78 protein-coding genes, 1 riboswitch and 2 other annotated features (1 of these 81 cut by a window edge) are annotated in these 93,534 nt (G+C 29.2%); of the genes, 58 read left to right on the forward strand and 20 right to left on the reverse strand.

Annotated features, from left to right (window positions below; translation table 11 throughout):
* From J7M87_RS07475 to J7M87_RS07490, 4 genes are all read left to right on the forward strand, one after another.
* Positions 1 to 190: the final stretch of an FAD-dependent oxidoreductase gene (locus J7M87_RS07475; RefSeq protein WP_291650192.1), read on the forward strand. The gene continues 1,751 nt to the left of window position 1, outside the view; the window shows 190 of its 1,941 coding nt (coding positions 1,752-1,941); its start codon lies beyond the left edge, outside the window; the stop codon is at positions 188 to 190.
* A 152-nt stretch (positions 191 to 342) separates the two neighbouring features.
* On the forward strand, positions 343 to 1,815 hold the full coding sequence (locus tag J7M87_RS07480) for an ATP-binding protein (protein ID WP_291650194.1): 1,473 nt from the start codon (positions 343 to 345) through the stop codon (positions 1,813 to 1,815).
* 273 nt (positions 1,816 to 2,088) lie between these two features.
* A complete protein-coding gene (locus tag J7M87_RS07485) occupies positions 2,089 to 2,277 on the forward strand; it encodes a hypothetical protein (RefSeq protein ID WP_291650196.1) in 189 nt (62 codons plus the stop codon).
* A 140-nt stretch (positions 2,278 to 2,417) separates the two neighbouring features.
* The gene (locus tag J7M87_RS07490; protein ID WP_291650198.1) at positions 2,418 to 3,059 is read left to right on the forward strand and encodes a pentapeptide repeat-containing protein; all 642 of its coding nucleotides are present in this window, start codon (positions 2,418 to 2,420) and stop codon (positions 3,057 to 3,059) included.
* 119 nt (positions 3,060 to 3,178) lie between these two features.
* Here the strand turns inward: J7M87_RS07490 and J7M87_RS07495 are convergent, their stop codons facing one another.
* The 3 genes from J7M87_RS07495 to J7M87_RS07505 all read right to left on the reverse strand — a co-directional run bounded on the left by J7M87_RS07495 (position 3,179) and on the right by J7M87_RS07505 (position 10,213).
* Complete coding sequence (locus J7M87_RS07495; protein WP_291650200.1) at positions 3,179 to 6,073, reverse strand: glycosyl hydrolase family 18 protein; 2,895 nt, start codon at positions 6,071 to 6,073, stop codon at positions 3,179 to 3,181.
* 90 nt (positions 6,074 to 6,163) lie between these two features.
* A complete protein-coding gene (locus J7M87_RS07500) occupies positions 6,164 to 8,680 on the reverse strand; it encodes a glycosyl hydrolase family 18 protein (protein WP_291650202.1) in 2,517 nt (838 codons plus the stop codon).
* Between the two features lie 39 nt (positions 8,681 to 8,719).
* Positions 8,720 to 10,213: an immunoglobulin-like domain-containing protein gene (locus tag J7M87_RS07505; protein WP_291650204.1), complete on the reverse strand. Its 1,494-nt coding sequence runs from the start codon at positions 10,211 to 10,213 to the stop codon at positions 8,720 to 8,722.
* 698 nt (positions 10,214 to 10,911) lie between these two features.
* Between J7M87_RS07505 and J7M87_RS07510 the strand changes: the two genes are divergently transcribed.
* Positions 10,912 to 12,711: a S8 family peptidase gene (locus J7M87_RS07510; protein ID WP_291650205.1), complete on the forward strand. Its 1,800-nt coding sequence runs from the start codon at positions 10,912 to 10,914 to the stop codon at positions 12,709 to 12,711.
* Positions 12,712 to 12,726: 15 nt separating this feature from the next.
* Entirely contained in the window at positions 12,727 to 14,481 is a 1,755-nt protein-coding gene (locus tag J7M87_RS07515; protein ID WP_291650207.1) for a S8 family peptidase, read from the forward strand.
* Positions 14,482 to 14,552: 71 nt separating this feature from the next.
* On the opposite strand, the gene J7M87_RS07520 is transcribed toward J7M87_RS07515, so the two are convergent.
* Entirely contained in the window at positions 14,553 to 15,914 is a 1,362-nt protein-coding gene (locus tag J7M87_RS07520) for a YjiH family protein (protein WP_291650209.1), read from the reverse strand.
* A gap of 316 nt (positions 15,915 to 16,230) precedes the next feature.
* Here J7M87_RS07520 and J7M87_RS07525 point away from each other — a divergent pair, with 316 nt between their 5' ends.
* The 3 genes from J7M87_RS07525 to J7M87_RS07535 all read left to right on the forward strand — a co-directional run bounded on the left by J7M87_RS07525 (position 16,231) and on the right by J7M87_RS07535 (position 19,456).
* Positions 16,231 to 17,298, forward strand: a complete 1,068-nt coding sequence (locus J7M87_RS07525) for an AI-2E family transporter (RefSeq protein WP_291650211.1) — start codon at positions 16,231 to 16,233, stop codon at positions 17,296 to 17,298.
* A gap of 72 nt (positions 17,299 to 17,370) precedes the next feature.
* Positions 17,371 to 18,180 (forward strand): glutamate 5-kinase, encoded by an 810-nt coding sequence (gene proB, locus J7M87_RS07530; protein ID WP_291650213.1) that lies wholly within the window; start codon positions 17,371 to 17,373, stop codon positions 18,178 to 18,180.
* Positions 18,181 to 18,211: 31 nt separating this feature from the next.
* The gene (locus J7M87_RS07535; RefSeq protein ID WP_291650215.1) at positions 18,212 to 19,456 is read left to right on the forward strand and encodes a glutamate-5-semialdehyde dehydrogenase; all 1,245 of its coding nucleotides are present in this window, start codon (positions 18,212 to 18,214) and stop codon (positions 19,454 to 19,456) included.
* A 169-nt stretch (positions 19,457 to 19,625) separates the two neighbouring features.
* On the opposite strand, the gene J7M87_RS07540 is transcribed toward J7M87_RS07535, so the two are convergent.
* Both J7M87_RS07540 and J7M87_RS07545 read right to left on the reverse strand, forming a co-directional pair.
* Positions 19,626 to 20,648, reverse strand: a complete 1,023-nt coding sequence (locus J7M87_RS07540) for a DUF4179 domain-containing protein (protein ID WP_291650217.1) — start codon at positions 20,646 to 20,648, stop codon at positions 19,626 to 19,628.
* Positions 20,649 to 20,650: 2 nt separating this feature from the next.
* Positions 20,651 to 21,166, reverse strand: coding sequence for a sigma-70 family RNA polymerase sigma factor (locus J7M87_RS07545; protein WP_291650219.1), 516 nt, complete (start codon positions 21,164 to 21,166; stop codon positions 20,651 to 20,653).
* 212 nt (positions 21,167 to 21,378) lie between these two features.
* On the opposite strand from J7M87_RS07545, the gene J7M87_RS07550 reads away from it, so the two are divergent.
* Both J7M87_RS07550 and J7M87_RS07555 read left to right on the forward strand, forming a co-directional pair.
* On the forward strand, positions 21,379 to 21,849 hold the full coding sequence (locus tag J7M87_RS07550; protein ID WP_291650221.1) for a GNAT family N-acetyltransferase: 471 nt from the start codon (positions 21,379 to 21,381) through the stop codon (positions 21,847 to 21,849).
* Between the two features lie 17 nt (positions 21,850 to 21,866).
* On the forward strand, positions 21,867 to 22,556 hold the full coding sequence (locus J7M87_RS07555) for an ElyC/SanA/YdcF family protein (RefSeq protein WP_291650223.1): 690 nt from the start codon (positions 21,867 to 21,869) through the stop codon (positions 22,554 to 22,556).
* Between the two features lie 34 nt (positions 22,557 to 22,590).
* On the opposite strand, the gene J7M87_RS07560 is transcribed toward J7M87_RS07555, so the two are convergent.
* Together J7M87_RS07560 and J7M87_RS07565 are read right to left on the reverse strand one after the other, a co-directional pair.
* A complete protein-coding gene (locus J7M87_RS07560) occupies positions 22,591 to 22,965 on the reverse strand; it encodes a hypothetical protein (protein ID WP_291650225.1) in 375 nt (124 codons plus the stop codon).
* Between the two features lie 19 nt (positions 22,966 to 22,984).
* A complete protein-coding gene (locus J7M87_RS07565; protein WP_291650227.1) occupies positions 22,985 to 23,323 on the reverse strand; it encodes a hypothetical protein in 339 nt (112 codons plus the stop codon).
* A 368-nt stretch (positions 23,324 to 23,691) separates the two neighbouring features.
* On the opposite strand from J7M87_RS07565, the gene J7M87_RS07570 reads away from it, so the two are divergent.
* The 3 genes from J7M87_RS07570 (at position 23,692) to J7M87_RS07580 (ending at position 26,424) form a co-directional block, all read left to right on the forward strand.
* Positions 23,692 to 25,086 (forward strand): NCS2 family permease, encoded by a 1,395-nt coding sequence (locus J7M87_RS07570; RefSeq protein WP_291650229.1) that lies wholly within the window; start codon positions 23,692 to 23,694, stop codon positions 25,084 to 25,086.
* A 236-nt stretch (positions 25,087 to 25,322) separates the two neighbouring features.
* Positions 25,323 to 26,111, forward strand: coding sequence for an SDR family oxidoreductase (locus J7M87_RS07575; protein WP_291650231.1), 789 nt, complete (start codon positions 25,323 to 25,325; stop codon positions 26,109 to 26,111).
* Positions 26,112 to 26,124: 13 nt separating this feature from the next.
* On the forward strand, positions 26,125 to 26,424 hold the full coding sequence (locus J7M87_RS07580) for a hypothetical protein (RefSeq protein ID WP_291650233.1): 300 nt from the start codon (positions 26,125 to 26,127) through the stop codon (positions 26,422 to 26,424).
* Between the two features lie 245 nt (positions 26,425 to 26,669).
* On the opposite strand, the gene J7M87_RS07585 is transcribed toward J7M87_RS07580, so the two are convergent.
* Both J7M87_RS07585 and J7M87_RS07590 read right to left on the reverse strand, forming a co-directional pair.
* The gene (locus J7M87_RS07585; RefSeq protein WP_291650235.1) at positions 26,670 to 27,854 is read right to left on the reverse strand and encodes an ABC transporter permease; all 1,185 of its coding nucleotides are present in this window, start codon (positions 27,852 to 27,854) and stop codon (positions 26,670 to 26,672) included.
* Positions 27,847 to 28,578 (reverse strand): ATP-binding cassette domain-containing protein, encoded by a 732-nt coding sequence (locus tag J7M87_RS07590; RefSeq protein WP_291650237.1) that lies wholly within the window; start codon positions 28,576 to 28,578, stop codon positions 27,847 to 27,849. The genes J7M87_RS07585 and J7M87_RS07590 overlap by 8 nt, the downstream gene beginning before the upstream one ends.
* Positions 28,579 to 29,298: 720 nt before the next feature.
* Here J7M87_RS07590 and J7M87_RS07595 point away from each other — a divergent pair.
* From J7M87_RS07595 to J7M87_RS07605, 3 genes are all read left to right on the forward strand, one after another.
* The gene (locus J7M87_RS07595; protein WP_291650239.1) at positions 29,299 to 30,348 is read left to right on the forward strand and encodes a carbamoyl phosphate synthase small subunit; all 1,050 of its coding nucleotides are present in this window, start codon (positions 29,299 to 29,301) and stop codon (positions 30,346 to 30,348) included.
* A gap of 13 nt (positions 30,349 to 30,361) precedes the next feature.
* Positions 30,362 to 33,568 (forward strand): carbamoyl-phosphate synthase (glutamine-hydrolyzing) large subunit, encoded by a 3,207-nt coding sequence (carB, locus tag J7M87_RS07600; protein ID WP_291650241.1) that lies wholly within the window; start codon positions 30,362 to 30,364, stop codon positions 33,566 to 33,568.
* A 419-nt stretch (positions 33,569 to 33,987) separates the two neighbouring features.
* On the forward strand, positions 33,988 to 34,278 hold the full coding sequence (locus J7M87_RS07605; RefSeq protein ID WP_291650243.1) for a hypothetical protein: 291 nt from the start codon (positions 33,988 to 33,990) through the stop codon (positions 34,276 to 34,278).
* Positions 34,279 to 34,434: 156 nt separating this feature from the next.
* Here the strand turns inward: J7M87_RS07605 and J7M87_RS07610 are convergent, their stop codons facing one another.
* On the reverse strand, positions 34,435 to 36,330 hold the full coding sequence (locus J7M87_RS07610; RefSeq protein ID WP_291650245.1) for a glutamine synthetase: 1,896 nt from the start codon (positions 36,328 to 36,330) through the stop codon (positions 34,435 to 34,437).
* Positions 36,331 to 36,604: 274 nt separating this feature from the next.
* Complete coding sequence (locus tag J7M87_RS07615; RefSeq protein ID WP_291650247.1) at positions 36,605 to 38,356, reverse strand: DNA mismatch repair protein MutS; 1,752 nt, start codon at positions 38,354 to 38,356, stop codon at positions 36,605 to 36,607.
* Positions 38,357 to 38,536: 180 nt separating this feature from the next.
* On the opposite strand from J7M87_RS07615, the gene murI reads away from it, so the two are divergent.
* From murI to J7M87_RS07655, 8 genes are all read left to right on the forward strand, one after another.
* Positions 38,537 to 39,310: a glutamate racemase gene (gene murI / locus J7M87_RS07620; protein WP_291650249.1), complete on the forward strand. Its 774-nt coding sequence runs from the start codon at positions 38,537 to 38,539 to the stop codon at positions 39,308 to 39,310.
* Positions 39,311 to 39,505: 195 nt separating this feature from the next.
* Positions 39,506 to 39,775 (forward strand): STAS-like domain-containing protein, encoded by a 270-nt coding sequence (locus tag J7M87_RS07625; RefSeq protein ID WP_291650251.1) that lies wholly within the window; start codon positions 39,506 to 39,508, stop codon positions 39,773 to 39,775.
* Between the two features lie 168 nt (positions 39,776 to 39,943).
* Positions 39,944 to 40,468: a peptidylprolyl isomerase gene (locus J7M87_RS07630; protein WP_291650253.1), complete on the forward strand. Its 525-nt coding sequence runs from the start codon at positions 39,944 to 39,946 to the stop codon at positions 40,466 to 40,468.
* A 22-nt stretch (positions 40,469 to 40,490) separates the two neighbouring features.
* Entirely contained in the window at positions 40,491 to 40,868 is a 378-nt protein-coding gene (locus tag J7M87_RS07635; protein WP_291650256.1) for a DUF3783 domain-containing protein, read from the forward strand.
* Entirely contained in the window at positions 40,861 to 41,541 is a 681-nt protein-coding gene (locus J7M87_RS07640; protein WP_291650258.1) for a helix-turn-helix transcriptional regulator, read from the forward strand. Before J7M87_RS07635 ends, J7M87_RS07640 begins: the two co-directional genes overlap by 8 nt.
* 139 nt (positions 41,542 to 41,680) lie before the next feature.
* Positions 41,681 to 45,445: a S8 family peptidase gene (locus tag J7M87_RS07645; protein ID WP_291650260.1), complete on the forward strand. Its 3,765-nt coding sequence runs from the start codon at positions 41,681 to 41,683 to the stop codon at positions 45,443 to 45,445.
* Between the two features lie 62 nt (positions 45,446 to 45,507).
* The gene (locus tag J7M87_RS07650) at positions 45,508 to 46,914 is read left to right on the forward strand and encodes a peptidoglycan-binding domain-containing protein (protein ID WP_291650262.1); all 1,407 of its coding nucleotides are present in this window, start codon (positions 45,508 to 45,510) and stop codon (positions 46,912 to 46,914) included.
* 135 nt (positions 46,915 to 47,049) lie between these two features.
* Positions 47,050 to 48,825, forward strand: coding sequence for a heme NO-binding domain-containing protein (locus J7M87_RS07655; protein ID WP_291650264.1), 1,776 nt, complete (start codon positions 47,050 to 47,052; stop codon positions 48,823 to 48,825).
* 61 nt (positions 48,826 to 48,886) lie between these two features.
* Here the strand turns inward: J7M87_RS07655 and J7M87_RS07660 are convergent, their stop codons facing one another.
* Positions 48,887 to 49,945: a transporter gene (locus J7M87_RS07660; RefSeq protein ID WP_291650266.1), complete on the reverse strand. Its 1,059-nt coding sequence runs from the start codon at positions 49,943 to 49,945 to the stop codon at positions 48,887 to 48,889.
* 131 nt (positions 49,946 to 50,076) lie between these two features.
* Here J7M87_RS07660 and J7M87_RS07665 point away from each other — a divergent pair, with 131 nt between their 5' ends.
* The 4 genes from J7M87_RS07665 (at position 50,077) to J7M87_RS07680 (ending at position 54,551) form a co-directional block, all read left to right on the forward strand.
* On the forward strand, positions 50,077 to 51,183 hold the full coding sequence (locus tag J7M87_RS07665) for a hypothetical protein (RefSeq protein ID WP_291650268.1): 1,107 nt from the start codon (positions 50,077 to 50,079) through the stop codon (positions 51,181 to 51,183).
* Positions 51,184 to 51,264: 81 nt separating this feature from the next.
* Positions 51,265 to 52,191 carry a TIGR01212 family radical SAM protein gene (locus tag J7M87_RS07670; RefSeq protein ID WP_291650342.1) on the forward strand — a complete coding sequence of 309 codons (927 nt, stop codon included), beginning with the start codon at positions 51,265 to 51,267 and terminating at the stop codon, positions 52,189 to 52,191.
* Positions 52,192 to 52,256: 65 nt separating this feature from the next.
* Complete coding sequence (locus tag J7M87_RS07675) at positions 52,257 to 52,988, forward strand: 2-phosphosulfolactate phosphatase family protein (RefSeq protein ID WP_291650270.1); 732 nt, start codon at positions 52,257 to 52,259, stop codon at positions 52,986 to 52,988.
* Positions 52,989 to 53,681: 693 nt separating this feature from the next.
* Entirely contained in the window at positions 53,682 to 54,551 is an 870-nt protein-coding gene (locus J7M87_RS07680) for a CAP domain-containing protein (protein ID WP_291650272.1), read from the forward strand.
* Positions 54,552 to 54,720: 169 nt separating this feature from the next.
* On the opposite strand, the gene J7M87_RS07685 is transcribed toward J7M87_RS07680, so the two are convergent.
* Positions 54,721 to 55,020, reverse strand: coding sequence for a hypothetical protein (locus J7M87_RS07685; protein ID WP_291650274.1), 300 nt, complete (start codon positions 55,018 to 55,020; stop codon positions 54,721 to 54,723).
* A gap of 352 nt (positions 55,021 to 55,372) precedes the next feature.
* A complete protein-coding gene (locus J7M87_RS07690; protein WP_291650275.1) occupies positions 55,373 to 56,548 on the reverse strand; it encodes a class I SAM-dependent rRNA methyltransferase in 1,176 nt (391 codons plus the stop codon).
* A gap of 363 nt (positions 56,549 to 56,911) precedes the next feature.
* Between J7M87_RS07690 and J7M87_RS07695 the strand changes: the two genes are divergently transcribed.
* The 7 genes from J7M87_RS07695 to J7M87_RS07725 all read left to right on the forward strand — a co-directional run bounded on the left by J7M87_RS07695 (position 56,912) and on the right by J7M87_RS07725 (position 63,315).
* Positions 56,912 to 58,624 (forward strand): peptide ABC transporter substrate-binding protein, encoded by a 1,713-nt coding sequence (locus tag J7M87_RS07695; RefSeq protein ID WP_291650277.1) that lies wholly within the window; start codon positions 56,912 to 56,914, stop codon positions 58,622 to 58,624.
* An 81-nt stretch (positions 58,625 to 58,705) separates the two neighbouring features.
* The gene (locus J7M87_RS07700) at positions 58,706 to 59,659 is read left to right on the forward strand and encodes an ABC transporter permease (protein WP_291650279.1); all 954 of its coding nucleotides are present in this window, start codon (positions 58,706 to 58,708) and stop codon (positions 59,657 to 59,659) included.
* A gap of 16 nt (positions 59,660 to 59,675) precedes the next feature.
* Positions 59,676 to 60,599 carry an ABC transporter permease gene (locus J7M87_RS07705; protein ID WP_291650280.1) on the forward strand — a complete coding sequence of 308 codons (924 nt, stop codon included), beginning with the start codon at positions 59,676 to 59,678 and terminating at the stop codon, positions 60,597 to 60,599.
* Between the two features lie 14 nt (positions 60,600 to 60,613).
* Positions 60,614 to 61,660 (forward strand): ABC transporter ATP-binding protein, encoded by a 1,047-nt coding sequence (locus J7M87_RS07710; protein ID WP_291650282.1) that lies wholly within the window; start codon positions 60,614 to 60,616, stop codon positions 61,658 to 61,660.
* Positions 61,653 to 62,618, forward strand: coding sequence for an oligopeptide/dipeptide ABC transporter ATP-binding protein (locus J7M87_RS07715; protein WP_291650284.1), 966 nt, complete (start codon positions 61,653 to 61,655; stop codon positions 62,616 to 62,618). Before J7M87_RS07710 ends, J7M87_RS07715 begins: the two co-directional genes overlap by 8 nt.
* 22 nt (positions 62,619 to 62,640) lie before the next feature.
* Entirely contained in the window at positions 62,641 to 62,994 is a 354-nt protein-coding gene (locus tag J7M87_RS07720; protein ID WP_291650285.1) for a hypothetical protein, read from the forward strand.
* 138 nt (positions 62,995 to 63,132) lie between these two features.
* Positions 63,133 to 63,315, forward strand: coding sequence for a hypothetical protein (locus J7M87_RS07725; protein ID WP_291650287.1), 183 nt, complete (start codon positions 63,133 to 63,135; stop codon positions 63,313 to 63,315).
* A 176-nt stretch (positions 63,316 to 63,491) separates the two neighbouring features.
* On the opposite strand, the gene J7M87_RS07730 is transcribed toward J7M87_RS07725, so the two are convergent.
* Positions 63,492 to 63,710, reverse strand: a complete 219-nt coding sequence (locus J7M87_RS07730; RefSeq protein ID WP_008681498.1) for a (2Fe-2S)-binding protein — start codon at positions 63,708 to 63,710, stop codon at positions 63,492 to 63,494.
* A 291-nt stretch (positions 63,711 to 64,001) separates the two neighbouring features.
* Positions 64,002 to 64,258, forward strand: a binding site (T-box leader).
* A 184-nt stretch (positions 64,259 to 64,442) separates the two neighbouring features.
* On the opposite strand from J7M87_RS07730, the gene ileS reads away from it, so the two are divergent.
* Complete coding sequence (ileS, locus tag J7M87_RS07735) at positions 64,443 to 67,553, forward strand: isoleucine--tRNA ligase (protein WP_291650291.1); 3,111 nt, start codon at positions 64,443 to 64,445, stop codon at positions 67,551 to 67,553.
* Positions 67,554 to 67,909: 356 nt separating this feature from the next.
* Positions 67,910 to 68,908, forward strand: coding sequence for a LacI family DNA-binding transcriptional regulator (locus tag J7M87_RS07740; RefSeq protein WP_291650294.1), 999 nt, complete (start codon positions 67,910 to 67,912; stop codon positions 68,906 to 68,908).
* Positions 68,909 to 69,167: 259 nt separating this feature from the next.
* Here the strand turns inward: J7M87_RS07740 and J7M87_RS07745 are convergent, their stop codons facing one another.
* Positions 69,168 to 69,353, reverse strand: coding sequence for a hypothetical protein (locus J7M87_RS07745; RefSeq protein WP_291650296.1), 186 nt, complete (start codon positions 69,351 to 69,353; stop codon positions 69,168 to 69,170).
* 115 nt (positions 69,354 to 69,468) lie between these two features.
* On the opposite strand from J7M87_RS07745, the gene J7M87_RS07750 reads away from it, so the two are divergent.
* The 6 genes from J7M87_RS07750 (at position 69,469) to J7M87_RS07775 (ending at position 74,831) form a co-directional block, all read left to right on the forward strand.
* Positions 69,469 to 70,044, forward strand: a complete 576-nt coding sequence (locus tag J7M87_RS07750; protein ID WP_291650298.1) for a nucleoside recognition domain-containing protein — start codon at positions 69,469 to 69,471, stop codon at positions 70,042 to 70,044.
* 16 nt (positions 70,045 to 70,060) lie between these two features.
* The gene (locus J7M87_RS07755) at positions 70,061 to 70,585 is read left to right on the forward strand and encodes a nucleoside recognition domain-containing protein (protein ID WP_291650300.1); all 525 of its coding nucleotides are present in this window, start codon (positions 70,061 to 70,063) and stop codon (positions 70,583 to 70,585) included.
* A 121-nt stretch (positions 70,586 to 70,706) separates the two neighbouring features.
* The gene (locus J7M87_RS07760; RefSeq protein WP_291650302.1) at positions 70,707 to 70,919 is read left to right on the forward strand and encodes a hypothetical protein; all 213 of its coding nucleotides are present in this window, start codon (positions 70,707 to 70,709) and stop codon (positions 70,917 to 70,919) included.
* A 109-nt stretch (positions 70,920 to 71,028) separates the two neighbouring features.
* Positions 71,029 to 71,469, forward strand: a complete 441-nt coding sequence (locus J7M87_RS07765) for an ACT domain-containing protein (protein ID WP_291650304.1) — start codon at positions 71,029 to 71,031, stop codon at positions 71,467 to 71,469.
* Between the two features lie 19 nt (positions 71,470 to 71,488).
* The gene (locus J7M87_RS07770; protein ID WP_291650306.1) at positions 71,489 to 72,721 is read left to right on the forward strand and encodes an aminopeptidase P family protein; all 1,233 of its coding nucleotides are present in this window, start codon (positions 71,489 to 71,491) and stop codon (positions 72,719 to 72,721) included.
* Positions 72,722 to 72,807: 86 nt separating this feature from the next.
* Positions 72,808 to 72,983: riboswitch (Lysine riboswitch) on the forward strand.
* 120 nt (positions 72,984 to 73,103) lie between these two features.
* A complete protein-coding gene (locus J7M87_RS07775; RefSeq protein WP_291650308.1) occupies positions 73,104 to 74,831 on the forward strand; it encodes a Na+/H+ antiporter NhaC family protein in 1,728 nt (575 codons plus the stop codon).
* Between the two features lie 138 nt (positions 74,832 to 74,969).
* Here J7M87_RS07775 and J7M87_RS07780 read toward each other — a convergent pair whose 3' ends face one another.
* The gene (locus J7M87_RS07780) at positions 74,970 to 75,425 is read right to left on the reverse strand and encodes a DUF5680 domain-containing protein (protein ID WP_291650309.1); all 456 of its coding nucleotides are present in this window, start codon (positions 75,423 to 75,425) and stop codon (positions 74,970 to 74,972) included.
* 173 nt (positions 75,426 to 75,598) lie between these two features.
* Between J7M87_RS07780 and J7M87_RS07785 the strand changes: the two genes are divergently transcribed.
* On the forward strand, positions 75,599 to 77,365 hold the full coding sequence (locus J7M87_RS07785; protein WP_291650311.1) for an aminopeptidase P family protein: 1,767 nt from the start codon (positions 75,599 to 75,601) through the stop codon (positions 77,363 to 77,365).
* A gap of 296 nt (positions 77,366 to 77,661) precedes the next feature.
* On the opposite strand, the gene J7M87_RS07790 is transcribed toward J7M87_RS07785, so the two are convergent.
* Together J7M87_RS07790 and J7M87_RS07795 are read right to left on the reverse strand one after the other, a co-directional pair.
* Complete coding sequence (locus J7M87_RS07790; RefSeq protein WP_291650313.1) at positions 77,662 to 78,153, reverse strand: FUSC family protein; 492 nt, start codon at positions 78,151 to 78,153, stop codon at positions 77,662 to 77,664.
* A 40-nt stretch (positions 78,154 to 78,193) separates the two neighbouring features.
* Positions 78,194 to 78,736, reverse strand: coding sequence for an aromatic acid exporter family protein (locus tag J7M87_RS07795; RefSeq protein WP_291650315.1), 543 nt, complete (start codon positions 78,734 to 78,736; stop codon positions 78,194 to 78,196).
* A 218-nt stretch (positions 78,737 to 78,954) separates the two neighbouring features.
* Between J7M87_RS07795 and J7M87_RS07800 the strand changes: the two genes are divergently transcribed.
* The 13 genes from J7M87_RS07800 to J7M87_RS07860 all read left to right on the forward strand — a co-directional run bounded on the left by J7M87_RS07800 (position 78,955) and on the right by J7M87_RS07860 (position 93,392).
* On the forward strand, positions 78,955 to 79,293 hold the full coding sequence (locus J7M87_RS07800) for an SdpI family protein (protein ID WP_291650316.1): 339 nt from the start codon (positions 78,955 to 78,957) through the stop codon (positions 79,291 to 79,293).
* Positions 79,294 to 79,351: 58 nt separating this feature from the next.
* Positions 79,352 to 79,590, forward strand: a binding site (T-box leader).
* Positions 79,591 to 79,662: 72 nt separating this feature from the next.
* A complete protein-coding gene (metG, locus tag J7M87_RS07805; protein ID WP_291650318.1) occupies positions 79,663 to 81,606 on the forward strand; it encodes a methionine--tRNA ligase in 1,944 nt (647 codons plus the stop codon).
* Between the two features lie 156 nt (positions 81,607 to 81,762).
* A complete protein-coding gene (gene metG, locus J7M87_RS07810) occupies positions 81,763 to 83,391 on the forward strand; it encodes a methionine--tRNA ligase (RefSeq protein ID WP_291650320.1) in 1,629 nt (542 codons plus the stop codon).
* 336 nt (positions 83,392 to 83,727) lie between these two features.
* Entirely contained in the window at positions 83,728 to 85,341 is a 1,614-nt protein-coding gene (locus J7M87_RS07815; protein WP_291650322.1) for a Na/Pi cotransporter family protein, read from the forward strand.
* A gap of 165 nt (positions 85,342 to 85,506) precedes the next feature.
* Positions 85,507 to 86,292 (forward strand): TatD family hydrolase, encoded by a 786-nt coding sequence (locus J7M87_RS07820; RefSeq protein WP_291650324.1) that lies wholly within the window; start codon positions 85,507 to 85,509, stop codon positions 86,290 to 86,292.
* A gap of 255 nt (positions 86,293 to 86,547) precedes the next feature.
* Positions 86,548 to 87,597, forward strand: a complete 1,050-nt coding sequence (locus J7M87_RS07825) for a 3D domain-containing protein (RefSeq protein ID WP_291650327.1) — start codon at positions 86,548 to 86,550, stop codon at positions 87,595 to 87,597.
* Between the two features lie 135 nt (positions 87,598 to 87,732).
* Positions 87,733 to 88,287, forward strand: a complete 555-nt coding sequence (rnmV, locus tag J7M87_RS07830) for a ribonuclease M5 (protein WP_291650329.1) — start codon at positions 87,733 to 87,735, stop codon at positions 88,285 to 88,287.
* Positions 88,287 to 89,132, forward strand: a complete 846-nt coding sequence (rsmA, locus tag J7M87_RS07835) for a 16S rRNA (adenine(1518)-N(6)/adenine(1519)-N(6))-dimethyltransferase RsmA (RefSeq protein WP_291650331.1) — start codon at positions 88,287 to 88,289, stop codon at positions 89,130 to 89,132. Before rnmV ends, rsmA begins: the two co-directional genes overlap by 1 nt.
* A 143-nt stretch (positions 89,133 to 89,275) precedes the next feature.
* Positions 89,276 to 90,751, forward strand: a complete 1,476-nt coding sequence (locus tag J7M87_RS07840) for a hypothetical protein (RefSeq protein WP_291650333.1) — start codon at positions 89,276 to 89,278, stop codon at positions 90,749 to 90,751.
* A gap of 45 nt (positions 90,752 to 90,796) precedes the next feature.
* Positions 90,797 to 91,300 carry a hypothetical protein gene (locus J7M87_RS07845; RefSeq protein ID WP_291650335.1) on the forward strand — a complete coding sequence of 168 codons (504 nt, stop codon included), beginning with the start codon at positions 90,797 to 90,799 and terminating at the stop codon, positions 91,298 to 91,300.
* 137 nt (positions 91,301 to 91,437) lie between these two features.
* On the forward strand, positions 91,438 to 92,277 hold the full coding sequence (locus J7M87_RS07850) for a hypothetical protein (RefSeq protein ID WP_291650337.1): 840 nt from the start codon (positions 91,438 to 91,440) through the stop codon (positions 92,275 to 92,277).
* A gap of 12 nt (positions 92,278 to 92,289) precedes the next feature.
* The gene (locus J7M87_RS07855; RefSeq protein WP_291650339.1) at positions 92,290 to 93,132 is read left to right on the forward strand and encodes an Mrp/NBP35 family ATP-binding protein; all 843 of its coding nucleotides are present in this window, start codon (positions 92,290 to 92,292) and stop codon (positions 93,130 to 93,132) included.
* A gap of 71 nt (positions 93,133 to 93,203) precedes the next feature.
* Positions 93,204 to 93,392, forward strand: a complete 189-nt coding sequence (locus J7M87_RS07860) for a ferredoxin (protein WP_008681536.1) — start codon at positions 93,204 to 93,206, stop codon at positions 93,390 to 93,392.
* Positions 93,393 to 93,534: the final 142 nt, after the last annotated feature.

The raw sequence follows: 93,534 nt of genomic DNA on the forward strand, positions 1-93,534 counted from the left end.
TGGAGTTATTGAAGAAGTTCCATGTGATTCAGTTATAGTTGCAATAGGAGCAAGATCTCGTAATTTTGAACCAATATCAAATTATTGCAAGGAAAATAATATACCATATCATATAATTGGTGATGCAGTAAGAGCTCGTAGAGCACTTAATTGTATAGAAGAGGCATCTGAAGTAGCAAGGAGAATTTAATATATTATAAATATACAAGTGGTATCTAACTTAGGTACCACTTTTTTTTGCTAATAATTTATATGATATTAAACAAAATTAATAGGTTGAATTGAAAAATTTATAATGATAATATTTTATTGGTTGAAATGTGTATGAAAGGGGTATGATTTATGGAAGAATTTCTAGATGTATTGCAGGATTATATTTTGATTATAAAGAATAATAAAATAGAATTCTATAATAAGGCACTAAGAGATTTATTAGGAGATAACCTAGAAGAGTTAAGTAACATTAATATATTACAATTAATTAAAGATAAGTCTAAATTAAATAGATATATAACTATAAATGATAAATATAATAAGAAAATTATAATTGAACCTATTATTAAAGATATTATTATAGATGGAACAAAGTTAAACTTGATAATTTTAAAGGAATTAAAAAATAAGTCATATAATATAGGGGATCTAGAGTTGATTTTAGATAACATACCGATGTCTGCCTGGGCAAAAGATATAGATGGTAAATATGTATATGCTAACAAAAGATATGCAGATGTCTTAAACATAGATAAATCTCAAATAATAGGGAAATATGATGCTCATCTTTGGAATATTGATCAATCTAATATTTGTAGAAATGAAGATTCAAGGATAATTAAAGACAAGGGGTATTTTGTTGATAAACAAAAGCTTAGCATAAGAAATGAAGATGTGTGGTTTAATATAATAAAGTTTGCAATTTTAGATGAATGTAAAAAAGTAAAGTTTATTATAGGGCTTGCTGACAACATAAATGATGAAATTACTTTAAGTGAAAATAAAAAGCTTTTAGAGCATGAAATTCAAATGGAAACTTTAAAAAATGAGTTTTTTTCCAATATATCACATGAGTTTAAAACTCCATTAAATATAATAATTAGTGCAAGTAAATTAATTAAAACATACTTGGAAAGTGAAGATAAAGAAAACTTAAATGATATAATTCTTAAAAGATACATTACTTCAATAGAGAAAAATGCGTTTAGGTTAGAACGATTAATAAATAATTTAATAGATATAACAAAAATTGATTCTGGAGATTATAAAATATCTATGAATAATTATAATATTGTACCATTAGTAGAAAATATAGTTTTGGCAGTAGTAAATTATATTAGCTCTGAAGATATATCAATAATATTTGATACGAATCAAGAAGAAAAAAGTGTAAAATGCGATAGAGAGAGTATTGAAAGGATAATATTAAATTTATTATCTAATTCAATAAAGCATATTCATGGAAAAGGAAATATAGTTGTTAAGATTAATGTATATGAAAATTATGTAGATATAACTGTAAAAGATGATGGTGAAGGAATTCCGAAAGAATACATAGAACGTGTTTTCAACAAATTTGGACAAGTAGATAAGAGCTTATCAAGAAAACATGAGGGTAGTGGATTAGGGTTATTTATAGTAAAGTCGTTAGTAGAAATGCATGGTGGAATTATTAACATAGAGAGTGAAGTAGGGGGTGGCACTGAAGTTACAATAAGACTGTACTCAAATGAAGTAGAAAATGGTGAAGAAATTAGTGGGGAAGTAGAGGAGATTATTAATAAATGTGATAAGGAGTTTGCGGATATTTATTATATTTAATTTGGAACTAAAATTACTAAACTTGGGGATATAAATTATCCAGTAGCTATATTTAATAATAATACACTTCTTCCAGCACAAGAAACCTTTATAATAGATTACACTAGTATAGAATCAATACTAAAGATAGCAATAAAAATGTTCTTATATAATTTTGCTATAGCTTTATTTTTTACAGCCATTGGAATATTTATTTCATCATTATTTAAGAATAAAATTGCACCATTAGCAATACTATGATTTGGAATTACATCATTATATGTTTTTCAAGATATGATTGGAGTTAGTGATTTATTAAACCCAATAGTGTATGCTAATTCTTATGAATTTGTTACAGGAATAAAAACATTAGATAATCCAAACTTAAAAATTTATTTAATTGTACTTTTAATGCTGGTATTTTCAATTACATTTATAGGATTAAGTGTTTTTAGGATTAATAAAATGAATTTAGTTGACTAATTCTAATTAAGAATTATAAAGTATAAACTTATACATACCACTCTTTATTTTGATCATTGTATATTTACTCTATGTATATATATGTTAATAATATATAATATTTATATGTAAAATTAATAAAGGTGTGGTGGTAAATTTTTATGAAAGTTAACAAGATTCAAAAACCAAAATTTTTAGATGATCTTGAAGAAGTAGAAGATATAGTAGAAGAAATAATTGAAGCTGATAAAATTCAAAATAAGATAGTAGAAAATACAGCAATAAATGCTATGATTAGTAAAGGAGTTACAATAGATTCTTGTATATTTAAGAATGTAGTATTTGAAAATTCATCACTTAGAAATATTGACTTATTAGATACAAGATTTGAAAATTGTGATTTATCTAATGTTGACTTAGGGGATGGGAGTATACATAGAGTAGAGTTTATTAACTGTAAATTATTTGGAGCAAAATTAGATGATTGTAATATAAAGGAGGTCGCGTTTCGCGACTCCCTTGGAAAATATATAAATTTATCCTATTCAAAGCTAAAGAATGTATGTATAGAGGATTGTAATTTTAAAGAAAGTATATTTCAGCAAGTTAAACTTGATAAAGTTAATTTTAATAATACAGATTTAACTTCATCATATTTTAATAAAACATCTTTAAATAAGGTAGATTTAACTACTTGTGATATCACTGGAATAGATGTTGAAATAAATGATTTATCAGGTGCAATTGTAACTAGTGTTCAGGGGTTAGATTTAACTAGATTAATGAATATAATAATTAAATAATTAAATACAACTATTATTTTTTATAAAAGAGGAAGACAGTATAGAGTTTTAATTAACAAAATTCTATACTGTCTTTTATAGATTAGTTAGTATTTAAAGACGAGATAAACTATATTTGTTTAGCTGATTTTTTCCCAAGCACCCCATTGATTTGATCCAGGAGTTTCACCTTGAGTCCACCATTTAGCTCTATATTTTACTCCGTTATAGATAACGACGTCTCCAGCAGAGTAGGCTTTGGTGGGACTGTAGGTGGGAATTTCAGGGGCATTATTAACTACTGTAATTGTTGCTTTAGCAATAGTTACTAGTCCTTTACTATCAGCAACTGAGTAAGTTAAATTATAAGCACCAGCTTTAGTTGTATCAACAGTGCCAGATACAGTTATTTTACTAGTTAAGTCACCATCTTCTTTATCAGAAGCAGTGATGCCAGTTAAGGGGTTAAAGCTTGTACCGATATTAATTTGTTTATCAGAAACTCCATTAATTACAGGAGCGGTATTAGTTGTAGTTTTTTCAGAAACAGTTATAACAATTGATGAAGTAGCTTTTAAGCCTTTGCTATCCGCAACTGAGTAAGTTAAATTATAAGTTCCAGCTTTAGTTGTATCAACAGTGCCAGATACAGTTATTTTACTAGTTAAATCCCCATCTTCATTATCAGAGGCAGTAATACCAGCTAAAGGATTAAATGAATCTCCAATATAAATTTGTTTATTAACTGCGCCATTAATAACAGGAGCTGTATTTTCAATAGGAGTTGGTCCATCAGGAAGCACTCTTATTAACTTCCAATATTTTGTGTTGGTAGGGGAACTATCATCTGTAGGAGGTATATACCAAGAAATACATTCATATAAGGCATCCTTATAAACTACTTGATCACCATATCTGTAAGTTTTACTTGGGTCATAGAATTGTTGTCCAGGTTCTAATGTTCTAAGAACTGTTACTATTCTTTCTTTTGTTGCAGTTAATCCCTTACTATCTGCAACTGTGTATTTCAAGGTATAATCACCAGTTTTAGCGGTGTTAACTGATCCAGAAATTGATATTTTACTAGTTAAATCACCATCTTCTTTATCAGAGGCAGTAACGCCAGCAAGAGGATTAAATGAATCACCTAAACTAATTGAAGTATTTGAAATTCCTTTTAATGTTGGAGCATAGTTTCCGTTTACAGGAACATTAGACGGTCTCATTCCATTAAAGGTTAAATTCTTAACTCCTCCAAAACATAATTTAATTGATCCGGCGAGTGAAGCAGTTTCTCCAACTCCAAGCTTTTGCCATCCTGATGATGTTATTGTAACTCTGTTAAAGTCTCCAACATCCTCAACTGTTGCAGTTCCACCTTGAGGTTGAGCGAATATTGCTGATTTAGGCAAATCAAAACTTACCTTCCAACCTGTATCTATTGGCTTATCTGTTTTATTTGTAACTTTTATATCATAAGTGTAATTTGGATGATCATATTTTCCTCCAAATACAACCTCTACATCAGTTTGAGATAATCCTGGAATAGAGTCATCTGTTACTTTACAATTTCCTATTGCATCTAAGCCAGATTTTAATCTACTTGTTAGTGTATCACCAAAAGTATATTTTCCTTCATTTATATTAGTAGAGCCTGGTTTGTGATTAGGGTTTGGGCCAAAGTCTCCATTCATTACCCATATTAACGCTCCACCTAAGTTTTTATTTTTAATATATTCAACTCTTTTATCTATTGATTTTTCATTTTCAAAAGATAGGAATACTTTCTTTTCATTTTGCCAAACGTATGGAACTCCACCAACTTCATCAAAGTAAACTTTTAAATTTGGGTCATTTTCCATTAAGTTCAATACATGCCATAATGGATTGGCTCCTGCAGGATCTAAGACACCATTATTATCTACGTCATCGCCCCAAACATTATATATTCCCGTAGCAGGAGTTTTACTAGAACCATGTAATCCATTAGTTCCACCTTGTACATTTTCCCATCCTCTTGTATAGTAAGGGATTCCCATAATTATTTTTTCAGGAGGTAATACTCCTCTATAGTATTTATAAGCCCAATCCATATTTAATGTAGGCATAGCCATTTGTATAGTTTCTCTATCTGCTGGATCAGGATAGATATTAGCTAAGTTTTCAACAAACTCATTCCAACCACCATGGAAATCATAAGACATTACACTAAGAAAATCTAAATATTGAGCATAAGAATTATCAGTCATTCCGCCTAGAACCCATGAAGATGCAGTTACTGCAGCTGTTTCAAGATATTTTTTACCATCTTGCTTCCCAGCAGAATCAAGTTTTTCTCTTAATGTCTTCATTAATAAGTTATATCTTTCATTTAGCTTACCCCTTCTAGGTTCAGCTAGGTCTTGATCAGCTGGATTACCTGAAGTTGATGTTGTAGATGGATACTCAAAATCTATATCTATACCATCAAAATTGTACTTTCTTACAAATTCAACACATGAATCAGCAAAAGTATTTATGCCTTGATCGGTATCTAGCATAGTATAAAAACCTCTACTACCAGCCCATCCACCAACAGACATTAATAGCTTTACGTTTGGGTATTGCTTTTTCATTGTTTGAAGAACATTGAAATGTCCTTTGTAAGGTAGAGTTTGATCTAGAGTAACAGTCTTACCATTATGACTTAATGGATAATCTGCAAATGTTTCTTCAATAGCCGCATGCTTATCTCCAAATGATATTTTATTAGTTGCTGGATCAATCATTCCAAAGGAATACTGAATGTGAGTTAAGGATTCCCATTGTAAATCGGCCGCATCAAAGTATCCTTGAGCTTCACTTTTATATGCCCATTCAGGAAAATACCCAATTATTTTTCTGCTTAAATCTGTATCGCTAACACCTGAAGCTGTTGGTGTTATATTTTCATTATTACTTGTTACAGCTGCTTTAGGTTGTATTGATATATTAAATAGTGTAAATAGCGAAAGAGTTATTCCAGTTACTATTCGTTTAATTTTAGTCTTTTTCATATTCTACCTCCATAATATTAATTGAAAAAGGTGATAGAAGTGGCTAACAAAGAATGTTAGCCATCTTCAAATTATAAATAGCTAGATGTACTAACTAATTTTTTCCCAAGCACCCCATTGGTTTGTACCTGGAGTTTCACCTTGTGTCCACCACTTAGCTCTATATTTAACACCGTTATACATAACAATGTCACCAGCTATATAAGCTTTGGTTGGGCTATAGGTTGGGATTTCTGGAGTAACATTATCAACTACTGTAATTGTTGCCTTAGCAGTAGTTACTAATCCTTTACTATCAGTAACTGAATAAGTTAAATTGTAAGTTCCAACTTTACTTGTATCAACAGTGCCAGAAATAACAATTTTATTAGTTAAATCACCATCTTCTTTATCAGAAGCAGTAATTCCAGTTAAAGGATTGAAGATTGATCCAATCTTAATTTCCTTATTAGCAACACCATTAATTACAGGAGCTGTGTTAGTTGCAGTTTTTTCAGAAACGGTTATAGTAACTGATACAGTAGTTTTTAAACCTTTACTATCAACAACTGAGTAAGTTAAATTGTAAGTTCCAGCTTTAGTTGTATCAACAGTACCAGAAACTGTTACTTTATTAGTTAAATCACCATCTTCTTTATCAGATGCAGTTATACCAGCTAATGAATTAAAGGAATCACCAATATAAATTTGTTTATTAGTAGCTCCATTAATTACTGGTGCAGTATTATCAGGAGATGTAGGATTACCATAAATAAATTGTCTTCCCATTTCAGGTGATGTTGAGTACATTCTTTGTGATAATTCAACACTCACTAAACCATTTAGGTTATCTATAGATTCAGCAATGTTTAAATCAAAAGATACTGTTTGACCGGGCTTCATAAGCTTTCCGTCGTATGATCCAGAGAAATCTATTACGTAATATCCATTTTCTTGTTTAACAGCAGGACTTGGATGTTGAGCCCCAGTTATAGTAATACCATTTGTCTTAATATAAAGCTTTACATTTTTTAGAGTTTTAGCTGCGGTTTCAACAGAACTAAGAACTTCGCCAGATTCACTTAATTTTTCGTTATTTGTAAAGCTTAAATTTATCACGCTACCGCTTCCCCATGCAGGTTTACTTGTAGTTAATTTAGAAGTCACATTAAGCTTATTATAAGTTATGGTATAGTTGTCTAGACTGCCTGATCCAAATAATGCTTCCTTGGTTACTTTTGTAAGTTCATCATGTTTAGTAGATGTTGTTTTAGCATCTTGTGAAGCCATCCAAGCAATCATTCCACCTAAATTATGCTCTTTAACATATTTAACTTTTTCTTGTATTGATCTTGCATTATCATAGGTAAAGAATGCACCTGTTGTTTCATTATATAGATAAGGGGCTTTAGCACTATCATCCCAATATTCTTTTAAACCAGTATATTTTGCTTTTAGTTGGTTAAGAGCATTGTATGACCATACTCCACCAGCACGACCACCTTCACCATTCTTTATAGGAGCTTCATTAAGAGCTCCTGAAGTTGGAGTAAGGTCTGCATCTTTATTAACAACTGCAGCTGTTCCAAACAATCCAGGATTAGCAGCATCTGGTCCATTATTACTTACTTTTTCCCAACCACGTGTATAGTAAGCTGCTCCAATAACTATTTTTTCAGGTTTAGCTCCATTTGCAATATAGTAATTAACGCTTTCATCAACAGAAAGGCATTCTCCTTTAAATGGAGAGTTAGGATTAGTGTAAAGTGCTGTTTGATGACCGCTAACTGTGCTCCATGCACCAGCCATATCGTAAGTCATAATATTTGCAAAATCAACTACATTAAATAATTTTTCTACATCTATTCCTTCATCAACTTTAGCTTTTCCAGCTGGAATAGCAACTGAAAGTTCATAAGTTTTTCCGAGTTCAGCACCTTGCTTATTTAAAGCATCCTTTAAGTCTTGTAACAAAATTATGAAGTTTTCTTTGTCGGCAGGAGTTGCTTTAGTGGTTCCTTCGTCGTTAGTATTATCAACTTTGTCTGGATCTCTAAGGCTAGCTGGATATTCCCAATCTATATCAACAAAATCCATATTAGTATATTTAATAAACGCCATAACATTTTTTACAAAGTTTGCTCTTATTGATGGATTAGCAGCTATAACTGAGAAATCACCTGACTTGGACCAGCCACCTAAAGATACTCCTATTTTTAAATTAGGATTTTCACTTTTTAAAACTTGGAATGCGTTTAGAATGCCACCATTTACATCACCATAAGTTACGCCAGCATTTCCTAGAGGATGACCAGTAGCTGCATCTTTATCAGTAAATTTTAAAACACCTTGTGCATCAAAATCTACGAATGCAAAATTAAGGTGAGTTAATTGATCAGCAGGAATATCCTTAGGATAGAAGTTACCTTGACCTCCCCAGATTGACCAATCTCCATAATACATTACATTACGATATTTTTGAGCAGATTGTTGAACTGCATTAGGTGCAAAATCGGTAATTGTATTAACAGTAGCTCTAACTGGAGTAACACCTGTTATAAGCATTGCTGCTATTGCTGTTAATGCAACAATAGGCTTTGATTTTTTATAAAGCTTTTTCCTTATCATAATATTAAATCCCCTTTACAAATAAATTTCTAAATTAATTTAACTTACTTTTTCCCATGGGCCCCATTGAGTTGCTCTAGGGGTTTCTCCTTGAGTCCACCATTTAGCTTTATACATAACTCCGTTGTATAAAACTATATCTCCAGCTACATATATTTTAGTTGGACTGTATGTCTGAACTGAAGTATCGATTACTGTTATTGTAGAACTTACAGTAGTTGATAAGCTTTTGCTATCAGAAACAGTATAGCTTATATTGTAGACACCAGCTTTAGATGTATCAACTAAGCCATTAACAATAATCTTACTAGTTAAATCACCATCTTCTTTATCAGATGCAGTAACCCCTGTTAGTGGATTAAATGTATCTCCAATATTAATTTGTTTATCTGTAACACCATTAATCACTGGAGCTGTGTTATCACTAGGAATTACTGGTGAGCCGAATTTAGAAAATATCTTTGAATGTTCATATTGAGAACCTATTCCTTGATTATTTTCTATTTGAGCATCTCTATTTAGTGACCAATAAGAAGTCATTCCAATATTTTTAGTTTTAGCATGGTCAGCTACTAATTGAGACCATGTTGGAGTAAATATAGGATCTGAAGGACTTTCATAGCCTACAGATACTGTAACCCCAACCTTTGAATAAGCTTCTGAATCAGATAAAGTAGTATTGGCAAATTTTTTATAAGCTTCTTTTATTTGATTCTTTGTTGAATCTATTGCTCTTAGTGAGGCTGTACCATAATTTTCTCCAGGTAGTAAAGTACCGCCTCCATAGCACATAGCCATTATATTTATATATTTTAAAGAAACATTATTAGATAAATAAGCATCTAATAAATCTATTTGAGTTTGAGTTAAACCAGATGGTAAAACGGGAACAGTCAATGTTACTTCTACTCCTGTAGTGTCTTGTAACATCTTAATAGCCTTTGCATTGGCGATATTACTTTGTTTATTTTGGGCCCCGCCCTCAACATCAAGATCTATTCTTGTTAATGCATATCCATTTACTATATCTAAATAGGTATTATAAAGAACATTCACATCTTGAGAAGTTTGCCAAAATGCAGTTCCACTAGCACCACCAAAGGATATAGTTGCATCACCGCCACTAGCTCTTAGATCTTTTAGGGATTGTTTTATTCCATTGTATTGATTATCATTTTTTCCTTCGCTTAAAACAGAATATCCACCCCAGCCCCAATTGATTTTTCCATTTGAAACGCTACCAGTTGATTGTATAAAAGCTAAGTTAAAGTATTTTATACCAGTTTCATCTGATAGTCTTTTAAGATTGGCAGCTCCTCCACCATCATTTCCCATATAGTAGCCGTTTTTAGTTACCCAGCCAACCATATCAACATAGGGAGCATTAACTTGTGCAGGCCAGTTTTTTATTCCGACACCAGCATTATAACTACCAACATTTGTAACTGCTTTAGTAATAAATGAAGTAGATGTAAGAGTAACGAAGGTTGTCAAAAGTGTGTAAATAACTTTTTTAAGAAAGTTTTTCTTCAATTATATTTACCTCCTAATAATATTTTTATTTATTCTCATCTGTATATTGAATGAGTAATTTTAGGATTAGGTAAATATCTAATAATCTAATGCTGAAATTAAAGTAAGCTAGATATTTTTATAAAATAAGAGACTCACTTTAAACATTTGTGCATATAAAGTGAATTCATTTGTTTGTTGAAAAGTTTGAGTTTTTAATGAATATATAAAATTAATATTTCATATATTGAAAATGTTATCAAAAGGTTTGCTAAATATTCTAACAAGTATTTATATACTGATCAGAAAATATTAAATGGTAATTTATTAGATTCCTCTGAAGTGTTTATTAGTTCCTATATTGTGTGAAATGATAATGAATTATTTAGGAACAAAGAAGTTAATAAATAATAAGTAGTAATGCTTATTATTTCATCGAAGGTAACTATATCACCTCCTTTACAATAAATGGAATACACCATTTATTTACAATATAAACTATTAGTAAATTAATAGCAATACATTTAAATAAAAAGTCGAACGATTAATAATGTTTTACAAATTTTGTATGTTTTTAATGGAATATAATTAAAAAGAAAAAGGATAAACATGAAATAAAGTATAAGTATATTTAAATGAACTAATAAATGTATATTTTATAAGAATCATAAAAAAGAAAATACATATGATATATTATTAATTTCTTTGAGGAGATATGTATGGAAAATACTGTTGGATGTAAAAATTATTTAGATGAAAATTCACCAGGGTTTGTAATTGAATATAGAGGGAACTTTAAAGAGGAAATTGATAAAGTAGATTATGCTTGTGGGGATATTATTAATGAAAATCTTGCGGTTATATCTGTAGAAGAAAAAAATTTAGATAGATTAAGAAAAGATGTGCCTTCAATTATTTTTATTGAAGCAAGATCTATTTATGTATTACAAGATACATCACCTATAAATGTAGATGGTATAAATGCAGTTAAGATTAATAAATATTTGGATTTAACAGGAAAAGGAATAGTTATAGGGATGATAGATACGGGAATAGATTACTTAAATAAGGAGTTTATAAGAGAAGATGGCACATCTAGAATAATAAAAATATGGGATCAAACAATTAATGTAAATAGACAAGGTAACTTGTATATAGGGGAAGAGTATTTTAATGATGACATAAATAGAGCAATTGCTAATAGTAAGAATGGCTCTAATCCATATGATATTGTACCAAGTAGGGATGAAATAGGACATGGAACTAATATGGCTGGAATAGTGGGAGCAAGAGGGTACAACCCTGATGTTGAGGGTATAGCTAATGATTGTGAATTTATGATAGTAAAGCTTTTGCCTTCTCCTAATTATATAAAAATATTAAGAGAAAATAATTTGCCAATTGTACCGGTTTATAATAATTCTGAAGTTTTATCTGCAATTGAATATTTAAGAAGGTCAGCATATGAATTAAGAAAACCTCTTGTATTGTATATTGGGGTCGGAAGCTATAATGGTAGTCATGATGGACATAATATTACAGCTAGGTTTATAACAGCAATGGCTAGAAGGAGAGATATTGTTTTTGTTGCAGGAACTGGTAATGCTGGAGATTATGAGGGGCATTCTACAAACTTTATATTAAATCAAGGAGAGGTTAAAAACTCTGAGTTATTAATGACTAAAGAATTAAAAATCTTTGTTATGCATATATGGATTCAAAAACCCAATAAAATGTCATTAAACATAATAGCTCCGAGTGGAGAAGAATCGGGATTTATAGTTCCAAATATTGAATCTAGAGATACAAGAATATTTTATTTAATTAATACTAAAGTTGAAATAAGGGCTTATGATCCTGAAAGTTTTACAGGGCATCAATTATTTATATTAAATTTTTCAGGAATAAAGCCGGGAATCTGGATGATAAAATTAAGAGGAGAATATATAACAGATGGAAGGTATGATATATGGTTACAAGATAAATCAATTTTACCAGAAGGTACAAAGTTTCTTAATCCTAATCCGTATAATACATTAACTATACCATCTACTGCTAAGAATTTAATAACAGTAGCATATTATGATGGAACAAATAATAGTTTAGTATCATCATCAGGAAAGGGATTCAATACAAATGGATTAATTAATCCAGATATAGCTACTGAAGGCATCAATATTTTAACTACATCTTCAGGGAGCGATAACATAAGTAAAGTAAGTGGAAGTTCATCAGCTACTGCAATAGTTGCAGGAGCTTGCGCATTATTATTACAATGGGCAATTGTCGACAAGAATAATTTGTCTATGTATTCAATTAAGCTTAGAAGTTTATTAATATATGCAGCAGATAGAGAGGGTATATATGAATATCCAAATGAGGATTTAGGATATGGAAGGCTAAATCTATTAGAAGTTTTCAAGGTTCTTGGTGGGAACTATAGAGTTAACAATGATATGCTAGAATATTTGATTGGAAATTTATATATTAGAATTCCAAATGATATTATAAGAAACTAAATAGGGGGATAGTAAATGGAAGTTAATAGTTTTGCAGCTCCGGAATATATATTTAGTAGTATTAATTATGTTAGTTATTTAGTTGAATATGTAGGTAAGTTTAATGAAATAATTACAAACAATCCTGGAATTTATATAATAGTAATTAATAATGAATACGCTTCTGTATATATTAAATCGAGTTTAATAAATTCCTTTGAAAATACTACAGAAATAATTGATTTAATCAATAGGTTTTATGGCTCAGATAACTTTGAAATAGTTTATGTGCTACCTCCAGAAGTATATACTTTGCATAGTATATCAGCCATTGATGCAACACAAGTTAATACATTGCAAGCTGAATTGCCATTAAACTTAAGAGGTAAAGGAGTAGTAGTTGGAATAATAGATACTGGAATAGATTATTTAAGTGATGAGTTTAAGGATATTAATGGGAAGACTAGAATAAATGAAATATGGGATCAAAGCATTGGCTCCAATAGTGTGAATAATAATATATTATTAGGGACTGTATATAAGAAGGAACAAATTAATGAAGCGATAGAGACATATAATAAGGGGGGAAACCCATATGATATAGTACCTAGTAGGGATGAAATTGGACATGGAACTAATATGGCTGGAATAGTAGGAGCCTTAGGAAAAAATCCAATGTTAAGGGGGATTGCTCCAGAGTGTGAATTTGTTGTTATAAAATTAATTCAATCAAATTTTTTAAAGTATAATTATGGAGTAGATGTTCCTGCATATAATATTACATCAATTTTATTTGCTATAGAATATTTGAAGAATTACCTTTTAGCAACTGGAAAACCTGTTGTTATATTATTACCACTAGGAACTAATAATGGAAATCATAAGGGTGAGCATATTTTGGATAATTATATTGCAGCAGTATCAGATAATGTAGGTCTTGTCGTTGTTACAGGATCAGGAAATGAAGGAATACAGGATTGTCATGCTTCAGGAATTATCAAGAATAAAAATGAATATGAAGCTATAGAAATGATAGTAGAGAAGGAGCAAAAAATATTATATATGGAAGTATGGGTCAACTTACCTAATATAATTGAAATAAATTTGATAGGGCCCTCAGGAGCAGATACTGGGTTTATACCAGCTATATTAAATATAAGTAAAAAATATTCATTTATCTTTGAACAAACAAGAGTGTCGATATATTATAACTTACCAGAGGAATATACAGGGGATCAATTAATTAGAATATATTTTTACGATATACGGCCTGGAATCTGGAAAATACGTATTCGACTAAGGCTTGGAAAAATGGCAGAATATAATGCATGGTTACCACAAAGAGGACTGACTTTACCTGGAACTAGATTTATATCAAGTGATCAATATGGTACTTTAACAATACCTGGAGATTCAGAATTTGTTATTACTGTAGCTGCATATAATCAAAATAACAATAATTTACTTCCATACTCTGGAGTTGCTCTTAGAAATGCCTATAAAGATGTAATTGATTTTGCAGCTGGTGGAGTTAATACTATGACTGTAGGTATAAATAATAAAATTGATGTTATAAATGGAACTAGTTTATCAGCAGCTATAGGAGCTGGAGCATGTGTCTTATTATTTGAATGGGGGATAGTAGATAAAAATTATCCTTATATGTACTCTCAAAGCATTAAGACATTTTTAAATAGAGGAACATTAAAAAGACCTGGAGATATGTATCCTAACCCACAATTAGGATATGGCATTATAAACTTCTATAAGATATTTGAAAATATGATATGAGATTAATATAAATCATTTAAACTTAATATTATATTTGAAAAAAGCTGTATCTAAAAGGATACAGCTTTTTATTAAAATATTATATTAGCAGCAATAACAATTACAGGTAACGTAATTATAGTTCTTTCTATAAAAATTATTAATAGTTGCTTTAATGATACAGGAATTTTTGACCCAAGTAGAACTCCACCTACTTCAGACATATATATTAATTGAGAAACGGAAGTACAAGCAACTATAAATTTAGTCATATCACTAGCAATAGTATTTGCAGCTAAAACAGACGGCAATAACATATCAGCAAAGCCAACAACTAAAGTTTGAGAGGCAGCAACTGCTTCTGGAACTTGTAATAACTTAAGATATGGTATAAAAGGTAATCCTAAAATTTGGAATACTGAAGTGTATTCAGCTATTATTAAAGCAATAGTAGCTAGTGCCATAACAACTGGAAGTACTCCAAGCCACATATCTATTACATTTTTAAATCCATCTATAAAAAAGTGTTTTATATCAGAGGTTTCAGATGCTTTATCTATAGCCTTTTTATATCCCCAAGAGAATGAGGAGTATCCTTCTGGTATTGATTCATCGTCTTTCTTTTCCTGGTTATTATAATATGTATCAGGAATTTTACATAGCGGATAAATCCTTGGAATTATAACTGCAGCAATAACTCCTGAAATACTAACTGTCAAATAAAATGGTATAAACAAATGAGATAGCCCAACTGTATCTATTACGATTAAACTAAAAGTTATTGAAACAGCAGAAAAAGTTGTACTGATTATAGCAGCTTCTCTTTTAGAGTAAAATCCTTCTTCATATTGTTTATTTGTTAATATTATTCCAAGAGTTCCATCTCCAAGCCAAGATGTTATACAATCTATAGATGAACGACCTGGTAATGTAAATATTGGTCTCATAATTTTAGTAAGTATTGAACCGAAAAACTCTAATAAACCAAAATTTAATAATAGTGGTAATAAAAGTCCTGCAAAAAAGAAAATAGTGAATAATATTGTAAGTAAATCATTTAATACAAATGAGCCAGTTGAATCATTAATTATAAATTCTGGTCCAAACTTAAATAAAGCTAATACACAAAATACAGCGCCAATTATTCTAGCACTAAACCAAATGGAACCAGGATTAAATAATGTGTTTAAAAATTCATTTTCTACTATAAATTTTGGCTTAAATATTTTAGTTATTATACTCATAATAGCAGAGATACAAATAGCTATAGTTATTATAAAAGTTAATGAATCTCCAAGGTATTTTGCTAAGAATTTTGATAATATTGCTACTGGTATAGTTATTTCTCCATTAAAGCTAATAGGAATCATAAATAAAACTATTCCTATTAAAGATGGAATAATAAATAGTAATGATGATTTTAATGAAAATCTATCTTTAGTTAAGTCTTTCATTCCTGTCTCCTTCATATCCAAAAAAATTAATATTTATACATAGGATTTTATTTTAATACATTTCCATATTTGAAAGCAATAGATTTTTATACATATTAAGCTAAAATTTATGCAATGAGCTATATATTTAGGAATCTCTTATAAATTTTGTAAATATATATGTTTTATGTGTTTTAATTAACATAATAATATTGGTTCTATATTAAATAGTTAATGGACTTTTTTATAAAGTTATTAAAGTTAAATGTCTATATAATAATATTTGCTTCTAGGGATAAACTAAACTTAATTAATTTTGATAAAGGAGAAGTAGTTTATGCATAAGAAGAATGTTATTACATATTTAATTATTTTTAATCTATTAGCTATATTAGTGATATTACTAGGAAAGATTTCAGTATTGAAAAATTTTATAAATGTAATTTTTGCAGTAGTTATTATACCAATAATATTTGGAGTATTTTTATTTTATATACTAAAACCTATTAATAATATATTTATAAAAAAGAAGATGAAGGGAGGAAGAGCAGCGTCTTTAACTCTATTAATTTTCTTTTTTATTGCAGCTGGAGTCATGAGATATTTTGGAGATTATTTTATGGAGCAATTTACAAATTTGAAAATGATATTTTTTAGAATAGTAGAGGAAAAAGGAAATTTATATGGAGTAGATGAATTTTTTAAAAGTGATATATTTAAATTAGATTATTATGAGAAGTTTTTAGGAGATATACAAAAATATGCTGTTTTATTGGCAAGTGGTCTAAGGGGAATCTTTGATAAAGGAATGCAATTGTTTTCTGACATTTTGCTTGTTATATTAATAGTATTTTATCTTCTCAAAGATGAAGAAAAAATTAAAGAAAGTATAGTTAATATATTTCCTGAGAAATATAAGTATAAAATTCGTAATATTGTAGAAGAAAGTGATGAAGTTTTATCATCATATATTTTAGGTCAAGCTAAGGTAGCTCTTTCATTAGCGCTAATGGTCTTTATTGGATATAAAATTATAGGAATGGCAAGCCCTTTACTTTTATCATCAGTTACTTTTGTACTGGCTTTTATACCATTTGTAGGATTTTTTATATCTATGATTATTCCATATATAATTGCAATAGCTTTGGGGTGGAATATGATTATAAAGTTATCTATATTAGTAATAATTGCTCAAACCCTTAAGGGGAGGATAATTGTACCATTAATAATGGGTAAAACAATGAATATACATCCAATAACAGATATTTTTTTAGTAGTTGGGGCAGCTAGTTTGGTTGGACCAATAGGAGCATTTGTAATAGTACCAATTTATTCATTAGGTAAGGTTATTTTAAAATATTTCAATAAAGAAGTAGAAGAAAAGTTAAATGAGTTTAAGGAATAAAGCAAATTATGTAGAAAAAAGATGCGAAAAAAATTATAATTAAACAAAGAATAATATCAGGGGGATAGTGGGATGAGCGTTAGAAGTAAAGTTAAAGATTCTAATAGAATTGTAGTTAAAGTAGGAACTTCAACATTAACATATGCAAATGGTAAAATTAATTTAACAAGAATAGAAAAATTAACTAGAGTATTATCAGATGTAATGAATTCAGGTAAGGAAGTTATATTAGTTACTTCAGGAGCAATAGGAGTTGGTGTATCTAAGCTTAAATTAAAGGAAAAGCCTAAGACTATAAGAGAAAAGCAAGCTGTTGCTGCAGTTGGACAATGTGAGTTGATGCATATTTATAGTAAGTTTTTTGGAGAGTATAGCCATACTGTAGGGCAAGTTCTTTTAACAAGAGATGTAGTTGAAGATAATCATATTAGAGAAAATGTATGTAATACATTTGAGACTCTAATAGAAAGTGGAATAATACCTATAGTTAACGAAAATGATACTGTAGCTATAGATGAAATAGAAAATATAGTTAGATTTGGAGATAATGATAACTTATCAGCTATAGTGGCTGAATTAGTTAATGCTGATCTTTTGATTATATTATCAGATATAGATGGTTTTTATGATTCAGATCCTAGAAAAAATCCAAATTCTAAACTAATAAAGGAAATAGATAAAATCACTTCAGAACTTGAGGAGTGCTGTGGAGGAGCTGGAAGCAATCTTGGAACAGGTGGAATGATAACAAAATTAGCTGCTGCTAAGACAGCTACTGAATCTGGAGTAGACATGGTACTTGCTAATGGGGAAGACCCTAAAATAATTTTAAACATATTAAATGGTGAGGAAATAGGAACACTATTTATTTCTAATAAATAATAAGTTTAATTTAAAGAGGAGTGAAGAGGAAATGGGATATCTACAAGAATTAGGATTTAGAGCTAAAGAAGCATCTTATGATTTAGGAATAGCATCAACTACAGAAAAAAATAAAGCATTAGAGTCAATGGCAAATGCTTTAATTAACAATAGAAATGAAATCATAAAAGCTAATAAAGAGGATTTGGATCGAGCAGTTAAAAAAGGAATATCTAAGGCTATGTTAGATAGATTATCATTAGATGAGTTAAGAATAAAAGATATGGCTAATGGATTAAGAGAGCTAATAGCTTTAGAAGATCCTATTGGAGAAGTAATAGAAATGTGGAAAAGGCCAAATGGTCTTCAAATAGGAAAGCAAAGAGTTTCAATGGGAGTAATAGGGATAATATACGAAGCTAGACCAAATGTAACATGTGATGCAGCAGGGCTATGTTTAAAAACAGGAAATGCTGTAATACTTAGAGGTGGTAGTGAAGCTATAAATTCCAATAAGGCGATAGTAAAGATACTAGCTAATGCTGTAAAAGAAGCTGGATTACCAGAGTTTGCAGTTCAATTAGTTGAAGATACTAGTAGGGAAACAGCATTAGAAATGATGAAATTAAATGATTATATAGATGTTTTAATTCCAAGAGGTGGATCTGGGCTTATCCAAACTGTTGTGAAAAATGCAACTGTACCTGTAATTGAAACCGGGGTTGGAAATTGTCATATATATGTAGACGAAGACTGTGACTTTGATATGGCAAAAGATATAATAATAAATGCAAAAACATCAAGACCAGCAGTTTGCAATGCAGCAGAAAAGATGATTATAAATGAAAATATATCAAATGAGTTTCTTCCAATCATAGTAAATGCATTAAGAGAAAAGAATGTTGAGATTAGAGGAGATGAAAAAGTAAAATTCATAATAGATGATATTAAAGAAGCTAATGAAGAAGATTGGAGTAAAGAATATTTAGATTATATAATAGGTGCCAAGATAGTGAAAAATGTTGATGAGGCAATTGATCATATAAATAAATATGGTTCAGGCCATTCAGAAGCAATAGTTACTAATAGCTATAAAAATTCACAAAAGTTCTTAAATAAAGTTAACGCAGCCGCGGTTTATGTAAATGCTTCTACTAGATTTACAGATGGAAGTGAATTTGGGTTTGGGGCAGAAATAGGAATAAGTACTCAAAAGCTTCATGCAAGAGGACCAATGGGACTAAAAGAACTTACAACTATTAAATATATAATCTATGGAAATGGACAAGTAAGATAGATTCATAAAATATTAGCATCTTATAAGGTTATATCTACTTAATAAGAAAAGCTTAGATTAGATTTATAAAGTTTTTTATGGATGAGTTTAAAGTTGCTTTCTAATATAAAAAAATGTAGTTACTTTAATGAAATTTAAAGTAACTACATTTTTATAAGAAAAGTTAAAACTACTTTAACTTTATAGTGAACGCTTCACCAACTTGTTTGTAATTATTACTCATTCTACCGCTTTCTTTTGGATATGCTACTGCATATGGTGTTAATCTTAATACTTTTGCATCTTGTGAAATTTCAGTTTGATTTTTTAGTAAGCCTGTAGTCATTTCTTCATAAGAACTATAAAACTTAACTTCGTTTCCTAAATCATCATAGCCTCTTAATTCCAATGAATATATGTTATTTCTATCTTTGTTTTCAATTGAGTAGTAAATTTTCCCTCCTACAACATTACTTTTATATTCATTAAGTGTTATCTTTTGACCATTGTCTAATGTAAATGAATTATTTAAATTTATACTATTTGTATTTGTAGATAAAGCATCTCCGTTAGAAATGAATTCAAAGTTCCATGGGCCTTCTACTTTTACTTCCTTTTTGTCCATGTGTAAAAGAGCTTCATCATATTTTATTTCTATATGCAAATCTCCTCTTTCTAACTCTTTATCTAGCGTATATGAAAGTACATTTTCTTCAGTATAATCATCAATTTGTTTCCCTAAACCTCCAGCTGAACTAGATATTTGTTTACCATTAATATACACATTTCCAAATACCATTATATTTCCGTTATCACCTAGTTTTTGATCTGACTTTACTGTTGTTGATACAATAATTTCATCTTTGTCTAAAATAACTTCATTTAATTGAACTGTTATTCCATTTTTGCTTACAGATTTATTAACTACAGTGCTATATTCATCTAAGTTATCATTAACTCTTAGATAATTTTTTATATCAAACATAGTTAATTTAACTGCTGCAATTACCTCGTTACTAAATATTGAACCAAATACTGTTACACCTAGAGCTATAAATATAGTTGCTGCGACTATATTCTTATTAAATTTTTTAGGTTTACTATTTGATAGGTTTTTACTACATGTTGTATCATATCCTTCATTTACAGAATTTTTTATGATATCATCCAATTTTGAAGAAACTTTTATATCATCTATGTTTATATCTTTCATTTTTATGCCTCCCCTATATATTTTCTTAATTTTATTAAGGTTCTATTTAGTCTACTTTTAACTGTGCCTAAGGGTAAGTTAGTATTAGATACTATATCATTTAATGATTTATCTTCCAAGTATCTCATTATTATTAAGTCTCTTTCTTTTTCAGATAGCTTATTTAGAGCATCTTTTATATCTTCATTAATATCATTTTTATTATCTTCAGATATTAGGTTGTTTTCGTAATCATTTATATCAACTAAAACAACCTTGCTATTTTTCTTAATATAATCCTTACAGACGTTCACAATTATTCTAGCCATCCAAGTATTAAAATGCTGAGGTTCCTTTAGTGTCTCTAATGATTTTATTGCCTTTATTATTCCATCATGAACACAGTCTAAAGCATCATCTTCATTTTTCAAATATATAAAGGCTACTCTATATAGCTTTTCTTTAATTGGCTCTATCAATTGAATAAAACTATCCTTATCCCCATCTACAGCTTTTTTGAATAATAGTTCATTAACCATTATCAACACCTCTTTCTGAATCGATTCACATTATAGACGATTAAATATATAAAAAGGTTCCATAAATATTAAAATATAATAATAGATTTTTTATATAGTATAAAACTATGACAATTATATTACTATTCTTAAAGTAGATATCTATAGAAAAGATAAAATGATAATATTATAATTATAATATATTAAAGTCTGAGATTTAAAAGGAGTATTATATGGATAAGAAAATTGAGTTTAGAAGCAAGCATTTTAATGAACTTAACATAAGTGAACTTTATGAAATAGCAAAAGTTAGATATGAGGTTTTTGCTTGTGAACAAGAGATAACTTGTGAAAATGATTTTGATGATAAAGATAAGAAGTGTGTGCATTTATTTGCAATAGATAATAAGGATGGAGAAGAAAGAGTAGTAGGATATTGCAGATTATTACCACCAGGATTATCTTATGAAGAGGCATCTATAGGAAGAGTGTTAGTTTTAAAAGAGTATAGGGGTCAAAAATTAGCTAAAGAAATGATGATTAAAGCAATTCAAGAGATACATAAGCATTTTAAACAAGAAAAGGTAACTATATCAGCACAAATTTATATAAAAGAATTGTATAAATCTGTAGGTTTTAAAGAAGTATCAGAAGAATATGATGAGGCAGGAATCCCTCACATTAAAATGAAATATAGAATATAATGTGTTAGGAGAACTTTATGAGAAACTTCAAATTTAAGAAGTGGAGAAAAGGAATTATGAGTATATTTATAATATTACTAATGATATTTATAATATCCATAAGTATAACCATTTCAACAGTAAATAGCTATAAAAGATATATTTATAATATTGAAGATATTCCTAGTGAAAATGATGCAATTATAGTACTAGGTGCTGGAATTAAGGGAGATGGAACACCATCAGATATACTAGCTGATAGATTAGAAACATCTTTAGAAGCTTTTGAAGCTGGATTAGGAAATACATTTTTATTAAGTGGAGATCATGGTAGAGAAGGGTATAATGAAGTAGGGGCTATGAAAAAATATATCTTGCAAAATGATATAGATGAGAAAATAATATTTATGGATCATGCGGGCTTTAGCACTTACGATACAATGTTTAGGGCAAAGGAAATATTTCAAGTAGATAAAGCGGTAATAGTTACAAATGAATATCATTTGCCAAGAGCTTTATATATAGCTAGAAAATTAGGAATAGATGCTTATGGGATAAAGTCAGATATAAGAGAATATCAATTAATGAATAGTTATAAAAAGCGTGAATTACTAGCACAATTAAAAGATTTTGTTTATGTAAATATATTAAAACCAGAACCTAAATTTTTAGGAGAATCAATACCTGTAAGTAGTTCTGATGGAAGAATTACTGATGATAATAAATAAACTCGGTAAAAAGTATCTACCGAGTTTATTGATTTTAATGAATATCTCTACCTGAAACTCTTTCAGTGTTAAATACTAAGGTATTATCTTTTTCTGTTATAGTAATAACTATTGGCCTAATGTCAGTATTAATAATATCATCATATACAACTAAGCTATATCTATTTCCTTCTAATACATAGCTGAATATTAATTCAGATCTATTTACTATCATTGTTGAACAAATTTCTTCTTTATTATCATGACTATTAGATTCAATAGTTCCTAATTTTATGAGATGGCCTCCAGGACCGGTGTGTTGAATAGTTACCTCATATAATGTCTTTGAAGTATTATTTTTTACATAAACAACTATATTTCTAAGATTAAATTGGTTACCTGTAAAGAGAAAAGGCATAATTTTTTTCATAAATTATATCTCCTTAAAGTTAATTATTTGATTTATGCTCAGTATTAAATATTAAGGTATTATTTTCTTTAGATATCGTTATAGTTATTGGTCTAGTATCAGAAAAAATTATATTATCGTATACCATAGAGCTATGTTTTTCTCCGTTTAGCATATAACTGAAAATCAGTTCTGATTTTTCCCTTGAAGTTAAGATACACATTTCCTCACTAGTTTTTTCCATTGATTTAATGATACCTAATTTAATAGGATGTCCACCTTTCCCTGTGTGTTCAATAGTACATTTTTCTAAATCCATAGATGTAGTATTATTTATATAAATTACTACATTATTCATGTTTGGCATAGTAGGAATCATAATAAAGCCTCCTCTTAATAATATGAGTATATTAAATACGTATATAAAATTTATTACTATTATACCGCTTTGAAACTTTATTGTAAATATATGGATTGAAATTGAAATGATATATCATATTAATATAAGATTATATTCCATAATAATTAAGCTATATATGATTAAGCTAATATTCAATAGTATTAATTTGATGTAATGTTCGTATTTGTATATCGATATTAGTAAATTATCATGAGTAAGTTTGTGTTAAGTGATGAAAGTATTTATAAAAAATCAATATTTAACAAAAAAAGAAAAATATATTGAATAAGTACGAACGAAATGATAATATATTTATATAATATTCGAAAAGTGGAAAGAGGGCTATTATGAATAAATTTTTTAAACTTAAGGAAAATGGAACAGATGTTAAAACTGAATTAATGGCAGGCGTAACTACATTTCTAACAATGGCATATATTTTATTTGTAAATCCATCTATTTTAGCAGCAGCAGGAATGGATAAAAATGCAGTTTTTGTTGCTACAATTATTGCAGCAGCAATAGGAACTCTAGTTATGGGGTTAGTAGCAAATGTTCCATTTGCGCAAGCACCAGGAATGGGATTAAATGCATTTTTTACATTTACAGTAGTACTTGGACTTGGATTCACATGGCAACAAGCTTTAGCTATGGTATTCATTTGTGGAATTATTAATATTATTATTACTACTACTAAAATAAGAAAAATGATAATACAAGCTATTCCTCATTCACTTCAATATGCAATTTCAGGAGGTATAGGTCTCTTCATTGCATTCTTAGGTATTAAACAAGCTCATTTTCTTACTTTTACAGGTGAGGTTGCTAATCAAATCGCTTCATCAGGAGACACATCAATATTTAATAGTGTAAATCTAGCAATGACTGATTTCAAGGATCCAGTAGCATTATTGGCACTAATAGGACTAGTGATTACACTTATATTAATGCTTCTTAAATTTAAAGGGGCAATCTTATTAGGAATTCTTTTAACTACAGTTGTTGGTATTTTTATGGGGGTAACACAAGTGCCTGATTTTTCACAAATTAGCTTCGGAATACCAAGTATAGCACCAACATTTTTTAAATTAGATTTTGCAGGATTATTTAGTGATCCATCTAAAATATCCTTAGTATTAATTACGATATTTGCATTTTCTTTATCAGATACTTTTGATACAATAGGTACATTCCTAGGAACAGGAAGAAAAGCAGGGATATTTGATGATAATGATGAAAAATTATTTGAAAATGGAAATAATTTTTCATCAAAGTTAGAAAGAGCATTATTTGCAGATGCGACTGCAACTTCAATAGGAGCGCTTTTAGGTACAAGTAATACAACAACATATGTTGAAAGTGCAGCAGGAATTGGACAAGGCGGAAGAACTGGATTAACGTCTGTTACAGTAGCGGTGTTATTCATATTATCATTATTTATATCACCTATAATGGGTATGGTGCCATCAGCAGCTACTGCTCCAGCATTAATAGTAGTAGGTATTTTAATGATGGAATCATTCAAAAATATTGATTGGAGTGATTTTGAAGTAGCTATGCCAGCATTCTTCGTAGTGACATTTATGCCTTTTACAGGAAGCATTTCAAATGGTGTAGCAGCTGGATTTGTAACATATTGCTTAGCTAAGATAGTTAAAAAAGAAGCTAAGGATGTGCATCCAATAATGTATGTTGTAAGTGCTTTATTCCTAATCAATTTTATTATTAACGGTATAAAGTAAAATCTGAGTTATTGTAAGTATATTAGTTAGTTTTTTGTATTACTATATTTAGAGAAGATTTCAAATATATATAAGATAAAGTTAGTAAAATAGAGAAAGGACAACCTTTCTCTATTTTTTATGCGTAAATAGGCATTTATATTATATATTCGCATCTTATTTAATATTTATATATATAGAACTATATGATATATTTAAATATAAATTTTAATAAATAAATTTATGGAGGATTTTTTATGGGTAAACCGTATGGTAGGAGCTGTGTACTTATAACTGGAGCTACTACTGGGATTGGATATGAATTAGCAAAGCTATATGCTAGTGATGGAAATAACTTAATTTTAGTTGCAAGAGATGAGGAGAAGCTAGAAAAGGTGAAGGAAGAGTTAATATTACTATATAATATTAACGTGTATAGCATATCTCTAGATTTATCTGAGGATAACTCCTGTGAAAAACTATTAAATTATGTTAATAAAAAAAATATATCTGTGGATATTTTAATTAATAATGCAGGATTAGGGTCCTTTGGTTACCTAAGTGAAATAGAAATAGAAAAAGAATTAAATTTAATAGATGTAAATGTAAGAGCTTTAACAGAATTAACTAAAGTGTTTCTACCAATAATGATAAGCCATGGTGAGGGAGCAATAATGAATGTTGCTTCAACAGCAGCTTTTTGCGCAGGCCCCAAAATGGCTACTTATTATGCATCAAAATCATATGTACTAAATTTTACAGAAGCTATATATGAAGAACTAAGGGGAACGGGAATAAAAGTAAGCTGTTTATGTCCAGGTCCTGTAAGTACAGGATTTCAAGATAAAGCTGGAATAAGAAAAAAAGAATCTGCTAAAAAATCGTTAATGACACCAAAAAAAGTAGCAGAAATAGCTTATAGGGATTTTAAAAAGGGAAAACTAATAATAATTCCTGGGTTTAAAAATAAGGTTATAATTACATTAAATAAGATTATGCCTAGAAGCTTATCTAGAAAAATTATATTAATGATGAATAAGGGATAGGTGGAATATTGCCATGAGAGAAAACATTAAAGATGAAATTTTAGAAATTTATGAGACTCTTATAGAAAATGGAGTAACATTTTATTATGGAAGTGAAGTTATACCTACAGGAGAAGTAACTGGTTTTAATATAATTGAAGGTGAGTATATTGAAATAGAAGTAGAAATAGAAGGCTTTGAAACATATCAAGTCAGTGTAGAAGATTTTGAGGAATACCATTCAAAAGAAGGTGCCAATTATCATACTTGGCCTGAGATAAGAAAGTTTGATAAGAAACTTTCTATAATGAATAACGAGGAAATGAAAGAATGAAAAAATTAAGGAAAAAATCCTTAAAGGATTTTTTTATAGAAAGTATTTAGTAAAAATATATTTTAAGTTTTGAGTAGTAAAACAAAATTAATTATTTAAAATAGTTTAGGTAAGTTAAATTATAAAGGTTCTAAAATCCTATGGAGTTTAGAACCTTTATAATTTCATTATTTCATTTTAATAAACACTGTAAGAGTTTTCTTATAAATTACGTATTATGCATTATCAATTATGAATTAGAGATATTAATTTCTAAATATAACTTCTTCTTTTGAGAACATAAACTTAGCAAATATTATAGAAGCAACTATATAAACTATATGCCATCCGACAACTAGAGCTATATGTTTAACATCAAAGATTCCAACTGTAAATTCCTTCATTAAACAAATTGCATTTGTTATAGGAATATTAAAGAATGCTGGATTTATTCCTTTTGCATCCATCATATAAGGTAAGAAAGCTAAAATCATAGTAGGCATAGTAATAGCAGCTAAGTATGAATTTGCCTCTTTAGTTGATCTTGCATAAATACTTACTGATATTTGTAATGCAGACAAAGTAATTAATACTAAAGCACCAATTATAAGCATTCCAAGTATTGTTGCAGGTGTTAGCTTAAAGTTAACTTCTTCACCAACAATCATAAATTTTTGCATTGAAATTACCATTGCAGTAAGGTTGGCCATCAAGGCTATAAATGAAACAGTACATAAAGCGGCTATTTTCCCCCAAAGTAATGAGGCTCTTTTAGCAGAAGTTGATAAAAGTGGTTCGAATGTAAATCTTTCTTTTTCACCAGCACCAAGGTCAGCAGCCATACCCACAGTAGAAGATACCATAAGAATAACAATTAATGTTGGAATCATAGTAAGAAGCATTGCAGCTCCTCCATTGATATCTTCACTATCAGCATTTATTCCTGATTTAACGCTAACTTCAAATGGAGTAAGTATAGATGCGTCTATTCCTTTATCAGATAGACGTTGTTCAACTATAGATTTTTTATAACCTTCATATATTTCGTTAACCATGCTACTTGCAATCATGGACTTGTTAGATTCTTCATCTATTAAAAGCTCAATAGTATCATTTTTCCCTTGAGATATATTTTCATCAAAATTTTCAGGGATTTTTACTATAAGTTGAATATCGCCATTTTTTAGTGATTCTGTTGGAGATTCTATTTCTGGCAATTTAATATTATCTAATGATGTTATAGCTTTTGCCATAGAAGAATCCTTATTACCATCAATATATATATTAATTTCTTTTTGTACATCTGATTGAGTCTTTTCCATTGCAGAAGACATAAACTTAAACATTATAGGATAAATAAGTATAGGTAGTATTAACGTAAATACAAGTGTTTTCTTATCTCTTACAATATCTAATAGTTCTTTCTTTAAAACTGTAAAAAAATTATTCATTAGATTTACCTCCTATAAGTTTTAGGAATGTTTCTTCTAAATCCTCGTTATTATATTTTTCTTTTAAGTGACTTAATGTACAATCCTCTATTAAATTACCTTTATTTATAATTACAACTCTATCACATAGTTTTTCTACTTCTTTCATAGAATGACTAGAAAATAATATTACTTTGTTTTCTTTTTTACATTGTAGTATGAAGTCTTGTACTATTCTAGCAGCACTAACATCTAAACCAGTAGTTGGCTCATCAAATAGCATGACAGATGGATTATGAACTATTGATCTAGTGATAGATATCTTTTGTTTCATACCTCTAGAATATTTTCCAACAGGCTTGTTTATATAATCCTCCATACCAAAGCTTTTTGCTAAGCTATCAATTCTTTCATCAGCTTCTTTTTTAGTCATTCCATAAAGATTAGCAAAGTATCTTATGTTTTCTCTTCCACTTAGTCTGTCATATAAGCCTACATCTCCACCAAAAAGAATTCCGATTTCCTTTCTGACACTTTCAGGGTTTGACTTTACATCAATTTCATTAACCTTAATGTCACCTTCAGTTATTTCTAACATTGTAGAGATCATTCTTAATGTTGTTGTTTTACCTGCTCCATTTTCACCAAGTAAGCCGACAATTTCACCTTTAGCAACTGAAAAGGATAAATTATCGACAACCTTGGTAGCTTTAAATTTTTTACTTACATTATTTAATTTAAGCAAATCATTAACCTCCTACTCATTTAATGGTATTTTATATATTATTAAGAGTTATAATATACACTATTATAACAGTATAAAATTGTATTTACAATATAATTATAGAATATTTTTACAAATAAATCATTTAATATAACCTATTAATAAAAAATAATTAAATGAATTTTTATTCAATATTATTGTATATTTATAATAGTGTATAGTGTAATATATATTATATAAGCAATAAATAATATATCTACTATCTAAAAGTAATATTCAGTAAACATGCACTTAAATGTATTTAGTGAATAAGTAATAATTTAATATTTATAATTTAAATGTACTTTATTAAAATGGAGTAAATATTCGAGGGTGATTGGGGAGCTTACGTATAATTATTAATTTAAATTTCCTTGACAGATATTTATAGAAAATATAGAATATTATCAAAAGGATAATTAATTATCAAAAAGATAATTAAAAGGTTAAAAAGTACACTTTAAATTGGTCCTGTGAGGCCAGAAAGGGAGTATATAATTATGTTATATTTATATTCACAAAATAATTGCATAGCTATGTCAGTAAGGGCATTTTCTAATACTGATATTAAATATATAAGGATAGTAGGGAGAGAACTATAATTTGTTGTCTTCTTATTATCCTTTTATTTTTTTAGATAAGTAGAGCTTTTATAAAGTGTATTTTTAGCTAAATATATTTTAAATTTAAGGAGGGCTAAATATGAAAGCAAAGCTAATATTAGAGAATGGTATGGTTTTTGAAGGTAAGGCTTTTGGATATTTAAAAGACAGTATAGGAGAAGTAGTATTTACTACAGGAATGACAGGCTATCAAGAGGTTTTAACAGACCCATCATATTATGGTCAGATAGTTACAATGACTTATCCTCTTATAGGTAATTATGGAATCAACTTAGAGGATATGGAGTCAAAATCACCTAAGGTTAAGGGGTTTATAGTTAGAGAGAAGTGTAATTTTCCAAATAACTTTAGATGTGAAATGGACCTTGAAAATTACTTAAAACAAAATAAGATAATTGGATTAGAAGGCATAGACACTAGAGCATTAACAAAGGTTTTAAGAAATTATGGAACTATGAAAGGTATGATTTCTTTAGAAGAAGTTACTTTAGAGGATGTTAAGGAAAGAATAAATTCTTTTTCAAATAAGGAAGCTGTTAGCATAGTTAGTACTAAAGAAAAATATTCAATAGAAGGCGAAGGAAAGCACGTAGCAATAATTGACTTTGGAATAAAGGAAAATATAATAAGAAATTTTAAAAATAGAGGATGCAAGTTAACTGTATTTCCTATGAATGCAACTGCAGAAGAAGTTTTAGAAGTAAATCCAGACTTAGTGTTTTTATCAAATGGACCTGGGGATCCAGAGGATCTAGGAGATGTAATAGAAAATATAAAGAAATTAGTAGGAAAGAAGCCAATAGTAGGTATATGTTTAGGACATCAGCTTTTAGCATTAACTTTAGGTGGAAAAACTACTAAATTAAAATTTGGACACAGAGGATGCAATCATCCAGTTAAGGACCTAGAAGAAAATAAAGTTCATATTACGTCACAAAACCATGGATATGTAGTTGAAACTTTACCAAATGATGTTGTAGCAACACATATCAATATAAATGATGGAACTATTGAAGGTATGAAGCACACAAGCCTTCCGATATTCTCAGTTCAATTCCATCCAGAGGCAGCAGCAGGCCCAAAAGATAGCGAATATATATTTGATAAGTTTATAAAATATGCACTATAGGAGGATTTAGGATATGCCATTAAATAAAGATATTAAAAAAGTTTTAGTAATAGGATCAGGACCAATAGTTATAGGACAAGCAGCTGAATTTGATTATTCAGGAACTCAAGCATGCCAAGCTTTAAAAGAAGAAGGAATAGAAGTAGTTTTAGTTAATTCAAATCCAGCAACTATTATGACTGACTCAGAAGTTGCTGATAAGATATATATAGAGCCATTAACAGTTGAGTTTTTAGAAAAAGTTATAGAGAAGGAAAGACCTGATAGTTTACTTACAGGAATGGGTGGGCAAACAGGACTTAACCTTGCTGTAGATTTATATGAAGCAGGAATTTTAGATAAATATAATGTAAAGGTAATTGGTACATCTATTCAATCTATTAAAGAGGGTGAAGATAGAGAGCTTTTCAGAAATATGATGAATAGAATTAATGAACCAGTTATACAAAGTGAAATTATAACTGATATGGAAGCTGGGGTTACTTATGCTACTAATATTGGATATCCAGTAATAGTTAGACCTGCTTACACATTAGGGGGAACTGGTGGCGGAATTGCTGAAAATGAAGCAGAGCTTAGAGAAATATTAGCCTCAGGATTACAACTAAGTACAATTGGTCAAGTTCTTTTAGAAAAGTCAGTTAAGGGTTGGAAGGAAATAGAGTACGAAGTGATGAGAGACTCTTATGGAAACTGCATAACTGTATGTAACATGGAAAATATAGATCCAGTTGGGATTCATACAGGAGATAGTATAGTTGTTGCACCATCTCAAACTTTATCTGATAAAGAATATCAAATGCTTAGAACTTCAGCAATAAATATTATAAATGCTGTAGGAATAGAAGGAGGATGTAATGTACAATTTGCATTAAATCCAAATTCATTTGAGTATGCGGTAATAGAAATCAACCCAAGGGTTTCAAGGTCATCTGCTTTAGCATCTAAGGCAACAGGATATCCAATAGCTAAGCTTGCAGCAAAGATAGCATTAGGATATGGATTAGATGAAATTAAAAATGCAGTAACTCAAAAAACTTATGCTTGCTTTGAGCCAACATTAGATTATGTTGTAGTTAAGATTCCAAAGTGGCCATTTGATAAGTTTTATGCAGCAGATAGAGCTTTAGGAACAAAGATGATGGCAACTGGAGAAATAATGGCAATAGGTGCTAATTTAGAAGCAGCACTTTTAAAGGGAATAAGAAGCTTAGAAATAGGAAAATATTCTTTAGATCATCCTAAATTTAAAGAATTAAGTATCCAAGAATTAAAGTCAATAGTAGTTAAACCTGATGATGAAAGATTATTTGCTTTAGCTGAAATGATAAGAAGAGATTATAGAATAGAAAGTATCGCTAAGATAACTGGAATAGATATATTCTTCTTAGAAAAATTCAAGTGGATAGTTGAAGAAGAAACTAGATTAAAATTAAGCAAGATAGAAGATTTAGATAAAGAATGGTTATTAAACTTAAAGAAAAAGGGATTCTCAGACAAGGCTATAGCAGATATGCTTAAAGTTAGTCCAGAGGATGTATATAAGTTAAGAATGATATGGAATATCAAGCCTGCATATAAGATGGTTGATACTTGTGGAGGAGAATTTGAAGCCTTATCACCATATTACTACTCAACTTATGAACAATATGATGAAGTAGAAGTATCAGATAAAAAGAAAGTAATAGTTATAGGTTCAGGTCCAATAAGAATAGGTCAAGGAATAGAATTTGATTATGCTTCAGTACACTGTGTAAAATCATTAAAGAAAATGGGTATTGAAACTATAATAGTAAATAATAATCCAGAAACAGTAAGTACAGATTTTAATATATCAGATAAACTTTACTTTGAGCCATTAACAGAAGAAGATGTATTAAATATAATTGAAAAGGAAAATCCAGATGGAGTTATACTACAATTTGGTGGTCAGACAGCTATTAAGCTTGCTAACTTCTTAAAGGAAAAGGGAATTAAGACTTTAGGAACAACAGCTGATCAAATAGATATGGCTGAAGATAGAGAAAAGTTTGATGATCTATTAGAAAGATTAGGAATAGATAGACCAAAGGGTAAAGGCGTTTGGAATATGGAAGAAGGCTTAGAAGAAGCTAGAAGATTAGGGTTCCCAGTATTAGTAAGACCTTCATATGTTCTAGGTGGACAAGGGATGGAAATTACACATGATGAAGAGGAATTAAAGTATTATTTAAAAAATACATTTGCGAAGGATAAGAAAAACCCTATACTAGTAGATAAGTATTTAATGGGTAGAGAAATAGAAGTAGATGCAATATCAGATGGAGAAGAAATATTAATTCCAGGAGTAATGGAGCATTTAGAAAGAGCTGGAGTTCACTCTGGAGATTCGGTAACTATGTATCCAAGTCAAAATATAACTTCTGATATAAAGGCTAAAGTTTTAGATTATACTAAAAAATTAGCAGTAGCAATTGGAATTAAGGGAATGATAAATATTCAGTTCATAGAATTTCAAGGAGAACTTTATATTATAGAAGTTAACCCTAGAGCATCAAGAACTGTGCCATATATAAGTAAGGTAAGTAAAGTTCCAATAGTAGACTTAGCTACTAAAGTAATGCTTGGACACAAATTAAAAGATTTAGGATATGGAGTAGATATATACAAAGAACCAGAATTGGTATCTGTAAAAGTACCTGTATTCTCAACACAAAAATTACCTAAGGTTGAAGTATCATTAGGACCAGAAATGAAATCAACAGGAGAAGTTTTAGGTGTAGGAAGAAATATAGAGGAAGCTTTATATAAAGGATTTGTAGCAGGCGGTATGTATCCTTCAAATAAAAAAGGAAGGATATTAGCAACTATAAATAATCATGATAAAAAGGAGTTCCTTCCTATAGCTAAAATGTTAGCTGAAGTAGGATATAAATTTGTTGCAACAGAAGGTACAGCAAATCTTTTAAAAGAAGCTGATATTGAAGTTGAAGTAGTAAGAAAGTTACACGAAGATGTACCTAATATATTAGATATAGTAAAAAATAAAGAAGTAGACTTAGTAGTTAATACTCCAACTAAGGGTAATGATTCTAAGAGGGATGGATTTATTATAAGAAGAGCTGCTGTAGAAAGAAATATAGGTGTTATAACAGCTTTAGACACATTAAGAGCGATAGCTGAAGTTAAAGTTTTTGAAATAGAGAATAGGAATCTAGAGGTTTTTAATATAGCAGAATAATAATTAATAAGTGGAGATTTTTATGGGAGTTGATCTATAAAATCTCCATTTATTTTTACTTGTAGAAAGTGTGAAAATTTAGAGGGTTAGAGGCGGTGTTATACAAAGTATCTAGTGCTTTGGAGCTGAAAATAAGCTTGTTTTATAATTTATATAGGTTTAATTATTTATATAAAAAAAGTAATTGTATATGGTTATATTCTAATATGGGGCAACATAATATATAAAGAATGTATGGTTACATAATAAAAATACCTTATATCATAGAAATGTTTATATAAATTTTGACAATAAATAATATATTTCTACAATAAAAAAGTATTTTTATAATTATTATGTAAAAATTATATACAAGTATTGACATAAAACGTATGTTCGTATAATATAGATGTAGAACTTATGTTTGGTTGGAGGGTAATATGAATAATGATATTTTTGTAAAGTTAAATTATAAAACAATAGGTGAATTTAAAAGCTTAATAATAGATAGACAGCATATAGATAATGAAAAAGAAAAATATTTAATGTGTACAGGTAAATATGACAAAAATGGATGGACTTTTATATTTAAGGCCAATAGTATGAAGGAAGCGGAAGATTTTATAAATAATAATTCATTAAGTAGAAAAAAGAACGTTATAAAAAATGTTTTAGATAATAATATATCCTTTATGGACAATGAAAAAATTCATATTCCTGCATGGATATAAAAATATCAGTTTATATAAAAAGTTAGGCAGAGGGATAATCATAGAGATGAAAAATTTCTCTACCTTGTATTGAATTTAAAATTGCATATTGACTTGTTAATAAAATAAAAAGCTAAGCTTATTAGCTTAACTTTTTAATAATGTTTCTATATAAATTTATATATCTAATAAATTCTTTGTATAGTTAGTATAAAGATTTCTTAATTCACTCATTTTATTTTCTAATTCAAGTGATAGATCAGATGCTAGAGCATAATTTTTATTAGATAAAGCTAACTTTATACGAGTGAATAAGCTTTTGGTTGTATAAGTATCTTTCATTATATAATGTCTTAAATTATCTATAGTCATCCAATTTGATATATCTAAATCTAATGCATTCTCAGAGTGAAGCTTTTTAAATGACCTAACTTCAGCAGCGTGATTTAGTATAACTCTATGAACAATATCAGTAGTCCATCTTTGAATTGTAGCAAGTTTAAAGCTATTTATTAATTTATCACTAAATACATCATTTCTTTTTAATATATTTAATTTATTTGAATACGTATCTAATTGAATTAAGTTTTCATATACAGTAGCAGGTGCTTTACCAAAGTATTCATTTCTTTCTTTCTCTGTGTAGAATTCAAATACGTCTTCTTCACTTCTATAAGCTCTAGGTCTTTCTAAATAATGAGCATCCTCACCAGGTTTCTTTGATAACTCTGCCAAAAGCTCTTCTTCAGTTTTATCATTTTCAAGGGCATAGATTATTCCATCAAGCATTGACATATATGAAACAGAAAGAGCGAGATAGATATTTGTATGAGGATTAGGTGATCTAAGCTCGAATCTTGTTGCTAATGGATTGGTTAAATCTCTTATTAATCCTATTAATATAGTTCTATTTCTTGATGGATTATCAGGAGATACTCCAAGTGATGTAACTATACATATAGGTGCTTCAAAGCCAGGTTTTAACCTTTTAAACGCACCACTAGTTGAAGATATAAATGGATTCATAATCTCATAGTTTTTTAATACTCCCATTATAGCTCCATATCCTATGCAGCTTAGGAAATCTTCTTTAGTTGCATGGAATAGGTTTATTCTCTTTCCATCTTTTAATTTTAAACTAACACCTAGGTGGATATGCATTCCAGAACCAGCAACATCATCTATTGGTTTTGCCTTAAATGTAACATCCAAGCCGTGTCTTCTGAATGTTTCTTGAGTTAATATTTTTACGAAGATTTCATTGTCAGCAGCTTGAATAGCATCAGAATATTTCCAGTCAATTTCAAGTTGCTCCATTATATGATTGAATTCTCCATTAGTATCAAGCTTTGACTTTACTCCACCAACTTCTTTATGTCCCATTTCAGGTTCGAATCCATATGATTCCATAAGAAGTAAAGTTTCTTCTAATGCAGTCCTAACAGCACCTTTAGTTCTTGTCCAATATTGTTCTTGTAATACTTCAGATGTAGACAATTCTTCTATATGAGCTTGTTCATTTGGAGTTTTAACCCAAAATTCTAGCTCAGAAGCTGAAGTTATTACAATTTCATCTATATCATCATATTCAATTCCAAATGGGTTTAAAGTTTTAGGTTTATTTTTAAAGATATCTAAAAGAGTTGATTTAAATGTATTTATTGCTGAAGTAAGAATATTTCTTGAACATACTGATTTATTATTATGAATTAGGAATGAAGGGATTCTAAGAGTACCAATAGGCTTGCTAGTAAATGGATCAATATGATCATAATTATAGTCAACAAACCAATTAGCATTAAGATCTGCAATCATATCAACTTTTGCGTCATTTAATGTTGCAATCCCAGGAAGTACAACTGAAGAACCATCTGTTTGAATAGCAACTCCATTTAAAAATGAGTCAATATCATCTAAAAATAATCTTGATGGAATTTTTTCGTCAGTATCATTACCTGATAAATCTATTCCAACAATAGATACAAATTTTATTTCAGGATGGTCTTTAAAGATTCTAAATAAGTCTTCTTTATTATGTTTTGATTTTGGTATTGTAAAAATTAAATCTTTCATAAAATCTTCCTTGCCGAAATATAACAAGGAAAAGTCACTTCCTTTCTGCTTTAAATCGAATATTTAACTGGTCTAGACGTCATAATATTCGTAAAATCTTTAATTTATAAAGCAATTCTATTATATACATGGTATGATGTCAATAATTAATTTAACAAAATAATGTAAAAATAATATTAGATGTATGAAAGATTTTTAAATTCTTAAATAAAAATATGTAGGCTTGTGTTAATTTCAAGTGAAGCTATAAAAATAAGCCTACATACTTATGTTCTTATTTAGTAGAAATATCTTTAATTGAATTATTTATTATTTCATTAGGATAGCCTAAATAGGATAATAGTTTTATGGCATTTCCTGTATTACAGATGCCTTCTTTTAATTTAAAATCAAAAATTAAACCTTTGGTTTCATCAACATCTTCACAAAAATAATATTTTAAATATTTATCATTACAAGTTTCAGCTAATTCTAAATCATGTGTCGCAACAATTGAAAGTGCATTTCTATTCATAATATATTTTAAAATCTGCTTAGAGGTAGCGATTCTTTCAATTGGGTTTGTTCCCTTAAAGATTTCATCAATTATGCAAAACGCTGGTACTTCTTCTTCTAATGAATTTAAAATCCTAAGAACAGCATTACATTCTTCTAAATAATAGCTAGTACCAGATAAAACGTCATCTGAAATACTAAGAGAAGAGATAACCCTAAAGAAGGAGGAAGTATACTCATCACATAAACATGTATAAATAGATTGAGCTAATAGTATATTTAAAGCTAGAGTTCTCATAAATGTAGATTTACCAGACATATTTGAGCCTGTCAAAATAACTCCTTTATTATTTAAATGTATACTGTTAGGAATACCATCTTCTAATAATGGATGATAGGCATTTTCTATTTTGAATAAATTATTTTTATTATCAGTAAAGTTAGGCAAGCTATAATTTTTTAATTTAGTTCTATAAGAAGATACAGAAATATAAGCTTCTATTTTACCAACTAATGCATAGAGTTCAATTAACTCTTGTCTATTTTTTTTTATAATATTGATTATAGAGTAGTAAGATCGTATTCTAGTTAGAAATAAAGCATTTATTGTTTCTATAAATATATCTAGAGCTCCTTGAGAATAAATAAATAATGTTTTTTTATCTATTTTAGAAAATAGATTTACTCTTTCTTTTATTTTGTTTATTTCATTTTTTAAAGTAGGATCGTCAATTTTAGATAGTTCCTTAGAAGCTCTAATAAAGTCGCCTAAATATTGAAGTGAAGTAAGTTCGTATTCTATTTCAGATGCTGTTCGTAGGGAAATGAACATATATATGGCAAAAATTCCTATAAAGGTTTGAATGTTATCAGAGCCATCAATAATAAACCAAACCAATACTACAACCGAGCTTAAAGCTATTAAATTATATGATAATACCTTTAATTTATTTACAACTGTTTCTGTATTAAATAAATTAAATATCTCACCTTTTCTTTGTTTTCCTAAGTTAGAAAATATCTGTTGGACTGTGCCTCTTAGATTTTCATCATCTTTAAATTTTTCTATGATTTTATTTCTTTCTATCAATTCAGTACTAGTAGTTTTGGGTGTTCTTAAAATGTAATACAGCATTTGCTCCCCTGGAGTTGATGAACAATTGCTTATCTTTTTAAAAACCTCGTCAATATTTAGATCATGAGCAGTTTGGTCATCTATATCATGAAAGGTATTTTCATTTATATATTTAGGACCATATTCATAATAAAATTTATGTATTTTATCAAAGTCAAACTTGGAGTCATATCCATTGGGCCAAGATGAGATTAAGAAAAGTATTTCATTAAACTTTCTTGATTTATCAAAAAGATTGGAAGCGGTAACAATAAATATAATAAAGAGAAAAATTCCTATTTGATATATTCTACCTCCTAATTCTGGTCCTAATTTAAATGTATAATAAATAGTAGCTATAGATAAAGCTACAAAGATATATGTAAGACACTTATAAATTAATAATTTTCTTTTCAAAAAACCACCTCTGTTAATTAATTGTATAATTTATTATAATATAACATTAATAGAAAAAATAGTATTTAGGGATTGTAATTAAAAATTTATCGAAGTTAAATAACAATATAAATCTGTAGATTTATATTAAATAAAGGTATAAAATAAAATATAGAATTAAAGAAAATGGAGTGAGATTAGGTGGACAATAAGAATAGGCCAATAGGTTTTTTTGATTCAGGAGTAGGCGGATTAAGTGTAATGAAAGAAGCAATACAAGTAATGCCGAATGAGAACTATATATATTTTGGAGATTCTAAAAATGCACCTTATGGAGTAAAGAGCGTTGAAGAGGTTAGAGATTTGACATTTAAGGCTGTAGAATTCCTGTTAAATAAAGGGGTTAAGGGTATAGCTATTGCTTGCAATACAGCAACTAGTGCAGCGGTTGCAGATCTTAGAAAAGTATATCCAGACTTACCTTTAGTAGGTATAGAACCTGCATTAAAGCCAGCAGTTGAACTTAACAAAGATGGAAATATATTAATTATGGCAACATCAATGACACTCAAGGAAGAAAAATTTAACAGGTTGATGAATAGATATAAGGATAGAGCATCAATAATTCCTGTACCATGTCCTGGGCTTGTAGAGTTTATTGAGTCTGGTAAGCTTGATGGGGAAGATGTTGAGGAATACTTGTCTGAAAAAATAAATACATATAATGATGATAAAATAGCTTCTATAGTTTTAGGATGTACACATTATCCATTTATAAAGGACGCTTTAATTAAAATTATAGGAAAGGATATTACTATAATAGATGGTGGACTAGGAACAGCTAAAGAGTTGAGGAGAAGGTTGAATGAGAAGAATTTATTAACTGAATCAAAGGAAAAGGGGACTGTTGATATAATTAACTCTTCGAATAAAAATGAAGTTATAGATTTGAGCTATAGATTGTTGAAAAAATAGAGGCAGTCTTTAAATGGCTTTAGTTGTAAATAAGAATATAGATTATTAAAAATAATAAAGTTAGACTTATAGTTTTATTCTATAAGTCTAAGAATATTTGTTAAAATGTTGACAAATATTCTAAAAATTGATATATTATAGTAAAGGGAGTTTTCAGAAAATTTAATCAATTATAAAATGCTGGGGGTATGTTTTATGGAAATTAAAATAAAAGATGTATTGGGTGAAGATATAACTATAGAAGATGCAATTTTACTAAGAGAAATTATTAGAAATAGTATAAATATTGGAGTATCCCTTGATTTTGAAGGATTTGAAAGAATTCCAACTACTTTCTTAAATGTTTTACTTGGGGATTTAATAAATAAATTCGGAAGAAAGTTTATTTTTAAACAAATCAATGTGAAAAATTTATCAAATTATACTGATTATTCTAGAGTAGTACTAGGAACTACTTTTCAATAAAGCATAGAGAAATCTATGCTTTTTTTATTAAATAATATATAATTACCATAAGAATAAAAAATATATAATTCCAACTTTAAATTATGGTGGATATATATTATAATTTTGAATTTATAGATTCAAATATGACAATAATAATAAAAGATTTAATTTGAAAGGAGATTTATTATGCAAAATCCAATAGTAACTATAAATATGGAAGATGGAGGTGTTATAAAAGCTGAGTTATACCCAGAAATAGCACCAAATACAGTAAGAAATTTTATAGATTTAATAAATAGAGGTTTCTATGATGGTATTATATTTCATAGAGTAATACCAGGTTTTATGATTCAAGGGGGATGCCCAGAAGGAACAGGTATAGGTGGACCTGGATATAGCATTAAAGGAGAGTTTTCTAGAAATGGGTTTAAAAATGATTTAAAACATTCAAGAGGAGTTCTTTCAATGGCAAGAACTATGATACCTGATTCTGCAGGAAGCCAATTCTTTATAATGGTTGCAGATTCTCCACATTTAGATGGGCAATATGCATCATTTGGAAAAGTTATTGAAGGAATGGAAGTTGCAGATAAGATAGTAAACTCAAAGAGAGATTATAGTGATAAGCCTTATGAGGATCAAAAGATATTAAAAATGACAGTAGATACTTTTGGTGAAAATTATGATGCACCAGAAATAATAGAAGATTAATAGAGAATTTAGGAGGGGTTATATGCTTGACAATAATAAGTGTATTTTAGTTTATAATGTTCCAGAAATAGAGTTAAATATTTTAAAAGAAGAAGGATTTAGGATTTTAGAAATATCATCAGAAATGGTTGAAATGACTGTTAAGGATATAATAAATGGGTTAAGGTTCGAGACATTCAATTCAAATCCAAGAGGAGAATCTGTTATTCTTTTCAATAATTTTTCTGATGAAGAGCTAAAAGGAACTATAAGAAGTATTAGACAAAAGATAAAAGGTGGAATATTAGCAACAGTAACTCCAACTTCAATGGAGTGGAAATTCAATTATTTAGTAGAGCACTTAATTGAAGAACGAGAGTGGTACTTAAAGCAACAGAAGGGAAGATCTCAAAGTGAGTAGAGTTGGGGGAAAAATAAAAGAGGCTAGACTTAAGAGTGGAATGAGTCAAAAGGTATTGGCTAAAAAGTTAGGTGTAGCAGAAAAGTTTATAAATGAAGTTGAAATGGGAAGAAGAGTAGCTCAAGAATCGTTAATTAACAAGGTATCAAAAATATTAAATGCTGACTTTAATGATATTAGTATGGTAGTTACAGATGAAGCTCTAATTGAAGAAAGAAAGACTATGAGTGAAGTTAAAAATAAGGCATCTAAAGTGAATATAGAAAAAAATGAAGTTTGGACTAATGCCTTTTCATCTGTGTTAAAGAATGTTCCTATTCTTGATTATTCATTAAAAAATAATAAGGGGTTTAAAGAACTACCTATTCATTCAAATAAAGTTGAAGGATATTCTCAAGATAAGGTTCTATATTTAGAAATTCAAGATGATGAGATGTCTGGATTTAGAATGTTAAAAGGAGATTTAGCTTTTGCTACTTTAGTAAAGGAAGTAAGCAATAATGGAATATTTTTAGTTGAATATAAAGGAAGAAGAGCAATAAGACAAATAAAGAACTTAGGAAATTCTAAAGTTTTATTAGTCAGTAATGCAGGAAGCCTATTAACTGAAACTATGAATCTTAATGATATTTCTGTACTAGCTAAATTAGATAGAATAGAAATAAAACTATAAATGAAAAGTTGTTTTGGATTTAATAAATTCAAGACAACTTTTTTTTATAACGAAAAATTATGAATATATAAAACAAATTATAATTTAGGTTCCCACTTTACAAAAAAAATACATATATTGATAAAAACAAGACTGTGAGGTGAGAACTATAGAAAACATAAATCCAAATAAGGTGGATGCAGGATTAGGACTTATACAAAATGTACCAAAGAATATATTGAGTAAGTTAGGAATAAGTCAAGGCACTACTTTTTCAGAGGGAGGTATAATAGAAGTTACTATAATATCTGGAGATAGCCCTGAGAATGTAGCAAAAATTGTAGAGGACTTAGGCGGAAGATACGAGAATTTAGGCTTTGGATTTGGAATAGTTAATATACCTGTTGATAATTTATGGAGATTAGCAAATAGCAATTCGATACAATATATAGAATTACCTAAAAGCTTATATACTACAGACTCTCAAAGTAATAGAGCAGCCTGTGTAAATACAGCTAGAGAGAGCTTCGGTATTCAAGGTGAAGGTGTTTTAGTTGGATTTATAGATACAGGTATAGATTATACTCATCCAGCATTTAGAAATGAGGATGGAACAACAAGAATAGATTATATATATGATTTAAGTGATAATGGAAAGATATATAATAGAGAGATTATTAATACAGCTCTTCAAAATGCAGATCCATTTTCTGTAGTCCCTTCTTATGATAGTACAGAACATGGAACTCATGTAGCAGGGATTGCTTGTGCTGGAGGAAATATAAACCCGGCTTTTTATGGAGTAGCTCCTAAAAGTTCGATTGCAATGGTTAAATCTACTAGAGGACAATTTGCACTTAGCACTAATATAATGAGGGGATTAAAGTTTCTTGTTGATAGAGGAAAGGAATTAAATAAGCCATTAGTAGTTAATATAAGTTTAAGTACTAATGATGGAGCTCATAATGGAACAAGTCTTTTAGAGCAATATATATCAACAATATCGACATTAGAAAGGATTACAATTGCCATTGCGGCTGGAAATGAGGGCGATGCAGCTCATCATATTGGTGGAGATCTAACAGGAGAAAAAAGAATATCTATAAATGTAGCTGAGGATGAACCTGCTGTAATATTAAATTTATATAAATCTGTTTTATCTAACATATCTATAAGAATAACAAGCCCTACTGCAGCAACAAGCGGAGAGATAATAATAAGAGAGGGATACACTGAAGGAATAATAGGAAGGGATAGATATCAAGTTTATTATACTGGACCTAAACCATTTGATTTAATAGGAGAAATATCAATTGCATTACTAACAAATAGTCAATATATATCAGCAGGGCAGTGGGAAATTAGGTTATCATTACAAAATGAATATACAGGCATATTTGACATGTGGTTGCCAATATCTGAAGGATTAAATGTTAATACAAAGTTTTTACAACCAACTGTATTAAATACACTTGGAATTCCTGCAACAGTAAGCAATATAATTGCGGTTGGAAGCTATAATTATGTTACAAATAATATATCCTCTTTCAGTGGAAGAGGAAGACCAGCAATATTTGAGGCAATAAGGCCAGATTTAGTAGCCCCAGGAGAAGGTATTTCAGCACCAACTCCCAATAGGTCATTTGATACTAAGAGCGGTACGTCCATGGCGACTCCGCATGTAACTGGAATTGCAGCGTTGATGATGGAATGGGGAATCTTAAAAAGAAATGATCCATATTTATTTGGTGAGAGGCTGAAATATTATTTAGTAGTTTCAGCAAAGAGACCTAGAACAGATGTAATATATCCAGATCCAAGTTGGGGATATGGTCAAGTATGCTTAAGTGCTGCAATAGAAACTATAATAAATAATATTGGGTTTATAGGATCTAGAAGCAGCAAAGAATATAGAAATGATGTAGAGAATAGCATTAACGAAAATTTAGAGAGTGATAATGATACTTATGAAAATTTAAACAATATGGAAACTATAGATAATGAAATTAAAAGTAGCGATGAATATATTAAAAGTACAAATTCAATTAATGAAATTTTGGAGGATAAGGAAGTGGATATAAAAAGTAATAATTATAGGCAGCCAAGTATATATAAGGACTTTGAAAGAGAAACATTTCAAAATTATAAAGATTATAACGAAATTGTGGGATTCATAGTTGAATATACATCTAGCGAAGAATTGATAAAAATAAACAATTTGCCGGGTGCATCAGTTACTGTACTAGATAATAACTTCGCTATCGTTTATATACCTTTTAATAGAATTTTAGAAGTAGAACCATATGTTAAGGATATAGTTTCTATAGAGGTACCAGTAATCTATACATTAGAGCAATCTTCACCTGTAGAGGCTAGTGGGGCTCCTCTGTTTCATAACAATCCATTTCTACAATTAAATGGAAGAGGGGTTGTAGTAGGGATTGTAGATACCGGTATAGATTATTTAAATAATGAGTTTATGAGGGAGGATGAAACTACAAGAATAATAAGAATATGGGATCAGAGTTTAGATGGTGAGAATGAGATTTATGGAGCTAGGCTAGGGGTTGAATATAATAGTGATCAAATTAATGAAGCAATACAAGCGAATAAGCGTGGTGAAGATCCATATGCAATAGTAAAGACTAAAGATGATATAGGACATGGAACTATGGTAGCTAGTTTAGTTGGCGCTAGAGGAATAAATCCTGAAGTTATGGGAGCAGCTCCAGACTGTGATTTTGCAATCGTTAAATTAAAGCAAGCTCCTAGTGTTATATTAGATTATGCTGGAGTAAGTACACCTGGAACAGGTAGATATGCAACTGTTGAGTTATTACTAGCTGTAAGATATTTATCTAGATTAGCAAGTGACTTAAAAAGGCCTATGGTGATATGCGTTCCTCTTGGGAGCAATACAGGAGCTCATGATGGAACTAATGCTGTTGAGGTAATAATGTCAAATACAAGCAGTCAATTGGCAGTTGCATGTGTGACTGGTACTGGAAATGAAGGTGATACTGATACTCATACAGAAGGTAAGTTTGAAAAGCCGGGTCAAATAAAAAATATAGAGATTAGAATGGGAAAAGGTCAAAAAGACTTAAACTTTCAAATATATATACAACAACCTGATAAAGTTTCAATAGGAATAGTATCTCCATCTGGCGAGGTAGTTGAAAAAATACCAGTTAGATTAAGCAAGGTAGAGAATGTACAATTTATTTATGAAGGGACAAGAATGAGAATTTCATATATTTATCCTGATCCAGTTACAGGAGACGAAGTAATAAGTATTGAAGCAAGGGGACTTAGGGAAGGAATATGGCAATTTAGATTATATGGAGATTATATAGTTGATGGGAGATATTGGAGTTGGTTACCTCAAAGAAGTTTACTAGATCCGGATACAAAGTTTTTAAGTCCAAGTCAATATACAACATTAACAGTTCCAGGAACATCAAGAGGAGCGATAGTAGCAGCTTTTTTTAACCAAAATAATAATGCAACTGTAGGTCAATCAGGCAGAGGATTTACAAGAGACGGCAGAGTGAAGCCTGATCTTGCGGCAGGTGGTATAAATGCGATAGTTACAATGCCTGGAGGGGGAACTAGAATAGTAAGTGGTTCATCTGTTTCGACAGCTATTACAGCGGGTTGTTGTGCATTAATAATGCAATGGGGAGTTGTAGATGGAAATGACCCTAATTTATATTCAACAGAAATTAGAACTTATTTGATAAGGGGAACAAGCATGAGAGTCGGGGATATATACCCAAATGAGCAATGGGGATATGGAGCAATAGATATGAAGGGAGTATTTGATTCTATAAGAGAAAATCTAACTGGTGGTGTTAGTCAAACAAGAGATAATGAAGAATACAGTGTAGGCAATCTATTTGTAAGCAAGCCAACAGATATATAAAAGAACAAAATACTCATTAAAGGCATATATTGATTAGGGGAAAAATATTAAAGGAGAAATATATGGCTCAAAAAGGTAGATTAAAGGTACAATGTTTTGTTAATGAAACTTATATACCTATTGAAAACTCAAGAATAGTTATAAGGCCATCAGCTAGTAGCCCAGAAATAAATGACATAGTTCTATCTACAAATTCTATGGGAGAATCTGAAATAGTGGAATTGGATGCACCACCTTTAGAATATTCACAGCAACCAACAGGACAGGTTCCTTATAGTATGTATGATATAAGGGTAGAGAGGGAAGGATTCCAAAGTATACTAATAAACAGATGTCAGGTTTTCCCAGATGAATTGGCTATACAACCATGCAATATGATTGAATCTCTAAATAGGGCATATAGAGCTGAAACTATAAATGTTCCACCTAATACATCCAATGTATCGCCAACTGCAGCAGGAGGAAGTATAGTAGAAACTATAAATATTGGACCAAATGTTTTAAATGGAAATTATCCAGAAAAAATTCCTGAAGAAGAGGAGAAACCATTGCCACCTCCAACAAGTGGAGTTGTTTTGCAAAAACCAGTAGTGCCTGAATTTATAGTTGTTCATGCTGGAGGGCCAAACAATACATCAGCACCTAACTATAGGGTTCCTTATAAAGATTATATAAAAAACGTTGCATCATGCGAGATATACTCAACTTGGTCGGAAAATACAATACGTTCAAATATTTATGCTATAGTTTCATTTACTTTAAATAGAATATATACAGAGTGGTATAGAGGTAAGGGAAAGAATTTTGATATAACAAATTCAACAGCATATGATCATGCATTTACTTATGGAAGAAATATATTTGAAAGTATTAGTGAAGTAGTAGATGATATATTTGCAACTTATGTAAGAAGAATGGGAAGAAAGCAACCTTTATTAACGCAATATTGTGATGGTAAAAATGTATCTTGTCCAGGTTGGATGACACAGTGGGGAAGTAAGTATTTAGGAGATCAAGGTAAGACTCCATATGAAATACTAACAAACTTTTATGGAAGTGATATTGAATTAGTTACTGCAGATCAAGTGAAGGGCATACCAAAGTCATATCCTGGATATGATTTAATAATAGGATCATCAGGACAAGAGGTTAGGACTATACAAGAATTTTTAAATAGAATATCTCAGAATTACCCTCTAATTCCGAAGGTAGCTCAAGATGGTATATATGGAGCTAATACGGCAGAGGCAGTTAGGGTTTTTCAAGGAGTTTTCAATTTACCTAAAACAGGTGTAGTTGATTATGCAACTTGGTATAAAATATCAGATGTCTATGTAGGGGTAACAAGAATAGCAGAATTAAGGGGAAGTGCAAGGTCGGTTCAAAGAATATTTGTTCCGCCAAGATCTTTCGATAACTACTATGATCCTACAATCCCTAAATTTGATTATATGGATGATATGGTGTAATAATGTGATGAATTGGAATATTTCCAATTCATCTATTTTTTTTATAAAAATAGTTATATAATGAACTTAAATATATAAAGTTTTTAAAGTTATACAGAACATTAGGCATAAATACTTAAATTAAGGGGGACAGTTATGAAAGGTACAGTTGTTTCTACGTGGTTAAGAACATGTAGGGATTTATATGGAAATGAAGTTATAAATAAAAGTTTAAAATCAGTAAATTGGTCAGAGAACATAGTATTTACACCTTTAGAAGATGTAAATGACATACAAATATTTAACTTAATACAAACAATAGCAGATAATGTAGGTACTTCAGTAAATGAGCTATGGCAAGTCATTGGAGAAAATAATTTACAGAAGTTCTCAGAAGATTATCCTGTATTCTTTAAAAGAGTAAACTTATATAAGTTTTTAGATTCACTTAACTTTATACATTCAATAATAATGAAAAAGATAAGGGGGGCTAAGCCACCTAAGATGCATTTAGAACCAATATCAAGTAATAGCATATATTTTACATATAGATCAGATAGAGAGCTATTTGATTATTTTTTAGGGTTGTTAAATGGAAGTGCTAAACATTTTGGTGAAAATATAGAAGTTAAAGAAGTAGAAAGAAAAAAGGGAGAGTTAAAAGTACATATTAAATTTGAAAATACTATCCAACATAGTAAGAGATACATATTTAGCAATAGCTTATCAAGTATAGGATTAAAGAGTTTAGAGTTAAAGATTGCTGTTCCTATATTTTTAATTATTACTTGCATCAGTATCTTACTTGTAGGATTACCAAAGGGATTAATTATTGGGATTACTTCTGGAATTATATCGGTATTTGTATCTTATATAACAATAAAGCCTTTAAATGACATAATAGAAAATATAGAAAACAATAAATTTGAAGTTATAGAAAAAAGTATAACTACAAATGATAAGCTTGAAAAAATATATAAGGGAATATCAAAATTAAAAGAGAATATTGGTAAAGATTCAACATCAGCTAATCTTGCGGTTAATGAACTAGCTACATTTACTCAAGCAATGTATGACACAACAGAAAAAATGAGAAAGACTACAGAGGAAATAGCTAGCTATTCAGAGCAAGTTTCAGAATTGGCAACACAACAAGAGTTAAGTACTGAAACCCTTGTAAAGCAAACAAATGAAAACATTTTAGCTTTAAAGGATTTAGTAAATTCTGAAGATAAAAATAAAAATGAATTAGATAAATCTGTTGAAAAGATTAATCAAAGTCATATAAATGTAGACAAGTCTAGTGAGGCTATAAAAGAATCATTAAAATCATTTATGGATGTAAAGGAAAAGGGTAAAAATCTTCAAAGAAAGGCAGAAGATATTACTCAAATAGTATCTTTAGTATCAGGGATTTCATCTCAAACTAATCTTTTAGCTCTAAATGCTTCAATAGAGGCTGCAAGGGCAGGAGAACAGGGTAGGGGATTTGCTGTTGTAGCTGAAGAAGTAAGAAAGCTTGCAGAACAATCACAACAAGCTGTTAAGGATATAAACAGCAATTTATCATTCTTTGCAGAAGAAATTAATTCATTAGTTACAAGTATAGAAAATCAATATAATATATTAGAGCTAGAAACTGGTAATTTAGAAAATGTAAGAAAGATAAGTTTAGAGGCCAATGAATTGATTAAGGTTGTATCAAATGAAACTAATAAATCAATAATTCAATTAAATAATGAAGTTAAGTCAGTTGAAGAAATGTTTGAAACAATTGATTCATTAGCTTCAATTGCAGCTGAAAATGCAGCATCATCTCAACAAGTTAATCAAGATATAGAGGAGTTTACTAGAAATATTCAAGATATGATAGATACTCTTCAAAAGGTTAAAGATGTTGGAGATAACTTTTCAAGTAATATAGATATATAATTGAAAAAAATTATACCCCCAGGGCCCAATTTTGGGAATCTGGGGTGTTTTCTTTTATGAATTAATTTAGTTCTTTTTTATGTTTAAAATAAAAATAAATTGTTTGTGCTATGAACACTAAGCTAAGCATACCAAAAAGAGGATATAATAATCCAATCAATTTTGAAAATCCTATTCTTGATATAGGAAGAGCAATAATAAGGACTATGAATATTGCCTTTTTAAATTCTATATTAAAGTTATTATCTAATGTTTTACTTATAGAGTAAACATCAGAAACTTCAGTAGAAAACATTTCTAGCCAAATTACCACTAATAATAATGCTTGAACTACATTCCCAAAGCGTTGTGCAACAAATAATAAAGGTATTTCATATTGATGTATATATGGTTGGTTTATCATTAATAAGAAATTTATAGCAAAGCTTAAACCAGCTAAACCTATTGCACCAAGTGCAATTCCATAAAACATAGTTTTAGGTTTTTTTATTTGATTGCTAAGAGGTACAAGTACACCAAGACAACAAAGAGTATTATATCCAGCATATAGTATTGTAGATAATGTAACACCTGTTTTTCTTGGCTCAAATTTAGTTAAAAACTCTAATGAAATCATATCTTTACAAAACATAAAATATAGTATGGTTATTGTTGTTATTGTAATCACAAGAGTCGGAACTATAAATGAGTTAACTTCAATTAAACCATCAGTATCTCTTAAAAGAAAGAAAATTGCTAAAGCTACCATTATTAATGAACCAATTATCTTAGGAATACCAAAGAATTGATTTATTAATGCGCCACTACCTGCTAATATTATTGATGCACTAGAAATCAAGTATAGTGTAGTAATTACACCAGTAATTTTACCAAGTATACTTGGACTTACTACCTTAATTACATCACCATAAGAGTTTAGTTTATATTTAATGCTAATCTTAGAAACTATAGAACCCATAATCATATAAAATATACCACAGGCTATGATTCCTATAAAACTTGATACTCCATATGATGTAAAAAATTCCTTGATTTCTTGTCCAGAAGCTAATCCGGCTCCAACAATTGTTCCAATAAAAACAACTGCTATTTGAAAAATTTTAGAAAATTCACGTTTCATTTTTAATCCCCCTATTTACTATCTATTAACAAATATATATTTATAAAAGTATTTTTATTCTTCAAAAATGAATAAGGTATATTTTCTTTGGGAAAATAACCTTGAGGACTATATATAAGGAGGTAATAAAAATGAAAAAGAGGAATTTGTTCAAATGTTGTTTATTAGTAATTATGAGTTTTTATTTATTATCCGCATGTACAAAAAAAGAAAATAATGAAAAAGCTAATATAGATTTATTTAATCCAAAGGAAGCAGTAAAAGTTGCTGAGAGTTATTTAAACTATGTTAAGGATAATAATATAGAAGAAGCAAATAAGCTATGCACAGAGCAAGTAATAAGTAAAAATAAGGAGATATCTACTGGAACATCAAGAATAATAGCTTATGCTCCTGATAACATGATAGAATCTTCAGGATCAGCTTATGTGATATATAATGTAATCAGAAATTCAGAATCAGAGCCAAAGTGTGATTTAGATAATTATGCAATAAAGGTATTGAAAATTGATGATGAATATAAAATTGATGAAGTTAAATCGATGAATAAAAAACAGGTTTTTGTTAGAAATAAATCATTAAGAATGATTGGAGAAGATGGAGGGAAAAGCGATCTAATATTAACATTAAGTAATTTACCTAAAGATGTTTATGTAAGTGAAAATAAAATAATGTTATATAAGGAAAAAGCTCCATCTGAGGCTTTTGGACCAGTATCATTAGGATATAAAGGACAAAAAGTAGCAATTTCAACAATAGGAAATAATAAGGCTTTTTTATCAATCGCATATATAGAAGAAAGTAAAGCGGCCCAAGGGCAAGGTGGTGGCGAAAGTGCAACAGCAGGTGCAAATCAGAATTCTAATATTGGTAGTGATTTAGAAGAGCTAGTAGATAAGCCAATAGCTAAAAAAGTTATACCTTTAGATATATTAGATAATGTTAAAATTGAAAATTTGGTATTTTCAAAGGAAGAAGGATATTTAATTGTAGAATATTTAAATTCTAGTGGATTAAATAGAGTAAATGTGTATAAGACTGCTGATGGAGAACTTGTTAGGTTAAAATTTAATGAAATGTTTCCAGAAGATAAATATAATATAAATTTAAAGAGTTTTGATAAAAGTGAAATTACAGTTGAGGTAAGTGGTAAGGAAGGTAGAAATGATATTAATATAGATGTTATTGGAGAATATAAAGCAAATATGGAAGAAGAGGAAGTTAAAAAAAATATTTAAAATACTTAACATATAAAAATATTGTAGTAGAATAAAAGTACAACTTAAATATAGTGGTACTTTTATTTTTTTTAGGAGGAAATAATGAAAGAATGGAATGGTAAGAGATATCATAGTTTAAACTATTATCTTAGAAATAAATTTAATGAAAAAGTATATAAGATATCTTTAGATGGAGGATTCACCTGTCCAAATAGAGATGGAAAAGTTGCAAAAGGGGGTTGCACATTTTGTAGTGCTAGAGGATCAGGGGACTTTGCTGGAAGTAGAACATTATCGATAACAAAGCAATTTGAAGATAGAAAAGATATGATGGAGAAAAAGTGGAAGGATGGAAAGCTAATTGCATATTTCCAAGCTTATACGAACACTTATGCACCGGTAGAAGAACTTAGAAGAAAATATAAAGAAGCATTAACACAAAAAAATGTAGTAGCAATATCAATAGCAACAAGACCAGATTGTATTGATGATGATGTTTTAGAATTTTTAACTGAATTAAATGAAAAAACATATTTAATTGTTGAACTTGGACTACAAACAATAAATGATGAAACAGCTAGAAATTTTAATAGAGGATATGATTTTGAAGTGTTTGATAATACATTAAAAAGATTATTAGAAAGAAACATTGAAGTAGTTGTACATACTATTTTTGGATTGCCAGGTGAAACTGAAGAGGATATGTTAAAGACAGTTGATTATATAGCACACTCAGGAGCTAAGGGAATAAAGTTCCATTTGCTTCATCTGATGGAAGGAACAAAAATGGTCGAACAGTATGAGAGTGGTGAACTAAAGCTATTAACACAAGAACAATATATAGATTTAGTCTGCAAGGGAGTTTCTATGATACCAGAAGAAATGGTAGTACATAGATTAACAGGAGATGCACCAAGAGAATTACTAATAGGACCAATGTGGAGTTTGAAAAAGTGGGAAGTATTAAATGCCATAGATAAGGCTTTAGAAGATAATGATATATGGCAAGGAAAGAATTTTAAATAATACAATTATTAATGATTAAAAATTAATGATAATCAAATTTCAATAAAATATGGGGAGGTATTTTTATGAATATAGATGTAATTATATCTGCAGATCATATTAAAGAAGAATATCTAGAAGATAAGATAGTAGTAGTAATAGATATGTTAAGAGCTACATCAGTTATTACAACAGCATTAGCAAATGGTGCAAAGGAAGTAATTCCTATGTTAACTGTAGAGGAAGCCTTCAATAAGAAAAAAGAACTTTCAAAAAAAGGAGTAGATACATTACTAGGGGGAGAGAGAAGGGCTATAAAAATAGAAGGTTTTGACTTTACTAACTCACCATTAGAGTATACAAGAGATAAAATAGAAGGAAAAAGTATAATACTAAGTACCACTAATGGAACAAGAGCAATAAATTTAAGTTTGAAAGCAAGTAAAATACTAATAGGTGCCATGATAAATGCTAATGCTGTCACAGATATATTAAATGAAAATTCTAACGATATAGTATTTATAAATTCAGGTACAAATGGACAATTCTCTATGGATGATTTCATATGCTCAGGATATATGATTAATTTATTATGTAAAAAAGATGTTCATAATTTATCTGATATAGCTAAAACAGCTAAATATATATATGAAAATAATCAAAATATAGTAAGTTTTATAAAAGAAGCAAGACATTATAATGTATTAAAAGATTTAAATTTACAGGATGATCTTGATTATTGTTGTAGGAAAGATATATTGGATATAGTTCCAGTGGTAAATAAAAATACAGGAGTGATATCTTTAATAAATAAATGATAATAAATTTCAATTAATTGCAATTTTTCTATTGACAATGGTAAAAAAAGAATATATTATAATATTAGATTGATAATCAATATCAATTAAAGAGGGAAAAAATATTATTAGAAGCTCCACACTTTTAATAATATAAAGCATATACAAACAAATTAAACTCCTATAATTATAGAATTTATTTCAATAAAAGATGACTAATGGCAACGCTTAGTCATCTTTTATTTTGTTTGAAAATAAATTTAATTTTTTAGAGATAATTTAAAAATACATGGTTAAAAGAAAGATGAGTTTAAAATTAGATAGGAATTGTTTTATATAATATAAGAGGAGATATTGCCCAAAATAATTAAAATAGACTAAAAAATTTTGGGAATTTTGTTGTGGGAAATATATGAAGATATTAATGAAAAAATACGGATTATTAGTTTTTTATATATAAAATAGATGTGCTTAAACTCAGAAGTGACGCGAACTAAGAAAGACTAAGCATTTAATAAATATATATGTAAATTTTATAAATTTTATAAATTTTATATGAGGTTTTTTTATGGTAAAAAAATCAATATTATTAATATAGTTACTAGTCATAGAATAATATTCAATAATTAGAAATCAACTCATATTTAGACCCCCTAAACATTATGTTAGTATAATGACACAGATGAACAAACAAATCTGAAGGGGGAATTACAAATGATTAAATCAAAATTAATGATGTTATTAGTATCAACAGGATTAACAATAGTTTTAGGGGTAGGAAGCTTTTTAATGCCTTCAAAAACTGAAGCACCTAATAGTGATGCTACAAAGATTCAATCTAACAGTGAAACTTCATCTGAAAATAAGGAAACAAAAACTAATGAATCTAATAATGTAGTAGATACAAGTAAAAATACAGTAGCTTCAGCAGACAAGGTTTCAACTGAATCTAATACTAATGCAAATAATGAATCTTCAAATAATAAGCAAACTGAAAATAGTAAGACTGAAACAGTTGTACAAGCCAATCAACAAACAGAAAATAAAGATTCAAATGAAGATTATTATACTCATGGACAATACACACCGGAACAAAAGCCAGTAGTTACTCCATCACAAGGTTCTAACTCTAATTCAGGGCAAGAATCAAATCAAAAACCAAATATTTCAGATAGCAGTAGCTATATATCAGAGATTGAACAAGCTATATTCCAAAGAGTAAATCAAGAAAGAGCAGCAGCTGGACTTCCTGCATTAAGTTATAATGGAACTATGGAGCATTATGCTAGAATTAAATCTAAGGATATGGGCGATAGAGGATACTTTGATCATAAAGACCCACAAGGAAAGTTAATTACTGAGCAAATGAAGGCAGATGGTGTATCATATAGTGCTTGGGGAGAAAACATTGCATATATACAAGGTGTAAGCGGTAATGCGACTTTAGCAACACAATTTATGGATAACTGGATGAACTCACCAGGACATAGAGCAAATATACTATCATCAAATTTCAGTAGCATAGGTATTGGTGTTTATAAAATAGGAAATACATATTATGCAACACAAGAGTTCTATAGATAATAAGATATAAAATTTATAAACAGTCTAATCAAGTAAGATTATTCAGTTTAGATTATATATAATTTATTAAAAGCTATTATATTGCAATTGTATATGCAGTATAATAGCTTTTTGTTTAATATAATAAATCTATTTATAAATATCCTTAATTATAAATAAAATTTGGAAGTTATGTGTCACATTTTACTATATCTATATAAATATAAAATAAGTTATCTTTTGATAATTGATTAAATAATAGTAGTAGATTTGATGTCCGTACTTTTATATTTATTCTATTTTTTTTAGACATAGATAAAGACTCACAAAAGGGATATTTTTCTATGATTTTAAGTGCCTCATCCTTATTTTTAAAATCCAAAGATACATTATTAAATTCATATATAGATTGAGTAGGAATTATATTATTTTTTAATGTTTCAGAGCCTTCAAAGTTTTTATTTGTATTTTTAATATTTAACATATCCATAAAGACCTTCTTTCAAAATTTAAAGTTTATATAAAATGAATAATAAAATTCCTATATTAGTATCAATTCGAAGTTAATATATAAATAAAAGTATTCAATATTAATAAAATAATACTAATATATAAATATTTATCTAAATTAGATTATATATTATTTTCCATAAAAGTCAAAACTCACCTATAAATTATATATTAATATTATGATAGTATCAATTATTTGAGTTATTATTAGAATAAAAATATTACAATATATTTTGTTAATAAGCTAATATAGCAAAAAAAGAACTTGGTATCATCAAGTTCTTTTCTACTATACTGTTATCAGTTATAAATATTTATTAGTTTTTAGCATGTTAGACTACTTGAAAAATAAAAAATTTTAAGTAATAGGACTCATCTGAATTCCATAGAATTGGATGATCAGCACTTTGAGTTCTTATTTCTACTTGTCTTAATGTTCTTCTAGCATCATGAGCAGCTTCTTGAACAGTCTTTTTTAATTGTTCTTCGCTCATATAATGAGAACAAGAGCAAGTAGCAAAATATCCACCTGGTTTAACCATTTTTAATCCTCTAAGATTTATTTCCTTGTAGCCTCTAATAGCTGAGTTAATAGTATTTCTTGACTTTGTAAATGCTGGTGGATCAAGTATAACAACATCAAATTGTTTACCTTCTCTTGACCATTCACCAAGAACATTAAAAGCATTATGACATTCAAACTTAACTGTATCTTGTAAATTGTTAATCTCAGCATTTTTTCTTGCACAGTCAATAGCATGTTGTGATACATCTATTCCAAGAACTGATTTTGCACCAGCAATACCAGCATTTAAAGCAAATGAGCCTGTATGAGTGAAACAGTCTAATACATCTTTGTCTTTACATATTCTATGCATAGCAGCTCTGTTTTCCTTTTGGTCTAAGAAGAATCCAGTTTTTTGACCATTTTCTAAATCAACTATGTATTTAACGCCATTTTCTATTATTTCAATATTTGTATCAAATGGCTCTGTTAAGAAGCCTTTTATTTGTTCAAGGCCTTCAATTTCTCTTGTTTTAATATCACTTCTTTCATAAACACCTTTAGCACCATATTCTTCAACTAGAACTTTTACTATTAAGTCTCTATATTTATCCATTCCTAAAGTAGAAATTTGAATTACATAATAATCTTCAAATTTATCAACTGTAAGTCCAGGCAAGAAGTCAGCTTCTCCAAATATAAACCTGCAAGAAGATGTATCTATAACTGTTTTTCTATATTCAAAGGCATTAGCAAACCTCTTTTTGAAGAAATTATAATTTATTTCTTCATTAATATCTGTTGTCATGATTCTGATAGTAATTTTACTTCTATCATTTATATAACCTTTACCAATAAAAAAACCTTTATGATTATATACTTCAACTATATCTCCATTTTCATAATCGCCATCATACTCATTTATTTCATCAATATATATCCAAGGTCTTCCTTGCTCAGCTCTTTTATTTTTACCTTTATGTAAATAAAATTTACTTCCCATATTGTAGCTCCTTCCTAAATTAATCTTATAAGATTATATCATAACTATAAGAAAATAAATATTAAAGTTGAATAATATAAGTTAATAATAAAATTGTATATTTATAATATATAATATGTAAATTTGAAAAATAAAATGAGTAAAAATAAATAATTTATCAAAAAATAATGTGCAAATAGATTGACTTTAATAAAATAGGTGCTATAATATTACCAATAAAGTAAATGTAATAAAATGTAATTAAATATATTTATAACCAATTATTAGTTTAAGCAGAATAAGGTTTATATCTATTTTGAAAGAGTGGATAGTAAATACATTAATGTGCATTTTTATTACACTAATAATAAAAGGGGGCAAATTATGAAAAAGAGAGTTATTTTTTTACTAGCAATAGGCTTAAGTTGCATGATGATACTTGGAGGTTGTGGAAAAAAGGGGCCTGAACAATCAAAAAATGGGGAATCTGGTAGTGCACAGATGGATAGTGATCAAGTGTTAAACACTATTTATTTTGAAGTTGCTACTTTAGATGCAAATGATACTACAGATAATCAAAGTTCATCTATTCTTAATGCAGTACAAGAAGGTTTAGTAAGAATTGAAAATAGCGGAAAGGGAGACGAGATAGTACCAGCTGGGGCGGAAAAATGGGAAACTTCAGAAGATGGTTTAACATGGACCTTTTATTTAAGAAAAATGAATTGGTCAGATGGAGAACCTGTAGTAGCAAAGCACTATGTTGATTCTTTCCAAAGGATATTAAATCCAGACAATGGATTTGCCTATTCATTCTTAGCTTATGATATTGAGGGAGCAGAAGAATATAATACAGGTAAAGGAACAATTGATGCTGTAGGAGTAAAAGCAGTTGATGATTATACTTTAGAATTTAAGTTAAAGCATCCAGTACCTTACTTTGCATCAAAGGTATCGTATACTACATTCCATCCAATTAGATTAGACATTATAGAAAAATTAGGGGACAAGTATGCTAGTGAAATTAAAGACACTGTATATAATGGACCATTTAAGATAGAAAGTTGGGATAATGGAAACTCAATGGTATTAGTAAAAAATGATACTTATTGGGATGCGGATAATGTATATCTTCAAAAGATTAACATGACAAAGATTCAAGAATTTGCAACTCAAGCTCAATTATTTGAAGCTCAGGAGTTAGATATATCAGGATCTCAAACAGATTATATAGAAAAATGGACTCAAAAAGCTGATGCAGGAGAGTTCCAAAAGCTTACAGGAGAGGATCCGGGATCATTCTATTTATATTTTAATCAAAAGAGTGAATCAGCTAATGGAATATTAAAGAATGCTAAAGTAAGAAAAGCTATTGGTTTATCAATAGATAGAGATGTCTATACAAAAGATTTAGTTGGTAGATTCCAATCAGCTTATGGAATAGTTCCAACAGCTATAAATGTTGGAGATGAAAAGTATAGAGATAAAGTAAAAGGGCCTTTAGAAAGCGATGCAAAGACTTATGTAAATAATAAGGAAAAGCTTCAAGAACTATTTAAAGAAGGATTAAAAGAATTAGGGCTTCAAACAGATGATTTAAGTCAATATGAATTAACTTATTTATCTCAAGGAAGTTCAGAATTACAAAAACAAAGAGCTGAATGGGTAGCTCAACAAATAAATGGAAATTTAGGTATAAAAATAAATGTTGAGACTCAAGGAGATTGGGGAGTTTATTTAAGTATAATGGATAAGCTTGAGTATGACTTTACAATGTCTGGATGGTCAGCAGATTATAATGATCCAATGAGCTTTTTAGATATATGGGTATCAAATGGTGGAAATAACCATACTGGTTATGCTGATACTGAGTATGATGAATTATTAAAATCAGTATACAAAGAAACAGAGCAAGATAAGGTTACAGAAATCTATAAAAATCTAGAAAATAAGCTAGTTAATGAAGATGCTGTTATTTCACCAGTTTACTATACTGATAAGTACACATTCTATCAAAACTATGTTAAGGATATCCAATTTACTTCATTTGGGTCAGTTTATGAATTCAAACATGCATATATAGAAGGAAAAAATTAATTAAAGTTATTATATAGAATTAGTATAATGCACATCAACTATTGTTGATGTGCATTAATTCAATCTGAAGGGGAGAGTAATATGGCAAAGTATGTTATAAGAAGATTTATCGAAATGGTTATTACACTTTATTTAATTGGAACAGCTACATTTTTTCTTTTAGCTGCAATTCCAGGAACAGCTATAGATAAGAAGATTCAAAAGCTGCCAGAGCAAACAAAGCAAATAGTTATAGCTAAATATGGCTATGATAAGCCGGTAGTGGAGAGATATTTTATTACATTAAAAAATTACATTATAAAGGGCGAATTTGGTGAGTCTTTAGTGCATGCGGGAGATACACTTTCAAGTATAGTTAAAAATAAGATGCCAGTTTCAGCAAGACTTGGAATACAACAAATAGCAGTTGGAGTAACATTAGGAATTATTTTAGGAATAGTTGCTGCAATGAATAGAGGAAAGATTATTGATTATGCAATTTTGATAGGGGTAATGTTACTTGCTTCGGTGCCGTCACTAGTATTATCGCTGCTATTACAAAAATATTTAGCAAAGGGGCCATTATTAAATTTACCTATAATAGGATGGCCGAAAGGGGCAGATATTTGGCTTGGTGGATGGGAGTATACTATTTTACCAACGTTAGCTGGAGCGGGAACATATTTAGCTTATTATGCAAGATTAATGAAAACAAGTATGTTAGATAGCATTAATCAAGATTATACACTTACAGCTAGGGCAAAAGGATTATCAGAAGTAGCTATAGTTAGAAAACATGTTCTTAGAAATTCATTTATTCCAATAATTACAGTATTACCAGTTGCAATATCAGGAGTAATCTCTGGATCTTTCTTCATAGAAAGGGTCTTTGCCATTCCGGGGGCTGGTCAATACTTCATTCAGGCCTCTAATGATAGAGATATTCCAATTTTAATGGGATTAACATTACTATATGCATTAATTTATCTTATAGCAATATTTATAACTGACATACTTTATACAGTTGTAGATCCACGTATAAGATTAGTTAAGTAGATAGGAGTGTGACTTTATGAATAAATTAGAAGTAAAAGATAAAAGATTTGAACTTGTAGATTCATCTACTTTAGATAGTGATTTAGTTGTAAGACCTAATATCAGTTATTGGCAAGATGCTTGGAGAAGGCTTAAAAAGAATCCAGTTGCTATGGGGGCCTTATTTGTATTAGTTGCTCTTGTGCTAATGGCAATTTTTGCTCCAATAATAAGAAATATGGATTATCAAACTGTTGTAACAGAAAAGAAGAATTTATCTCCTAGTGGTGAGTTCTGGTGGGGAACAGACGCTATGGGAAGAGACCTGTTTACAAGAGTGTGGATAGGAACAAGAATATCAATAAGTGTAGCGTTGATGGCTACTGCAATAGATATAGTTGTTGGATGTTTATATGGTGGTATAGCTGCATATTTAGGTGGAATAGTAGACGAAATAATGATGAGAATAGTTGAGGTGTTAAATAGCATTCCATACCTAATAATTACACTATTGATCTTAGTTGTTTTAGGAAATGGATATTTTCAGTTAATGTTAGCTTTATGTCTAACGGCTTGGACTAGCACAGCAAGAATGATAAGAGGGCAAATTCTTCAATTAAGAGAAAGTGAATATGTTTTAGCAGCGGAGGCTTTAGGTGCATCTCCAATGAGAATAATTTTAAAGCACTTATTACCAAACACAATTGGATTAATAATATTAGATGTTGCATCAACAATTCCAAGTGTAATAGTTTCTGAAACAATACTTTCATTCTTAGGACTAGGATTGGATATTCCGGCATTTAGCCTGGGTTCACTATTATCAGCTGGACAACAAGCAATGGCATTTTATCCTTATCAATTATTATTCCCTACTATAATTTTATGTTTATTAATATTATCATTTAACGTTTTAGGTGATGGTTTAAGGGATGCCCTAGATCCAAAATTAAGACAATAGGAGGTATATAAGGTATGGAGAAGTTAGTAAATAAAAATGAATCAATTCTAGGTGTTAAGAATCTAAGAGTATCTTATCATACTTATGCAGGAGAGGTACAATCTGTTAGAGGGGTGTCCTTTGAGGTTGATAGAGGCGAGGTATTAGCTATAGTAGGAGAATCAGGATGCGGAAAAAGTGTTACAGCTAGATCTATTATGGCATTAATACAAGCACCACAGGGGGAAATTAAAGAGGATAGTAAGATATTTTATAATGGAGAAGATATATTAACTTATGATAAAAAGAAAATTAGAGAATTTAGAGGTGGAGAATGTGCAATGATATTTCAAGATGCATTAACATCTCTTAATCAAACAATGAAGGTAGGTAAGCAAATAATAGAGAATCTAGTAGCTCATAGAAATATGGATAAGAAGTCAGCACGAGAAGAAGCAATAAAGATACTTGAATCTGTAGGAATACCAAATGCTGAAAAAAGGGTTGATCAGTATCCCCATGAATTTTCAGGTGGAATGAGACAGAGAGTTATGATTGCAATAGCAGTTGCTTGTAATCCTAAAATTTTAATAGCAGACGAGCCCACAACAGCTCTTGATGTTACAATTCAAGCGCAAATACTTGAACTTATTAATGAATTAAAAGACAAGCTTAATACAGCAGTAATATTGATTACTCATGATTTTGGAGTAGTTGCAGGAATGGCAGATAAAATTGCTGTAATGTATGCTGGACAAATTATAGAGCAAGGGGAAAAAAGAGAGATATTCTATGAGCCTAAACATCCATACACTTGGGCACTTTTAAATTCAGTTCCTAAGCTTGGATGGAAAGGAAAACAACTGCTAGATACAATAAAGGGAACCCCTCCTGACTTAATAGCACCACCAGAAGGATGTGCATTTGCAGCTCGTTGCAAATATTGTATGAATATATGTTTAGAAGAAGAGCCAAAGGAATATTCATTTGGAGATACACATAAGACTAAATGCTGGTTATATAGTGAAGAGATTCCTGAGCATATCTTAGAGAAAATTGAGGAGGAAAGAAGAAATGGCTAATGAAGGAAATATAATTTTAGAAGTTAAGAATTTGAAAAAATACTTTAAACTTGGTAATAAAGAAATTTTAAAAGCAGTAGATGACGTTTCATTTGCCATAAAAGAAGGAGAAACCTTGGGATTAGTCGGAGAATCAGGATGTGGAAAGACAACTTGTGGAAGAACTGTTATTGGAATGTATGATAAAACAGATGGAGAAGTTTTTTATAAGGGTAAATCAATAAATGGATTAAAGGGTAAAGCTAAAAAACAATTTAATAAAGAAGTTCAAGTTATATTTCAGGATCCTTATGCATCATTAAATCCAAGAATGACTGTTGCGGATATAATATCAGAAGGAATAGATATTCATGGTATAGCTAAATCAAAAGAGGATAAGGATAAAAGAATTTATGAATTACTAGAGCATGTAGGATTAAACAAAGAGCATGCAAATAGGTTTGTGCATGAATTCTCAGGTGGACAAAGGCAGAGAATAGGTATAGCTAGAGCTTTAGCTGTTGAGCCTAAATTCATTTTGTGTGACGAACCTATTTCTGCTCTAGATGTATCAATTCAAGCACAAATTGCTAACTTATTAATTAATTTACAAAAGGAATTAGGATTAACATATTTATTTATTGCCCATGATTTATCTATGGTTAAGCATATTTCAGATAGGGTAGCAGTTATGTATTTAGGTAGTATGGTTGAATTGGCTGAATCAGAAGAATTATTTAATAATGCTAAACATCCATATACAGAAGCATTAATGTCAGCAATTCCAATAGCAGATCCTGATATAGAAGAAAATAGGGAAAGAATTATGTTAGAGGGAGATGTTCCTAGTCCAATTAATACTCCAAAAGGATGTAAGTTCCAAGGTAGATGTAGCAAATGTATGGAGATATGTAAAAATGAATACCCGGAATTCAAAGAAGTAGAAAAAGGACATTTTGTAGCATGTCATTTATATTAATTAGATTTTAGGAGATAAATACATGAGAAAATTAAATGGAATAATAAATGATTTTATTAAATGTATGATTATTGGAAGTTTTATATCTTTAGCAATTATTTTGGGCGGGGGAATAATTTCATTAATAATATCGAAATTTAATTGGCAGCAGTCATTAAACATTGTAAGAAGTGCATTACTTATAATTGGACCGTTAGGAATGATTTTAGGAGCTATTTTAATACTAAGGAAAAGAGAGGAGAAGGAGCTATTATTTATTGATCAATGGAGAGAAAAGTATAGAGTATTTTCATATAAAATTGTTTTAATAATAGTTAGTTTAATTGTTATTTTATATGGAGGAACTATAGATTGGATTATAATAAATCTAATATAATAAATTGAATCATTTTATATTAATATTTGACTATAAATCCCAACCTCTAAGGAGTTTGGGATTTTATTTGTTTTGATGAATATTAAATATAAATGAAAATATAATTATAGTATAAAGCAATTATTTGGGGAGATATATATGATATTTAAGGCAATTGTTATACCAACTCCAAGAAGAGTTAGAAAATACGTGGAAAATAAAATAGACGAATTGACTTATGAAAGTATAACAAAAGATAAAGTTGAAAATAAAGATTTAGAACATATTGATATGACAAAAGATACATTTAAAAATTTTGGATTATCTATTAGAATTTTTTAAAAAGAAAGGACATATATGAATTTGATACTCAATTGTTTTACTCAGAGGAAATGTAAATTTACATATGTCTATTTTAATATTGAGATAAGGAATTTATAAAAAAACCACCTGTTTCTATAACAGGTGGTTTTAGGGGAGATATAATCTATATGCTAATATAGTTTGGGGGAACTATATTAGTTATTTTCCAGATGTTTATCAATCAAATTTTGGATTGTAGGGGTACATCTGTAGCCTCTGCATCCACCTGTGCAAGCTCCTGTTGCCTTAGAAACTTCTGCCACAGTATGGGCTCCGGCTTTGATTGCATCTTTTATTTTGGATCTTGGTATTGCCTTGCAAGTACAAACTTTAGTAATCTTATCAAGGACTTGTTCGTTTAAGTTATTTTCCATTTAGTTTTCCTCCTATATTAAGAAATCGACTAAGGAAAATAAAGGGGATAAAAAATAAATTCAATGTTTATTCTTTATGCTTTTATTATATATTTATCAATAGGGAAAGTCAATACTAATTGATAAAAATTATTAGTTAATTTTTAATCTCGAGAATAAACATTATATTTTTATTTTGTGTAAAATTTATTTAAATATTCTTAAATATAATCTTTTATATTATTTTACTTTGTAGTAGAATATAATTATTATTAACATAATGATTATATTTATATTATTTCATTATAATAGTTAAAGACAGTGATTAGGAAAAGTACTTAATTAGATACTTTAAGAGAGTGACTGGTTGGTGGAAAGTCATAGAGAAGGTTAAGGAAAATCACCTAGGAGTTTGAGGCTGAAAGGTTTAAAATTACTGATTAAGTTTTTCACGTTATCCTGCGTTAAGGGATAGAGTATGTTTGTACTCGAATTTAAAGGGTTTTTCATATTTAGTTATGGGGAACTTCTAACCTTAGGTGGTATAGCGAATAATCTTCGTCCTATTGGGCGGAGTTTTTTTTATTTAAATCTATATATATTTATTATTTTCTAGTTACCGTTAGCTAATGAATAATTACTAAGCTATAGTTAATAATGTAAAATATAGATTTAAGATTAATAATTAGTAATAGGCATAACACTAAAGCAGCTAGCTTTTATATGAAGTAATCAATGGAAGGGAGTTAAAATATGTACAAAAAGGTTGAATTACCAAAAGGTTTTGTTGGTATGGAAAAAGAAGTAGCAGACCTTTGGAAAGAGAATAATGTCATTAAAAAGAATTTTGATATGAATCAAGATGGTGAATATTTTACATTTTATGATGGACCTCCAACAGCAAATGGAAGACCACACGTAGGACACGTTTTAACAAGAGTTATGAAGGATATTATCCCAAGATATAAGGTTATGAAGGGATATAAAGTTATAAGAAAAGCTGGTTGGGATACTCATGGATTACCTGTTGAACTTGAAATTGAAAAGAAATTAGGTATTTCAGGTAAAGAGCAAATTGAAAGTTATGGAGTAGAAAAATTCGTAACTGAATGTAAAGAGTCAGTATTTACTTATGTTAACATGTGGGAAAAGATGACTAATCAAATAGGTTATTGGGTAGATATGGAAAAGCCTTATGTTACATATCATAATTCATATATAGAATCTGTTTGGTGGGCATTAAGTCAAATGTGGGAAAAAGGTCTTTTATATAAGGGACATAAGGTAATGCCGTATTGCCCAAGATGTGGAACGGGTCTTTCTTCTCATGAAGTTTCACAAGGATATAAGGATGTAAAAGATTTAACAGCTATAGCTAAGTTCAAAGTTGAAGGCGAAGAAAATAAATATATTCTAGCTTGGACAACAACTCCTTGGACTTTACCATCAAACTTAGCACTATGTATTAATAAAGCTTATGATTATGTTGAAGCTAAAGTTGCAGATGAGATATTAATAGTTGCAAAAGAACTAGCTCAAAAAGTTTTAGGAGAAGACTACGAAGTAATTAAAGAGTTCAAGGGAACTGAGTTATTAGGAACTAAGTATGAAAGATTACTTCCTTTTGGTGAAGTTGAAGGAAAAGCTTTTGAAGTTATACATGGAGACTATGTAACTTTATCAGATGGTACTGGTATAGTTCATATAGCACCAGCTTATGGTGAAGATGATAGCATAGTTGCAAAGAAGAATGGAATTGGATTTATTAACTTAGTTGATGCAAGTGGTAACTTTGTAGAAGAAGTAACTCCTTGGGCAGGAAAGTTTGTTAAGAAGTGTGACGAAAGCATTGTTAAATATTTAGAAGAAAATAATAAGCTATTTAAGGCTGAAAAGCATCTTCACTCATATCCACACTGCTGGAGATGTGACACACCACTTCTTTATTATCCAAGGGAAAGCTGGTTTGTTGCAATGACTAAGCTTAGAGATAAGCTTTTAGAAAATAATAATAAAATCAATTGGTATCCAGATAACATTAGAACAGGTAGATTTGGTAAGTTCTTAGAAAATGTTATTGATTGGGGTATATCAAGAGATAGATATTGGGGTACTCCACTTCCTATTTGGGAATGTGAATGTGGCCATAAAGAATGTATAGGAAGTATAGCAGAGTTAAAGGAAAAAGGAATTAATGTTCCAGATGATATAGAACTTCATAAGCCATATATTGATAATATTCACTTAAATTGTCCTAAGTGTAGCAAAGAAATGACAAGAACAGCTGAAGTTATTGACTGTTGGTTTGATTCAGGTTCAATGCCATTTGCACAATTACACTATCCTTTTGAAAATAAAGAGCTATTTGAAAAGAACTTCCCAGCTCAATTTATCTCAGAAGCTGTTGACCAAACTAGAGGTTGGTTCTATACATTATTAGCTATTTCAACAGCAATATTTGATACTAATCCTTTTGAAAACTGTATAGTTTTAGGACACGTGTTAGATAAAAAGGGATTAAAGATGTCAAAGTCAAAGGGAAATGTTGTAGATCCATTTGAGGTTTTAGATGCACAAGGTGCAGATGCAACAAGATGGCACTTTTACACTGCAAGTGCACCATGGCTTCCAACAAGATTCTCTATTGATGATGTAGCAGAAGCTCAAAGAAAGTTCTTAAGCACTTTCTGGAATGTATATTCATTCTATGTGTTATATGCAGATTTAGATAAGTTCAATCCATTAGAATATAAAGATTTCAAATCAGAAAATGTAATGGATAAATGGATAATGTCAAAACTTAACACATTAATTAAAGATGTAGATAACAATTTAAATTCATATCAAATAACTCAAGCTGCATTAATCATTGAAGAGTTTACGGATGAGTTATCAAACTGGTATGTAAGAAGAAATAGAGCAAGATATTGGTCAGAAGAATTAACAGATGATAAGATTGGTGCTTATGTAACTTTATATAGAGTACTAACTACTTTAGTTAAAGTAGCTGCTCCGTTTGTGCCATTTATAACAGAAGAAATTTATCAAAATTTAGTTGCTGGATTAGATAAATCTGCTGAAGAAAGTGTTCACTTATGTTCATGGCCAGTTGTAGATGAAACTGCTATTGATGAAAAGTTAGAGATGGAAATGGATTTAGCTTATACAATAGTTAAACTTGGAAGAAGTGCTAGAAATGGTGCTAATATAAAAAATAGACAGCCGCTTTCAAAGATGTTATTATCAACAGATGCAATACCAGAATATTATGGTGATATCATAAAAGATGAGCTTAATATAAAGACAGTAGAGTTTGGTGCTGACTTATCACAATATGTTAATTTTGAAATTAAGCCTAACTTACCTGTATTAGGTAGAGCCTATGGTAAGTTAATTCCAGGAATAAGAAAAGAAATAGCTTCAAGAAATCAAATGGAATTAGCACAAAAACTTCAAAATGGTGGTACTGAAACTATAGTAGTAGATGGAACAGAAATAGCTTTAAATAGTGAAAGTGTTTTAGTAACAATGCAAGGATTAGAAGGTTATGCTTTTGCTGGTGAAGGTGAAATAGGTGTTGTTTTAGATACAACTATTACAGAAGAATTAAAAGAAGAAGGACATCTAAGAGAAATAATATCAAAGATACAGAACATGAGAAAAGAAAAAGGCTTTGAAGTAGCAGATAAGATTAAATTATTTGTTTCTGATAATGATATGCTAATAGCTGTTGTTAACAAATATTCTGATGCAATAAAGAGAGAAACACTAACTCAAGAAATTGTTGTTAATGAAAAAGTAGATTATACTGAAACTGTTATAAATGGCGAAAAGTTAAATATGACAGTTAAAGTAGTGAACTAAATTAAAAAAGATTTAATAAAGTTAGAAGTTTTTCATTAAACTTCTAACTTTTTAACTCTAGTTTATATTTTCAATTACTATATAATTAAGTAGAGTATTTGGTTAAGTAATTAAAATAATTATTTAAGTAAAAGAAAATTTGAAGTAATATATATTATTTGATTTTTGCACAAGTTAAAAGATTCTAATTTTATTATTTGACAATATTTTTTGGGTTAATATTACATTTTTATTGTGAATATATAGTGAATTATTATAAAGAGAAACCTTGAATATTGTATTAATTATTTGCAAATAGTATAATATATAGTTAGAATAGGATAAAAGATTAAAAAGAAAAATGGAGTGATGTTGGTATGGCTACTTCTATAAAAGATGTTGCTAGAGAAGCGGGCGTTTCAATTGCTACTGTTTCCAGAGTTTTGAATGATATAGATGTTGTAAATGAAGATACAAAGAAGAAAGTTTTAGACGCTATAAAAAAACTTGGATATAGGCCTAATATAGTAGCAAGAAGCTTAAAGACGCAAAAGACAAAAACAGTCGGTATTTTAGTTCCGGATATTTCAAGCGGTTTTTATCCTGAAATAGTTAGAGGAGCAGAGGATGTTGCTAATATATATGATTATAATGTTATATTATGTAACTCTGATTTCGATGATGAAAAGGAAAAGGAATATTTAAGAGTACTTAAAGAGAAAATGGTTGATGGAGTTATATATATGAGTTCATCATTACAAGAAGAAACTTTAAATATCATAAATGAATTAGATTTGACTACAGTATTAGTTGAATCTAAAGATAAAGAGGAAAGTTTACCAAGTGTAATAATAGATAATGTAAAGGCTTTAGAGGAAGCTACAAATTATTTATTAAATAAAGGATTAAATAACATAGCATATGTAGGTGCTAAAAAAGATAGTATGAATGCCTGGGGAGATAGATACATAGGATATGAAAAGGCCCTAAAGGAAAAGAATCTTAATGTAGATGAGGATTTAGTTTATACTAAAGGATTAAAAGTTAAGACTGGATATGAGGCAATTGAACATTTTGAAAATAGTAAGAAGAATTATGAAGCAGTAGTATGTGCTTCTGATGAAATTGCTATGGGAGTAATAAATGCATTGAGAGAACGTGGTAAAAAGGTCCCAGAAGATGTAAGTGTTATAGGGTTTAATGATAATGCAGTTTCTTCAGTTTTCTATCCTAAGATAACAACAATAAAGCAACCAAGTTATGATATGGGATCAGTAGCGATGAGAATGCTTATAAAGATGTTAAATAAAAAGGAATTAGAAGAATCACAATATGTTCTTGACTATCAACTTATAGAAAGAGAAAGCTGTAAGTAAGGTTTTGAGTAGGGATATTGAATATATTTCAATATTCTTACTTTTTTTATTCTTTATGTATTGCCACAAAATAGAAATTATGATATGATTATATTAATATATTATTAAACGTTTTCAAGTTTCGACTATGTGTATGAGAAAGCATGATAGTGTATGGTCTGATTAGAAGTGGGTTATCTAATCAATAAGAAAATGTGAGTTATGGGTTACAAAAAAAACAACTTCAGAAATGAAGTTGTTTTTTTGCTCTATTATAAATTTAAAGAATTCCTTCAGTTTTTAATATATTTTCTAATTCCTGAACTTTTTCTGTTAATGTAACAAATTTTTCTTTTAATACATTTCTAGGAAGATCAGTGTTATCTAGTACACTTACTATATCTTCTACTGTTTTTAAGGCGTCATCAATGTCCTTTTGAGCTATTTTTAAATTAGATTCCTTCATAATTCGTCTCCTTTATGTATATGAACATAATTAATATTACATATATTTATCCTATCACTAATAAATATCAGATGCAAGGCATATATTGTATAAGTAATTCATAAGAGGTGAGATTTTGATAAATTATATTTGGTTCGGAATGATATTTTTAGGAGTGCTAATTGGGTTACTCACAGGAAATGGAGAAATGATATCTAAAGCTATAATATCTTCAGCAGATTCGACTGTTTCCCTTATTATAGGATTAGTTGGGCTTATGTGTTTTTGGTGTGGAGTAATGAAAGTAGCAGAAAAAAGTGGTTTTACTAACAAATTGGCAAAGGTTTTAAAACCAGTTTTAAAGTTAATATTTAAAGAAGCAGCAAAAGATGAAAAGGCTTTAGGTGCAATAGTAATGAATATAACTGCAAATATGATGGGACTTGGAAATGCAGCAACTCCATTTGGAATTAAGGCTATGCAAGAAATGGACAGGTTAAATAAGGAGAAAGGAACAGCTTCAAATGATATGTCTCTTTTTTTAGTCTTAAATGCAGCTTGCATACAGTTAGTTCCTTCTACTGTAATTTCAATAAGAGCAGCTTATGGATCAAGTAATCCAGGAGCAATAATAATACCGGCTGTTTTAGCAAGTACTATTGCCGCAATAATGGGCGTTGTTTGTTGTAAAATACTACAAAGGTATTTTTAAAAGGGGGATTCTACAGATGTTTCAATATTTAACGAAAAGTATAATTCCAATAATAGTTATAATAATTATTACTTATGGAATGTTTAAAGGACGAAAAGTTTATGAATGGTTTATAGAAGGTGCAAAAGAAGGTCTACAAGTTTGTTTAAACATATTTCCATATTTACTAGCTATGATTATAGCCGTTAACATCTTTAGAGAGGCAAAGTTATTAGAGATATTAAATAATATCATAGCTCCAGTAGGTGGATTAATTGGTTTACCAAAAGAAGTAATTCCATTAGTATTAGTTAAGCCGTTATCAGGTAGTGGAGCAGTTGGGATTTTAACAGATATTCTAAAAACTTATGGACCTGATACTACAATAGGGTTAATATCATCAGTAATTATGGGAACAACGGAAACTATCTTTTATACAATAACAGTTTATTTTGGAGCAGTTCAAATTAAGAAGATTAGACATACTTTATGGGCAGCTATATTAGCTGATTTAACTGCTATAATAGCTGCTGTTTTTTTAGTAAGTAGACTTTTATTATAAATAGAAAAAAGTATAAAATAATTAACAATTTTTAAACAATACGTAATAATTTTGTAACTAGTTAACAAGAAAAATATTCTATAATAAATTTATAGAAATAAAGGAGGGGAGTGTTTAGGAGATGGAATGGAATGACAGATTATTTTTGTCAGATGAAGAGATAAAAATATTAGCAATATTTTTAGCATACGGAGTAGGAATTGGAGTATTAGTTGGCTTATTTACAGGAAATATACAACTTTGCTTTGCTTTAGGGGGAGTTATATCTATATTGATTTCGCTTATAAAAACTTTTATAGAAAGAGTTAAGAAGTCAAATAAGATTCATATATAAATAGAATGAAAAAATAAACATTACGAATAATATGTATTTTCTTTTAAATAAGCTATATAATTATTAATTATATAGCTTATTTAATTTTTATATGGGGGCAGGTGATGTTATGGCTTCAGAAAAGTTTTATATTGTTAGTGGTGAAGTATTACCAGAAGTTTTTAAAAAAGTTTTAGATGTCAAAGAAAATCTTTTTACGGGAAAAGCTAAAGATATAAGTGAAGCTGTAAAACAAACAGGAATAAGTAGAAGTACTTTTTATAAATACAAGGATTATGTTTTTCCTATGTCAGAAGGGATAAATAGTAAAAAAATTACTTTAGTTGTACTATTATCTCATGAAACTGGAACTTTATCTAAAGTTTTAGATTGCATTGCATTTAATAAGGGAAATATATTAACAATAAATCAAGATATACCTATAAATATGGCTGCAAATGTAACTATAACATTAGATATATCTAATATGAAGAAGGATTTAAAACACTTAGTTAATACTTTAAGAGCATTACCTAATGTTGTTAGTGTTAAAGTATTAGCTATGGAGTAAAAAAAGAGGAAGTGAATTTATGAATAAGGAATTCTATAAGAATAACAGAAATAAGGTATTAAAAAGTATTGAAGATAACTCCTTATTAATTTTATTTGCAGGAAAAGCTCCAAAGAAAACTGCAGATGAGAAATATCCTTTTACACCAAATAGAAATTTTTATTATTTAACTGGGATTGATGAAGAAAATCATATTTTAGTCTTATCTAAGATTAATGGTAAAACCAATGAATATTTGTTTATAAAAGAAGTTGATCCTATTGCAGAAAAATGGGAAGGTAAGACTATTAGAAAAGAAGAAGTTTCTGAAATTTGTATGATTGAAGATGTTAAATACCTTGGGGAGTTTAATAATTTTATAGAAAAAGTGGTTCTTAACAAAGAAGAGATAAATATATACCTTGATCTAGAAGAAGAAAATACGTCATATAAGTATGTAAATGAAATTAAACATAAATATTATAATATAAATATTAAAAATGCTTTTAAGCTTATAGGAAATCTAAGGCTTATCAAAACTGATGAAGAGGTCGACAGAATAAGAAAAGCAATAGAAATAACAATAAAGGGCGTAAAAGAATTAATGAGAAATTCTAGACCTGGTATTAAGGAGTATGAATTAGAAGCCTATTTTGATTTTATCTGCAAGAAAAATGGCGTAAAGGATTTTGCGTTTAAGACTATTGCAGCAGCTGGGGAAAATGCTACAGTACTTCATTATGTAACTAATGATTCAGAATTGAAAGATGGAGAATTAATATTATTCGATTTAGGTGCTCAATATAAATATTATAATGGAGATATATCAAGGACTTTCCCTATCAATGGTAAGTTCACTGAAAGACAGAAAGAAGTGTATAATGCTGTTCTTAGGGTTAATGAAAAAGTTATTAAAGAAATGAAGCCAGGAGTTAAGTTTGTAGATTTAAATAAAAAGGCAAAAGATTGGATTTCAGAAGAATGTATTTCGCTTGGACTAATTACAGAAAAAGACGATGTTTCAAAATTTTATTATCATAGCATAGGTCATAGTTTAGGAATGGATACCCATGATATTGAGTTAGAGAATAGAGATGTTATATTTCAGCCTGGAATGATATATACTGTTGAACCAGGAATATACATTGAAGATGAAGGAATCGGAATAAGAATAGAGGATGATGTTCTAATTACTGAAGAGGGAAATGAAGTTCTAACTAAAGAAATGATTAAAACAGTAGAGGAAATAGAAGCTTTTATGGCAAAGAAATAAAGTTGTTAAAAAATAGAACTAATAATTATGGTTGATTTAATAAGATAATGATTGTATAATGTTAGTATAAATTAAATGTGAATAACGACAAGGGTAGAGGCGCGATACTTAAGAGTACTATTAATGAGGTAAGCACAGTGATTTAATAGGAAAGGAAATATCGCCGAAGCGTATGATTAATGCTTTAAAATCATATGGCTGGGGTTGCATAAAATATATGTAACACTGTCACAAACTTGCTTTGTGGTGAGCTATCGCTTGAGGAATTTTACTTTTTTCTATTATAGTTTAGAGTATAGTTAGAGCCTTGAGTGAAAACTCAAGGCTCTTTTTAATTTCTGCCCTTTAATTATTTACAAAGTTATATTAAGGGGGATTAAATATGAATAACAAAAAAAGTTTTAAAGTATTATTAATGACTATTATGATGACTTTACTATCAACATCAATAGTTTTTGCTACAGAGGTAGATACAGCTACATCTAACGCAAATCATTATGGGCTATTAACTTTAATACCACCTGTGGTTGCAATAGTATTAGCTTTTTTAACAAAGAACGTAATTATATCTTTATTTATTGGAACATTATCAGGAACTTTCTTAGTACAATTAGTAGATAATTCATTCTTAGGTGCTATTGTACAGTCATTTTTGGACTTTGTATCTAGAGCCTTAAACTCATTAGCTGATCCTTGGAATGCTGGAATAATTCTTCAGGTGTTAGTTATAGGAGGAGTTATACATCTAGTTGCTAAAATGGGTGGAGCTAAGGCTGTGGCAGAAGCTTTAGCAAGAAAAGCCAAGACTGCAAAAAGTACTCAAGTTGTTACTCTTTTATTAGGATTAGCTGTGTTTTTTGATGACTATGCCAATTCATTAATAGTAGGACCTATTATGAAGCCTGTAGCAGATAAAATGAAGATATCAAGAGAAAGATTAGCATTTATTATAGATGCAACAGCAGCTCCAATTGCAGGACTAGCGATTGTATCAACATGGATAGGATTAGAAGTTGGTTTAATAAATGATGCCTTTATTAATGGAATAGGTCAAGAAGTTGATGCTTTTGGGGTGTTTTTACAAACAATACCTTATAGATTTTATAATATACTAATATTAGTTTTCGTATTTATTACTTCAATATTACTAAAAGAATTTGGACCTATGTATAAAGCGGAAATAGAAGCAAGAAAGAGAGGTTTAAATTCTAGAGATGAAGAAGTTGCATCAGATTCTAATATGGATCATGCTGAACTTGAACCAAAGGAAGGAATAAAGCTAAGTATTTGGAATGCCATAATTCCAATAGGCGTACTAGTTATAACTGCATTACTTTGTTTCTATTTTAGTGGTTATTCCGCAATAATGGGAGGAGAGGACGTTGCGCTTAAGCAAATAATGACTAATTCACCAACATCATTTAAAGCAATACAAGAAGCTTTTAGTGCATCAGATGCATCAGTTGCATTATTTCAATCAGCATTAGTAGCAAGCATAGTATCAATAATAATGGGGGTAGCTAAGAAAATATTTACAGTTTCAGAAGCAATAGATACATGGATAGATGGTATGAAGCCCTTATTAATAACAGGTGTAATATTATTATTAGCATGGTCACTAAGTTCCGTAATAAAAGATTTAGGAACAGCAAAATATTTAGTTTCATTACTATCAGGATCATTGCCTAATTTCTTACTTCCAAGCCTAATATTTATACTAGGCGCAATTATTTCATTTGCAACAGGAACTGCTTATGGAACTATGGGAATATTGATGCCGCTTGCAATACCGTTAGCATATTCGATGAATCCTGATATGAGTTATGTGATTGTTAGTACAAGTGCAGTATTAACTGGAGCTATTTTTGGTGATCACTGCTCACCAATATCAGATACTACAATTCTTTCATCAATGGGAGCTGGATGTAATCATATAGCACACGTGAATACTCAAATGTGGTATGCTTTATTTATAGCAGCAATAACAATTTTATTTGGATATATACCAGCAGGCTTTGGATTACAATGGTATATAGTTCTTCCAATATCAATAATAGCAGTATTCTTAGGAGTACAAATATTAGGTAAAAAGGTTGAAGAAGCAAAATAGAAAATTATAAATTAACTTAGAATAATAATGAATTAATACTATAGTCTAGTTATAGGACAAGATGATATTATTAAATATATAATAAATGAAGCTCTACAGGTTAATTTCTTGTAGAGCTTCATTTTAATTTGAAAATTTTTATTTAAGACTTCCGCCATGAAAATAAAGTTTAAATATTTCATTTCCATCATAAGATATTGATTCAACTCCATTAAATGAAGATAAATCTCCATCCCAATTACATTCATAGATAAAATCTTCGTCTTTAAAATATTTTGGTCCTCTGAATGGAGAATCTTCTGATACGTTTTTTAAAGCGCTTCTTAAAAACTTATTAAACCCAGATGGTGTTTCATTAACAAGGACTTGTCCTTTATAATTCATTCCCCAGCAAACCTTTTCATTATGCCAAACTAATTCCTCGCCTATGAACTCTTTATCTCCAATATGACTATCAAGGTAATAATAACTATATTTTTTATAAGCGTAGTCTTTTGAGTTTGGTCTAGAAGATGGTTCTTTCTTAGCTCCTGAAGCATAAGTATTTTTCTTAGCTTCAACTATAAAACTTTTAAACTTACATATATCTCCCATATAAGTCTCCCCCTTTTTATGCAATACATAAATTATATAAAAAAAGTCTAATTAAATCAATAAATATTCAGAAAATAGAATATATTTAGAATTAATTGAATCTATAGATTATCATGAAATATATGGTTATAATATTATTTATAAAAAAATATATAGTTTTTAAGGGGGCAAATATGAATAATTTAGAAAAACTTAGAGAAGTCATGAAAAAAGAAAATATAGATTATTATATTATTCCAAGTAGCGATTCACACCAAAGTGAATATGTTGCTGAGTATTTTAAGGGAAGGGAATTTATATCAGGATTTACAGGATCAGCAGGAATACTTTTGGTTGGGTTAGGAGAAGCATTTTTATGGACTGATGGTAGATATTTTATTCAGGCAGAAAGAGAACTTAATGGAAGCGGAATCTCACTTATGAAGATGAGAACACCAGGATATCCAACTATTGAAGAATGGATAAAGAAAAATATTAAATCTGGAGAAACTTTAGGATTTGATGGAATGTTATTTTCAGTTAATCAATACAAAGCATTTCTAGAGATATCTAAAGAAAATAAATTTAATCTTAATATGGATTATGACTTATTAAAGGATATTTGGGAATCAAGACCTGAATTACCTAAAAGTAAAATATTTATACATGATGAAGTTTATTCTGGTAAATATGCTTCAGAAAAATTACAAGAAGTTAGAAAACATATGAAAGAAGAAGGAGCTAAAAATTATATAATTTCTTCTTTAGATGATATAGCATGGCTTTGCAATATAAGAGGAAATGATGTTAAATTTAATCCAGTTGCACTTTCTTATGTTCTTATTAATGAGAATTATGCTAATTTATATATAAATAATGATAAGGTAGATAATTATACAAGAGAGAAGTTAAAAAATGAAGGCTTTGAAATATATGAATATGATGAAATAGAAGAACATGTAAAATTAATAAAGGATGCAACTATAATAGACCCAAATAAATTGAATGCAAAGGTATATTCATGTTTAATTAATGACATAAAAGTAATAGAAGAAATGAATATCACTACAACATTAAAAGCTATAAAAAATGAAGTTGAAATAGCAAATACAGAAAGATCTCAAGTTAGAGATGGTGTTGCTATGGTTAAATTTATAAAGTGGTTAAATGATAATATGGGAAAAGAAAAAATAACAGAGATATCAGCAAGCAAAAAGTTAACCGAATTTAGATCTAAAGGTGAAAACTATAGGGGAGACAGCTTTGGAACTATAGCTGGCTATAAAGAGCATGCAGCTATGATGCATTATTCAGCAACAGAAGCAACAGACTATAAGTTAAAGCAAGAAGGAATGTTTCTTGTGGATTCCGGTGGACAATACCTTGATGGAACAACAGATATAACAAGAACATTTATTTTAGGGCATATAACAGAAGAAGAAAAGAGAGATTTTACTCTTGTATTAAAGGGACATATAGCTTTATCAACGGCAAAATTTTTAAAGGGTACTACTGGAATGAATTTAGACATATTAGCTAGAAGGCCTTTATGGAATTATGGAATAGATTATAAATGTGGAACAGGGCATGGTGTAGGCTTCTTCTTAAATGTTCATGAAGGACCTCAAGGGATAAGACCAGAAGGAAATTTAACAGTGTTAGAGCCAGGGATGATAATAACTAATGAACCTGGAGTATATAAGGAAGGGAAGCATGGCATAAGAATAGAGAATACTCTTTTAGTTATAGAAGATACAAAATCTCAAGAGTTCGGTGAATTTTATAGATTTAAGACAATATCATACTGTCCTATAGATTTAAATGGAGTAGCTATAGATATGCTTACAAATGAAGAAAGGGACTGGTTAAATAACTATCATAAAACTGTATTTGAAAAGTTAAGTCCCCATCTGAATGATGAAGAAAAGGAATTCTTAAAAATTCAAACAAGAGAGATATAGTTATTAATAAAAAAGGCGAAGTCTCAGAAATCTATTTAATATAAAATTTATTCAATTTCAAGTAAGATTTATTATCTTAAAAAGAATCTCTTATTTTTATAAAGGGGCTCGCGAAAGATGAGCTCCTTTTAAACCATTGATTTTACTTACTTAAAGACGCTTTTAAACTTAAACAGAAATTTTTGTCTATTATTTATATATGGGCAAAAAGGGAAGCTCAAATTAGAACTTCCCTCTTTATCAGCTAATATCAAAGTTTATCTTGATGTAGCTATATCTTCTTATTAAATAAGAAATTACTCCTTAGGTGGTAAAATAAATTTATTAACAAGTAATGCTATTAAAATACCAAAAAGAGTTTCTATTATTCTATTAGTTGCATAATAGAATGGGTCTGTGAAGGCGTGAATAGTAGTTACTCCAAGAAATGCAATGCATGATACATTAATTGCTCCAGGCTTTTTTAGTAAGTTACAAGAGTAGATAACTACTATGATACCTATAGATATAGATATATAAATTAATATCTTACTTAAAGCTATGGATTCAATATTAAATTTGAAGTATCTACAAATAATTAAAAATAATAATCCTATAATAGCTCCAACTATTGTTCCAAGTCCCCTGTTTATTGCCATCTTAACTGAGTTTGAAACTGTGTCTTGCAAACATATAACTGCAGTTAAACAAGCAAAGAAAGGTTCATTAGGAAATAATAATAAGCATAGAAATACTGAAACTGCGGATTTTATAGTTCTAAGTCCAATCTTAGGAATAGTCAAATTCATATTATTTTCTCCCTTAATCTTTTGTAAGTTTATTTATCTATTAGTTATTATTTGTATTTTTCAATTCTTCATTTGTATTTTGCTTTTTATTTTTTGGTGGATGAATATATTTGTTAATAATTATAGCAACTATTATTCCAAATGCTGTTTCTACAGTTCTTCTAATAGAATATATTAAAGGGTCATCATAACTTTGAGAAATAAGGATTCCTATTAATACAATAGAAGCAATTGAGCATGCAGCAGGCTTTTTTATTAAATTACAAATATAAATTATTAAAGATACACCAAGCGCAGTTATTATTGTTGAAAATGATATTAAGTCTAATTTGTTTATTGTAAAAAGTAATAAAACGCCTAATATACCACCAAGTAAAGTACCTATCAATCTATTAAGGCCAGTTTTAACTGAGTTTTCTACCGTGTCTTGAACACAGATTATAGCTGCTATTGCAGCAAAAAGAGAGTTTGGCCAAAATATCAGGCAAACCAAAACAGAAAGAGCTGTTTTGATATTTCTAGAACCTAGATGAGGTAATTCAAATTTGTCCACAACATCAACTCCATTCTCAATTCCGTACATAATATTATACCATATAAATTATATAATATTAGTTTATAAGTGCAACTTCAATTCATAAGTGTTTATAATAAATACTTTTAGATTAGAATTGGATTTATAATTATGTAGTTACTAAATAAAAATAAATAGTAACTACATAATTATAAATATATATTGCAGATATAGTTATTGTTATTATAAAATATAAATTACAAATATGTTTATTAAGGATTGATTATATGAATTTTTGGGTTTACTTATTAATAGTAGAAATGATTCCGATAGGTATGTTTATCTTCGGAGGACTATATGAAACTAGTTCAACTAAATATCCAGATACAAAAATAGGATATAAACATAAGTATTCATTAAATGATAAATATTCATGGGAGTATTCAAATAAATTAGCAGGTAAAATTTATGGATCTGTAGGAACGGGATTATTTATAATTAATGCTATAGTATTATTTATAATTGGTGAAAATACTTTTACATTTATATTGCTATTTAGTTTATTTATGGTTTTATTATCAAGATTAATGATCGATAAGTTAATAAAGAAAAAGTTTGATAAATAATCATATACTAAAAATAATTGACAGTATTTTTAATATAGAATATCATAATAATAAATGAAAAAGTGCGATGAAAAGAAGAGTAATAAAGAAAGAATGTCTTAAAGAGAGCTGGGGAAGGTGAAAGCTAGCGACAAGAAACTTTATGAAGATGGCCTTGGAGCATATTTCCTGAGCTATAAAGGTTAGGGGAATACGGGAGCAACCGTTATATTGCAGGGTGATTAAATTCACCTATTGAGATATTTATTGTGAAATAAGTATGAATTAGAGTGGTAACACGTATAATACGTCTCTATATAGGTCTTAATATACCTATATAGAGATTTTTTTATTATAAAGAAGATAACAATGTTAGGGAGGAGAAATGGTATGTGTAAGAAGACATATTATATAACTACACCAATTTATTATCCATCAACTAAACTTCATATTGGAAATACTTATACAACTGTAGCAGCAGATGCGCTTGCAAGATATAAGAGGTTAACAGGATATGATGTAATGTTTTTGACTGGAACAGATGAACATGGTCAAAAGATACAAAGAATAGCAGAAGAAAAGGGAATAACACCAAAAGAGCACGTAGATGAAATAGTATCAGGAATAAAAGATTTATGGAAGATGATGAATATTAGCTATGATAAGTTTATCAGAACAACTGATGATTATCATATAAAGGCTGTTCAAGATATATTTAAAAAATTATATGACAAAGGAGATATTTATAAATCATCATATGAAGGTTTATACTGTACTCCATGTGAATCTTTCTGGACAGAAACTCAATTAGTTAATGGTAATTGCCCAGATTGTGGTAGACCAGTAGAAAAATCAAAGGAAGAAGCTTACTTCTTTAAGATGAGTAATTATGCTGATAAATTAATGGAGTATATTGAAGCTCATCCAGATTTTATACAACCAGAATCAAGAAAAAATGAAATGGTTAATAATTTCTTAAAGCCAGGATTACAAGACCTTTGTGTTTCAAGAACTAGCTTTAACTGGGGAGTTCCTGTAACATTTGATGAAAACCATGTTGTATATGTTTGGATAGATGCACTTTCAAACTATATAACAGCATTAGGATATGGTAGTGATAACAAAGATTTATATGATAAATATTGGCCAGCAGATGTACATTTAATAGGTAAGGATATTTTAAGATTCCATACTATTTATTGGCCAATTATGTTAATGGCATTAGATTTACCATTACCAAAGCAAGTATTCGGCCATGGATGGTTACTTGTTGATGGAGGAAAAATGTCTAAATCTAAAGGTAATGTAGTTGATCCAGTAACATTAGTTGAAAACTTTGGCGTTGATGCAGTTAGATATTATTTATTAAGAGAAATACCATTTGGATCAGATGGATTATTTAATAATGAGATATTTATAAAGAAGATAAATTCAGATTTATGTAATGACTTAGGAAATTTATTATCAAGAACTGTAGCTATGATTGAAAAGTATTTTGATGGAGTAATCCCAAACAATAATGTAAAAGAAGCTATAGATGATGAATTAATAAGCTTAGCATTAGAAACTCCAAAGAAAGTTAATAAGGCTATAGATGATTTAAGAATTCCGGAAGCATTAGAGCATATATTTGAATTAATAGGTAGAGCAAACAAGTATATAGATGAAACAACTCCTTGGATATTAGCCAAGGATGAAGAAAAGAAAGAAAGACTTGGAACAGTTTTATATAACTTAATAGAAAGCTTAAGATTCTCATCAGTTTTATTATCTGCATTCTTACCAGATACAAGTAAGAAAATTAATGAGCAAATAAATGCAAGCAATATTACATTTGAATCATTAAATGATTTTAATGGAACAATAGTTGGAACTAAGGTTCAAAAAGGTGAAGCTTTATTCCCAAGAATAGACGTAGATAAAAAAATAGCAGAGTTAGAAGCATTAAGAGAAGCACAATTAGCAGCTAATAAAAAGGAAGAAAAGAGAGAAATAACTCCAATTAAAGAAGAAATAACTATAGAAGACTTCGAAAAAATAGACTTAAGAGTAGTAAAAGTATTAGAATGTGAGCCCATAAAGAAAGCCAAAAAGTTATTAAAACTAAAAGTAGATTTAAATGGAGAAGAAAGACAGGTAGTTTCAGGAATAGCACAATACTACAAACCAGAAGAACTAGTTGGAAAATATGTAGTACTAGTAGCTAACTTAAAACCTGTAACATTAAGAGGAGAATTATCACAAGGAATGATACTAGCAGCATCAACAGATGATGATAGCTTATTAAAGGTGGTAAATCCAGGAGAACTACCAACAGGAAGCGTAGTTAGATAATGAATAATTGATAATGGACAATTTTGGATGAGATTTTTCCTTCTGGGAAAATTCCTAATAATACATTTATTATAAAAACTCAGCATTTAGCTGAGTTTTCTCCATAATTGTCAATTATCCATTATCAATTGTCAATTAAATATAAGGGGGTTTTTTATGAATATAATTGTTGGAAATGCATGGCCTTATGCAAATGGACCACTACACTTAGGAAGAATAGCAGTACTACTCCCAGGAGATATAATTGCTAGGTATCACAGACTTATGGGAGATGAAGTGGTTTTTTTATCAGGAACAGATTGTCATGGTACACCAGTAACTATGAAAGCAAAAGAAGAAGGAATAACTCCGTTAGAAGCAACTATTAAATATCATGATGAATTTAAGAGGTGTTTTGATAGTCTAGGATTTTCTTTTGATGTATTTGAGAAGACTCACACTAATTATCACGAAGCAAAGGTTAAGGATTTCATACTTGAGTTATATAATAAAGGTTATATATATGAAAAGGAAATTGAGCAAACATATTGTGAGAATTGCAAAGAATTTTTATCAGATAGATATATAGAGGGAAAATGTCCACATTGTGGAGAGATTGTTTCGGGAGATCAATGTGAAAGTTGTTCAGAAATAGTAGACTCAGAAGAACTTTTAGATAAGAGATGTAAGCTTTGTAGTAATGAAACAATATTAAAAGAAACAAAGCACTTATTCTTTTCACTTTCAAGTTTTGAAAATGATGTTAGAAGACTTTTAATTAGGCAAAAGGGATGGAGAGAAAATGCTCAAAAAATAGTAAAAAGATATTTAGACGAAGGATTAAGAGATAGAGCTGTTACAAGAGATTTTAATTGGGGAGTAGATGTTCCTTTAGAAGGATATGATGATAAAAAAATATTTGTTTGGATTGAAGCTGTAATGGGATATTTAACAGCTAGTATGAAGTGTCTAGAAGAAAGAAATGAGGACTGGAAAGAATATTGGCAGGGGGAAGACTCAAGAGTTTATTTTGTTCATGGTAAAGATAATATACCATTCCATACTGTAATATTTCCTGCTATATTAGCTGGAATTGGAATAAAGAATCCTAATTTGAGAGTCATATCAAGCGAATATATGAAGCTAGAGGGGAAAAATTTCTCGTCAGTTAAAAATTGGGCTATATGGGGTGACTATATAGTTGATAATTATGATGTTGATGAGTTTAGATACTATTTAGCCTTGTATTCTCCAGAAGGCAAGGATACAGATTTTACTTGGAGAGATTTTATAAATGTAGTAAATAGAGATTTAGTTAATTCATTAAGTAATTTTGTTAATAAAACAATCGATTTTATTAATAAAAATTATGAATCTAAGATACCTAATGGAGTTATATCAAATGATTTTAAGAATGAAATATTAAATCTATATTTTGATGTAGGTGATAATATAGAAGAAGGTAAGTTTAAAAATGCGATTTTAGATATTATGTCTTATGTAAAAAAAATGAATAAATATCTTGAAGATGAATTATTAAAAATAAAATTAGAAAAGAGTAATAAGGAAGCTAAAAATAGGATTTATGAGTGCGTTCAAGCGGTTGTAAATTTATCTAACTTACTGGAGCCTTTTATTCCGTACACTTGCAAGAAAATAAGAAAATCTTTAGGTTTAGAGGAACCTATATGGAGTTATGTAGAAAAGAAGAATGGAGAAATTTTAGGCTTAGAAATATTATTTAAAAGACTTGATAAGAAAAGGGCTTTTGAAGAGGTTAAGAGATTAAAAGAAGAAAAAAATTAATATTCCAAATGGAAAAACCCTAGATTAAATCACTTTGGGGAATAATTTAATCTAGGGACCATTAGATGGTTTTAGGGGTAAATAATAATGCTTTAACTACTTTACAGTTATTATAATACATTAATAATATGACAATAGTGTGACAAAAAAATAAATAAACTATGAATACATTATAAAGGTCTTCTTAAAATAAATAGATAAATTTCAAAATAAGGATAAGTTTACATACTATTTAATATTTACAATTTTATCTATTAGTTGTATAGTATTTTTGTTAACAAAATATTAATTTTATATTAACAATTGAAATTATTTAATTTGTAAGGAGAATAATTAATGGACAAGTTTGCTATTATAACAGGTTTAATAGGTGGATTAGGCTTATTCTTGTATGGTATGAAGCTTATGGGAGATGGTCTAGAAAATGCTGCAGGTGAGAGATTAAAATCAATATTAGAAAAATTAACGAGTAATAAGTACATAGGAGTTTTATTAGGAGCTTTAGTTACAGCAATAGTGCAAAGTTCAAGTGCAACAACAGTTATGGTTGTAAGTTTTGTAAATGCAGGATTAATGAATTTACTTCAAGCTGCAGGGGTAATAATGGGCGCTAATATAGGTACAACTATTACAGCTCAAATGGTATCATTTGATTTAGATGCAATTGCACCGTTATTTATAGGCGCTGGAGCAATAATAATGCTTATAGCTAAGAAGAAAAAGGTTAGAGATATAGCAAGCATAGCTTTAGGCTTTGGTATTCTATTTATGGGAATGGGCGTAATGTCTGATTCTATGAAGCCAATAGCAGAAGCAAGTTGGTTTAAGGATTTTGTAGTTGTAGTTGCAGATAATAGCATTTTAGGTTTATTAGCAGGACTTGGAATGACAGCAGTTGTGCAAAGTTCATCAGCAACAACTGGTATTTTAGTTGCATTAGCAACAACAGGGGCTATAGATATGAATTTGGCATTTCCTGTAATATTAGGTTGTAATATAGGAACTTGTGTAACTGCGATACTAGCATCATTAGGAGCAAATAGAACTGCAAAAAAAGCTGCGTTAATACATTTACTATTTAATTCAATAGGAGCATTAATTTTCTTCCCATTTATAGATCCATTTATAAGGTTAGTGGAATCAACTGATCCAACAAGTGTGGCAAGACAAGTTGCTAATGCTCATACTATATTTAATGTTACTGTTACTGTATTGTTATTACCATTATCAGCATATTTAGTGAAAATAGTTAACAGAATTCTTCCAGGTGATGCTGAAATAGAAAAAGAAGGAGCTATATATTTAGATAAAAATTTATTAGAAACTCCTATAGTAGCAAATGGACAAGTACTTAAAGAGACAATAAGAATGGCTACTAAAGCAAAAGAAAACTTAGAGTTATCTATGAAGGCATTCACTGAAAATAGTACTGAATCAGCTGAAAAGGTATATAAAAATGAAAAAATAATAAATGCATTAGAAAAGGATATAACTGATTATTTAGTTGAGCTTTCACAACTAGATTTACCAGAAGAAGACATAAAATTATTTAGTTCAACATATCATGTAATTAACGATATAGAGAGAATTGGGGATCATGCGGAGAATATAGCGGATTTAGCTGTAGAAAAAATGAATAAGAATATTCATCTTGGAGATAAAGCTAAAGAAGAATTATCACTAATATTTGATAAAACTGTCAAGGCTATTGAAGTTGCTATTAGCAGTTATAATAGTAAAAATCCAACAGCTCCAATGGAAATAGAGCAAATAGAAAATGAAATAGATAAGTTAGAAAAGAAATTTAGAGAAAATAATATAAAGAGATTAAATGAAAAATCATGTTCTGCAGCATCAAGTGTTATATTCTTAGATTTGATAAGTAATCTAGAGAGAATAGGTGACCATGCCAATAACATTGGAAATTCAGGGAAAAAACATAGTATATAATAGTATATAAATAACATAAAGGAGCCTGCTTAATTTTTTAGCAGCCTCCTTATTTTTTTACTTATAGTTATAATGAAGATTAAATAAAGATAAAATGTGTATTCTATGTTTTTTTGTAATATAATAATATTTATAATAATTTCAGAATGAATTGGAGGAATATATATGGAAAATAAATATGTAATATTTGATACACATGCTCATTATGATGATGAAGCTTTTGATGAAGATAGAGAAAGTGTATTTAAACAAATTAAGGAAAATGGAGTCATAGGGATTTTAAATTGTGCTTCCAGTTATGAAAGCATATCAAAAGTTAATAAATTAACGCTTGAAAATGATTTTATTTATGGAGCTTTGGGAATACATCCAGAGAATGCGAACGAATTTAATGATGATGTAGAAAAAGAGATTTTAGATTTAATTCAAAAGAATAAAAAGGTAATTGCTATTGGGGAAATTGGATTAGATTATTATTGGGATGAAAATCCATCAAAGGATATACAAAAGAAAGTTTTTAGACAACAAATGAAGCTTGCAGAAAAACTAAATCTTCCGGTAGTAATACATGATAGAGAGGCACATGGAGATACTTTGGAGGTTATCAAAGAATTTCCTAATGTAAAGGGGATAGTTCACTGCTTCTCAGGTAGCACTGAATTTGCCATGGAATGTATAAAACTTGGATACTATATTGGTATAACAGGGGTAGTCACATTTAAAAATGCAAAAAAAATAGTAGAGGTAGTTAAGCATGTCCCACTAGAAAAATTACTAGTTGAGACAGATTGTCCATATATGGCTCCTTCACCAAATAGAGGGAAAAGGAATAAATCAGACTATATAGCTTATATAATAGAACAAATTGCTTTAATAAAGGAATTAGACCCAAAAGAAGTTAATTTAGCTGTAAATGATAATTTTAAGAGGTTGATTGGAAATAATTTATAAAGTACAATAAAAAAGTAATAATTTCAATAAAATGCCAAATTCATTATTTTGTTAATACATAATGATGAAGTTTTATAAAACACAAATCTACTTTTTATGAAAGGCTGCAAAGTTGCTATTATTTATAATTTATATTTTAAATATGCATATTATGCATTTATGCGCAGTTTCATTAATGCAGGAGGTCTTAATTTGACAAAAGCGCTCAATTCAATTATAATGCAAAAGACGCTCTTGCCAAAGGAGGTAAAGTAGATGGTAGAAAAATGCAAAGAATACATGAAAAACAATTTTTCTAACGGTCCAAAGGCAAAAATACTGATGAGTGTGGCGGTAGTTGCTATTATCTTATCAGTGACGTTCATAAATATGAGAAAGACAGTAATAATGGAAATAGACGGTAAAGAAGAAACGTTCGTCACATATAAAGGGACTGTTAAAGATGTGTTGGATACAAACGGGGTGGAAGTTAACCCTAAGGATAAAGTTCAACCAGCTTTAAATAGTAAGGTATCTGAAGGAGATACAATTTCTATTAAGAGAGCTGTTTCAGTAGAACTTACTGTAGGAGATAAACAAGTAAAAATTGACACTGCAGAAGATACTATTGAAGAAATGCTAGAAGTAGAAGAAGAACTTAAGAATCAAGGAATTGAATTTAATGAAGGTTTAGACGAGATAACTCCTGCATTAAGTACGAAAATTACATCGGATTTAAAAATTAACCTTACTAAGGTTGAAGTGAAAAAGGAATTAGCCAAGGAGGCTATTGATTTTGATGTAGTAGTTGAATCGGATGCAAACCTTGATAGTGGACTAGAAGAAGTAAGACAAGATGGAGCGTCAGGAGAAAAGGAAGTCACTTATGAAATAGTTTACAAAAATGGTGAGGAATTTTCTAGAACTGTTAAAAGCTCCAAGGTATTAGCAGAGCCAGTTAATAAAGTGGTTGCGCAAGGAACAAGAAAAGCCGTTGCAAGCAGAGATGGTCAGCTATTAAATTATAAGAGCGTAATATATTGTGAGTCTACTGCATATAGTGGTGGTGGAGTTACAGCAACAGGAACGGTACCTGTTAGAGATCCAAATGGTATAAGTACTATAGCGGTTGATCCAAGAGTTATTCCTTTAGGAAGTTTAGTTTATGTAGAGGGATATGGAAGAGCTGTAGCTGCAGATACTGGTGGTGCTATTAAAGGAAATATCGTAGATGTATATGTAAATTCTGAAGCAGAAGCATATAACAGCTGGGGAAGAAAATATAATGTTGCTGTTTATATTTTAGCTTATCCAGGAGAATGGTAAAATAAGAGGGTGCTCTAAAGTTAGAGCACCCTTTTATTTTCTAATTAATTTGACATAATAAGAATATAAGGATAAATTATTATTTAGATGTAATAAATAAAAGATTTCTTTATTAGCGGAAAGGAAGTTAATATTTTGATTAAAGAGGTTATCGTTGTTGAAGGTAGAGATGATATAACTGCTGTTAAGCAAGCTGTTGATGCAGAAGTTATAGCTGTTGGTGGATTTGGAATAAATGCTAGAGTAATAGAAAGAATAAAAGAGGCTCAAAAAAGAAAAGGCGTAATAGTTTTAACTGATCCTGATTTTGCCGGAGAAAAGATTAGAAGTATAATAGCAAAAAGAGTCAAAGGAATAAAGCATGCGTATATAGCCCAAGAAGATGGAATAAAAGGCGACGATATAGGAGTAGAAAATGCAACTCCAGAGGTTATCATAGAGGCTTTAAATAGAGCAAAAATATCAGAAGAGGTAGTTGATGAAATATATACTTCTGAAGATATGTTTCATTTTAAACTTACGGGTGATATTGATTCAAAAAAAAGAAGAATAATCCTAGGCAAAGAACTAGGAATAGGATATGGAAATGCAAATCAGATGCTAAGTAGATTAAATAAATATTCTATAACGAAAGAAGAGTTTATTGAGGCGATACAAAAAATAGAAGAAAGTTTAGGGGTGAAAAAGTAATGGAGATACAAGATGTAAAAACGGCTGAGTTAGTAAAAAAATATAATTTTAAATTTTCTAAAAGCTTAGGGCAAAACTTTTTAATAGATGATTCAGTTCCAAGAGATATAGTAGCTGGTGCAGAAGTAGATGAAAATGACTTAGTAATAGAAATAGGCCCAGGGGTTGGTACATTAACAGCTCAATTGTTAAATAAGGCTAAAAAAGTAGTAGCTATAGAGTTAGATAATGATCTTATACCAATCTTGAATCAAGAAATAGGAAATAATCCTAAATTTACATTAATACATAATGATGCTTTAAAGGTTAATTTTAATGAGATAATTGGAGAAGAAAAAAGTGTAAAACTTGTTGCTAATTTACCTTACTATGTTACTACGCCTATAATAGTTAAATTGTTAAAAGAGGGTTATAAATTTAAATCATTGACGATAATGATACAAAAGGAAGTTGCAGAAAGAATGAATGCAGATCCTGGAAATAAAGATTATGGCTCCCTTTCATTATTAGTTCAATATTACTGTAATACTAAAATAGTTAGAAGAGTACCACCTCAATGCTTTATACCAAGACCAAAAGTTGATTCTATAGTTATAAGATTAGATAAATTAAGTGAGCCGAAAGTTAAGGTTGAAAATGAAAAATTATTTTTTGATATAATTAGAAATTCATTTAATATGAGAAGAAAAACTCTTTGGAATGGTGTGAAAAATATCGGATTAAGTAAAGAAAACTTAGAATTAGCATTTAAAGAAGCTAGTATTGATCCAAAAAGAAGAGGTGAAACTTTAACTATTGAAGAGTTTGCTACCTTGTCAGATAAGATAAATCAATATTTAAGATAGGTTTTGATTTAATATAGTATTTATTTTTACTCGTGAGAAATTTGGTGTAATATCAAATAATCTCACGAGTTTTATTTTTAACATATTTAGATATGCTATGCATATAATGTATTGAATTAATGTAAAGTGGAGGTTCTAGAGGTTTGTCACAATTAAATAAGTTGTATAGAAATTTTATTATTTTACAAGAAGATGAAAGAGGATACTCTAATTCTAATGACAAAACCTTATCAGGATATTCAAAGATAGAAGCAAGAGGAGATACATGTAAAATTTCTTTTTATGCTCAAAATCTAAGGAATGATGATGATGATTATTGCGTTATGGCTATATGCAATAAGAAAGATACTAAGAAAATAGTAAACCTAGGAAAGGTTGATATTTCAGATGGTGGTAAGGCAGAAATAACAAAGGAATATTCTGTTGATGACATAGCAGGATTAGGATTATCTTATGATAAAATATCAGGAGCTGCAATAGCTAAGGTTAAGAATGGAATGCCAATTATAATAATGTGTGGTTTCATAAATGGAGAACAACCAAGTGACAATTGGAAAAATTACAAGATAGTAAAATCTGCTCACGAAAAAATAAAGGATAAGATTGAATACATTAAGAAAGATGAAAAGAAGAAAAAGGATGAAAATAAACACCATGAAAAAAAGATGATTGATGATCATAAATATCATGAAGAGAAGAAGAAAGAAAAGGAATGTGATGAACATAGAGAAGAAGATCTTAGAAGTGAAGAAAGACCTGTTATAGAAGAAATTGATAGCATTGATCCTATAAATATAGATGATGAGGATGCTATAGAAACTGGAAAACCAATAGAAGAAATTGCAGAAGAGCCTATTCATTCAGAAGAAATTATTAGTGAAGATAATCCATTTATAAATCAAAATGATGTAGAAAATCCATTTGTAAATAAAACTACTTATGTTGATTATTATGGAATGAATTCATTAAATAGAGATAGTAATAATAATAGTATTGATGAAGATGAAGTTATTAACGAAGATAATACATTTACAGATAAAGAGCTTGAAGAGAATCTAGTTGAAAGTAAAGAAGAAGAGATTAAGAAATATACAGTGGATCCATTAGACATGGATAATAAGAGGAACAAATTTGATGAATACGAAGAAAAGATAGAAGCAAAGATAGAAGAAAAAGTTGAAGAAGATCCGAAGGTATTTACTATAAGAGGAAGTGTTGGAGAATACTTTGAAGGAATTGCCAGTGGGTTTGAAAACTGTAGAGGAGAATATCAGGAAATAAAATATTGTAAATGGTATAAAGTTCCGGTTCATGATTTGCATGAAATGTGCAATATGTCAAATTATAATAGATATACAGTAGCATATTATCCAATGCTTAATTACTACCCATATATAAGAAAATATGGACACTTTATGCTTGGATATAAATGCGATAAGGATGGAAATCTAAGATATATAGTTTATGGTATTCCAGGAAAGAAAAATAGGGATGAGCAACCTTATGAAGGAAAGACTGGATTTGTAACTTGGATTAATGATGAGACTAGGGATGGAATGGGATGTTGGTTAATGTTCTATGATTTCAAAAATTCAACTGTTGTAGTACCTATGCAATAGAGTGCTATAATAGGGTGTACTTATAAATCCTAATGAGTATATTAAATGAATAAGAAAAAAATCTATATAATAACCCTAATGGTATTCCTAATGTTTCTTATAGTCTGTATGAAAAATCTATTTATAAATGATATAAGAAAAGTTGCAATTTCAAATAATAATATAGAAAAATTTGATGTTTATTTGTTGAGAGAGGGAAAATATAAAGTTTCACTACCAGTAGGGTGGGAAATAGATGATAATTCCAATAGCTATATAAATGTTAATTTCACTGATGGGAATGATATTCATGGAAATATATCTATTACAAGTGGTAAAATAGAATCTATTTGTAAGGATATAACGATAAATAAAGATGATATAAAAATAGTAGAAGATAATAGTACTTGGTATATTATAAATAAAAAAGAGGACAATACTATAAATAAATATTATCTTAGAAATTACTCAGAGGGAAAAGTTCTTATGATTAAATATTCCTATATAAAGGGAAGGGAAAAGAATAGCATAAATGTTGTCTTTGATAATATATCAAAGAGTTTTCAATAATCATTTAATAAGATTTGCTATTAAAGAATTAAAGTATTATAATTTATTTATAATTAGGAGAAGCTAATGCTTCTCCTAATTAACTATAAGTTATTGTAGGGATACTATTGACTTTTTAATAGAGGGGAAGGATATAATTGAAAAAGCCAATAAGGAATATAATTACTATATTAGTAATAATACTGTCATTTAGCTTAACATCTTGTGGGATGGTTGATAATATAAAAAGTAAGTTTAAAAGCGACAATGGTTATTTTGATTACTTAGGAAGTGGGAAAGTAGAGGTTATAAGTATTCAAAGTGTTAGGGATAAGTCGTTTAAGTTTCTTGTAACTGATGATAAAGCTATACTAAACATGTATGATCTTCTGTCAAAGGCAAAAGTTAGCGAAAAAAAATCTGATTTACAGCCAGACTACATATTTGAAATAAAAATCGGGGATGAAGTTAAGACTTTTAATTATGTAGTTGGAGCATATGATGGAAACTTTTATAATGATGATATTAGTTTTACAGTTTCTAAAAGATTAGATGAAGGGATTCTTCAAAACTTATCAATAATTAGAAAACCTAGAGATTTTGAATACATATATTATAATTCTATATTAGATGTTATGGAGCTTCAAAAAGAGGTTCTTAATGATGGAAATAATAAGGTTGGAATTGACGTACAAGAAGATGTAGATTGCTTAAAATATATATTTTCTTCAGATATAGAGAGTTTTCTTACGAAAGCGAGAAAGATCACACCTAATGTAGAGATGGTAAATAATAATCAAAATGAGTTTGATATTGTTATAAACATTAAAAATAGGGGACATAATTCAACTATATATAAGAGTAATATAACAGTACAAGATAAAAGAAATAACATGGAGTATTATTACTATGTAGTCGGGGAAAACGAATTTAAGGAGTGGAATATTTCGATTTATAATAAGGATAATATTCCGAAAGAAGTAGAGAAAAACTGGTAGGAGGTAAGTATTATGTCAGGTTGTTCAACTTGTCCAAGTAAAAATAAATGCAGCTCAAAGGATACTGTTGGAGCTCAAGGGTGTGGTAAGTTATTACCTAAGTATGGTGAGATAAAGAATGTAATTGGAATAATAAGCGGTAAAGGTGGAGTTGGTAAATCTACAGTTACTGGTATATTAGCAAGTACATTAAGAAAAAAAGGATATAAGGTTGGTGTTTTAGATGCTGATATAACAGGCCCTTCAATGCCAAGATTTTTTGGTATAAGTAATAAAAGAGCAGTTATTGAGCCTATTGATGAAAATAACTTTAAATATAATCCAGTAGAATCAAAGGGTGGAGTAAAAGTACTATCAATGAATCTATTAATACCAAAGGAAGATGATCCAGTTGTTTGGAGAGGGCCTATAGTAACAAGCGTTCTAACTCAATTGTTTACTGATACCGCTTGGGGAGAACTAGATTATTTATTAATAGATATGCCACCGGGAACATCAGATATAACTTTAACAGTAATGCAAAGCTTCCCTATTACAGAGCTTATCATTGTCTCAACACCACAAGATATGGTATCTATGATAGTTAAAAAGGTAATAACAATGGCAAATAAGATGCCTTTACCAATAAGAGGTGTTGTAGAAAACATGTCTTATATAAATTGTCCTGGTTGTGATACTAAGATGAGAGTATTTAGTAAAAAATCAGCAGAGGAACATGCTGAATATTTAGAGGTACCTTTAATTGGGGAACTTCCAATTAATGTAGATTTAACAGAGGCTTTAGAACAAGGTATAGCAGAGGAATATGTAATAAATAATGATTTATATTCTTTAATCTTTGAAGGATTGTATTAGTAAGAAATACATAAAATATATATTCATGGGTAAAATATTATTGATATTAATAAAGAAAGGAAGATTATAGTATGGAAGCTCATGTAGATAAAGATACTTGTATTGGATGTGGATTATGTACATCAATTTGTGAATCAATTTTTGAAATGGATGATGATGGAAAGGCAGTAGCAAAAAATCCTGATGTTCCTAGTGAATTAGAAGATGAAGCTAAGGATGCAGAAGCTAGTTGCCCAGTAAATGCAATAAGCGTATCATAATAAAAAGATGCTTGATATTTAAAATGGAACCTATAAGATGGACACTTATAAAAGAGAGTCTATCTATATAGGTTCTTTTTTTGTACAATAAAGTTATGAGGTGATTTAATATGAGTAAAATAAGGTTCTCAAATAATGAAAT

The organism is Clostridium sp., from assembly GCF_017888565.1.
Lineage (GTDB): Bacteria > Bacillota > Clostridia > Clostridiales > Clostridiaceae > Clostridium.

Bases quoted from the DNA above. Each gene is read 5' to 3' on its own strand.
- J7M87_RS07480 (WP_291650194.1), top strand. From the start codon at position 343: ATGGAAGAATTTCTAGATGTATTGCAGGATTATATTTTGATTATAAAG.
- J7M87_RS07485 (WP_291650196.1), top strand. From the start codon at position 2,089: ATGATTGGAGTTAGTGATTTATTAAACCCAATAGTGTATGCTAATTCT.
- J7M87_RS07490 (WP_291650198.1), top strand. From the start codon at position 2,418: ATGAAAGTTAACAAGATTCAAAAACCAAAATTTTTAGATGATCTTGAA.
- J7M87_RS07495 (WP_291650200.1), bottom strand. From the start codon at position 6,073: ATGAAAAAGACTAAAATTAAACGAATAGTAACTGGAATAACTCTTTCG.
- J7M87_RS07500 (WP_291650202.1), bottom strand. From the start codon at position 8,680: ATGATAAGGAAAAAGCTTTATAAAAAATCAAAGCCTATTGTTGCATTA.
- J7M87_RS07510 (WP_291650205.1), top strand. From the start codon at position 10,912: ATGGAAAATACTGTTGGATGTAAAAATTATTTAGATGAAAATTCACCA.
- J7M87_RS07515 (WP_291650207.1), top strand. From the start codon at position 12,727: ATGGAAGTTAATAGTTTTGCAGCTCCGGAATATATATTTAGTAGTATT.
- J7M87_RS07520 (WP_291650209.1), bottom strand. From the start codon at position 15,914: ATGAAAGACTTAACTAAAGATAGATTTTCATTAAAATCATCATTACTA.
- J7M87_RS07525 (WP_291650211.1), top strand. From the start codon at position 16,231: ATGCATAAGAAGAATGTTATTACATATTTAATTATTTTTAATCTATTA.
- proB (WP_291650213.1), top strand. From the start codon at position 17,371: ATGAGCGTTAGAAGTAAAGTTAAAGATTCTAATAGAATTGTAGTTAAA.
- J7M87_RS07535 (WP_291650215.1), top strand. From the start codon at position 18,212: ATGGGATATCTACAAGAATTAGGATTTAGAGCTAAAGAAGCATCTTAT.
- J7M87_RS07540 (WP_291650217.1), bottom strand. From the start codon at position 20,648: ATGAAAGATATAAACATAGATGATATAAAAGTTTCTTCAAAATTGGAT.
- J7M87_RS07545 (WP_291650219.1), bottom strand. From the start codon at position 21,166: ATGGTTAATGAACTATTATTCAAAAAAGCTGTAGATGGGGATAAGGAT.
- J7M87_RS07550 (WP_291650221.1), top strand. From the start codon at position 21,379: ATGGATAAGAAAATTGAGTTTAGAAGCAAGCATTTTAATGAACTTAAC.
- J7M87_RS07555 (WP_291650223.1), top strand. From the start codon at position 21,867: ATGAGAAACTTCAAATTTAAGAAGTGGAGAAAAGGAATTATGAGTATA.
- J7M87_RS07560 (WP_291650225.1), bottom strand. From the start codon at position 22,965: ATGAAAAAAATTATGCCTTTTCTCTTTACAGGTAACCAATTTAATCTT.
- J7M87_RS07565 (WP_291650227.1), bottom strand. From the start codon at position 23,323: ATGATTCCTACTATGCCAAACATGAATAATGTAGTAATTTATATAAAT.
- J7M87_RS07570 (WP_291650229.1), top strand. From the start codon at position 23,692: ATGAATAAATTTTTTAAACTTAAGGAAAATGGAACAGATGTTAAAACT.
- J7M87_RS07575 (WP_291650231.1), top strand. From the start codon at position 25,323: ATGGGTAAACCGTATGGTAGGAGCTGTGTACTTATAACTGGAGCTACT.
- J7M87_RS07580 (WP_291650233.1), top strand. From the start codon at position 26,125: ATGAGAGAAAACATTAAAGATGAAATTTTAGAAATTTATGAGACTCTT.
- J7M87_RS07585 (WP_291650235.1), bottom strand. From the start codon at position 27,854: ATGAATAATTTTTTTACAGTTTTAAAGAAAGAACTATTAGATATTGTA.
- J7M87_RS07595 (WP_291650239.1), top strand. From the start codon at position 29,299: ATGAAAGCAAAGCTAATATTAGAGAATGGTATGGTTTTTGAAGGTAAG.
- carB (WP_291650241.1), top strand. From the start codon at position 30,362: ATGCCATTAAATAAAGATATTAAAAAAGTTTTAGTAATAGGATCAGGA.
- J7M87_RS07605 (WP_291650243.1), top strand. From the start codon at position 33,988: ATGAATAATGATATTTTTGTAAAGTTAAATTATAAAACAATAGGTGAA.
- J7M87_RS07610 (WP_291650245.1), bottom strand. From the start codon at position 36,330: ATGAAAGATTTAATTTTTACAATACCAAAATCAAAACATAATAAAGAA.
- J7M87_RS07625 (WP_291650251.1), top strand. From the start codon at position 39,506: ATGGAAATTAAAATAAAAGATGTATTGGGTGAAGATATAACTATAGAA.
- J7M87_RS07630 (WP_291650253.1), top strand. From the start codon at position 39,944: ATGCAAAATCCAATAGTAACTATAAATATGGAAGATGGAGGTGTTATA.
- J7M87_RS07635 (WP_291650256.1), top strand. From the start codon at position 40,491: ATGCTTGACAATAATAAGTGTATTTTAGTTTATAATGTTCCAGAAATA.
- J7M87_RS07650 (WP_291650262.1), top strand. From the start codon at position 45,508: ATGGCTCAAAAAGGTAGATTAAAGGTACAATGTTTTGTTAATGAAACT.
- J7M87_RS07655 (WP_291650264.1), top strand. From the start codon at position 47,050: ATGAAAGGTACAGTTGTTTCTACGTGGTTAAGAACATGTAGGGATTTA.
- J7M87_RS07660 (WP_291650266.1), bottom strand. From the start codon at position 49,945: ATGAAACGTGAATTTTCTAAAATTTTTCAAATAGCAGTTGTTTTTATT.
- J7M87_RS07665 (WP_291650268.1), top strand. From the start codon at position 50,077: ATGAAAAAGAGGAATTTGTTCAAATGTTGTTTATTAGTAATTATGAGT.
- J7M87_RS07675 (WP_291650270.1), top strand. From the start codon at position 52,257: ATGAATATAGATGTAATTATATCTGCAGATCATATTAAAGAAGAATAT.
- J7M87_RS07680 (WP_291650272.1), top strand. From the start codon at position 53,682: ATGATTAAATCAAAATTAATGATGTTATTAGTATCAACAGGATTAACA.
- J7M87_RS07685 (WP_291650274.1), bottom strand. From the start codon at position 55,020: ATGGATATGTTAAATATTAAAAATACAAATAAAAACTTTGAAGGCTCT.
- J7M87_RS07690 (WP_291650275.1), bottom strand. From the start codon at position 56,548: ATGGGAAGTAAATTTTATTTACATAAAGGTAAAAATAAAAGAGCTGAG.
- J7M87_RS07695 (WP_291650277.1), top strand. From the start codon at position 56,912: ATGAAAAAGAGAGTTATTTTTTTACTAGCAATAGGCTTAAGTTGCATG.
- J7M87_RS07700 (WP_291650279.1), top strand. From the start codon at position 58,706: ATGGCAAAGTATGTTATAAGAAGATTTATCGAAATGGTTATTACACTT.
- J7M87_RS07705 (WP_291650280.1), top strand. From the start codon at position 59,676: ATGAATAAATTAGAAGTAAAAGATAAAAGATTTGAACTTGTAGATTCA.
- J7M87_RS07710 (WP_291650282.1), top strand. From the start codon at position 60,614: ATGGAGAAGTTAGTAAATAAAAATGAATCAATTCTAGGTGTTAAGAAT.
- J7M87_RS07715 (WP_291650284.1), top strand. From the start codon at position 61,653: ATGGCTAATGAAGGAAATATAATTTTAGAAGTTAAGAATTTGAAAAAA.
- J7M87_RS07720 (WP_291650285.1), top strand. From the start codon at position 62,641: ATGAGAAAATTAAATGGAATAATAAATGATTTTATTAAATGTATGATT.
- J7M87_RS07725 (WP_291650287.1), top strand. From the start codon at position 63,133: ATGATATTTAAGGCAATTGTTATACCAACTCCAAGAAGAGTTAGAAAA.
- J7M87_RS07730 (WP_008681498.1), bottom strand. From the start codon at position 63,710: ATGGAAAATAACTTAAACGAACAAGTCCTTGATAAGATTACTAAAGTT.
- ileS (WP_291650291.1), top strand. From the start codon at position 64,443: ATGTACAAAAAGGTTGAATTACCAAAAGGTTTTGTTGGTATGGAAAAA.
- J7M87_RS07740 (WP_291650294.1), top strand. From the start codon at position 67,910: ATGGCTACTTCTATAAAAGATGTTGCTAGAGAAGCGGGCGTTTCAATT.
- J7M87_RS07745 (WP_291650296.1), bottom strand. From the start codon at position 69,353: ATGAAGGAATCTAATTTAAAAATAGCTCAAAAGGACATTGATGACGCC.
- J7M87_RS07755 (WP_291650300.1), top strand. From the start codon at position 70,061: ATGTTTCAATATTTAACGAAAAGTATAATTCCAATAATAGTTATAATA.
- J7M87_RS07760 (WP_291650302.1), top strand. From the start codon at position 70,707: ATGGAATGGAATGACAGATTATTTTTGTCAGATGAAGAGATAAAAATA.
- J7M87_RS07765 (WP_291650304.1), top strand. From the start codon at position 71,029: ATGGCTTCAGAAAAGTTTTATATTGTTAGTGGTGAAGTATTACCAGAA.
- J7M87_RS07770 (WP_291650306.1), top strand. From the start codon at position 71,489: ATGAATAAGGAATTCTATAAGAATAACAGAAATAAGGTATTAAAAAGT.
- J7M87_RS07775 (WP_291650308.1), top strand. From the start codon at position 73,104: ATGAATAACAAAAAAAGTTTTAAAGTATTATTAATGACTATTATGATG.
- J7M87_RS07780 (WP_291650309.1), bottom strand. From the start codon at position 75,425: ATGGGAGATATATGTAAGTTTAAAAGTTTTATAGTTGAAGCTAAGAAA.
- J7M87_RS07785 (WP_291650311.1), top strand. From the start codon at position 75,599: ATGAATAATTTAGAAAAACTTAGAGAAGTCATGAAAAAAGAAAATATA.
- J7M87_RS07790 (WP_291650313.1), bottom strand. From the start codon at position 78,153: ATGAATTTGACTATTCCTAAGATTGGACTTAGAACTATAAAATCCGCA.
- J7M87_RS07795 (WP_291650315.1), bottom strand. From the start codon at position 78,736: ATGTACGGAATTGAGAATGGAGTTGATGTTGTGGACAAATTTGAATTA.
- J7M87_RS07800 (WP_291650316.1), top strand. From the start codon at position 78,955: ATGAATTTTTGGGTTTACTTATTAATAGTAGAAATGATTCCGATAGGT.
- metG (WP_291650318.1), top strand. From the start codon at position 79,663: ATGTGTAAGAAGACATATTATATAACTACACCAATTTATTATCCATCA.
- metG (WP_291650320.1), top strand. From the start codon at position 81,763: ATGAATATAATTGTTGGAAATGCATGGCCTTATGCAAATGGACCACTA.
- J7M87_RS07815 (WP_291650322.1), top strand. From the start codon at position 83,728: ATGGACAAGTTTGCTATTATAACAGGTTTAATAGGTGGATTAGGCTTA.
- J7M87_RS07820 (WP_291650324.1), top strand. From the start codon at position 85,507: ATGGAAAATAAATATGTAATATTTGATACACATGCTCATTATGATGAT.
- J7M87_RS07825 (WP_291650327.1), top strand. From the start codon at position 86,548: ATGGTAGAAAAATGCAAAGAATACATGAAAAACAATTTTTCTAACGGT.
- rsmA (WP_291650331.1), top strand. From the start codon at position 88,287: ATGGAGATACAAGATGTAAAAACGGCTGAGTTAGTAAAAAAATATAAT.
- J7M87_RS07845 (WP_291650335.1), top strand. From the start codon at position 90,797: ATGAATAAGAAAAAAATCTATATAATAACCCTAATGGTATTCCTAATG.
- J7M87_RS07855 (WP_291650339.1), top strand. From the start codon at position 92,290: ATGTCAGGTTGTTCAACTTGTCCAAGTAAAAATAAATGCAGCTCAAAG.
- J7M87_RS07860 (WP_008681536.1), top strand. From the start codon at position 93,204: ATGGAAGCTCATGTAGATAAAGATACTTGTATTGGATGTGGATTATGT.